Source organism: Psychrobium sp. 1_MG-2023 (genome assembly GCF_030689115.1).
Classification (GTDB): Bacteria; Pseudomonadota; Gammaproteobacteria; order Enterobacterales; family Psychrobiaceae; genus Psychrobium.
Window position 1 is genome coordinate 1 of the sequence record NZ_JAUYVJ010000001.1, and the last position, 115343, is coordinate 115343.

Consider the following 115343-nt stretch of genomic DNA (forward strand, 5'->3'; position numbering starts at 1 on the left):
TGAAACGATTTAGCGCCGATGGTAGTGTGGGGTTTCCCCATGTGAGAGTAGGACATTGCTAGACACCTATTTAGAGAAAGCCGCTGCAGAAATGTAGCGGCTTTTTTGTTTTCTGATGTTTAGTTATTTACGCGTGACGATAAGCCTACATCATTGTGTAGTGAAAAGATGTAGCTGATAGCCCCCGGATTAAGTTGTGGGGGCTTTTTACGTTCTGGGGCTGAAGGTACTGATGTCATGTATAAATAATTTTTTTAGTGTATTATGTATCGTTAATTTTCTGTTCTAATACAAAAGCTAAGGCTAGCTAGAAAGGGGTTGGCGAATGTTACGTTTTATATATCTTATTACTTTATTAGGTTTTTCCAGTATTTCTATTGCGAATGAAACCAAAGAGGTGAGTATTGCAGAAAAGATACAAGAGTTGAAACAGCGAGCTGCTAGCCTGCATAAAGATTTAGATCGACTAGAACGGGATCTTCTATTTCCCTCTGCAACGCAAGTTGCTGTATATGTAGCGTTAAACGAAAAAAAATCAGCGGTTATCGATACAATAGAGATCAGAATTAACGGTCAAAGTGTCAGTTCATTTGCATATAATGACAATCAAAAATCTGCTTTATTAAAAGGTGGCAAACAGCGTCTCTATAACGGAAATATTGCACAGGGTGAATTCCAAGTGTCTGCTAAGGTTGAGGGCACAACAAATAGCCATCAATATAGCCTAATGAAGGAAAAGCGCTTTTATAAGAGTAAAGAGGCATTATCTCTAGAAGTCAGCGTTGCTCTTTCTAGTACTAATCAACCTGTAATTACTTTAATTAAGTTATAAGTATGAAGTCTAAATTAACCATACTTTTTTATTTGAGCTTTATATTCTTTAGTTGCTTACCTATTAATGTAGCAGCTGAAAAGTCTTCTTCTGTTTCTGCGAATAACAAATACAGAGAAGTACTGTTTCATTATCATCAAAAAGATTATTTCAACGCTTTGGTAAAGCTAATGGAGCTTGGTGATGCAAATGTCTCTTCTTTATCCATACCACTCAATGTTATCAAAACAGATATAGCACTTAATTTAGAGTTGTATCAACAGGTACGACCAAACCCGTCACCAGCGCTGCTTGCTCAAGTGGGAAGTGGAACTCGATTAACTACTGCGAAGACCTTATTTTCTTTAGGTGACCTTACAGCAGCAAACGCTTACCTATCAAATGTGCCTTATAGAGAGTTAGAAGGTGAAGACTTACTTAAAATCTCCTTTTTACAAAAGTTGATCGCCGTTCAACAACAGCAAGAAGTATCACTATTTCTCAATGATAAAGTTCAACCCAGCTTAGCGCTAAAAAATGCTTATTTATCTCATAATATTTTACTTAACAAAATAAAAAGTGGAGCACTAGTTGAAGCGGATTTATTCGTCCACGACAGTTTTCAGAGTAACTCTGTTGAGTATACCTTGTTAAAAGATCGTAGCTATCTTGTGATGATGAGTGAATTTTTTAATCGAGGAAAATATCTACTAGTAGAGACTGCGTTTAACAAGATTAGTCATGATTCGCTTCTACGTGAAAAAGCATTACTTATATTAGGTCAATCATTAGTTAAGCGAGGTCTGTATAGACAAGCGATTAGTATCTTTGAAACTGTTATTGATAAGGCTAGCTCAAGTTCGCAAGTTGAGCTCGCGTTAATCAATAAAGCTTTTGCGCTACAAAAAAGTGCTAACTATAAAAGTGCCATAGATTTTTATGAATCGGCTCTGCGGCTTTTATCCTCTCAAGAGAAAGCTCTAGCCAGCTGGGACTATAATATTGAACAGGATCTTTTGTGTTTGAAGTCTGGCTGTGACAAGAATATTGAAGAGTTTTATATTGAATATTTTGCGAGTAATAGCCTTTTCAATGACCTTAAGTCTCGCGAAGATATCTTATTTCTTGATCGGTTAGTATCGCGTCAATTAATACAATTAGAGTCTATTCATCAGATACAAAGGCAAAAGCAGTCATATACTTTCAGTAAATTAAGTGATGAGTCCCTTACGGAATTTAACAATCAGATTAATGAACTGATTGTCGTACGCAATGAGTTTACGACGCTAATTGAGGACGCGCTTAATCGTCAATATGGATACTTTTTTCTGCCTCAAGTTTATTTAGAACATCAGGTGAAAATAAATCAAGCGTTTAAAGAAATGGTTCAGCTTAAGCGTGAAGGATTAAATATTACAGCATCAGAGAGCCGTCTTGATTTGATTCAACGGACAATTTGGTGGCTAAGCCAAGCTAATATTGAGCAACACGCGAATGAGGTACAACTTAAATTATCCCAATTAAACCAAGTTCTTGAACTGGTTGAATTAAGCCATAATCGTTTGCACTCACATTTGGACGATACTAAAAGAATAGATCAGGATCTTGTTAAGCTGACACAGTTTAAGGAAGGGTTAGATGCTCAGCAGCAGGGAACTTCAGAGTTACAGCAAATTCTGGAGGCAAAGATTAAGCGAAGCTTTGGCCTTGTAAAACAACGTCGACTTACCGAAATAAAGGCAAGAACTGTGTCGTCAAAGCTGGCTTGGGTAAAGCTACAAGATTTCGCCTATCAGCAGTCGGTATTAGTTGAGGAGAGTAAAAGCTACGATAAGGTTTTGTCAGAGGTAGCTCCGTCATTACAGGAACTGATAAATCATTATCAGCAGTTGTTACCATCCCTAGCTGATGGAGATGTAAAAGAGCTTGTGGAATATCGAACGTTAACGCTACTACTGACCAAAAATGAGCAAGAACAAGAAGTGGGTACAGCAATAAGAGCAGATAGTATGGGTTTTTATGATCAGTCAATCTCTGGGTTTAAATCGTTTTTGCAGCGTTATCCTCACAGTGAAAAAACAGAACACGCATTATATCAACTAGCCAGAGCTTATGAGTCACAAGGACAGGGTGAGGCTAGCTATCAAGTTATCGAGCAATTGCTACAGACGTACCCACAATCAGGCTACGCTCAAGAGTTGTTTTTTAGGGCGGGTGAATACTTGTTCGAAAATAATCAATTTGAGCAAGCAGCAACAGCATATCAGAATGTGGTAGCAATCAACGATGATGTAGTTTATTACCACACGTCGTTATACATGCTTGCTTGGTCTTATTTTAAATTAGAGAAGTTTGAATCATCGTTGCAAACCTTTTCGTTGTTATTGGATCAATTATTACCGCAAGAGCAGCAAGATATTGAATTAGCAGCCCTCCCGGTTTCAGTGAGGCAATTAGTTACTGACTCTTTTAGGGTTATGAGTCTTATTTTTTCTGAACAGTTTGGTCCGCGTAGTGTGACTAAACATTATCAGCAAGTTGGTAACCGTTATTATGAATACTTAAGTTATCAGAATTTAGCTAAAGCTTACCTAGACCACAAACGCTATTCTGATAGTGCTGCTAGTTATGGCCAATTCATTCGTTTATATCCAGAACACCATAATTCTCCAGATTATTTGATTGAGCAAATAAACATTTATCAGCAGGGTGGCTTTCAATCTTCCGTTAAGCAACAAAAGCAAGTGTTTATCAAGCTTTATGGTGGCAGAGGACCGTTCTGGTCGGTGTGGAGTAAAGAGCGTCAGGCCCTTTTCTCTGCTCAATTAAAGAGTTATTTACTTGATGTTGCCCAAAGTTATTATCGTGATGGGCAACGCGCAGATGAGCAAGGTAAACAACGTCCTTATGCTCAGGCTGCAAGCTTTTTTGAACAATATATCGAAACTTTTAATGATGTTGACGAAGTGGAGTTTTTGTATGCAGAAAGCTTATTCGCTAGTGGCCAATTTCAACAAGCAATTACTGCATATAACCAATACGCCTATCATGATAACCCTCTGGTTGTTCGTCAAAAAGTAAAGCAAGCTGATGCGGCTTATTCAGAATTGTTGGCTTACGATAAGCTCATTAAGCAGACGGCTATGGCTGACCCATCATCGCAGACAGATATAGAAATGGGCAAGCAACAACGTGAAAACTCAGCATTACGTTTTATTGAACTATTTCCACAAGATGAACGTGCTCCGGTGGTGTTAACACAAGTGATGCAACGTAACTTTAAACTTGCTCGTTACTTAAAGTCACTTGAATACGCACAGCAATTATTAGGTTGGCCACATCACACGAGTGAAAATCAACTTGAGCAAGCAAAGCTAATATTAGCCCATAGCCTGTATAACTTAGAACGCTACCAAGAAGCGGTTGTTGCCTATCAAGATATTTTACAGTTATTAAAACCAAGTGATCATCGATTATCGTTGATTAAAGAAAATTATGCTGCCAGTTTGTTCAATCAAGCAGAACAGTTAGCGAATAAACAAGAGCTTGCTGCGAGTGTCAATTTATTACGTACGATCGTCACTGAAGTGCCTGATACTAGTACTCGAAAGTTGGCGCAATATAATATGGCACAATACCTTTATAAACTGGGTGAGTTTACACAAGCAGGTAGTTATTTAGCAGATTTTAGAAAACGTTACGTTAATGACGTATTAACGCAAGGGATCACAGAACAGCTAGCAAGTATTTACGAGCAACAGCAGGATTGGGCGAATGCAGCCGCTGAGTACCTGACAATTACGAATCGTTTATCTGATAAAGAATTACAACGTAAGCCGCTGTTGTTGACTGCAACTTACTTTGAACGAGCCAATCATACCGCTCAAGCAATCACACTCTATAAGCGTTATGTTAATAATTACCCTCGACCATTCGATCGTGCGATTGAAACTGCTTATAAATTAAACTTGCTTTATAGAGACACCAAACAAGTAGCGAAAGCTCGCTTTTGGCAGAAGAAGTTAATGGCTTTACACGATAATGGTGGTGAATTCCAAACTCCGCGATCGACATATCTAGCGGCGGAAAGTTCTTTAGTATTTGCTAATCGTGCGCATAACCGCTTTAAACGACAAAAGTTAACTTTACCATTAAAGGCCAGTTTACGGGTTAAGCAACGGAGCTTAAAGGACACGATGGCGAGTTATCAAAAAACAGCATCTTATCAAGTTGCTGAGTTTACAACGCAAGCGACCCATCAAATGGCGCAGGTCTATCGACGCTTTGCTCAAGACTTAATGGATTCTCAGCGTCCAACAGGCTTGGATGAGTTAGCGCTGGAGCAGTATGAAATACTTTTGGAAGAGCAAGCATTTCCATTTGAAGATCAAGCGATTGCTGTTTTTGAAGGGAATACTCACTTAACGGCGCAAGGGCATTATGATGCATGGATTAAGCGTAGCTTTGCCGCATTAGCTGAGCTGATGCCTGGACGTTATAACAAAGAAGAAGCGTTAGCTGAGGACGATGATGCAATCTATTAAAAAATATACCTGTATTAGTTTAATTAGCTGCACTCTAATATTGTCGGGCTGTCAAACGGCTCCAGTCTTTGATGAGCAAACAAACAAAGTCAATGTCACTAAAGTTAAGCCTACACCTCCTGAAGAGGAGTTGATTGAGCCTGTTGTTGAAGAAAAGACGCTATCAAAAGCTCAGCATTTATTTGAGCAGCCTAATTTGTATTTAGTCAATAACCCCCCTGTGGCTGACGAGATCAAAGATCGTTTTGCTCAAGTTGTTACACTCATCAAACGTGATGAATTAACTCGGGCAAAGACAATCTTAGAAGAAATGACTTTGCAATCCCCAATGTTATCAGGACTCTGGTTAAAGTTAGGGGATATTGCGCGAATGAAGCGAGAGCAATCTTTAGCTCAACAACATTACTCGCGAGCGATTAGTTTAAACTCTAATAATTACTTTGCCCGTAACCGCTTAGCGGCTATTTATCGTCAGCAAGGTGAGTTTGAATTGTCGAAAGAGCAATATACAAAAGCATTAATGAGTTGGCCTGGCTTTGTTGAAGGTCATCGAAACTTAGGTATCTTACTGGACCTCTATTTAGGTCAAAAAGAGCAAGCGTTAGAGCATTATCAGATAGCTCAGGAGTTATTGACTTTAAATAATAAGAAAGTCGACCGAAAGCTCAAAGGCTGGATCAGAGACTTAACGCGGCAATTAGCAAAAACTGAGAAGGTAAAGTAAACAATGAGTTTAGTTGATCGAGCAAAGCCTGTAATGGCTCTATATTTGTTATTATCATTGACAGGTAATGTCGTTGCCGCAGAAAAGGTTAAGACACTAACCCCAGAAATCATCACGATCGAAACTACTATTGTAGGCTCGAAAGAGAAACCTAAGTTTTTAACCATTGTACCCTGGCGGGTACAAGATGATAGTCGGTTAGGGCTGGCTAAAAAGCAGTATCAAAGCAAAGAAAAATTTAATTCGATTGGGCCAGCAGAGCTTCAAAGGCAGCAAAGGCTCTATCAACAATTACAACGCAGTAAGTAACGCCATATGGCATTTTTTTCATATTTATTCTAGGTGAAAGGTAATGGATTTTTACACAACAGTTATTCGCTTTTTTCAAGATGGTGGTGCATTCATGCTGCCTATTTCTATCGTTTTAGCAATTGGGTTGGCTATTGCGATAGAAAGAATGTTGTTTTTAAGTAAGGCAAATAAAGCGAACAAGCAAGCATTACAGCATATTCAGCCGCTACTTAATCAAGAAAATTATAGCGAAATTGTTCAATATGCTAAAACAAATAAATCTGCAATAGCTAATTTAATTGCGGCTGGTCTTGAGCGCTTAGCAATCAGTAAACGCCGTGAAGATATCGAATACGCGATGGAAGAGAGCGTAGTTGAAGTAATGCCTAGGCTCGAAAAAAGAACTGCATATTTAGCGACATTAGCCAATATTGCAACGTTGCTCGGTTTGTTAGGAACCATTATTGGTCTAATTGCAGCCTTCTCTGCAGTGGCTAACGCGGATCCTTCAGAGAAAGCGTCGTTATTATCACAAAGTATCTCTGTCGCGATGAACACGACAGCATTTGGCTTGATTGCAGCTATACCACTGTTACTTTGTCATTCAGTTATTCAAACTAAAACTACGGAAGTTATCGATTCGATGGAAGCTGCTGGTGTGAAGTGTTTAAACCTTTTATCAGTAAGACATAGCATAGGTAATCAAGACAACAACTCGGACAGTTAATATGTTTAGAAAATCTAGCCGTAAGCGCGAAGAGCCTGAACTAGACATCACGTCATTTATGAGTCTAATGATTGTACTTGTCCCTGTTTTACTGATGATGATGGTCTTCTCTCATATCAGTATCCTAGAGCTAAAATTACCCAGTGGATCAGGTGGGGCATCAGAACAAACTGAGGAAGTTAAGCGTCTTGAACTGTTAGTTGAAGAGGATGCTTTGTCTTTGTTTTACCCTCAGGGCGTTTTATTAAAAACTTTGCCCAAAAAGCAAGGGCAGCATGACTATGCCACTTTAGTGCAGGCACTCAAAGAGGTTAAATTTCTTTTAAATGAAAAAGGCATTGAGAAGAAAGACATTAATCTTTTAATTGCTCCTGACATTAATTATCAGACGATTGTTTCAGTGATGGACTCGGTTCGTTCATATCAAGCCGTTGTGGCTGCTTCTGTTGTTGATGCTGAACTATTTCCTGATATTTCATTATCTGATGCGCCAGTATTTACGGAGGCTCAGTAATGAAGAAATCAGCACGAGCTATGCGTATTGAAAGGCACCATAAGAGAATGTCTAAAACCTCGAAGCTAAGTTTAGTATCATTAATGGATATCTTTACGATCTTAGTATTCTTTCTCATTGTGAATTCATCAACGGTGGAAGTGCTGCAAGCTGATAAGAGTATCAAGTTGCCGCAATCGGTGTCGAAAACATTAGCTGAGGATAACCTGCTGTTATTGATTAATGATCAGGAGTTAATCCTACAGGGTAAAAAAGTTGTTGATATCGAACAGGTGATTGCAGGTAATACTGCAACTATTGCCGAGCTAGCGTCAGAACTTGAATACCATAAACAGCGCCAACAGGGGCCTGACACTGAAGACGCTAGTATTACTATTATGGGTGATCAAGCGGTAGAGTATGCCATTTTGAAGAAGGTTCTTAAAACTTGCTCTGAAGCTGGCTTTGGTAATATCTCATTGGCGGTTGAAAAAACGGCTGCTAACAATGAGGGGGTGAATAATGCCAAAGCCAACCCATAATCGCTTGGCTGTAGGCTTCCATCTGAGCAACGAAGCTGAGCGCGAGAATGCTCAATTTCGTAAAATTACATGGTTCTTGTTATTAACGACGTTAGTATTTGCTGTTGTGGTGCAGCTGACAGCATTACCAGAAGTCACACGTGAAGAAAAAGCTAAGATACCTGCTCAGTTGACGAAGTTTATTGAACGAGTAAAACTTGAAGAGAAGCCTAAGCCAGAGCCAAAACCAGAGCCAGAAAAGGAAGAGGTTATCAAAGAAGATGAGCCTGAACCGACGGCAAAGCCACAAGATGTCGATCCTGTTAAGCTTGAGCAGGCGAGGGAGCAGGCTAAAAATAGTGGAATTCTAGCCATGGCTGATGAGCTAGCAGCCATGAGAGATGAAGTGGCACTCGTCTTGCCACAGGCTCAGTCGTTAACTACTGACGTTGCCGCGGCAGCGCCAGAAGAAGTTAAGAATGATGCTATATTTGAGGCTAAAACGGCAACATTAAACACAGAGCAGTTGGTGCAGTCCACAGCCGAGACTGTGGCTTTAGCACAGCGGGACCTGACAGTCATAGCCGGTAATACATCTGATGAAGTGGTCGTAGAACAAGCTGACTCGGATGTAGTATCAACGCTAACGTCTAAGCGAAAAACTGAAATTATTCGTCAGGTGTTAGATAAAAATAAAGGGGCATTTTATACGATTTATCGTCGAGCATTACGCCGTGACCCATCATTAGAAGGGAAGGTTACGATGCAAATTAGCGTTGCCGGCAACGGTCGTGTGTCAGCTTGTGAGATTGTTGAAAGTGAATTGGATAGTCCTGCGTTAGAGAAAAAACTCATCGCTCGAGTGAAGTTAATCAATTTCGGCTCAGAGCTTGGAACGCCAACGACATTAAACTATTCATTTAACTTCTTACCATTTTAGCTGCGCTATATGAGAGAAACGCCGCCATAAGTAATCATTTATGGCGGCGTTTTTATTTGTTTCAGCTCTATAACGAGTATGGGCTAGACGTGTTTAGCACTTGAGTCACGTATTAATAATTCAGGGACAAATAGTCCATTAACAGTCTGCTCTTTCTGTTTGCGGGTTGCGGCGATCAGCATTTTAGTTGCGTTTTGTGCAATTTGATCGTTGGGCTGGTTTGCCGTGGTTAATTTGGGCCAAGTTTGTCGCGAGAACGGACTATTTTCAAAGCCAACAATTGAGAGCTGCTGTGGAATATCAACATTCATGAGGCGCGAAGCAAATAGTGCACCAGCAGCGATTTCGTCATTACAAGAGAAAATAGCGGTTGGGCGATTTGGTAAGTTCAATAGATATTGAGCGCCTTGCACTCCTGATTCAAATGAATACTCGCCATCAACGATGTATTGAGGATCAAGGGGAATTTGATTAGCGGTTAATGCCGCTTTATAACCTTTTAAACGCTCAGAGGTAGATTTATGGCTTTTGCCACCGCTAATAAACGAGATATGTTTATGGCCAAGTTTAATTAAATGCTCCGTGATCTCGAAAGCTGCGGCGTAATCATCAACCATCACGCAGGGTGAGCGCTGATCTGGAATTTCATTACCAGAAAGAATACGAACAAACTTAATATCATGCTTGGTAAGCTCGTCGATAAACTCTGGCATTTCCGAGAAGGGAGGTGTTAAAACGACACCTGCAATTTGCGCGTGGCGAATCATTGTAGAAAGGTTCTCAACAATACCTTCAGCAAGCGAATCGCAAGGGTGGATAAGTAGATCATAACCTTGCTTACGGCACTCAGACAATATGCCCTGTTGCATATCAATTACATAGTATGCATTTGGATTATCATAGATGAAAGCGATGGTATATGACTTGGTTGCTGCAAGGTTACGCGCAGCTGAATTTGGTTGGTAATTCAACGCATTTACTGAGAGCATCACTTTATCACGCGTTGCCTGTCTTACCGATGGCTCGTTATTCATAACTCGAGAAACCGTTTTTATCGATACCCCAGCATGCTTGGCGACGTCGTTTATGTTACTTTTCATTAGCAAATAGAAACTCAGTAAAAAAAGGAATAAGATTAGCAGTTTTATGCGGCGCTGCAATATTTAATTGATACGCTGAAAACTTTAATCCAACTTACTTCAAATTGACAGCGTTGTCACCTATGCTATGGTATATTATCGCACCCATTGTGCATATAAACGCAATTTCGTTGACTTCGCAGTTACATGCTTTACTACGAGAAAAATAAATGAGTAATACTAGATACATCGCCCTTGATGCTTTCCGAGGGCTTACAATCGCTTTGATGATTTTGGTTAATACACCGGGCTCATGGTCCCATGTTTATGCGCCATTCTTACATGCTGATTGGCACGGAGCGACTCCAACAGACTTAATTTTCCCATTTTTCTTATTTATTATTGGCTCAGCACTTTATTTTGCGTTTAGTAAAACAAACTTCACTTATAGCCAAGATGCGGCCAAAAAGATTTTAAAGCGTACCGCAATTATTTTTGGTTTAGGCTTGGCGCTTAATGCTTATGGTCATACAGGACCGATTACAGAATTACGATTGATGGGGGTGTTGCAACGCTTAGGTATTGCCTATGGTATTGCCGCATTGATGGTTTTGACACTCAATAGCCGCCAGCTCATTATTGCTAGCGTTAGTATTTTATTGGGTTATTGGGGAATACTACACTTACCATCTGCAAGCGATGTTTACTCTTTAGAGGGTAACTTAATTCGCCAATTTGATATTGCTGTGATGGGTGCTAATCATTTATGGCAAGGAAAAGGCTTACCTTTTGACCCTGAAGGGCTCTTAAGTACAATTCCAGCGATTGTGAATGTATTAATTGGCTTTGAAGCCACTCGAGTATTGTCGAATACTCCGAATAAAATGTCTAGTATTAATAAGTTAGTATTAGGTGCTGTTGGCTTAATCTTAATCTCGTTGGCTTGGCATCAAGTCATGCCAATCAATAAGTCACTGTGGACGAGCTCTTATGTTCTTTTCTCTTCAGGTTGTGCCTTAATTGTCTTAGCTTTCTTTATTTGGTTAGTCGATATCAAACAGCAGCTTCGATTAGTTGACCCGTTATTGGTTTATGGTACAAACCCGATGTTTATTTACGTACTATCGTGGTTATGGGCAACCACTTATTTCTTGATTTTTATCAACCCAGAACTGACGCTTTATACCTATATGTTTGACTGCATCGCGTTAGTTATGCCTGAGAAATTAGCATCATTTACATTTGCGTTTGCGCATGTTGTGTTGTTCTGGCTAATCTCAAATATACTTTATAAACGTAATATTATTATTAAGGTGTAGTAAAACAATAATAAATCTTACTGTTTATCTGTATAGATAAGCTTACACATCGCTTGCTCTGTGGTTATTTGTCTCTGAATGATTACAGGGTGAGCAACAAAAATACCTCGTAACACTTTTTACCTTAAAATAACTTAATATTTTTGAACTTTTATTTTTTTACCCTCCGAGCAGTATTCTCCTTTATTTTTAGATGTTTAGTGCTGTGTTGTTCCCTAAGGCTGTTTTCGTAGTGTTTTTTAAATGTTTTGTAGATGTTAAATTTTGTTCGGTTGTTGAGCGTAATTTAGACTTTGGACTAGTAAAAATGAGCAATTGCGTGTAATGTTTACAGCGAGGTGACAACGCTGTCATTAAATCGATGGTGTTATCACGTAAGTGAAGAATTGATTTGCGTAGAGTTTGTTAGTTTGATCAAAGAACATGTCAACTTTTATCAACCATTTATGTAGTACAAACCCGCTTCAATCAATACAAAATAAAATAAACGTGTGAAAGGAAAGTCAATGTCGAGCACTAATTTCAAAAAACACTTAATTGCAAGTAGTGTTGCAGTTGTATTAAGTGGCGCAGCACTTCCAGTGCTTGCTGCTGAAAATACGACAGGTAAAGCTGCAGAGCAAGAAGTAGAAGTTATCCAAGTTAGCGGTATCCGTGGTAGTTTAAAAAGCAATATCAATGCAAAGAAATTTGCTGATGCAGCAGTTGATGTAATCAATGCTGAAGATATTGGTAAATTCCCAGATAAGAACGTTGCTGAATCTCTACAACGTATCCCAGGTATTACTGTACAACGCCAGTTTGGTGAAGGTGCCGGTGTTTCTATTCGTGGTGCAGGTGTTGATTTAACTCAAACTTCATTAAATGGTCAAAACGTAGCATCTACAGGTTGGTTCGTACTTGAGCCTGCTAAGCGTAGTTTTAACTACGAGCTATTACCTTCTGAAATCGTTGGTGGCTTAGAAGTTTACAAAACATCTCAAGCCGATATCCTTGAAGGTGGTGTTGGCGGTACTGTTATCGTTAACACTCGTAAGCCATTAGATCTTGATGCAAACACAGTTTATGGTTCTCTTGAAGCACAATACGCTGATGATTCTGGTGAAACAGATCCACAATTTTCAGGTATGTACAGCTGGAAGAATGACGCAGAAAACTTTGGTTTCTTAGTTTCTGGTGTTAGCCAAGAGCGTAACTTATTACGGCAAGGTTCAGAAGCTTGGTGGGCATGGGGCGCAGGTCCTGTTGCTTTCGAACAGCAACGTGAGCGTAGTGCTATTTCTGGTGTTTTCCAATACGCACCAACAGATAGCTTAAGCTTCACTTTAAACGCTATCGACATGAAAATGGCTGCTGATAACACCAACTACGCATTATGGTTAACTCGTGCTTCTGGTGAAAATGATCAATACATCGGTGCTGGCATTGGTGCTGACGATGTTGGCTCTCCGGTTTCTGGTCCAATTAACGTTGCATTCTGGCAAGCACGTCCACGTGAAGCGACGATGAATTCAGATGTACTAGACCTAACGACAACTTACGAAGGCGAGACGTTCAAACTTGAAGTTCAAGTTGGTAAGACTGAGTCAACTGGTGGTACTGATTTTGAAATGGTTGTCAATGATGGTACTGGAGGTACTGCGGTTCCTAATGGCCGTTACGACTTCTCAAACGGCACTAAAGAGTGGAACCTAAGTAACGCTGCTGTGGCAGGTTACCGCCCTGATACATTAGGTATGGGTACAGGTGAAGCATTTAACCGCACGCCAAAAACTGATGATGAAACATACGTTCAAGCGGATATCGAGTTCCAATTAGATCATGATTACATCACTAGCATTAAAACTGGTGTTCGTGCTTCTGACCATAATTCAACGAGCCGTCGCTTTGTGTATGAGCAAGCTGATGGTTTTAACCCAGTATTTAACACTGACACTCACGCAAACGGTACAGTAGATGTTGGTACAAACAACTACGAAATCTTAGCGTTAAACGTAGATGCAGTTAAAGCTTGGGCTAAAGATAGCATTGTTGGCGAAAACGAAGACTTAGGTTCTTACCGTGAGATCCAAGAAGATAACGTTGCTGCTTATGTGATGGCTTCTTATAGCGGTGAAAACTTCCGCGGTAACTTCGGTGTGCGTTATGTGCAAACTGATGCCGAGTCAGTTTTCTATCGTGACGGTGTGAAAGTTTCTGAAAAAGCTGATTACAGTGAGTTTTTACCAAGCTTTAACTTAGCGTATGACTTAGACGAAGATCTAATCTTGCGTGTAGCTGCTGCTCGTGTAATTGCGCGTCCACAGTACAATGATATGTATGTTAATCCAAGCCCAACAGGTACGAACGATGAACAGCCAGACAACCAAAACTGGATTGTTGGTAACATCGGATTAGAACCGTTCAGCGCTGATCAGTTTGACATTGGTTTAGAGTGGTACTTTAACGAAAGCTCATTACTTTCTGGTGCGGTATTCTTTAAGAAGGTATCAAACTTCGTAACTATCACGTCATATGATGCGCCTTCTTCGGACATTCCATTCCCTCTTCCAATTGAAGAAGAAAATGCAGCGGGTTGGACTGTATTTGAAAAGCATAACGGTAAAGATGCTGACGTTCGTGGTTTAGAGCTACAATATCAACAAGATTTTGATAATGGTTTTGGTGCGATTGTAAACTATACATTAACTGATACAAGTACTGACAGAGATACATTTGGTGATGGAAACCCATTCCTAAGTGATAGTTCTGAACATACTTATAATGTGTCTGGCTACTTTGAAAATGATACGTTCAGCACACGTTTATCATACAACTGGCGTAGTGAGTACATGTTACGTGAAGCTGGTTACGGTAACCGTATGCATGATGACTTTGGTTCTCTAGACTTAAGTGCGGTTTATCACTTAAACGAGAACGTAGACCTAAAAATTGACGCAGTTAACCTATTAGGTGAAGATGTAGTTCAAAAAGGTTACAACCAAAATCAAACAAACAACTCTAATGGCACAATGGGCTTCCCAGCATTTGAGTACACAATGGCTACACGTGTAAACGTAGGTGTGACTTTCCGCTTCTAAGCTGAAAATTAACCTAGTTATAAAAGGGGCCTAGGCCCCTTTTTTTATAGCCTCAAACTGGCTTTATATTAAAAATTTACAAAACACTAGAGTAAGGTTTATTACATGACTAGTTCTATCTCTCCACTTAATGCTCAGCTTCATAAGGAGCTTAAGATACAAGAAAAGCATCACTACCCGCACACGAAAGGGCAGCACATACTGCCTGTCTTAGTACATGAGTTCGCTGAAGCTAGTGCTGAAATGCCAGTAGTGTTCGTAAAGAACACAGAAACAGGTCAATTTCAACCAGTTGTTATTTTAGGTTTTCAATCTGGCGAAAATGTTTTTTGTAGTGATGAGCAGTGGCTTATTAATTACGTCCCAGCAATAGCGACCCATTATCCGTTCGCGCTTGTAGCTTCTGAGGATAACCCTCAGCAATTTCAGTTAGGTATTAAAGATGTTGAAGTATTAGCTAAAAATACCGAAGGGGAGCTGCTGTTTGATCAAAATGGCGCGGAAACAGCTTATTTGGAAAAACGTAAGAATACCTTAGGGCAGTACTATGAAAATAGCTTAATCACAGAAGGTTTCGTGAAGCTACTTGCGGATAAGGACTTGCTCGAAGAGCAAACGCTAAGTTTGACTTTAAAGGGCGACAAGATAGATATGAATGGAATCTATTTAGTTAACCAAGAAAAGTTACAGAGTTTGCCCGCAGAGGACTTCTTATTGCTGAGAAGTAAAAACTATTTATTACCAATTTACTCACATATCAATTCACTGCGCCAAATACAAAAATTGGTTGCGTTGAAGCAAAAATAGTATTTGATTGATCTTAGGCAGCGCTGTAGAAATGATTAGGTAACTCATGGCGGAAAATACGAATAGAACAATAAAGAAAGTGGTTATCGTCGGTGGTGGCACCGCAGGCTGGCTTGCGGCGAATCACTTAGGTAAGCAGTTAATTAACGAACACAGTGGTGTCGAAGTCTGTTTAATTGAATCTCCAAATATTCCAACTATTGGTGTCGGCGAAGGCACGGTGCCGCTGATGCGTCAAACGCTGCAAGAGCTTGGGATCAGTGAAACTGAGTTCATTCGAGAATGTGACGTTACCTTTAAGCAAGGGATTAAGTTTGTCGATTGGGTCGATAACCCAGTGGCAAACAAGCCAAGCTATTATCATCATGTTTTTGATTACCCAAACATTACTGAACTTGACTTAACACCTTATTGGCTGGATGGTTTAGCAGGTGATAAGAGTTATGCTGATGCACTCTCAATTCAAGGGGCTGTTTGTGATGCAGGGCTTGCGCCTAAATTAATTACTACACCTGAATATCAAGGGTTAACCGCTTATGCTTATCATCTTGATGCCGGAAAGTTTGCTGCTATCTTAACTAAAAATGCGACTAAAAAGCTTGGTGTTAAACATATCTTTGCTGATGTGCTTAAGGTGAATGTCGCAGAGTCGGGTGATATAACATCTGTGACGACAGATAGCGCGGGTGAGATAGCTGCAGATATTTTTGTTGATTGCACTGGCTTCAAAGCGTTGCTAATCGGTGAAGCGTTAGGTAGCAAGTTTATCTCGAAGCAAAACACCTTATTTGCTGATCATGCTTTGGCGATTCAAGTCCCTTATGATGAGCCAGCAGCGCCAATCCCTTCTTATACTATATCTACGGCGCAACAAGCTGGCTGGATCTGGGATATTGGATTAAATGAGCGTCGAGGTATTGGTCATGTGTATTCATCAGCACATACCAGTCATGAACAAGCAGAGCAAGATTTACGTCAATATATTGGTCCCGCAGCAGAAGGAATTGATGCTCGCCTTATTCCTATGAACATTGGCTATCGTGAACTCTTTTGGAAAAATAACTGTGTGGCAATTGGGTTGTCTCAGGGATTTGTAGAACCTCTTGAAGCAACAGGTTTATTGGTGTTTGATGCAACCTCAAAGATGTTAGCGACGCAATTTCCTGCCAAGCATGACGATATAGCGACAGTGGCAAAACAGTTTAATCGTAATGTTCAAGCGACTTGGGATAATGTTATTAGCTTTGTCAAAATGCATTACTGCTTATCTAAACGCGATGATAGTGCGTTTTGGCTTGATAATAGGGATAAAAATAGTATTCCTGATACGTTATTAGAACAACTAGAGCTGTGGCGTAATTACGTGCCGACGCAATACGATTTCTCAAATCGCTTTGATATATTTAATCGAGAAAACTTTCTTTATGTAATGTATGGCATGCATTACCCGACGCAAATAGACGCTATTAAATCTCGTTTTCAAGAGGATGAGGTCGCTAAGCAGCACTTTAAAATGATGGCCCAACGAACTCAGGGGGCATTAGCAAATTTGCCTTTACATCGCGAGCTGTTGCTTAAGATTGCTAGGTATGGTTTGCAAAAACGGTAATCATGTTATGAAAACCAAGCTTATTTTTAAGAAAAAGTAAATTATCCCTTGGTTTTTGTTGCATCAGCCCCATATCAATTTTAACAATTAATTAAAATAATATTTTATTTAGGAATAACTATGACTTCTCCAATTAAGCCGCTAAATGCCAACCATCATAGCGATATTAAAATTAAAAGCGGCCTGAATCTTGATTCTGTGAAAAGACAGCAAGTACTTCCGTTAATCGTGCATGAGTTTGCGAAAGCGGGTGCAGCGATGCCAATTATTTTTATTAAACCGTCTGAAAAGGCTGAGTACCAGCCAGCGGGCTTAATGGGATTAAAGCCAGATGAAAACTTATTTTATAAAGAAGGTAAGTGGGTTGGAGACTACATCCCAGCAGTGATTACACACGCACCTTTCGCTATGGTACCGACACCAGGCGAGGAGTCTCGTTTACAAATGTTAATTAACGAAGACAGCGAGCAATGTAGTAAAACGGAAGGTGAAGCTTTATTTGCTGACGGCAAAGAGACTGAGTATCTAGTAAAGCGCAAAGAAACACTGGGTAACTATTTCCACAGCATGCAACTAACTCGCGAGTTTAGTAAAGTGTTAGTTGAGCATGAACTATTGGTTGAGCAGTCATTGACGCTTGAAATCGCAGGTGAAAAAGTTCGTATTAATGGTTTATTCTTAATTGATGAAAAGAAATTAAATGAATTATCAGATGAGAAGCATCTAGAGTTACGTAAACGTGGCTTCTTAGCACCGATTTACGCTCATTTAGGTTCATTACATCAGGTAAATAAGCTAGCGCAATTACGTACAGCTTAATTTATTTACAAGATTAATTCTGAAAACATGGTCGCTTAAGGTGACCATTTTTTTTGCTTGTATTTTATTGGTTTAGGTCATTTAATATGGCATGGAATATTAAATGTGGGTAATTATTTAGTTTGACAGCGCTGTCAAAGCTGGTAATGTAGCTCAAATTTTTTGCTATTTTTTATATTGGGATTTGTGGGTACATTGATTCCGATAAAAGAATACATCTGAAAAGGTAAATAATAATGAAAAAAAGATTATCTACGGTAATGCTTAGCTTGGCGGTATTGTTGAGTGGTTGTGGTTCAGATAAAGAAACCACAGCACCGAAAAATGCTGTCGCTAAACAAGAAGCTGTCGCTACAGACCCTGTTGCTGGTTTTACTCAAGCTAGTTTTGACGCCATTGCTAACAGTTTAGACATTTCTTTTGAGCACCTGACTAATATTAAAGGTGATCACTGTGATGCGAAGAAAGCCGACGGTCACTGTTTTCAAGCCCGATTATCTTTTACTGCTGAACAAGCTATCAATGAAAAAAACCTTTCTATTTACTTTAGTCAAGTCTCTCCTATTCAAACTTTCACTAGTGAAGGCTTAACGGTAGAACACATCAATGGTGACTTACATCGCCTGACATTAACTGATGATAAAAGTACCTTTAAAGCTGGTGAAACGAAAACTATCGATTTTAATGCGATCTATTGGTCAGTTTCAGAACACGATGCAATTCCAAATTACATCTTGCAAAAAGAAGGTTTTGAGCCACGGATTATTGCGAGCACAAAGTCATTCATTGATAGTGAAACTGGCTTAGAATCATTGCCATTTGTGAAAAGCTACACCGACGTTGAAAATCAGTTCAAACGAACTCCTGATGACAAAACGCCTTGGGCGACTACTGCTGTGTTATTCGATAATAATGCTAAGTTAGGGACAAGTAATGTTGATGTTGATTTCTCAATCTTACCGACACCACAGAAAGTTTTAGTGCCTAAAGTAGCTAGCCGTTTAGATATTAGCAACGGCTTAGCTGTTGACTTTAATGGTTTAGATAAGTCATTACTAAATTCGGCGGTTGAACGTTTGGCTTCACTGGGAGTTCCTGCTGGTAAAAGCGGTGCTGCAGTTAGCTTGTCAGTTAATAAAAAACTAGCGGCTGAATCAGGTAGCTATAAATTAGTCATTAATAAAAGCGGCATCTCAATTGAAGGTAGCGACATTACTGGTGTCTATTACGGTTTACAATCGATTGCTGGCTTAGTGACTGTGGGTAAAAAGAGCCTGCCTCATGTCAGTATTTCTGATACACCGCACTATCAATTCCGTGGTATGCATGTTGATGTTGCGCGTAACTTCCTAGACAAAGCATTTATTCTTGAACTGCTAGATCAAATGGCAGCTTATAAGCTTAACAAGCTTCATTTACACCTTGCTGATGATGAAGGCTGGCGTTTACAGATTCCTTGGTTACCAGAATTAACCGATATCAGTAGTAAGCGTTGTTTAGACTTTTCTGAGCGTGAGTGTTTATTACCACAATTAGGTGCCGGTCTTGATAAAAATAGTAGTGTTAATGGCTTCTATTCAGTTGATGACTACCAAGAAATTTTACGTGCAGCAAGTGCACGTCATATTCAAGTGATTCCATCATTAGATATGCCGGGGCATTCTCGTTCATCGGTGAAGGCTATGGCAGCGCGTTATGAGCATTATAAAGCGCAAGGCGATATGGATAAGGCGACTCAATACCTATTACACGACATTGAAGATAAGACAGAATATTCATCTGTTCAGTTCTACAACGACAATACTTTAAATGTATGTATGGACTCCACTTATGCGTTTATCGATAAGGTAATGGATGAAGTGAAACGTATCCATGCAGAAGCGGGGCACCCACTAACGCGTTATCACATCGGCGCTGATGAAACTGCTGGTGCTTGGGTTGAGTCGCCACGTTGTAAAGAATTTTTAGCGAATAACAATGATGGCATTACTGAAGCGAAAGAACTAAGCGGCTACTTCATTGAGCGTGTTGCAAAACTACTTGAAGAGAAAGGGATCGAAACGGCTGGTTGGAGCGATGGTATGTTACATACTCGCTTTGAAAAAATGCCGAAGAAAGTTCAAGTGAACGCGTGGGATAACTTATTCTGGGGCGGTCATAAGAGTAATCACAAAATGATCAATCAAGACTGGGAAGTTGTTTTCTCATCACCAGAAGTATTGTACTTTGATTTCCCTTATGAAGCGGACCCTAAAGAACACGGTTATTACTGGGCAGGTCGTCACACAAATACACGTAAAATCTTTGAGTTGATGCCGGATAACTTACCGTTACATGCTGAAATTTGGTATGACCGCATGGAAACACCGTTCGAAGCAGTTGATGATGCTAAGACAGTTAAGTTACCAGGTAAATCAATGGCGGGTATTCAAGGTCAATTGTGGACTGAAACAACACGTAGTGTTGCAATGGCTCAATATAAGATTTATCCACGTCTTCTAGCTCTTGCTGAGCGTGCATGGCATAAACCAACTTGGGCGCCAGCGTACCGCACTGAGGGTGGCACTTATAACCGCACTTCAAATTACTTTGCAGCGGAAAAACGAGCTCAGCGTGATAATCAATGGCACCGTTTTGCTAAGTTAATTGCAGAAAAAGAAATGCCTAAGATGGACCTAGCCAATATCCCTTATCGTATACCTACGGTTGGCGCGAAAGTTATTGATGGTCAGCTTCATGCCAATGTACTTTTCCCTAGCCTAGCGATTGAATACCGTGTTGACGGTGGTCAGTGGAAAGCTTATCAAGGACCAACGGCCGTATCAGGTAAGATCGAAGTACGTGCATTATCAGCTAACGGTCAACGTAAGGGGCGACTGCTAGTCGTAAAGCAATAGCTAATTGCTTGATTAAGTAAAAATGAAAGTGCTTTAATAACAAACCTTTGGTTTGGTGTTAAAGCACTTTTTGTAAAATAAATGTAAAATAATTCAAAAACCAAATGACAACGCTGTCATTTTTGGTTAGGATTATTGATTAATAAATATTACTTATAAAAATATTCTTGGCTTAGATTTATATCGAGCATCTGGAGCAAGCAGTGGTCACAAATGTAATTAATGAGCAGTCACTATTTCTAGGTATTGATGGTGGTGGCAGTAAATGTAAAGCAACAATCATCGACGAAAACAACAATATTCTTGGAAGTGGAATAGCGGGTCCTGCAAATCCATTACATGGTTATGAACAAACAATTAATTCAATTGTTGAATCAGCCAAGCTTGCGTTAATCGATGCAGATTTAAGTATTGATTTAGTGAGTAGTTTAACCGCTGGTGTTGGCTTAGCAGGTGTTAATTTACCAAGCTTATTTGAAAAAATGCAGCAGTGGCAGCACCCGTTTAAGCAAATGTTTTTAACGACTGACCTGCGTATTGCATGTCTTGGTGCTCATAATGGCGAAGATGGTGCGATTATGATTACTGGTACAGGTTCTTGTGGTTATAGCTTTGTTAATGGTAAAGAAACATTTATCGGTGGTCATGGTTTCCCTCATGGCGATAAAGGAAGTGGTGCTTGGTTAGGTCTGCAGGCCGCTACAACCGTCTTACGCTCTCTAGACGGTTTAGAAAAAACAACGGCTATGAATACGATTTTGTTAGACAAGTTAAACTGTTCTAATGCTCTTGAAATCGTTGAGGCTATTGCTAAAAAACCTGCAAGCTATTTTGCTCAACTTGCTTGTGTCGCATTTCAAGCGGCAAATGAGCAAGATGAGTTAGCATTAGCTATCGTTAATGATGGTGCAAGTTATATCAGTAATATTGCTCGTAAACTCTGTTTGGAAGGACCGATTGAGTTATCACTTATCGGAGGTTTAACGCCAGTTCTAACACCTTACTTTGAGCCTGAAATTGCATCTCGATTATCTGCGCCAACTAATCCACCTGAAATTGGTGCAATTATTTTTGCTAAACAACAGCTCGCAAAACAAGCTTAAATTAAAGGTAAGGTAACAATAATGACACAGTTAACGATTAGTGCCGATAAGATTTTTGATGGTCAGCAATATCATGAACAGGCTCAGCTTAGTATTGATAATGGTGTTATTACCTCTATTACTGCCATCGATGGTAGTGCTAGTGAGCATATTTCTGGCTTAATTGCTCCTGGCTTTGTTGATCTGCAAGTTAACGGTGGTGGCGGTGCATTATTAAATACCCATGCGACCGTTGATGGGCTTAAGACGATGTTTCAAGCCCATCGTCAATTTGGTACCACAGCGATGTTACCAACGCTGATTACCGATACAGTTGAAGTGATGAGTGAAGCTGCTGATGCTATCAGTCAAGCGATTGCTCAAGGTGTTGATGGTATTATTGGCGTACACTTTGAAGGTCCGCATTTAAGTATCGCGAAGAAAGGGGCACACAGTGCTGAATTTATACGCGAAATTTCAGAGCCTGAATGGGCTGTCTTAGAACGTAAAGATTTAGGCCTGATTGCCGTTACTGTCGCCCCTGAAAATGTCTCTACTGATGATATTAAGCGAATGGTTGCTTTAGGTATTAAGGTGTTCTTAGGCCACTCTAATGCTGATTTTTCGACAGCTCAGGCTGCCGTCGATGCTGGTGCAACAGGTTTTACTCATTTGTTTAATGCTATGTCAGCATTTACTTCTCGCGAGCCGGGCATGGTTGGAGCTGCTTTATTAAATGATAGCGCTGTATGTGGATTAATAGTTGATGGTCACCATGTTGATTACACCAGCTGTAAGGTGGCATTAAAGGCGAAGCCGCAAGGTTCGTTAGTGTTGGTTACTGATGCTATGTCTGTAGTTGGTACCGATATTGAGCGCTTTGCTTTCTTTGACCGTGAGATTGTCCGCACTGGTGATAAATTAAATTCAACAACGGGTGAGCTAGCGGGTTCTGCGCTAGATATGGCATCTGCGGTTAGAAATACGCACCGTCATCTAGATGTATCACTTGCTGAATCACTGAATATGGCAAGTTTATACCCAGCGCAGTATTTATCTCTAGATAAATCGTTGGGGCGGTTGATTGTTGGCGCTCGTGCTGACTTCATTGCACTAAATGATAATGTTGAGGTAACCCGTACTTGGGTTGCTGGAAAAGAATAAGAAAAGCGGTCACTCTGTTGGAGGTTTTATGAATGTTGATTCAGATGTAAGTACTTCGAAGCAATCGAGTGTGATGCCGATGACTATCATTGGTATCTTGTTTTTTATCTTTGGTTTCGTGACGTGGTTAAATGGTTCACTGATCCCATTTTTAAAGATCATTTGTGAATTAAACGAATTCCAAGCGTTATTTGTTACTTTTGCGTTTTATATTGCGTATACGGTTATGGCATTACCCATGTCATCACTGTTAAATCGTACTGGTTATAAAAACGGTATGGCCATTGGTTTAGCCATCATGGTTGTTGGCTCTCTCGCATTCATCCCTGCGGCAAAAAGTGCCAATTACATGCTGTTTTTAATTGCATTATTTGTATTAGGAACCGGTTTAACTATTTTACAAACCGCGTCAAATCCTTACGTTGTTAAAATTGGTCCTGCGAAGAGTGCGGCGATGCGTATTTCGATCATGGGTCTAATCAACAAAGCTGCAGGTGTTGTGGTGCCGCTGGTATTTACTGCTCTGATTCTTGCTGATATGGGCAATGTTTCCGAACAATCAATTGCAGCATTAACCCCAGAAGATCGCGCAGCGACGATTAATGAGCTTTCAAACAAATTGGTATGGCCATATATATATATGGCGATTGCATTAACTGCATTGATCGGCCTAGTTAAGTTTTCTTCATTACCTGAATTGGACTTAGGGAGTGAAGAAACGGGTCATGATGAAAAATCTAGCATCATTCATTTTCCACAAGTGGTATTAGGTGCTATTGCGCTATTTGCTTATGTCGGTGTTGAAGTGATCGCTGGCGATACTATCGGTCTTTATGGTTCAGGTTTAGGCGTTGAAAACTTCGCGTCATTAACGTCATATACTATGGTATTTATGGTTATTGGTTACATTATTGGTGTTACTTGTATCCCTCGTTTTATTACTCAACAGCAAGCGCTCTTAGGCTCTGCAATCTCAGGTAGTTTGTGTATCTTAGGTGTCATTCTTGGCTCAACATCTGATACATCGATTGCTGATGTTTTATGGGGTTGGTCTGGTATTGCTGTCATTCCTAACTCTGTGACTTTTGTTGCTTTAATGGGATTAGCACATGCGCTTGTTTGGCCATCAATCTGGCCTCTCGCTTTAGATGGTTTAGGTAAGTTTACTTCGCAAGGCTCAGCACTATTAATTATGGGCATTTCTGGCGGGGCGATCCTACCATTAGTCTTTGGCAAGTTAGCTCATTATGGTGATACTCAAATCGCTTATTTAGTCGGGCTACCTTGTTATTTATTTATTCTCTTTTACGCAGTCAGAGGACACAAAATGCGTAAATGGTAACAGTTTACCTCAGCAGGTTTGCCCGGATGTCACTCCGGGCTTTTTTTTGTCAAAAAATTGTCGAGTAAAGGTTTTTTGACATTATTTAGTGTTACTTTCACTTAAAAAACAAAAAATTGAAATAAAGTCGAGTCATCGCTTGTATTATTTCTGTTCATATATTCTACTGTGTGCAGCATAAGTAATATTGTATTCAATATAAACGTAAACCACCGAATCAGCATGGAGTTGGCTCGTTAATATCAGAAGAATGGAATGGGATATCAATGAAAAAAAATAAAATTGTCAGAAGTTTTTTATCCGCAGGCATGATCTTGAACGCAGCGGTATTAGTGGGCTGTGGCGGCGGTGGGGGCGACACTCCAGCACCAGTAGCAGGAAACAAGAGTCCGACACTGAGTATCACTGGCGAGAATAGTATTCAAGAGCAACAGCAGTTAAGCCTAACTGCTGTTGCAGCTGACTCAGATGGCAGTGTTGCTAGTTATCAATGGGCTGTTAAATCTGGCTTACCATTGCAGTTAAGCGGTGCCAATTCTAGCAGCGTAAGCTTTACGGCTCCTGATGTTACTGAAGATACCATGACGGTATTAGCAGTCACAGTGACTGACAATGATGGCGCGACAACCACTAAAGAAATTCAGGTAACCATTAAACGTAAAATATCGAGTGTAACTATCACTGGTTTGGTGACTGACAATGTTATTGCCAATGCAACCCTTGAGATCACCATTGGTGATCAGACATTAACAGCACAAGCTAATGGTGAAGGCCGCTATACGGCTGTACTAAATGTTGATGATTCTTTGATTAATTCGTTGATCAATATTCGCGCCTTTGGTGATCCAACGATTAATCCAGGTGTTGAGTTCGCGTCTATCTTGCCACCTGTAACTACCTTAGAGGCTATTGCTGGTGACGATGGTATTGTCGATAGTGATGAAAACTTCCGAGTCAATATTACCAATGTGTCAACGGCTGAAGTGATTTTGATTGACCGTGCTAATGGTGGTGAGGAGATTACTACTGAAGAGCAGTTAAACACTTTGTTAGCTGACGTGGATTCTGCTGAGCAGCTTGAGCTCGCTGCGGTCATTAAGATCATTGTTGATAATGATGATTTTGACTTACCTGAAGGTGTCGATTCAACGTTTGACTTGATTACCGATGAACAAGCGACTGAAGATTATATCGAAGAAATTAACGAAACAGACCCTGACCTAATTACAGAAATCGAAACAGAGATTAGGGAAGATAAAACGCTTGTTACCGATACCGAAGGTTTTGCCGACGCGTTTGATGCAAGCGCGGTGTTTATTCTTGATGAAGCCAATTACAGTGATGATCAGCCGTATAGCTATCAAGAGATTGTCGTCGATGCGGCAACAAATACGACGTTATTTAAATTTTATGAGCATGATATCGCGACTAAAAGCTTTAAAGAAAAAGCCGTTGAGTCCAACGATTATTTACTCACGTCGGCTGGTTGGGTGCCTTATGCCGAAGATCACCAACTGACACAACGTAATGCCGATGGTTCGGTGATATTTGTTAATAGTCAAGGCCAAGAAACATTAGTGACAGGTGAGCTAATTGAAAGCGCTGGTAAGAATATTAGCCAATTACTACGTGAATATGGCGATGATGATTATTGGGATGATTCATGGGCTGATAATATTAACCAGCAAGTGGCTTTCACTGAGACTGCCAGCTTATTTAAAGTTAATTTCACGACATTAAAAGCAAGTTATAACTTATGGACAGATGGCTGTGATTTAACCGATACCAAGTGTGATAATTATACTTATCTAGAAAACCACACAACGAACCGTTTAACCTCGCTTGATCATTTATTTGTTAATAAACCGTGGAATGGTGTCGATCGCAATCAACTTAAATTAATCCATGTCGAAGGTGATTACCATTACAATAACAGCTTAAAAGCAGAGTTTATTGCGTCGAAAACAGACAGTGGTTTAGTTAATTTATATGTTGAGGCTGGTGGTAACCCTATCCGCTTACTAGCTATTTCTGGCTCTTGGACTCGTGAAGTTGTTCACGGTGAAGAGTTGATTCTATTGCATATTCCAGAAGAAGTATTAGATATTATTCACTTTGATATTGATGCGGATGATACACGCAGAATGTTTGCTTTAGTCAATGGAGCTGTGCGTAATGGTAGCTATGAAAGACCTGGTGATGTTGAGTCTGGCGATGATGTATGGATGAATCAACAAGCCTTTAATCAAGTGATAAGTCATTTTAGCTACCTAGACACAGATAGCGATGGCGAATATGACGTTACGGATAGCGATGATGACAATGACGGTTATAGCGATAGTGCTGACGCATTCCCACGTAATCAAGCTGAGTGGTTAGATACCGACGGCGATGGTGTTGGTAATAATGCTGATACTGATGATGATGGTGATGGCGTATTAGATAATGCTGATCTTGACCCTCTGGACTCTGAGGTGGGAGTGGCACAACCATTAACACAAGCAGAGTTGTTAGCAAGTGCTTATATCAACATCGATCATTTCTCTGTTATCGAGCCAAGTATTGGTTTAGGTTATCATAATGCAGGCGGCTTCTTATTAAATCCTGATGGTACCGCTGTGGTGCATAGCCCTTGGGAGCTTCAGGTCGATGTAAATTGGGCCTTAGCTGACGATGTGTTAACGCTGACCCCTATTGAAACTATCCCCAATGCAGCCTCTTATGATACCGAAAGATTACTTGAGTTAGGTGTTATCACACCACAACAAGCACAAGCATACGCTGAGAGTGGCTTATCTGAATATATTCAGGTAGAAGAGCAAACAATAACAACAACCTTAAATAAAATCGGTGATAACAAGTTTGTTGAAACCAAGCATAGAACGATTACATTTACTGATGTGGATCAAGCCTTAGTGTTATTTGGTAACAGCAGTGAAGTTACTCAAACTTTCACTGATATTACCACTGTTGACTATCAGCCGATTAATCAACTTAATGTCATTCCTTTTACTACTGAGCAAGTCCTTGGCCAATGGGTACTTCCCGAGCACATAACTGATTATCAAAGACTACTTGCTGATATCGTTAGCTTTACTGATGATGGCCTTGCCCAAAGTGAAGTCACAAAAGAAAAATTTAGCTGGACGATTGGCACTGAAGGCCAGTTGATATTGACGAGCTTAACAGCACAAGCGGCCGGCACTACTAAAATTATTAGCTACGTGCAAACAGCAGCACTTGATGGTGATCTTGATGGAGTTGAGTTATTAACTCACTTAACGACTGCTGAGAATACTATCATCGGTTATGGCGCTGCATTGAGAGTACAGCAAGATATTCCAGAGTTTGATGCTGAGGGAGAGTTTCTACTTAATCACTTCACGATAGCAAATTCTGATTATTATAATGAGCAAGGATTTATAAATTATGACGACCTATGGGGTTATGTGCTTCATAGTGATGGTTCGGCCAGTCGTGGTTCTGCCAATGAGTTTGATAGTGAAGAATATTCAACCGCTAGCTATATCCACTCATGGCAGTGGAGTGAAGCAAGTACTGGCCGTATTACAATCAATGTGAATCGTGCTCAGTTTGGTGACTCATACTCTAATTGTTTTACCGCCAATGATGATTGTAATCCTTTCCGTCGCCGATTCTGGCAGCCAGTTGCACAAATTGGTGAAGAAACATTTGTGCTTGAGTGGTCCGAACGAAATATTAATGCAGATATTTTCCCGAGCGGAGAGCCTGATTGGCAAATGTTTATACCTGCACGTCTAACCTCATATCAACCTTATGACATTCATTACGATGTTGATGGTGATGGCATTCCAAATAGTATCGATATCGATGATGATAATGATGGTATTAATGATGCTGATGATCTGTTCCCGAAAGATAATTACGAATGGGCAGATAACGATGGTGATGATATTGGTAACAACCAAGATCAAGATGATGATAACGATGGTGTGGTCGACTGGGAAGATGAGTATCCGTTTGATAGCAATGAATCTGTAGACACTGATTTAGACGGTCTAGGTAATAATGCTGACACTGATGATGATAATGATGGTGTACTTGACGGGGTAGACTTAGCGCCATTAGACAACGAAGTTGGCATTGCGCTTGGCTTCACAGTGGCGGACTTAGCGGATAAATATATCTCTATCTCAGGTGGTCACTTAGATGAACCTAAAGTCAATATGGCCTATATCTCAGGTAGCAGCTTCACTTTTGTGAATGATGGAAGCGGTTCTGAAGGAAATCGAAATGGTGCAAGTGACTTTGACTGGGCGTTAGAAAATAACGTGTTGGAAAAAACCTCGACAGCACCAGTTGAATCCATTAAATATCAAACCGTTTCACAACTGGTCGAGACTGGTTTAATTACACAGGACATGGCTAATAACTATATTAATATGTATGGTGATAAATGGATTGCTGTATCAGTGACTCGTCTATCGGAGCAATGGCAATTACTTGAAAATGGCACTGAGCAAGATAGCTTCTGGGTTGTCCCTACAGATACTTATCGCATTACTCACAATGGCGATCGTGAAGAGCTGACAGGTGATATGGATGCTCCTGCGATTACCGTTGAAGGGGATGGCTTTAGCAGAACGTTGAAGGATTCATCTCAGTTAGCTGTTTATGACTTTGAAGCGAGTGAGCTAACTGGCGAATGGGTTATGCCTGTTAACTATAACCCTGATGTCCCTGAGCTGTCAGCATCGACCGTGAGTTTTAATGGTGACGGAATTAGTGGGGTTAACTTAAGTAATAGCATGGCATTTAATTGGTCACTAGATGCTGGTGTATTAGTGATTGATTACACCGATTTAGGTGCGCAGCTGCGCGTAACGCGCTTTGAGAAGAATGTAGATAGTTCTGAGCTTTATGTTGAGGTTAAACAGGGTGAAAAAACCTTTAGTACCTACATGTTAGCTGTGCAGCGAGATGATTCAGCTAATGTTGCTAGTTTAAAAGGTAACTTCCTGTTAAGCGGTATCACACTCACTAATGAAAATGTATATGACGAGGATGGTACAATTATCCCAGATGAGTACTTTGGATTCCGCTTAGATACTGATACTCAAGCATCGCGAATACATAGTGCAAACCTTGATATTTTCGGTGAGCAGCAATGGGATCGCTGGGCTTGGCAGTCAACAGGCAATAGCCTAGTATTTACATCAATGCAATCTGACGATGGTGTCCAATATAGCGACTGCTTGCCTGAAATGGGCCAGTGTAACCCTTATCGTCGTCGTCATTGGGAATTGTTGAAGCAAGTCGATGGTCGTGTTTATGTACTTGAGTGGGAACAGGAGAATGGTAACTCGTGGGACTTCGGTTCAACGGACGAGAGCTGGTGGACGCGTATCGCACCACGAATCAATTTCTATCAGGTGCATGAGTTAGACACTGATGCTGATGGCATTGTCGATAGCGCCGATACTGACATTGATAATGATGGCGTGTTAAATAGTGAAGATGTTCAGCCGTTTGATACTCACGTTTCTAGCGATATGGACGGTGATGGTGTTGCTGACCATTTAGATCGTTTCCCTAGTGATGATACTGAGTGGTTTGATTCTGATAATGACGGTTTGGGAAATAACGCCGATTCAGATGATGATAACGATGGCATTGCCGACGACGTTGATAGTTCACCGTATCGCTGGAATGAATTAATGGTGAGTAATCTGACTTTTTCGGATGCTGCAGTTGAAAGCTGTGTTACTGCCGCACTCGGGGCATCAACGTCAGTTGCTAGCGTGACTTATCTAAACTGTCAGGGGGTGACTATTAATTCGCTATCTGATTTTGTTCAATTTCCGAATTTAGCGAACTTGGATTTATCGCATTCAGATGTGGCTGATTGGTCTGCCTTGGGCTCGCTGACCTCCCTTGAAGATCTTGATGTGACGGATACTAACTTGGCTGATGCTAGTCAAATAGGGCTATTGTCAGGATTAATAAAACTACAGGTCAGTCAAAATTCATCAATAACAGATTGGAGCTTTGTTAGTTCTCTTTCTTCACTTGAGCAGTTTGCTGCAGAGAATACAACGTTCAATGATTTATCATTGTTTTCTACGGTTTCATTAAGAAAACTTTATTTAAGTCAATACGATAGTCCTTCTAGGGTGACAATGTCTAACTGGTCGAAAATAAGTGACTTCGGTGAGTTAACGAGCTTAACCGTGGCTAATACTGATTTTAGTGATTTAAGTTTAATCACTTCGAGTGTGTTAAGTTATTTATTTGTTGATAAAACGACGATTACAGATTGGAGTCAGCTTGACTCATATACTAGCCTGTCTACCTTAGGATTAAGTGATACTAGTTTTACTGATTTAAGCATGCTTCCTACGCTAACGGCTTATGACTTTCTTGGTCTTAACGCAGTAACGGTGACCAACTGGAGCGAGCTAGGAAATATTGCTATGGCAGCTAATGCTACATTGATGTTATCAGGCAGTAATATCACAGAGTTAAGTACGCTATCTGGAGCTGGCTTTGTGAGCTTAAACAGCCTGTTTATTTCTAATACAGCGGTGACTGATATTGCGCCATTGATGGATTTAACTGAATTATTACAAGTCGAGTTGGTTGGGGTGTCATTAACTGATCCCACGCAAATCGACCAACTACGTGCAAATGGAGTTAATGTACTCGAGTAGTTATAAACTCTAACTAAGAACCCAAGTCATTTTGGCTTGGGTTTTTTTATGTCTTTAATAATAGATATTACACATAATTTGGTTGAAAAAAACAATTGAGCAATGCAACATAGACCTTGTTAAATCAATAAGCTAGGTGAGTTTTAGATGAGTGTCAGGGACCGTTCAATTTTATGGCAAGTGATTATTATGCTGGTTGGTCTGCTTTTTTCAGCTCTCGCAGGTTGGTTAATTTATCAAGCAGAAGAAAAAAATGTGTACAGTGCGTTAAAGATTGATACTGACCGCCGCGCAGCTTCATTTTCACGTGATTTGGTTGCCAATACTGAACCACTTTATGCCATAGCTACTTTATTTGAACGCGGTGAAGTGCCTTCAATAAAACGGTTTAATACTCAGGCGAAAAAAGCGATTTCCCGTCATCCTGATATTCAGGCTATCGAATGGATCCCAAAGGTTGAACGCTCAAAAAGAGAAATGTATGAACAGCAACATCGAACCGTCTTTCCTCGTTATAAATTTACCGAACATGATGTAAATAAGGGGATGGTTAGTGCTTCCGTTAGAGACGTTCATTTTCCTGTTTATTACGTTTATCCTTACCAAGGTAATCAACAAGCGTTAGGTTACGATCTTGCTTCTGATCCCACGCGGCTACAATCATTGCTAAGTTCTCAAGCGACAGGGGAAACAACAGCGTCTGCGAGTATTAACTTAGTGCAAGATCAGGGTCAACAAAAAGGCTTTCTGGTGCTTGTTCCTATCTATAATAATGAGCCAAATGAGTTGATAGATTACCAGTCTCAGCTATTAGGTTTTGTGTCGGGAGTTTACCGGGTTAGTGATATTTTTTATAACTCGGCGTTACAAGAAAATCCTTTAGGCATTGAGATGAAAGTATTTGATGATACTAATGCTAACTCAAAAGCTTCGCCTGCCACTTTGTTAGTGCACCATAAATCTCGTCTTGCTGAAAAGGTGAAGGGCGGAATGGCTTATCGTAAAGAGCTGCCAACGGTGTTTGGACGACAGTGGAGTATCACTTCATCACCAACGCAAAGTTATGTTCGAGAGCATCATACATTGTTGCCGTATGTTATTAGCAGTGTTGGTATACTGTTGACGCTATTTGTGACTCATTATGTAGGTGCTATTCACCGTAAATCTAAGATGATACAAAGACTGGTAGATGAGCGCACCAAAGAGCTGTCAATTGCCAATGAGAAGTTAGAACAAGTGTCACGCACCGACTCCCTGACTGAGTTAGCTAATCGCAGATATATGGATGCCTTTTTTGTTAAAGAGTGGTCACGTGCGGCGCGTCACCAAACGAACCTTTCAGTTATCATGCTCGATATTGATCATTTTAAAGCGTATAACGACTTTTATGGTCACCAGGCTGGAGATGAGTGTTTGAAAGTTGTTGCTCAGGCACTTGCTGGGATTGTAGGACGCCCAGGAGACTTGGTTGCGCGTTACGGTGGAGAAGAATTTTCTATTATTGTTGCTCAAACAGAAAATGTAGAGCGTATTGCTGAGAATGCTAGACTCGCTGTTGAACGATTAAAGTTACCTCATCTAGCGTCTTCAACTGGAGAGTTTATTTCGATCAGTGTTGGGGTCTGTTCGGTGATACCATCAAGTCATTTTGTGCCTAATTTACTTATCAAGGCGGCAGATGATGCCTTATATCAAGCAAAAGAGAAGGGGCGAAATAGGGTTGAGTTCGGATCGCTTGAATTCACTGAGCTTTAGGTTTTATTTGCTCGCTAAAGTTTACCGTTTCCCTTATTAAAGCGACGAGCTTACGTACACAGATCATTCGAGAGTAGTTTGGCCTGACGACTAAAGATATCCCTCGGGTTGGTTGTGGATTCTCGAATGCAAGATAGTTAATATTTTCGTTGGTAAGTCCTGATTGAGTAGCGAGTGCTGGCAACAATGTGATCCCCAAGCCACAGGCAACCATGTGACGTAAGGTTTCTAAGCTGGTGGCTTGAAAGCTATTATCTTCTTGCGCTCCTGCTGCAAAGCAATAACCCATTGCTTGATCTTTTAAGCAGTGGCCATCTTCTAGAGTCAGGATATTTTGTTGGTGTAAATCGCTCAGGAGTAGGTTTTTTTTATCACTTAGAGGATGCTCTTTAGGGCAAGCTAGCATTAAAGGTTCATCAAATAAGTGGTAAGCGTCAAACTTTTCCATTTCGGGTAAATAAGGCAAGATTAAAGCGTCTAATTTGCCTTGATTGAGTTGTTCAAGTAAAACCTTCGTTTGCTTTTCATGCAAATAAAATTTGATATTAGGTAGTGATTGGCTAAGCAGCGGCATAATCTTGGGTAATAAATACGGCGCTAATGTCGGAATTAGCCCTAAATGTAAATCACCAGCGAAGGGGTCGAGTAATGCTTTTGCTGAGGCTTCAAAATGTTGTGCAGCTTGAAGCACTTGACGAGCTTCTTTGACCAATGTTTCACCCGCAGGAGTGAGCATCACATTGCCCCGATGACGCTCAACTAACTGTAAGCCGAGTTGGTCCTCTAGCTTCATGAGTTGGCCACTTAGGGTCGGTTGACTCACAAAGCACGCTTGAGCGGCTTGACCAAAGTGTTTGTGTTGCTCAATGGCGTCAAGATATTCAAGATCTCGTAATTTAATCATCGGGAGTTACCTTACGTAATAAATTTAGCCTAATGCTAACCAGCAGCCGATCAAGACCATTAGACTGCCAGAGATACGATTAACTAATTGGATACAGCCATTTTTACTTAACACTTTTTTTAACGTTAAGCCGCCTGTGGCATATAGCATCATACAGCTAAATTCCATAAATAGAATAACCATAATTAAGACGCTTAATTGAGGAGCTAATGCTAAGTCTGGATTAATAAAAGGAGGCAACAACGACATCATAAATGCCCAACCTTTGGGATTTGCTACTGCCGTAAAATAACCTTGGCCAAATAAGGTCCAGTTTGACGCCTGTGCTTTAACATCAGTTTCAGACTCTGGCTGTAAAGATAGTTTGCCTTTACTTAGACACATTTGGACGCCAATATAAATGAGGTAGGCGCCGCCCAGCCATTTAAATATACTAAATACAGCGGGGTAATTTAGCATCATGGCTGCAACACCTAATACGGCAGCAATAGCGACTGTAGCCACACCCAAGAGCTCCCCATACATCATATATAAAGTGCGTCTAATTCCAATGCTCATACCAAGACTCATCGCTAGTGTCATGCACATGCCGGGAGTAATCGAGATGAAAAAGCTAGTCGGAATAAAAATTAAAATAAGTGATAATTCAAGCATTTGATTGATATATCTAGAGTGCGGACGGCCTATTTTATCTGGATTTTATTAATACTTCACATACTTTGTAACATAGCTATGCTTTGCCTTTGAAGTAAATAAGTTACACTGTGTTTAGTTCAGCCTGTGAGTGAAATGAGGAGTCAATATGCCGTTACCGTTAATACTATTGGGGACTGCTCTAAGTTCGGTTGCACTCTATAGTGAGCAAAAAAGCCACTTACGTAAGCAAGATCGTCAACGTTTCAGACCGAACAATCATGATATGGGCCGTGAACCTTCAGAGTTATTGCCTAGTAAGCACTTAGTTAGGGTTATGCCGGGGAGTGTTGTTTGTTGTGAAGTGTATCAAGCCTTCCAGCATACTGGTATTGTCGTTGATGACGATACTATTATTGAATTACATGGCAGTGGCTTGATACGAGCGGTATCTTTTAAACGATTTTTACATGGACGTAGTGGTAAGAATATTTTTATTGCTTGCGATCGTAGGGCGCAACCAATTGTGGTTAATCAGGCTATTGGGGCTGCTGTGAATGATATTTTCACTTTCCACCGTTATGATTTATTCACCGCAAATTGCTATCGTCATACATGGCGTTGGTTAACTGGATTGGACCGTGAAATAAGTTCGTTTGAGCAATTTAATCGGTTGTTGAGTGCTCAAGCCAAACAACCGATCTATTGGGATAGAGCACACTTACCTAGCCGCTTAAATCACCTCTAACAAAAAGCTGGAATTCCTGTGATTGCACGGCCTAAAATTAAGGCGTGCACATCATGCGTACCTTCATAGGTATTGACCGCTTCTAGATTCATCACGTGACGAATAACTCCAAACTCATCGCTAATACCGTTGCCGCCATGCATGTCTCTTGCAATACGGGCGATATCTAAAGCCTTGCCACAGTTATTACGTTTTAATAATGAAATAAGCTCAACAGGGCATTGATGTGTATCCATGAGTCGGCCCATTTGCAAGCAACTTTGCAAACCTAAGCTTATTTCAGTTTGCATATCGGCTAATTTCTTTTGCACGAGCTGGTTGGCTGCAAGGGGACGGTTGAACTGTTGACGATCGAGGGTGTAGCTTCTTGCTGCATTAAAGCAATATTCTGCTGCGCCTAAACTTCCCCAAGCAATACCGTAGCGAGCTTTGTTAAGGCAACCAAAAGGACCTTTCAAGCCAGTGATCTCAGGAAAAATATTTTCCTCAGGGACAAACACATTCTCCATCACAATCTCACCGGTGATTGATGCCCGTAATGAAAACTTGCCTTCGATCTTTGGTGTAGATAGCCCATGCATCCCTTTTTCTAGAATAAACCCACGTATCACGTTATCGAGCTTCGCCCATACGACAAATACATCAGCGATAGGGGAGTTAGTGATCCACATCTTCGTGCCATTTAAGCAATAACCGCCATCGACTTTGGTTGCTTTACTGAGCATAGAGGCTGGATCACTGCCTGAGTTTGGCTCGGTTAAACCAAAGCAACCCACCCACTCGCCAGTGGCCAGTTTTGGTAAGAATTTACACCGTTGTTGTTCTGTACCATAAGTGTAAATAGGGTACATGACTAAGGAAGATTGCACACTCATTGCACTGCGGTAGCCACTATCAACCCGTTCTACTTCACGAGCGATTAAACCATAACTCACATAATTAGCAGCACTGCCCCCGTAGGCCTCGGGTAATGTGGAGCCCAATAAGCCTAGCTCGCCGAGTTCAAACATGATATCTCGGTCAAAGGACTCTTGCCTATTAGCTAATAGCACTCGGGGTTGTAATTTGTCTTGGCAATAGTTATGGGCGGCATCACGGATCATTCGCTCTTCTTCGCTTAATTGTAAGGTGAGTTGCAGTGGATCTTGCCAGTTAAATTGCGGCGTGTTGTGCATAAAGGCTCCATGTAATCGGCGGCGGGATTATAGAAGCTATATTATGCTGAAGTTTACGCCAAACCAATTATTCTATATCAACAAAATACAATTGCGCTGTTAACTAAAGCTGCCACTAATCGTTTGAGGTGTTTCACTGTCGTGCAGTAACTTAACGCCATGAATTAAGCGCGACAATTCTGGGCGGCATAATTCATTATTGGTTATGTCCATAATGACAATTTGCCCTTTCTCGTTTAGGACAAATAATGCTGGTTCTGCAAACGGGTGATTGGTTTCTGAAAAATCACTAGGGACTGAAATAAATAATCCCAACTCGTGCATTTGTTGTAAAGAAAGGCCGTAGGCCAACGGGTAGGACACATGCAGTTGCTGCAAATGAGATTGTAGCTGGGGAGCATCATCGGCTGATGCTGCCACTATACTAATGCCACTTTCTGCGAGTGTTAGTTTGGCATCTTCTAAAGAGTTCAAAAATTGTGTACAGCTTTCGCTGTGCCCTCCTCGGTATATAGCGATTAGTTGCCATGTGGCATCATGGTACGGTCGACTAATTTCAATTTCAACGCCGCTGATGGTGGGTAATGAGATTCGAGGGAACTGTTCTCCTGCACCTAGTTTGTTGCTACTCATGAGATTGCTCAAGCTCCTTTTTTATTCTCATTGTTTATTATAGGCAGGAGTTGGAAATTGCGCTGAGAAAAATAACAGCAAAGCCCTATGGCACTGACTTAATGAGGATTAAACCTTGAGAGAAGTATCCATTTAGAAGATTTCATCAGCTTGGCGATCAAAAGGTTCAATTAATATTACGCTATTATTTTGCGTGATTCGATTAAACTGAGGTAGGTTAAAACTAATCGCAAGTTTCTCTTGCGTGATATTTTGTTGCTCTTTGGTAAATGTGTAGAAACGATATATTTCTCGAATTAATTGTTCTTCAGTTTGTTGGTCTTGCCAGTAACTAGAAAGGTGATTGTGCTCATCTAAGATATACACTTGAATCCCGGCTGTTTGCTGTTCTAAAAAGAACTGAACATAGCCGATACTGCCGTGTTCATAAATAATTCTCGTCAGTTTGTTCGTTGTTTGATGTTGGTGGGGCAGTTGGGTTAACGGTGCTTTGCTTAGTTGTTGGTATAGCTCGACTGCACTACTAATTGTTTTGAACTCTACTTTATCTTGTTGAAAAAAAAGACCGTAAAGCTTTCCAGCAACAACTAATGACTTGACTTGAATACCTTGTTTACTCGATTTTTTGTTAATCGCAATGCACTCTTTGAGTAAAAAGAGTACATGGTCTTTTAATAACACATCATGCTGTGCTGAAAGGCTATGAACACTAAAATCCGGTGTCGGGTCTGCGGGTCTAATTAAGCTAATTAAATGGCACAGCATCTTTAATATCGCCAGATCACCGTTAAAAGAGATGGCATGATGCTCATTCCATGAGTTGCGATAAACTAAATCAATACTAGAAACTAGACTGTGTTTTTTGCTTCCAATAGAAAAAATATTACTGATGAGCCAGTCCATGATTTGTGATTGGCCGTGAAAAGACGTTGTGTTATCGCGGCACATATTCACTAATAGTATGACTTTTTCGACTCGACTTGCTTGGGACAGCGCGCTTTTCGTTGCTTGACTTTTCACTGCAAACTCATCGCTTAGAATGTGAATTGCCTGATTCACTTTATGGCTTTCCTGAGCAATATCGATAGGGAGCTTTATTTGAGTTTTACTTGATACAATCTGATTAACGGCGGCCCAAGCGAGTAATTTAATGATCTTCTTGTCTTCGTGAATAATAGTATTCTTGCCATAAACCGGAGCTTGGTTTAACAATAGCCATTGCCGCTGTTGTTGTTTGTCTAAACCTCTTCTAAAAAATAGCTCATTGGTGCTTGTTCGAGCTTTGTGTTGCTGTGGTAGACGACTGATTTTTGTCGCTGACTCTTGGTAAGCAGAATATAGCTTACGGCTAAGTACTGTTAACTCTTGGGGGTAAAGTGCCTCATCAACATGATGGGTTTGCGCCATCTTTTTCATGAATTGATAGCTTTTTAATAATGCAGATACTAATGCTTGATGGTGGTGTTGAACATCGACGGGACTCCATCGTTCACAACGATCTAAGTGGCATATCTTTTTGTGGGTAAACCCCCATTGTTCAGTGAGTCCGGCTAAGATCTTCTGTTGATAATCGTAGTCATCAGCATTATTAATATAACTCAGCCCAGGGGCACACTTTAAATAAAAGCACTCCCGGGCTAACTCTAACCGCTCAAAGTCTTGCTGCTCTATTAAATATTTACTGACCCGTTGCAGTAATAATAAATAATGATCGGTGAATTTCCCCTTTTTAAGCTGTTGCTGAGCCTGTTGGCTTAATAGGGTTGTTTCTGGAAAATCATTAAAATACGACTCTAACAGAATGGCCTTGAGTAATGACTTTTCAGGTGAGTCAATGCCTTTATAAAGCTGCCACATCATTGCCCCAAAATACTCCTGGGCAGGAATGGGTTGTGGCTGACCAAAGTCTAGGTAATCAGTGGCTTGCTGTTGCTCCTTTGTATGCCAAGCAATAGGTTTTCCTGCCAGTGCTATCGCTGAACGATAAAACTCATCGAGTAACAACCAATGTTGCGCACTGCCACTTGACTCCTTGTCGAAACTTGACTTAATCTCTTGTTTAAACTGGTTGGTTGTTACAATAAATAAATGTAACTCAACACCTAATTGTTCGGCCCATTGTTCGATTAAATAGCACTTAGCTGCTATTTTCCTATTAATCTCTTCATTATTGTTGTCATTGATACATAGCCATACATCCCAATCTGAGTTGCAGCTTTGGCCGATGCTACCAAGGCTCCCTATCGTGTAAAGCCCATCAATTAACGGCTCGGCTTTGACTGAGTGGTATTGAAAATTAAAAAAGCTTTGAGCGAGTTGCTGGGCTTTTATGCTCGGTGTGTAATGAGATATTTGACATAAGGGTATGTCTGGATCGTAACTAGGCAAACAGGGATCGTTGCAATGGATTAACAGAGGGAGTAATTCACCCAATTGCTTATTTTGCGATGTTAGTTTATCTAACATTAAGCCGATATGGCGAGAGCGATCTATTGGTGTATCAAGGATACTACTATGTTGCGCTAGCTCTGTATGGTTCACCATGGCTACCTTAACTCGAAAGGGTACGCCCTATTTTAGCGAATAGTCTCTTTGTTTTACCACTGTTTTTTAGCTTCACTCATCACAGGCGTTCGCGCTGTTGTTATTTCGATAACGCTGTTATCTAACCGAAGCGAGTTTATTCTTTAGCCCATTGAGTGGGTAGCCTTTCTGATATGCCTTTTGGGCGGCTTTTTCTGCAGCGTTGTATTCACCAAGTTCAAAAAGTAATAAACCATAATTGTAATTTAATTCAGCGGCGGTAGGCGTTATTTTGAGTGCCCTTTGGTACACTTTTTTTGCTTCATTGAGGCGCTTTGTCGCTTGTAGGTGCATACCAAATAGCATGTATGAAACCGCATCTTTGGGCTGGAAGTATAATGCGCGTTTGAAATAGCAATCGGCATTATAAAACCCTTTTAAAAGCCCCCTTTGTTCATATTGTGAGACAGCATATAAGGCTTGATGATAGTTAGGAATGGCTCGTAAGGTGTAATCTAAATCACTGGAATGTCGTTTGCCTTGTAGCCGCCTGACGTTATCATTGAAGTGGTATTTTAGCACGACACCAAGCTTACTTCGATGCTGTGGATTAGTTGAATCAAAAGGGCCATAAGCATTGCTAAGCGGCTGCCCTTGCTTGATCCCACAGTGTTGATTATCCCTAATTGACTGGCCTTGACTAAAGAGAGGGAGAGCAATTAATGCCATTCCTAGCAAGTATTTAGCGCGATGAGATTTTTTCAAAACTTTATCCATATTTTTGAACTATTCTTAAACTCAGTATAGACATAATTATAAAAAAGATGTTGAACCTAACTAAGAATTGATTGAGGGGACGTGAACACTCATGGAGGATAAATCCGTTTTGTATGTGGCTTTTCATTACCCGCCGATTTTAGGCAGTAGTGGTATGTTAAGAAGCTTAGTGTTTACTCGTTATTTGGCACATCAAGGTTGGGATGTAAGGGTATTAAGTGTCTCGTTAACGGCCTATGAAAAATGGTCGCAGCAGCAAAAAGACCTTGTCCCGAGCCAAGTAAAAGTCATACGCAGCTTTGCTAGAGATGCTGCCAAGAGTTTTAGCTTTCGAGGGAAGTATCTTTCTTGGCTGGCGTTGCCCGACAACTGGCAAAGCTGGATCATTGGCGGTGTCGTATCAGGTCTTAGAGAAATTCGTCGTCATAAGCCTAAAGTCATTGTCTCTACTTATCCAATAGCAACAGCTCATATCATCGCTTATATCCTCCATCGCCTTACAAATGTACCTTGGGTCATTGATTTGCGTGACCCAATGGCACAAGTTGACTATCCAACCAACCCAATCAAAAAAAGAATCTTTCAGTGGATTGAGAGAGTGGCTGTTAAGCATGGTAGGTGCTTAGTGGTGACTACGGAAGGAACACGAAAGCTTTATCAGGCACGATTTCCTCAATGTGATGATGATTTTTTTAAAGTGATTAGTAACGGCTACGATGAGGAAATATTCAGGTCATTGGCTGTGCCCCCAGTGAAAATCAGCAATGGGGGAAATGATGACGCAGCAGATCCGGAACAGCCAATAACGTTGCTACATAGCGGTGTTATCTACCCAAGTGAGCGGGACCCGACGCATTTGTTTCAAGCAATAGCGACCTTAAAGAAACAGCAAAAAATTGATGCCAGTGAGTTGAGGATTAAGCTGCGTGCCGCAGGTCACTGTGCAGAGTTTAAACCGCTTATTAAGCAACTTGATATCGAAGATATTATAACGTTTTCCCCTATTGTTCCCTACAAAGAGGCGCTGGAAGAAATGTTTAGCGTCGATGGTTTATTAGTGCTTCAAGCCGCAAATTGTAATTATCAGATACCCGCTAAAGTGTATGAATACCTGAAAGTTCAAAAGCCCATTTTAGGGCTAATGCCTCAAGAAGGCGATACTGGACAATTACTTAAAGGGCAAAACTACCCCCGCGTTATCCCCCTTGATGACACCGAGCTGATCGCACAAGGGTTGATGGCATTTATAAACGATATTAAGACGCAAAACTTCAATATTCCTGCTGCACCTGCACAGCTGTCACGACAATATCAAGCGGCCAAATTTTGTGAGCTGTTAAAAGAAATAACGTAATTAATATGTTTATGGCAAGGTTGAGTTAGATGAATAAACCAATGATAAAAGGAAGCTAATATGCCTTCATCACTACAAAAGATTTCTGAATGTGACCTGATGTTTGCTTGGCAGCGGGATGTCTGCATTAAGTCTGACGAGGTGATTTCTCAGGCAGAAAGCTCGCAATATCAAGTGATTGTCTGGGGTAACGTCCGACCATATGGAGAAGAGCAATTGGCTAGCAATAAAGGGCGAGGAGCGGTTTGTTTACTTAATGCGCTTAAGCGCTATGGTCAGGGCTTTTACTCTCGTATTTCAGGCTTCTTTGCAGCGGTGATATATAACAAGGTTAGTCATAATATCGAGTTAATTACCGATCACGTTGGTTCGATGCCTTTATTTTATCACTTAACTGAGCATGAGCTTACCATTAGTAATAGTTTGAACGTGATGAATACTAGTGAACTGTCGCTTAACCCTCAAGCAATTTTTAATTATTGTTACTATCACTGTATTGCTGCGCCCACGACTATATATCAAGGGGTTTTTAAGCTCGAAGCGGGGCAGATGATCCGGATTGAAACGAATAATAAATTGACTTCAAAAGTGCTATATCAACCGCGCTATCAATATAGTGAAGAAGGAGATGAAGCATTATTTACGACATGTCGCTCGCTTGTTTCTCAGGCTGTAAAACAGCAGCTTAGTCCACAATGTGGTGCTTTTTTAAGTGGTGGGCTGGATAGCTCAACTGTTGCAGGCATGCTAAAGCAGGTCCAGGGCACGGCCAAAACATTCTCGATAGGCTTCGAGCAGAAAGAATATGATGAAAGTGCTTATGCGCAATTGACCGCGGATCATTTTTCAACGCAACACCATCGCTTAGTGTTACAACCTCAGGCGCTAATTGACAACTTTAAAGCGATTGCTAGTTATTTTGATCAACCCTTTGGTAATTCATCAGCGATGGCTGCATATAGCTGTGCTACATTTGCAAAGTCACATGGAGTAACACATTTACTTGCTGGTGATGGTGGTGATGAAATATTTGCTGGCAATGAACGTTATGCTCAGCAGCGCATCTTTGAGCATTTTCATCAGATCCCAAACATTGCTCAGCTTATACTGACAACGGCTTTTAGGCCTAAGGTACTGACGAACATACCGGGGCTTAAAAAAGTGGCTAGCTACTTAAAGCAAGCCAATGTTCCTTTGCCTGATCGTCTAGACAATTATAACTTTATGAATCAATTTCCACTGCAGGAAATGTTCACACCACAATTTTTAGCACAAGTGGATATCGCTGAGCCTCAAAAGCAAAGACAAGCTCGCTATAACCAAGCGAAAACTCAAAGCACTCTAGAGAAAATGTTGTTTTTAGACTGGCAACACACTTTGGCCGACAATGACTTGGTGAAGGTCAGTAAGATGTGCCAAAAGGCTGGTATTGAAGTGAGCTACCCTTTGTTAGAAAAGGAGCTGGTGGACTTTAGCTGTTGTATATCACCAGGTAAAAAGTTAGCGGGTAATCAGTTAAGAGATTTTTATAAGCGAGCATTTCGGGGGTTTTTATCCAATGAAACTCTGGAAAAAGAGAAACATGGTTTTGGCTTGCCTTTTGGGGTTTGGATGAAAGAAAGTAAGCCGTTGATGAAAATGGCAGAAGATGCTTTATGCCAATTAAATAAACGCAATATTTTTCAAGCACACTTTTTAAAGCAAGCATTAGGCAAGCATCAACAAGAACATACGAGTTATTATGGCGAATTGATTTGGATTTTAGTGATTCTAGAGTTATGGCTAGAGAGTAGGGGTTTATAAGGTGGGAGGATTACATCGATTATTTCAAGGTGTCGGTTCACTGTTTTCAAGTAATAGATTAAGCATCTTAATTTATCATCAAGTGTTAGAGCGTGAGGATCCATTTCGCTCAGATCTTCCGACAGCATTTCTGTTTAAGCAACAAATGGCATTGATAAAACAATACTTTACTCCGCTGGGGTTGGATGAAGCACTTGAATTATTGGCGAAAAAAAAGCTGCCAGCCAATAGCATTGTTGTAACGTTTGACGATGGCTATGTAAATAATCTCCAAATTGCAGCGCCGATTTTAAAGTCGCTAAACATACCTGCTACCGTTTTTGTCGCCACGGCATTTACTGACGGCGAGAATATGTGGAATGATAATATTATTGACCTTATCGCATTTGATGGCATTTGTGAGTTTGATTTTTCGTCAATTGGGTTAGGGGTTCACCAGGTCTCAAATCAACAACAGCGTTTATCGTTAATTAATAGCACCTTAGAAGCTCTCAAATATGTGCCTTATCAAGAACGCGCTAGTCGAGTTAAAGAAATAATGATGGCACATCAATTTGAAAACGCGTCATCGAAAATGATGAACTGGGCGCAGCTTGAGCAGCTAAACGAATATGGCGTCTCGATAGGGGCCCATACTGATGAGCATCCAATCTTAGCGGTATTAGAGTCAGAACAGCAGCAACAACAAATAGAGCGCAATATTGAGAAGTTGTCACAGTTGCCATATGTAAGATCCCCATTGCTTTTTGCTTACCCAAATGGTCGATTCGGTGAAGATTATAATGACCAGACGATGAGTCTATTATCTAAACTGGCCATTCCTTTCGCTGTTACGACTCATGCGGGGGTGTCTTCGCCGACGACAGACCCGCTACAATTACCACGATATACGCCGTGGCATAAATCATTATGGAAATTTCACATGCAATTACTACTAAATACATTTAATGTTCACCGCTAATTTTTTCACAAGGCTTAGCATTATCGGTTGAGTTGTTTTAAAATCGAGACCAATCAAAGGACTCGAACATATGAATAACAGGTATTTATTTTGCAATTAAAAATAAAGATTGAAGTGAACCCTACTCAAGAGCTGTTACGTTCTGATGTGAAACCGCCCTTTGACGTCATTAAAATTACTAAATTTGTTATTACCGTTCTTTTGATTATTATCACCATCGGCTATGTGTGCTATCGAGCGCTGATAACACCTGCTGCTCAACCAAAAATTGTTAATCAAGTTATGGCCGATGTATTAGAACCATCACAACCTATTGCTGAAAAAATTGAGCCTGAGATATCTCCTAGTGATAAGGCTATTGAGAAAGCTCCACCGCAAACCCTTGAGGGTAAAGTGTTGGAAGCGCAGGCTCCTGATAGGCTGATTAAAGCGGGTCAACCCGAAGAGCGTTTTTTGACCACACCCCATGAAAGCCCAAAAGCTGCATCATTGTCCACGCAAAGCTTAGCTACCAATGTGGTTAAGCAAGTTAAAGCTGTGGCTTTGTCAAACCATGCCGATAGAAGTTCTCAGCAAAATTCTCATATTGTCCGAGCGCAATTAACATCTGCTATTGTTGCACGAGAGCCGCTTGATAAGTTAAATAGTGCTATTTCTTTAGCTACAACTAATCAGGTTTATTTGTTTAGCGAAGTGAAGTTGCTTAATGGGCAGGATATATTTCACCGTTGGAGCTTGGAAGGTGAGGTTCTCGCTAATGTTAGGTTAAGCATTGATGGGGATAATTGGCGAACCTACTCAAGTAAGGCGTTTACCGATGACATGGTTGGCGCTTGGAAAGTCGAAGTAGTGAACCAGCAAAACGAAGTAATTCACTCAGTTAACTTTGATATCGCTCATTAGTTTATTTATTTTTATCTATCATTGCTAAGACAATGGGCAGTGATAATGTTAGTATTTGTAGTTATAAACCTTAAACGTCTTGGAAAATCTATGTCTGTTGAAATTGTGCGTATTGCCACAAGAAAAAGCCCATTAGCCCTATGGCAAGCTGAGTTTGTAAAAGCTGAATTAGAGCGTTTTCATCCGTCACTTAAAGTCGAACTTGTTACTATGGTAACTAAAGGCGATAAAATTTTGGATACGCCATTAGCAAAGGTCGGTGGTAAAGGCTTATTCGTTAAAGAGCTTGAAACAGCTATGTTAGAAGGTCGAGCTGATATTGCGGTACATTCGATGAAAGATGTGCCTGTTGATTTTCCTAAAGGCTTAGGGTTACATGTTATTTGTGAACGTGAAGATCCGCGTGATGCGTTTGTTTCAAACACATACCAATCAATTGAGCACTTACCACAAGGTGCTGTTGTCGGTACTTCAAGTTTACGTCGCCAATGTCAGCTACGTGCCTCTCGTCCTGATTTAGTCGTTCGTGATTTACGCGGTAATGTTGGTACTCGTTTAGGTAAACTTGATAACGGTGAGTATGATGCGATTATCCTTGCTGCTGCCGGGTTAATTCGTTTAGAGCTCGAACAACGCATCGCCTCTTTTATTGAACCAGAAGAGTCGTTACCTGCTGTTGGTCAAGGCGCTGTAGGTATCGAGTGTCGCGACGATGATGAAAGAGTTAAAGAGTTATTAGCTCCATTAGAACACAAAGAAACTCGAACTCGTGTGTTAGCAGAAAGAGCATTAAATAAACGCTTAGAGGGCGGCTGCCAGGTACCTATTGGTAGCTATTGTGTCCTTAATGGTGATGAGTTTTGGCTAAGAGCTCTTGTTGGTAGCCCTGATGGTAGCGTAATGTTACGTGAAGAAGCTAAAGGTCCCGTTGCCGATGCAGAGCAAACGGCAATTGATTTAGCTGACCGTTTACTTGAGCGTGGTGGGCGAGAAATTTTACAAAAAGTATATGCCCAAGAGTAATTTAAATTCTTTTGTCGGGAGCGTGCTTTTAACTCGCCCTCGAGGAAAAAATGAACCATTAGCTGAACTACTCTTAGCGAATGGGGTAGAATCGCATTGTTACCCATTAATAGAAATAGAGTTCCTGGCTACGCCAGAGCTGACCTCGTTAATCGGTGAGCTAACAGCAGATGATATTATTATCGCCATTAGTATGAATGCGGTTAACTCAGCAGCGAAGCAACTCAAGGCTTGCGGTCAACGTTGGCCACAACGGCCAACGTTTTTTGCAGTTGGCCAGGCAACGAGCCAAGCGTTTGCTGAGCAAGGGGTTGCTGCGGTGGTACCACAAGACCCCCGCACAGAAGGTTTGTTAGCTCTGCCACAACTACAAAGGCTTGATGGTAAGCGTGTTATTATCTTGCGTGGACTAGGCGGTAGAGAAACACTTGCTGAGCAGCTCAGATTACGCGGTGCTAGTGTTGATTATTGCCAACTATATCGACGAGTCAACATTGTTAGCGATAGTGCACTATTAATCGCTCAATGGCGGGACAAAAACGTTACAACTATAGTCGTAACTAGTGCAGAAATTCTACAAAACCTATTACATTTAGTGAATAATAGCCATAAATCATGGTTAGTTGAGTTAACTATTATTGTGCCAAGCCCTCGTGTAGCCAAGGTTGCTTTAGCACACGGATTGTCGAGAATCGTTATTGCCTCTGGTGCAAATGATCAAGCGATTTTAAGCAAATTATTGAAATTACAGAGCTCTCCCAATGAAAAAAAATAGAAACGCAAATCAGAAAAAATCTGGAAAAAATACCGCACAACAGGCGGAAGAACTGAAGGTTGTAGAAGATAACCTTGAACAGGGCAACGATAGTCTTGCACAGAACAGCGACGGTGTTGAGCTGGATACTGTCAACACAAAACAAGCTGAAGAAAAATCAGTGCCAGTGGATGAAAGTGCTCAACAAACAGATGGCGACGCTGAGCCACAGCCAAAAACTATCAATGAAGATGAAGTTTCTGTAAGTGAAGAACAACCAAAAATTGAGAAGAGTAGTGTTAGCGAACAGACTACCCCTGTTGATGTTAAAGCAAAGCCAGTTGAACCTGTTGTGGCAATGAGTGCAAACATTCCAACAGAACAAGAACTCGATAAAAAGTATAAAAATAAAGTTAGCAAGTTAGCTGTCTTTGCTATTTTCTTGATCTTATTACTTGCTGGTGGCGGTGGTTATGGCGGTTATTGGCTCTACAATGAGCTAGGTGATGACAAAGCTGCTATTAATGAGTTGAAACAATCTCAAGAAGATGAGTTTAGTAGCATGCAGCGCCAAACACAGCAAAAACTTCAAGCGCAACAGCAGTCAATTGCACAAGCGAATGCACAATTAAGCAAAGAAATTGAACAGCAGCAAGATGTTACTCAAATACTTCAGGATAAAGTCTTAGAGTTATCTGGTCGCCGCCCAAATGATTGGTTATTAGCTGAAGCCAATTATTTAGTTCGTCTAGCAGGACGTAAACTATGGCAAGAAAAAGATCAAAATACGGCCAGTGAGCTGTTAGCAACCGCTGATTTACGTATTGCGGAAATGAATGATCCATCATTGATTCATATTCGAAAGGCGTTAGCTAACGATATTGCATCGCTACAAGCGCTACCTAGCGACCAAACGGAAACATATGCATTAAAAATTGATGGCTTAATTAGTCAGGTCGATAACTTAAAACTAAATATGATTAAACTTGCTGACGCAGTAGAAGAGGGTGACTCTAAAGAGTTATCAAACTCCGCTGATGATTGGAAAGATAACTTAGAGAAAACATGGCAATCATTTAGTGAAGGCTTTATCACTGTTCGCCGTCGTACGGGTGGTGTTGAACCTTTATTATCGCCAAAGCAACAATGGTATTTAGAAGAGAATTTAAAGAGTAAATTAATCCAAGCCCAATTAGCTATTTATCGTCATCAACAAGATGCATTTGAACATGCAATTGAGTTGTCAACACGTTGGACTATGCAGTTCTTTGATCGCCAAGATAGCACCACTGAATTTATGTTGAGTGAGTTGGAAAAGCTGCATAAAGTATCAGTCAATATCAGCTACCCGCAACGATTAAAAAGCAGCACATTAATTACGGATGAGCTAATTACTCGTAATATTGGCCGTACTCGTACAGTGGAGCCTTAATCATGGTTAGATTATTAATTTTAGCGCTGATTATTTTTGCTGGCCTGTTTGTCGGCCCATTATTGATGGACCAAAAAGGTTATGTGCTTATTGCTGTCAATGATTGGACGATCGAGAGTAGTGTCGTTGTTATGGTGATGCTGATTCTGGTGTTTTATGCACTGTTACAGTTTGCGGAATGGGCTTTGGTAAATACATTAACGCTATGGGGGCGAACGCGCCATTGGTTTGGTTGGCGTCGTCACCGGATTGCCAGAGAGAAAACGTTTACCAGTGTGTTAGAACTTGCCAGTGGTCAGTATCTTGCTGCAGAAAAGAATAGTACTCGCCATGTTCGTTTCAGCGAGCAGCCTTTGCTTAACTATTTAACAGCGGCGAAAGCTGCGCAGCAGCTTGGAAAGCTTGAACAACGCGATCAATACTTGGCAGCAGCTGCTGACATCGACAGTGAAAATTTAGCATTAAATACAACTAGGTTACAGTTACAAATTGAGGAAGGTGGTTTCGACGCCGCTTATGACTGGTTACAAGATCAGCCGTCTCAAGTTCTCCAACAGCCTGAAATTATGCGTTTATCGTACAAGGTCTATGAACATTGTGAGAAATGGAATACCTTACTTGCAATGCTAGATAAGCTTAAAAAACTTCAGGTGATTGAAGCGGAAGTTGTAGAACAGCTACGTATAAAGTGCTACCAAGGTTTGTTAAAGCAAGCGTCGCAGCAGGGCTTAGAGGCTTTACAAGCCAGCTTTAAATCCGTACCGCGTAAATTAAGAAATGAGCAAGCCGTATTTGGTCGTTATGCTTTATTGATGGTTGATTTAGGTGATTACGAAAGTGTTGAAAAAGACTTATTTAAACGTTTAACTCAAGATACTTCAGAAGACTTGCTAAACGTTATCAATGCTGTTGATGGCGACCATGTTGAAGCGTGTAAAGACAAGTTGTTGAAATTAGCTCAACGTGAAAATAAAGATGCATTACTTGCAACTGCTACTGGTCAATTAATGGTAAAAGCTAAAGATTGGGAGCAAGCAGTATACTGGCTTGAGCATGCGGTTAAATTAACGCCGAGTGCAACCTTGTATAACCAATTAGCGGCTGCACAGCTTGAGTTAGGTAAAGAAACAGATGCTCTTGCTAGCTTTAAAGAAGCTGCATTTTTATATTAAGGAATGAATGATTTTAAATAGGGATCGAGATGTCAATTGACGATACTGTTGTTTTCGATGACTCAGTCGCAACATTAAAGAAAACTATACCATTGATGATGAAATATAATGTGCCGGTTATTCCGGTAAATTATGCGTTATGGTATACCTATGCGTCGAATCAGATCCCTAATTTAAATAAAGAACTTGATAGTGCTATTCAATTATACAAGACTTGTCCGTCTTACCGAGCTGAGCAGCTTTATAATAAGCATGTTAAAGGTGATCAGTCTTTAGAGTTACAAAAATCCATTGAGTCTATGGTTTCGACATTGAGTCATTATGTGTCAGCTCAACGCGAAGGTGCTAAAGAGTTTCAAGATGAAATGGATAAGTGCCATGATGACTTGACTGGTGTCGTTGCTAATAAACATGACTTTGAGCAAGTTGACCATTTTGTTGATGACTTGGTATCCAAGTCATTAGCCATGAAAGATAAGGCTAAGCATTACTCCAATTCTTTAGACTCAGCACAAGAAGAGATTCGAGTATTGAAGGCGAAATTAGCTAGCAGTCAGCAAGAGGCTTTATATGATGCGCTAACTGGCTTGTTAAATCGTCGGTCATTTGAGCAAGAGGTCGAAGCTTTACTGGCGATTCCAAATACTACGATGTGTTTAGTGATGGCAGATATTGATCACTTTAAACGATTTAATGACTTGCACGGCCATTTATTGGGAGACAAAGTGCTCAAAGTAGTCGGTAAAAAGTTAACCCATAATGGTGATAATGGAGCGATGGCTTTTCGATTTGGTGGAGAAGAGTTTGCCATTCTATTGCCCGGTGTCACACTAGCTCAAGCATATGACTATGCCGAAAAGATTCGTCATTCAATCGAAAAACTCGTGATCAAAACTAAGAAAACAGGTGAGTTGATTAGCTCTATCACCTGTTCGTTTGGCGTTGCAGAGTTTTCTGCTACTAGTGATATAAATGGCTTGATTGCATTAGCCGATGAACGTTTGTACAAGGCTAAAAAGCAGGGACGAAACCGGACTGTTAAAGCATGACATAATCCCTGAGTTAAGGAACTCTTACAAGTTGGTAGAAACGTCTTGTCATTAATATTGCTGACAAAGTAAGTCCTGTGATAATAGCTAACCAATATCCTCTCACACCCATACCAAAGTGTTCTGCGAAGATATAACCGACTGGAAACCCGATCACCCAGTAAGCGACAGTGCAGATCAGCATCGGAACTTTAGTATCCTTCATACCTCGTAGCGCTCCACTTGCATTTACTTGAATACCATCCGATAGTTGAAAAATTGCCGCAAGTATTAATAGCTGGACTGCCACTGTAATAACTTGAGTATCAGCAGTAAATATTTGCGCTAATTGTTGGTTAAACAAGACCATGGCTATGGCTGTTACACAGGAAATAATAACGCCAAAACCAATGCCCATATATCCGGTGTCTCTTGCTTGTATACGATCCTTTTTGCCGATGTGGTAACCAACGCGGGCAGTTACAGCAACAGATAACCCGAGAGAAATGGTATATGCCATTGAGGATATATTTAGCGCAATTTGATGACCAGCGATCTCTGGCACTGAATAGCGACCTATCATTAAACCCACAGCACCAAATAGAGCTACCTCCATGCCTAGCCCGATTCCCATCGGCAAGCCAATTTTAAAGACTTCGCTATAGGTTTTTAGCTTTGGCTTTATCCAGTGGGTAAATAAATGATAGCCATGGTAACGTTTAGCCAAAGCAGTGTAAGAGATTAGAGATAATGCCATTACACACCATACAACCACCGTTGCCCAGCCAACACCAACTGCTCCCATAGGTGCTAAGCCCCAGCCACCGTTGATAAACCAATAATTGCACACGACATTAAATGGTATGGCTGCAATTGAGCAATACATGATTGCTTTTGTGGCAAACATCCCTTCATTACAGAAACGCAGGGCAAAAAAACAATAGAGAGGGATCAATCCCCAGGCCAATGCTTCGAGATAGCCGCTGGTTAATGGAATTATTTTCTCTGTTATCCCAATTTGCCAAAGTAACGGCTCAAGCGATGTTAATAGTAGCGAGCTAGGAAGAGCCAGAAGCACAGCTAGTACAATGCCGCTCTGAAATGCTTGGCGCACACCTTTTTTATTTTCTTCACCATTAAATTGAGCGGTGATAGGGCTTAACGCTAAGAATATCCCAATAATGAAAACAATGATTGGATTAAAAATACTGACCCCAATAGCAATGGCTGCTAACGCATCTGCGCTATAGCGTCCTGCCATGATAGTATCTATGACACCCAGCGACATTTGTGCCACTTGAGCCAAAATAGCAGGAACGGCCAGTTTTAATAATGTCTTTGCTTCAATACGGTGTTTGGCTGTATTGATCTTGTTAATAATCTGTTTCACTAATTCTCTTACTTTGGTTAAAGGCAATATAAAAAATGTTGGGTATGAGATAAACTGCGCAGAGTTGTTCTGTTTTTTGGCTTTATATTTTAGGAAGCATTATGTCGCATAAGACTTCACCTGTCATTGTTTCATCATCACATTTGGTATCTTCGTCTTGCCCACAACTTAGTGAATTTGAGTATGGATTGACAATGATGAATAATGCATTTTTACGTTGGATGCAGCATTGTAGCCAAGCTGCTGGGGTTACTGAGTTAAGCTCGCTTGATATTCAGGTCGTTCACAATGTAGCTCACCGAGATCGTGCTAAAAAGCTCGCTGATATTTGCTTTTCATTAAACCTAGAAGATAGCCATAACGTTGCGTACTCGTTGAGAAAATTAGTCAAGTTAGCGATGATAACGTCAACTAAAAAAGGCAAGGAGACCTTTTATAAACCATCAGAGCAGGGTTGGCAGTTTTGTGAGCGTTATAAAGCGGTTCGGGAGCAGTGTTTGATTGACTCACTTAAAGATTTAAATCTGACGGAACAACAGTTAAGTGAAATGGCTAGTGCATTAAGAGTCCTTTCCGGTTTTTATGATCAATCTTCTCGAAGTGCTGCATCGTTGTAATACCAATACCGTTATTTAAGTGACCCCTTTGGTATCGCGAATAAGCGATAACGTGAATAAACGAATTAGAGTGCAGGTGCTACGTTCCAAACAGAACCTAAGTAATAACATCGATGCCGGGAAGGTATTTATTGGCGTATGTAGTTATTCTAGATAATAAGTAACGAAGCTATCATTTTAGCCCGATAAAGATGTACACGTTATTTATGAAGTTAATATAAGTTTAATACTTTGGTTTTTTGTGAACTTTTTAACTGAATTGTGTTCTTACTATTCCACTAAGGTTGAATTCATAGGGATAAGATGAAAGTTTTTGCAAAACAATCAATCAGACAAATTGTTAAACATATCAAGATATTCTTCCAAGGAACGATAGAGATCGATTCGCTTGGACGTTTCAAATTTTCACAAGGGCAGCTGTGTTTACCACAAAACGCAACCCGAACGCAGAGCTCTTTTGTTCAACAGGTGAACTCATCTATTAAGTCTAAACGGCCTGTTGCCCAGTGGGATTAGCTTGATACTAGTTACACAGTAATCGAACTTTAGGCTTTACTAAATCGTCGCAAAGCTTAGTGAAATGCACCACTTAACTTACTAAGATTAACATGCTGCGCTAATTGATTTTGACTATGACAATTCAATTGGCGTTGTGTTTGTTGCTGATTGATATTAAAAACGAACGCTAAGGCGCTAGTTCGTTTTGCAGCAAGCTGCAGACGTTTTAAGTCCCTAGCATTAACTGAGTCTGGCCAAGCAATAACTGCGCTGCTAGTTCCTGACATCAATGCTTGCTCCATTGCCCATAAAGTATCAACCTGATCTTTTGGGTGAACTAATAAAATCTTATCACTTGCGATTTGGTATTGCTCGCTTAATGCTTTGAGTTGTTGTTTCGGTGCACCAATCAATACAATCCAGCGACGCTGTTCGCTGAGCTTTTTAAGGGTTGGCCCAAGAATCTCTAACTGCTGGTCATCATTAGATTGACTAACGATCTCGTTAATCGTTTGTGATTGCCAACCACCCTGATTTAGCAAGTTATCTAAATGGTTAAAACCTGAACTGATTGCAAAGTTGTTCTCAGTTGTTTGTTGGTTTAAATATAATGATTTCATTGCCAAGCTCCATTTCTTATCACGCCAACTGCCAAACCTTCAATTTCTAATGATTGATATTCCAAATCGACGACGATGGTTGAAAACTCTGGGTTTTCAGGGTGTAGTAAAACTTTATTATCCTGTCGTTCAAAACGTTTAACCGTTACATCGTCTTCTACACGTGCGACCACAACTTGACCTTCGTTAACCGAGGTTGTTTTGTGTACGGCTAGCAAATCGCCATCAATAATCCCAATATCTCTCATGCTCATACCGTTAACACGTAGCAGATAATCTGCTTGTGGATGAAACATACTAGGGTCGACTTTGTAATGTGCTTCAACGTGCTCTTGAGCTAGAATCGGTTCTCCAGCAGCCACTTGGCCTATCAATGGTAAGCCTTGCTCTTCACTGTCATTGGCAGCTTCGGGAGGTAAACGAATGCCGCGTGATGTGCCAGGGATGATTTCAATAGCGCCTTTTTTGGCTAAGGCCTTAAGGTGTTCCTCAGCAGCATTTGCTGATTTAAACCCAAGCTTTTTAGCAATCTCAGCTCGTGTTGGCGGCATGCCTGTAATGGCTATATTGTCTTTGATAAGCTGTAAGATTTCAGCCTGACGGTTAGTTAACTTTTTCATATACTTGCCTTAGCACCAAATTAGAATAAATGAACTGGGTTTTCATACAGTATAGCTGTCAGTATATACAGTAAAAATTACTGTGCAAGTATTAATCAAAAAAACTTTACTTTAATAATTAAATTACGCCACGGTGTTCTAATCTTTAATAGATTGCTCTTATCGAGTATTAGTTAAAATGAACTTGCCACAAATAATAACTGGTAATACCTTTGGGCTTAGTATGAAATTTGATATATTACGCGTGTTTTCTGTTTAGTTATTGGTAAAAGTGTGTATGACAAACTCTCTATCACGTTGGGTGAATATTTTACGTTGGCCAGTTCGCTTCTTAGTTCGTAGCAAGCTCGTACCGAAAGATCCCTGCGCCGAGCTTAATATTGATCGTCACAAGCCCATTGTCTATGTGCTTAAAACGGAGTCATTAACAGACTTGGTGGCATTAGAGAGAATTTGTAAGTCATTAAAGCTACCTTTACCTACTCAGCCACTACAACTTGGTGAACGAAAGATCCCTCGTTATTTTTGTGTGCAGGGTCGGGTGCCTGTTTTTGGCAAAAATAATGATGCCAATAAATTTATTAATCGCTTTAGTGAACTGATAAATTTCCTACGTCAACCAGAACAGCAAGATGTTCAGATTGTACCTGTAGCCTTGTTTTGGGGGCGTAAGCCAGGGCGGGAAGACGATACTGTCAAAGCTGCCGTGATTGCTGATGAACAAGCTTCTTGGCTCAGAAAGATAATGATGGTGTTGTTTCTTGGCCGAGACAACTTTGTTCGCTTTAGTCAACCAATCTCGATGGTCGAGTTAATTGCTTCTCGTAGTAGTGATGAGCGTATTGCTCACAAGCTATCACGTCTTGCACGTTTTCATTTTCACCGGCAGGCCCAAACAATGCTAGGGCCAAAGCTGCTATATAGAAACTCACTTGATCAACGTTTGATGAAGTCGCCAGCGTTACAAGTTGCGATGCAAGAATATGCGCAGCAAAAAAATCTATCAGATGATCAAGTTAAAGCAGAAGTGTCTAAATTAGTTGACGAAATAGCCGCTAACTACTCTGAGCGCTTGCTTCGTATTGGCGATCGTGTTCTGACTTGGTTGTGGAATAAGCTCTATAAAGGCATCAATATCAGTAATGCGGAGCGTGTTCGTCAACTCGCTCAAGACGGAGAAGAAATAATCTTTGTGCCTTGTCATCGTAGTCACATGGATTACCTATTGCTAAGTTATGTTATTTACCGACAGGGTATGGTGCCACCACACATTGCTGCGGGAATTAATTTAAGCTTCTGGCCTGCGGGACCAATCTTCCGCCGCGGCGGTGCTTTTTTTATGCGTCGAACGTTTAAAGGCAATAAATTATACGCTGCAGTGTTTAGGGAGTACTTGCACCAACTTTTTAATAATGGCTATTCGGTAAAGTATTTCACTGAAGGGGGTCGCTCTCGTACAGGTCGTTTACTGTCTCCTAAGACAGGCATGATTGCGATGACGGTACAAGGTGCATTGCGCGGCATCGAACGCCCAATTACTTTGGTACCCGTTTATTTAGGTTATGACCATGTCATGGAAGTGGGTACTTACCATAGTGAATTGAAAGGAAAGTCGAAAGAGAAAGAGTCAGTGGGGCAAGTGGTAAAAACATTGCGTAAACTGAAAAACTTCGGCCGTGGTTATGTGAATTTTGGTCAGCCTATTTCGCTCAATAAACACCTCGATAATGAAGTACCTCAATGGCATGAGTCTATTAATCCAATGGAGCAACAAAAGCCGTCATGGTTAACTCCAACGGTTAATAGTCTGGCTAATAAAGTGATGGTTAATATCAATAATGCTGCGGCAGTTACGGCTATTACTCTCTCGGCTCTAGTGGTATTAGGTGTTGAACGTCGTGTTATTGCTAAGTCGACATTAGAAGCCCAGCTAGACCTTTACCTCAAACTTTTACGTCAAGCGCGTTACTCTGCTGACATTACTATTCCTGAGTTAAGTGGTAAAGAGCTACTGGCTCATGCGATAGAGTTAAAGAAGTTTACCGTCAGTGAGGATGATTTAGGGCAAGTGATTAGCCTTGATATTTCTAGTGCAGTGACCATGACTTATTATCGTAATAATATCTTGCACCTGTTTGCATTGCCGTCATTAATCGCGGCCTCGTTTGTTTATCACGGGGTTAAAACAAGAGAGCAACTTGATAATGTGATTGAGCAATTATATCCATTATTGAAGAATGAATTATTTATCGGTCTTTCTCAGCAAGAATTAGCGACTTATGTTGATGATATCTTACTATCATTAACGGCATTAGAATTGATCAGCGATAGTGATGGGCAATACACCATTATGACAGCTCATAAGCCGCAATTAATGATCCTTGCTCAACATATACAAGAAACATTAGAACGTTATGCGATTGTATTGAAAATTATGCAGAAGAAGCCTCATATTGAGCGTAGTGCTCTGAATAATGACAGTCACGCCTTAGCGAAACGTTTATCGAATATTCATGGTATAAACGCCCCTGAGTTCTTTGATAAGCAGGTGCTTTCAAGTTTCATTTCGGAATTAAAGGAGCAAGGCTATATTGACCATGATGATAGCCACTTACCGAAAGTGGACCAGTTGGTGGAAACAGTTAGTGGGTTATTATTACCAAATGTATTGGCAACAATTAAAGTGAGCCTGAATTAACCGAGTTAATACGGCTTACTTAACACCTTGACGTGGAGGATGCCGTACTATTCTTACTACTATTTATTATGCCAATAATAAATAGTGAGCAATGATACCGATAAATAAAACAGTGCCAATCCGATTGTTTTGAATGAAAGCTTGAAAGCATTTATCGCGCTCACGTGTTTTAGCTTGTTGGTATTGATGAATGAATAAACCAATACAAAGTGTCATAGCGAGATAAAACGGCCAGGTTAATGCCGCTAAACTCGCTACTTTCAACAGGCAAAGTACCGTAATTAACTGCAATAAAGCAATCGCCACTAAATCGTAACGGCCAAATAGTATGGCCGTTGATTTAACACCAATCTTAATGTCATCTTCACGGTCAACCATTGCGTAATAGGTATCATAAGCCACAGTCCATGCTAAATTAGCGGCAAATAACCACCAACAAATTGTTGGGAGGTCGTTACTTTGGGCAGCAAAAGCCATCGGAATAGACCAGCCAAATGCGGCCCCTAATACTACTTGTGGTAAGTGAGTGTAGCGTTTCATAAACGGATATGTCGCCGCCAACGCAACGGCAACGAATGATAGGCCGATGGTTAATGAGTTCATGGTTAATACTAACAAGAAGGCGATGGTAAGTAATATGAAAAATAGTTGCAGCGCTTGCTTACTTGTAACAACTCCTGTGGCCAAAGGGCGCTGAGATGTGCGCTCGACATGACCATCAACTTTACGATCGGCATAATCATTAATCACGCAACCTGCTGAACGCATTAAGAAGACGCCTAAGGTAAATACAATTAAAACGGGCCAATCAGGCATACCATCAGCGGCTAACCAGAGGGCCCAATACGTCGGCCATAATAATAGCAGTGTGCCTATCGGTTTCTCTATCCGCATTAATTGACTAAAACCATTGAGCTCTGATTGAGTAAACATAATCGACCTTATTTATATGCTGTCGCGGCAGGTAAAAAATACTCTGCAACCATTAACGGGTGAGTCGCGAGTTTAAAGATTGAGCGCCTTGCCCACAACCGTTTTTGGGTTGGTTGCCCTAGTTGCTGGCTTAATGTGTGTAATGCTGAGTCAGGGTTAAAATAGGTGGCTTCAATATCACTGCGCGTCATTTCGGGTGATTGGAATAGCACTGCGCCTAATGATGTGGCACCTAATTTTGCAAGTTGATGGTCAGCGTAAGCTAACGTTTCTTCAGGAATTAATGTTCTAGCATACACTTGAGGAACACCGTCACATATTAAAATAACTTCACGGCTATGCATGTTAGTATCAGTAGCAAAAAATGATTGTTCGTGCGGGGCTAGTTTGGCGATTCCTTCTCGCAAGACTTGTACCTGAAATCGCGTTGTATCTTCGCTTAATCTTGCGGTTAACGAAGACTTATCGAATAGCCATTCATGTAATTTCGGGTTTAAATGAGCTGTTTGCGCCATTGAGGCGGTATACCATGTGTTATTACACCCACTAGGAAAAGGGAGAGTGAGAGACGATGAGTTGATCACGGGGCTAATAGTTTTCACGAGCTTAACAGTTGAAAAAATGACGAACTATTATGCTTGAGCAGCGTCTAAAAATCATGTCATTTCAGGGAAATAATTGCTAAAAACCTCAGTTCGATTTAACATTAAGCAAACTTTTACTAAAGAAATTAAGTGTAATTGCTGTTTGGAGAGTAATTAATATGCGTAAGCTGACCAACATGCTGGTGCTCATCATGCTATTAGGTTGTGGTTTGAGTAGCAGTTTTCATGCACAGGCTGAAGATGGTGCACCAAAAGATTATGCGTATTTTGGCTTTGAGCCAGACATAATAACTAACTACATTAGCAAACAAAGCAAGAAGATTGGCTATGTACGTATTACCATGGAGATTATGGTGGCGAGCCCTGATCATATTGCGATCATTGAGCATCACGCTCCGTTGCTTAGAGCGGCGGTTGTTGAAGTCTTAGGTGAGCAAGATGAGCTAAAAGTTAAATCTCCAACGGGTAAATCAGAGATTCGAGAACTTTGTTTTGAAACGATTAACCGTTTACTCAAAGAAGAGACAGGGCAAGAGCTAGCGGTAAGCCTGCTATTTACTAAGTATATTTATCATTAGACTATTCAATGGTTTCGCTGTTTATCGCGATCAAACCACGCTTGGATACAGCCAATGAGTAATCCGCCTAAGTGAGCCCCATTAGCTACAGGCACTGAAAAGGCATCCACAAGCCCCAGCACTAGCCATAACAACATGAAAACTATATAAGCAGGGGGTAAGCTAAGCCCTGCTTTAGGGTTGAGTCGAGCTGACCACCAGAAATAACCCACCAAAGCATAAACCACCCCAGATAAACCACCAAATGCTGGTCCAGTCAGATAATACTGAAAGATATTGGGTAAGCTACTTGCTAAGATAAACAATAAAAGTAATTTTCTTGCCGAAAGTTGTTGTTCAATCTTTCCCCCTAAATACCACCACCACAATAAATTAAACACAATATGCATAATGGAGAAGTGCAATAACGCAGGGGTGAACAAACGCCATATTTGTCCCATCCTTTCAAGCTCGAAGTGAGGGAAAAAGCTCAGTCCCTCATAGAGTGTCGGTATACCAAGCATAAATGTGAGATATACAAATACACAAATAACGAAAACCGATAAAGTGACAGGTCCGGTATGGCTAATAAAATCAACTAGCAGCGATAGGTTTGCATTTTTGTGGTCCACATCAATTTGTGGGTTAGCATTGTGCCAAGAAGCCGCGAGGTACTTTGGGTCATTTGGGTTTGTTATGAACTGTTTAAACTCTATCTCAGCGACTTGTTGTTTTGAGCTGGTATCAACCCAGATTGATACGGTATCTGGTTCTTGCTGAAGGGTACAGTAGATATCCAGTCCCATCATATAGTCGATATATGCTTGTGCCATACGTGCATTATCTAGATTACCCACAAAAAACATAAGTGACCCCTTAGTTTTCGTACCAACTACCATCGGCATTACGGTTTATCCATGGCTGAGAAAACCAATAATATCCGGATTGGGTTCTACTCTGTGCTGTACAGTTATAACGCGAGCGTCCTGCGGGCAAATCCGTCTCAGAAGTAATGGTGAACGTATTCTCATTTATCCATTGTGGCGCAACAGCACCACCTAAAATATAGCAGTTTAATGTGGGTTTATATAAATCCTTTGTTTTTACAGTGACGGTCAATTGCGGTCGTTTGGCTAGCTCGCTATCACTGTGCTGATCTAACTGTGGGTTGGCGTTGACTAACTTGGTAACGGGCATTGCTAGGGACTTTAATTTAACTTTCAATGTTTTTAGGTTGGCATAGCGCCCTGAAGCGGGAAAGCGGGGTAAAGCACTAAAATCTGAGGTTGCAGCGAGTGCCCCTGAGTGCTGTCCGATACCAACGAAGCCCATTGAAGTAATCAATTGTTGTAGTTCACTGTTATATTCACCATAAGGGTAAGCTAAGTACTTAAAGTTATGACCCGTATGTTTAATGATTTCAGCTTCAGCCGATTCGATATCTTGTTTAATTCTAGCTTGCCATTGTTCAACAGTTTCATCAGTTAATTGCCGATTAAGGTGTAAATGCTCCCAGCTGTGGTTGGCTATTTCAACACCTGAATCGGTCATGGCCTTTAATTGTGCCCATGTCAGCATATTAAGATGATTAGCAGAGATCTCTTTTGGTGCGACAAAAACGGTGTAAGGAAATTGAAGTTGCTTTAAAATGGGGTCCGCATTGATTAGCACATTGGCGTAGCCATCATCAAAGGTGATAGCAACGGTTTTTTCAGCCAGCTTTTTACCGCTTCTTAAGTCATTAATAATCTTTGATAGGGGCAAAACCTTAAAGTTATTTTCTTTAAGGTAATCCATGTGTTGTTGAAACTGTTGTACGGTTAAACTGGTGGATTCTGGCGTGGTATCGCTGACATGGTGATATTGTAAAACCACGGCTGCATGAGTACTCATCGCGAATAAGCCAATAATAAAAGCTAAGCTTTTTAACCACATAAAATAACCTCGAAGGAAAATAAGTCCGTGAGCATTGTCACCTCCATTGCCAACCAACGCAAGTTATTGCTGTTGGCACTGCCAATGATTTTATCAAACATCACTACGCCTTTACTAGGCTTGGTTGATACTGCGGTGATTGGCCACTTAGAGCATGCCTATTACTTAGGGGGTATTGCCCTAGGGAGCATGATTATTAGCATTACCTTTTGGCTCGCTGGCTTTTTACGCATGACTACCACAGGAGTATTGGCTCAAGCCTTTGCCAATGACGATAGTAGCAATGAATTAGCGTGGCGCTTATTTTTCCATTCAATTTTTATTGCGATGGCTTTAGCTTTATCACTGCTTATTTTACAGCAACCATTGATTGAAGGTGCTTTGTGGTTAGCAGGTGCTAGCTCACAGGTTAGTCACTATGCCGGGGTCTATTTTGATATTCGAATATATTCAGCGCCAGCGGCATTAATTAATATGGTGCTACTCGGCTTTTTTGTTGCTCGCCAACAGGTACGCTGGGTGGTTTATCAGTTATTTACCATTAACGTTATCAACATTGCTTTGGACCTTTTCTTTGTTGTTGGCTTAGAGTGGGGGGTTGCTGGGGCTGCACTAGCGTCGGTGATTGCTGACTATTGTGGTTTGGTATTGTTGTGCTGGATTATTTCACCGACTATTAAGCAGCTCGCTTGGCGTCGTTTGGTACAAGTTCAGCCCGCATTGATTAAACGCTTAGTTGGACTTAATCGTGATATTTTTATTCGATCGCTAGCGTTGCAACTGTGCTTAGCTGCGGTGACAGTGACAGGGGCGAAACTTGGCGATGTTACCATTGCCGCGAATGCGATTTTACTTAATATGTTTATGTTTGCTTCCTATGGTTTAGATGGTTTTGCCTATGCCGCAGAGTCATTAGTTGGGGAAGCTAAAGGCAAAAAAGATAGTCAGCGCTTACAACAAGTCGTATTCTCTTGTGCGGTGTTCTGTGGTGCAATCGGTGGCTGTTTTGCATTAGGCTTATGGCTTTGGGGAGAGTTATGGATTAATTTCATGACGACAATTGAACCAGTGCAACAGGCAACATTACAGTATCTGCCGTGGATGATCGCTATCTGTGCCATTGCGTGGCTATCGTTTTTAATGGATGGTGTATTTATTGGTTTAACCAATGGCAAAGCGATGCGAAATACCATGATCATTGCCGCGGCAGTCTTCTTTGTTGTGCTCTTTTTGAGTCAAAGCGTGTCTCCAAGTTTAAATAACCACGGTTTGTGGCTAGCATTTTTTTGTTTCATGTTAACGCGAGGTGTGAGCTTAAGTTGGTGTTATCGTGAAATCAATCACTAAGGTGTTGTTTTTTTGTTTCTTTTCTATAGGCTTTACCTTGTCAAGATTGACATGGACTTTATAAGGATATTTTTGTAATGACTATTACACTGGTAACATTTTTTCTTCTGTACATCATTTATAGTGTTAAAGATGCTGACTTTATTGCTCGTGAGTTCCAATCTTGGCTGGCGTTGTTGAAGCATTGCTTTAGGGAGTCTGCGCTTTTACTTGGAGGAGCAACAGCAGTGGGCCTATGTGATTTATTGATCACTGCAGAAGATGACCTCATATTCTATGCGCTATTTGGCGCTGCGATGGCTGCCGTTTATAGCATGTCTCTGATTGCAAAATTTAGCCTGCAACGATACCAACTACAAACGCAATAACCCTTTTCTAAATCGGTCAAAGTACGCAAAGTGCGACATAGTGTCGCACTTCCTTGTTTTCGCTTTATTTTAGCCCTTTACGCCCTACACTATCCTTAAGTTATTTTTTATATTTATCTAATAGGGATACCCCATGAAGTTAACTCCGCTCTCTTTAGCTGTTGCTGTTTCCTGTTCTGTTTCTTCTTTCTTAGTTAACTCTACTGCACTTGCTGAACAACGCTCGGTTGATACGCAAGATTCGATGAAAAATATTGAAGTGATCACTGTTACGGCGCCAAAATTATCACAAACTGGCAACGCTTTAGCGGAGGGTAATTTGGTTCAGCCTGATGTGGCAGATTGGCTTAAAACAGTGCCCGGCGCCAATATTAATAAGAATGGCCCTGTCACTGGGATTGCACAATATCGCGGCCTGTTTGGCGATCGCGTTGCCAAACGTATTGGTGGCCATCAAATCGTTGGTGCTGGCCCTAATGCGATGGATGCACCACTGACTTATATTAATCCGATGATGATTGAGTCTGTGTCGGTTTATCGAGGCATAGCCCCTGTGAGCAGTGGTATTGATAGTTTAGGGGGGGCTGTTGAAGTGAAACTAAAGCGCGCTCATGTGACTAATGATTTTGATTTGTCCGGTGACTTTGCGACCAGCTTTAATAGCAACAATGATGGCTCAACGTTAGCGGCGAGTGTCAACGTAAGCGATAATAATATTGGGTTAATGGCCTATATTAGTGAGCAACAAGGTGATAACTACCAAGATGGCGATGATCTAACGATAAAATCTAGTGACTATGATAAACGTCAGAACGGCATTGATTTACGTACTGAACAAGGTGATGTGGTACTTGGCGCAACTTGGCATCAAACTAAAACCTTAAATTCAGGGACTGTAGCTTTGCCAATGGATATCGATTATATCGATTCTGATCGCTTCAATCACGATGGTGAGTGGCAAGGACAAGAGTGGTTAGTTAAATGGCAACTGGGTTATCAAGATGCAACTCACGGCATGGATAATTTTAGCCAGCGCACCAACATGATGTCTGCAATGCATCGTTACAACACTGCTGAAGCGACAACCTCGAATTATAAAGTCGAGTTATCAAATCAAGCATGGTTATTTGGTATTGAGGGGTTTTCTGCCGAACATGATTCGGTAATTACTAACCCAAATAATGCGATGTTTAAAGTGGTTAACTTTAATCAGGTTGAAAATCAGCGCCATTCGTTATTTGCACAGTGGTCTCCAGTGGTTGGTAAGAACAGTTATCGTGTAGGCTTACGTGTTAAGCAAAACTATGCTGATGCCGCAGAGGTCATGAGCTCGATGGCGATGATGAACCCGAATGTTAAAGCACTGCAAGATGAGTTTAATGCTAACGATCGCTCGGTTGATGACACGACCTTTGATGTGGTGTTAACGAATCAATATCAATACTCAACAGACATGACATTAAGCTATGGCGTTGCAGTTAAGCAACGTGCAGCGAGCTATCAAGAACGTTATTTGTGGCTACCCATGCAAGCAACAGGTGGTTTAGCTGACGGCAAAACTTATGTTGGTAATATTAGCCTAGCGCCAGAAACGGCTTATCAAGTCAATTTAGGCTTAAGTTTTAATAATGATACATTTAGAATTGCGCCGCAGTTCTTCTATCATCGTATTGATGATTATATTCAAGGTTCAGCATCATCGGATATGCGTGTAAAAATGATTGCGGGCATGATGGCTGGCGACATGAGTCCGCTACAGTTCGATAATATTGATGCGCGTTTATACGGGGCTGACATCAACTGGGCTTATCAATTAACCTCTGCTATTGAACTGTCGGGTGTTGCTAGTTATGTTCGCGGCACACGAGAAGACATTAATGATAACCTTTATCGTATTACACCATTAAATGCACGGGTTAACCTTGCTTATCAAGCCGACAATTGGCAAACAAACTTAGCGTTGCATGCTTATCATAAGCAAGATAAAGTGTCTGCGATAAACCAAGAAACCGTGAGCAAAGGCTATGCGGTTGTTGATTGGCAACTCGATTATTACGTCAGTTCAGGGTTAGTAGTGCGTGGAGGGGTCAGTAACTTACTCGATAAGCAATACAATGCTCACCTAGCTGGGGTAAACCGTGCTAACGGTAATGAGTTAGCCGTTGGGGAGCGTATCACCGCGATGGGGCGTAATGCATACATTGCGCTAGATTATCAATTTTAAACGCTTAATTTAAGAAAGCGAAGAAGAGAAAAATACTTTTCTTCGCTTTTGAAAAACTAAATAATAATACTCTATTTCAAGTAAGGCAGCGCATCACCGTGCATACGCTCAATCTTCATGCCTTGTGCTAAGAATGCATCACGAATCACTCCAACCATTTCAAAGCGACCAGCGGCGTAAACTTCATAACCACTTAAGTCGGCATAATCTGCTAATACAGCTTGGTGAACTTGACCAGTTACACCTAACCATTCGCTGTTTGGGTTTTCAACGACAGGAATGAATTGGATATTTGGCTGAGCTTCTGCTAGCTTTTCCATTTCTTCCAGTAAGTAGATGTGCTCTGCGTCCTTACAGCCCCAATACACACTGATCTCTCGCATATCCTGCGTTGCGACTAGTTCACGAACAATTGAACGAACGTAGCTAAAGCCGGTACCGCCAGCGACAAGTACCACTGGTAACTCGTTATCATGGCTTAACTGTGCTTCACCGTGCGGTGCTAAAATAGTGATTTCGCCATCTTGTTTCATACGTTCAATCACTTGCATTGGGTAGCTATGCACTTCTGATGCGCCAATGTGTAGCTCAATTAACTCGCCGTCACTCGGTGCGCTAGCAATTGAGAATGGGCGTTTGTCATCTTCAGACATTTTAACCATTAAGTATTGGCCGGCAGCGAATGAGAAGCTTTGCTCTGGACGCAATACCACGTGATAAACTGAGTCATTGAACGCTTCAAGCGTTTCAACACTACATCTGATTTCTGACATTAAATTACCTTAAAATATAAACGATTATGCTTAAATATAGCGTAATAACGCTGGATTGAGTACTAGCCTAATGGCGAGCAATACATTGATTTTACCACCACCTTTAGTATTTGTAAGGTGGTGGTTGATTTTTAGTGAGAATAATTAACATCTAAAGGATGTCTAACTCATCCCAAATATCATCGATACGATCTTTTACTGACTGCTCCATGACGATTGGCTCCCCCCACTCGCGGTCTGTTTCACCAGGCCATTTGTTGGTAGCATCCATCCCCATCTTTGATCCTAAACCTGCCACTGGCGAAGCAAAGTCGAGGTAGTCGATAGGAGTGTGTTCAATCATGGTGGTGTCTCGCGCCGGGTCCATACGTGTCGTAATGGCCCAAATAACATCATCCCAACTGCGGGCATTGATGTCATCGTCACAAACAATTACGAATTTAGTGTACATAAACTGACGTAAGAACGACCATACTCCCATCATCACGCGTTTAGCATGGCCAGGGTATTGTTTTTTAATTGTCACCACTGCCATACGATATGAACAACCTTCGGGTGGCAGGTAAAAGTCGACAATTTCTGGGAATTGTTTCTTGAGAATAGGCACGAAAACTTCATTAAGTGCTACCCCTAAAATCGCTGGCTCATCTGGTGGGCGGCCAGTGTAGGTGCTGTGATAAATTGGCTTTTTCCGGTGAGTAATATGGGTGACGGTAAATACCGGAAACTCTTCGACTTCATTGTAATAGCCTGTGTGATCCCCATATGGCCCCTCTGGTGCCATTTCTCCTGGCTCTAAATAGCCTTCTAGGACGTACTCGGCAGAAGCGGGCACTTCAAGATCATTACTTAAACATTTAACCACCTCAGTACGGCTGCCGCGCAGTAATCCAGCGAAAGCATATTCAGATAACGTATCTGGTACGGGAGTTACAGCGCCGATAATCGTTGCAGGATCAGCCCCTAAAGCAACCGATACTGGGTAACGTTCGCCCGGGTTCGTTTGTTGAAATTCTTGATAGTCTAGCGCTCCGCCGCGATGTGATAACCAGCGCATGATCAGTTTATTTTTAGCAAGCAATTGCTGACGATAGATGCCTAAATTCTGACGTTCTTTATGCGGGCCACGTGTAATGGTTAACCCCCAAGTCACCAACGGCGCGGCATCGCCTGGCCAGCAATGCTGAATTGGTAGCTTGGTTAAGTCGACATCCTCACCAGTGTGGACAATTGCTTGACAGGGGGCGCTACGTAAGCGTTTATTTGGCATGTTAAGCACTTGCTTATACATTGGTAGCTTATCCCACGCATCTTTGATACCGCGGGGTGGTTCAGGCTCTTTTAGTTTAGCCATCAACTCACCAACATCACGCAATGCATCGGTGCTGGTTTGCCCCATTGCCAGTGCAACACGCTCCGTCGTACCAAATAGGTTAGCTAATACCGGTACATCATAACCTTTAGGATTTTCAAACAGTAGAGCAGGGCCTTTGGCGCGTAGGGTGCGATCACCAATTTCAGTCATTTCTAAATAGGGATCGATTTCTTGTTTAATACGTTTGAGTTGACCGAGTTGTTCAAGTTGGTCAATAAAATCACGAAGATCTTTATATTTCATAGTTCATGGCTTGCCAGCAATAATTTGACATTATTGTAGCAAACCCTGATCCGTGAATGAAATTTAGTTTTATGAGTACTTTTTTTGCTAAAACGCTTGCTCTACCATTGTTTTGAATTGTTCTGGTCCTTGAAAGCCAACGACACGTAAATGTTTTTGCTCCACACCTTGCGGATTATAAAACATGATCGTTGGTAACCCTAATACACCGAGCTTTTCTTGTAGCTCAATATCGAGCTCATCATTGGCTGTTACGTCACTTTGAATTAGTACCATTTGCTCTAATAATGGTTTCACTAATGGGTCTGAAAAAGTTTTATGTTCAAAGTCTTTACATGCAATACACCAGTCAGCAAAGAAATCGAGCATGACTGGCTTATTTTGCTGTTTTGCTTTGGCTAACTCTTGGTTTAATTGTGCTATTCCTTTGACTTGAATAAATTCAACGTTTTCTTGTTGCTGCTGTGTCACCGCGACATCGTCAAACAACCAAGGTTTAATTAATGTGACTGTGCCTGCGATAAGAAGTACCGAACATAGAGTATGGCGAATACTATGAGCTATGTTTAACGCCGTTGATTTATTGTGGTGCAATAGATAGCTCGCTACGCCTATAGCTAATAATGACCAACCACTCATGACCCAGATTGGGTCAAGGAACCGCTCCAGCAAGACGATGACCACAGAAAGGAGCATAAAGCCAAATAGCCCTTTAATGACATCCATCCATGCGCCTGCTTTTGGTAATAATTTACCCCCTGAACTTCCCATTAATAGTAATGGAATGCCCATACCGAGTGACAAGATATACAGGGTTAAGAAGCCTAATACTAAATCGCCAGTTTGTGCGACATATATCAGCGCACCAGATAAAGGGGCTGTAGTACAAGGCGAGGCAACTAATCCAGAGATCATTCCCATCATAAACACACTCGGGTAGCGTCCACCTTGTTGTTTATTGGAGAGGCTATTAAGTCGCTCTTGCCATGCGCTTGGTAATTGCAAATTAAACAAACCAAACATCGATAAAGCAAGGATAGTGAATAATATGGCGAGGGCACTCAATAAAATAGGGTGCTGAAAAGCAGCTTGAAACTGTAGCCCTAAAGATGCGACCACCAAACCTAATGCAGAATAGGTCAATGCCATACCTTGAACATAGGTAAATGATAGTGCGAAGGCTTGGCGTGTTGATAACTTATTGCCTGCACCAACGATGATACCCGATAAAATAGGGTACATAGGAAAGACACATGGGGTAAAGGCTAAACCGATGCCTAAACCAAAGAAGATCACTAAGGTCCATAGTAATGAGTCCGAGCTCAGTAGGCCTGCTAAATAATCCTGTTCCGGTACTTGGGCTGCGGGTGGTAGATCTTGAACGGTATTAGTGGTCACAAAACGCGGGTCAAAATAGAGTGTCTTGGTACTAGGTGGATAGCACAAACCCGCATCAGCACAGCCTTGATAAGCTAAGGTAATTTGATGTTCTTGACTACTGGGTGTCGGAATAAATGAAAATACAGCTTCTTGATAATAAACTTCTTGCTGACCGAAATACTCATCATAGTGATCAGAGCCTTTAGGTAGCGTTATCTCAGTGATGGTGGCCGTATCACTGGTGAATTTAAACTTTTCCTTATAGAGATAATAACCATCTGCAATTTGCCATCGGACAATAATTTTATTATTGGCTTGGTCGAAGTTTAGTTGAAAAGCTTGCTCTTCCGGCAAAAATTTTGGCTGCTGTGAAAATAGATCGGTAAGGGCATTAGCTTGAGTCGGCGCGACAAAAAATAGGCTCAATACAGAGAGCAAAAGGCTGGTAATTATGTGCTTCATGATGATTTTATATTTTCTCTTATCCAATCAAGATATGCTTGATTGCCGTTAATAATAGGTAAGGCAATAATTTCGGCAACATCATAAGGATGTAGTTCGATAATTTTTTGCTCTAGTGCTAGGAACAGAGATTGATGCGTTTTTATTTGCAATTGAAATTCAATGTCCTGTTCTATTTTTCCTTGCCAGTAATAAACTGACTTCATTTCCCCAAGAATGTTAACACAAGCCGCCAATTTTAGTTCAACTACCTGTTGTGCAATTAATTGCGCTGTTTTTTCGTTGGGACAGTTACATTTCACCAGAATATAGCCAGTCATTACGACCTCCAAAGACATTTAATGTTACAAATAAAATTCGTCAATTATGTCTCACCGCAATTGAATCTGCGAACTTTATCCCCATATTTATAGCTACCATTTGATTTCTATTAAATCACAGGATTTAATAGTGATTGAAGATAACATCTTAACGTTGAGGTTCTTGTGCTATTTGCTTTATTTTTAATTTTTGTCATTGTACCTATAATTGAAATTTCGATTTTAATTCAAGTGGGTGAACAACTGGGTGTAATGACCACCATTGCATTGGTTATCTTAACGGCGGCAGTGGGTGCCTCCTTAGTGCGTAGCCAGGGTTTGCAAACATTAATGTCAGCGCAGCAGAAAATTCAACAGGGCCAACAGCCCGGCCAAGAAGTCATCGAAGGGGTGATGCTGGCTATAGCTGGTGTCCTTCTTGTCACGCCAGGTTTTGTAACCGACATTTTTGGTCTATTAGTATTAACGCCTGTGACGCGTAAATTATTTGCCAATTACTTATTGTCAAAAATGATAGTTAAAGGCATGTCTGGTGGTGGCTTCCATGGACAGTCACCATTTCAAGGTGGTTTCGGACACCCACCACAACAAGATGGTGATATTATTGACGGAGAGTACTCTAATAAAGACCACGAGCACCATCTTGGAAACTCAGACCGTCAAGAATCAAAAGATGATGAGCAATCGACAAAGCACTAAAAACATCTATATTCTTGTTATCTAATGTAAAACCCTTTAAGGCTTGTTATTTATTAACAGGCCTTTTTTGTCTTTATTATACTAAATCAATAGATTGAATTTTGGGCAAACTTTGTTAGATTAGTAAGATAATCTTATCGCTTTATCCCAGGAACAAGGACGCTCTGTGAATATTTTAAAGGGGATGCTTAAAGTCAGGTGGACCATTAGGTTTACTGTCTTAACCGTATTTGTTTTTGCTAATTTATTAATCGCAGCCGTCGCTATAGGCTTGCAATATCATTTTAGCAAAAGTATGGCGACAGAAACCTCGCTAAATTACTTCAATAAAACGGCTAACCAAACGCGCGACTACATCGAGCATAACGAATCTCGCGCGATTGAATCGGTTAACTCTTTAGCTAATTACCCGTACTTGTTACAAGAGCAGTGGGTTGGAGAAACAACACCGCACCTATTTGCTCAAACAATGCAAAGTAACCCTGCGTTTTATGCTGCATATATTGCGTTTGAAAATGGCAATTTTTATGAGCTGATTAATCTTAATTCTAGTTTGGCGGTTAGAACGGGCTTAAACGCTAGCCCGAAAGATCGCTGGGTAACAATTACAGTATTAGGGCAAGGGGAAGAACGAAAGCGGACATTCACCTACCTAGATCAAGACTTTAATGTTCGAGTAGCTAAAGCTGAAGGGAGTGAATACGATCCAACAACACGACCATGGTTCATAGAAGCGAAGCCTACTAGGGTGCATAAAACAGCCCCTTATCTATTCCAACATTTGCAAGCGCCAGGACAGACGTATTCTAGAGTGCTTCCTAATTCATCAGCCGTTATTGCGGTGGATATCGCATTATCATCATTATCAACTTATCTCCAGCAACAGCAAGTGTCGGCTGATGAAGAAATTTATCTTTATCAAGAAACTGGCGAAGTAATTGCGTCCAATTTGGTGGACTCATTTGAACAGTCAATGTTGCAGGTGCCGCGCTTAGCGTTAACCCCAAAACAACAAGCTTTTATTGATAAAAAGCAGCTGTTTAAAGTTTCAAATTCTCAAGATTGGTCACCGATAGATTTTGCTATTTCAGGGAAACCTCAAGGCTATGCCGTAGACTTGATGTCGATTGTCTCTGCGAGTACGGGATTAAGATTTGAGTATACAAATGGTTATGAATGGTCTGAATTAGTAACCATGTTTGAACGCGATGATCTGGATATTCTACAAGGGGTCTTTCTCAATAAAGAAAATCAAAGATTAGGTCAGTTATCGTCCTCATTTTTAAACTTACCTTTGTCGGTTATTACGTTGAAGGGGGCTGAGAATATTGGCCGTATTGAGCAACTTAAAGGCAAAACTTTGGCGATAGCTAAAGGGTGGTCGTTATCAGCATTAATTAAAGAGCATTACCCTGACATTAATATTGTTGAAGTCGCACAACTTAAAGATGTTTTTGACGTAGTTCGAAACGGAAAAGCTTATGCGGGTATTGATAGTCAGCTTATTTTACAGCAAACCGGCAAGCAATTTTTTATCGATGATGTGCAATATCATAGCCGTTTAACGCTGCAACCGATGAATTTTTCTAACACATTACATTTTTTAGTAAATGAGAAACACCCGGAGTTACTGGAGTTAATTAATCTTGCTTTAGCTAATGTAAAGCCTGGACTGCTTACCCAGTTAGATGAGAAGTGGCAAATTAATCAATCACAACAAACGACGAAAAAAAACTATTCCAGTATGGTTCCTTATCAGTCATTAATTTCATTATCGGCACAGCCTGAGCTTCACGACCAGCTCAATAGAATGACAATTAATGATCGAGAATACTTCGTTTATACCCAATCGCTACTTGGGCATAATGAACATAAAGATATGTTTGCTGCTATGGTTCCCGTTGAAAGTGTGTTGGGTGAGAGCTTAAAAGAAATTCAATTATCGATTTTGTTTACAGGGTTGTGCTTGTTGCTGATGTTACCATTTTCATGGCTATTTTCTTCGCCTATTGTGAACCCTATACGTCGCTTAGCGAAACAAAATAAGTTGATTAACCAGCGTGAATTCGATCAGGTTTATCATCAACCAACAAGGATTTGTGAAATAGAGGAACTCTCTTTATCAATGATTGAGATGTCCAACTCAATTCAAGCTCATGAACGCTCGCAGCAAGAGCTTATGGACGCTTTCATTAAAATTATTGGCCAGGCTATTGATGATAAGTCACGTTATACAGGCGGTCATTGTTCGCGTATCCCTAATTTAGCCATCGAGTTAGCGCAGGCGGCCTCTAAAGATTCTCAAGGCGTGTTTAAAGATTTTTCGTTTAAAGATGATATGGAGATTCGTGAGTTTACCATTGCAGCATGGCTGCATGATTGTGGCAAAATCACCACCCCTGAACATATTGTTGATAAAGGGACTAAGTTAGAGGTGATCTATAATCGTATCCATGAGGTCAGAATGCGTTTTGAAGTACTCTGGCGCGATGCGGAGATTGAATACTTAAAGCAGATTCGCATTGCACCTCAGCTGGAAATGTCATTACTTGATCAGTTACAACGTACGCGTGAACGTTTACGCGATGATTTTTCTTTTATCGCTCAAGCTAATGTCGGTGGTGAATTTATGTCGCAAACAGACATTGCTCGTTTGCATAGCTTTAGTGAGATTACATGGCAACGCAATTTTGACGATAGCTTAGGATTATCACCTGTTGAAGAAGCCCGCCTATCAAGCAAAACAGTTTCATTACCTGTGACAGAGTCTTTATTGATGGATAAGCCTGACCATATTGTAAGTAGAACCGAGCCAATGGTATTTCCAGAACAATTCGAAATCAAAATGGATGTGCCAGAGCATTTAAGTAATCAAGGTGAGTTACATAATTTGACGATTACTCGAGGCACCTTAACGGCTGAAGATCGCTTTAAAATTAATGAGCATATTATAAGTACGATCAAAATGCTTGAGGCACTGCCATTACCTCCTGAGTTATCAAGAGTACCGCGTTACGCATCAACTCATCATGAAACATTAAAAGGAACAGGTTACCCAAGAAGGCTGAGTGCTGAAGACCTTTCTGTTCCAGAACGTGTTTTGGCTGTATGTGATATTTTTGAAGCATTAACAGCAGCAGATCGGCCATACAAGAAAGCGAAACCTATTAGTGTAGCTATTGATATTTTGCATAAGATGGCTCTTGATGAGCATATTGATATTGATGTATTCGAATTACTTTTAACGAGTGGTATTTATCTTGAGTATGCTAATGAGTATCTACCACCAAGTCAGATTGATGCGTTAGACATCAATCAATACTTACGTTCACCGGCTGAAAAAGGTCAGCCAGAACAAGCAATAGCTATGGCCTGAGTGTCGTAATAATAATTTTTATTACTCTACTTATATTTATGCCCTCGCAGTTAATAGATTGTGTTGGAGGGGGAATAATGCCCGTATTGTTAATACTGATTGCGTACGCAACAGCGGGGTGTATACAATCAACCCGAGGGACTCTAGTTCAGGTGTGCGATAGCGCATGCAAGTGTGATTGTTCTAAGCAGAATACAATCAAAGCGCATTAACTGTTAATGCGCTTTTCCTTCACTTACTTTAAGCGCTAATATATAACACGCGCCGCCAATTAGGATGTTAGCTATCGCAATCGCCGCGAATATGCCTGTCGCGCCGAGTAATATATTGCCCAGCCATGCCATTGGCAGCATAATCAAAAATAATCTTGCCATATTAACCAGTAAAGAACTGCCCGGGCGGTTAAACGCATTGAGGCTGTTGGCCACTAAAATCACCACGCCAAGGGCGCCATAGGCGACAGGGACTAGCCATAAAAATATCACGAGATATTCAATCACACTTTCATCATCACTAAATAACCCGGCAATAGGGTAAGCGAAAACAGCAATAAGCAGATAAAAACCTAGTTGGCACAGCAAAGAAAAATGAGCACTGCCAATTAAGGCTTGTTTAGCGCGCGTGACTTGACCTGCTCCTAAATTTTGCGCGATAAATGGGGTTAGTGATGATGAAAGGGCGAGTATTGCAATGAGCATTAGTGACTCAATGCGCATACCCACACCATAGGCCGCGACCGCCGCTGTATCGTAATTGGCTATCATGGTCATTAAAATTGCATTGGCCAGCGGGTTGATCATTTGTGAGAGTGCCGCAGGTCTGCCAATCTTTAATACTTTGCGCCACACTGTAACAGCTTGCTGCCAATTTAAACTAACCCAGGCAATTAGCTTACTCCGTTTTAATAAAATGAGGGCTCCGACCATCGATAAAGCCCATGAAAATAATGTCGCAACGGCTGCGCCTTGGATCCCCATCGCGGGTATTGGCCCTAAGCCAAAAATGAAAATAGGATCAAGAATGACATTAATCAGTCCGGCAACCGCCATCAAGATGCTGGGAAATTTAGTGTTTCCTGTCGCTCGCAACGCATTGTTGCCAATCATCGGAATGACTAAAAACAAGATCGCGATATACCACACTTGCAGATAATCACTGATATAGGGCAGTAAACTTGGTTTTGCGCCCATCGCTGTAAACAATGGAGTAATGGAAAAGTAACCTAAGGTCGATAGTGAAATGGCCGTTATTAACCCTAGCAATAGTGCGTTGACGACAAAATCTGCGACATTGTGCTGCTCGCCTTGACCAATAATCCGTGCGAGTGACGCTGATAGACCGACTCCTAGACCAATTAAAATACTGGTAATAATAAACGTAATAGGAAAAGTGAAACTTAACGCCGCTAATGGTTCGGTGCCGAGCAAACTGACAAAATAGGTATCGGCGAGATTAAACACTAATAAGCTAAGGATCCCTAAACCTGAGGGAATGCTCATTTTGGTTAATACATCACGAGTAGGGGAGTTGAGTAAGTCGTGTTTCAAAAGCTGCCGAGTCGAAAATTATAAAGGGCTAATTGTATCGTGAATTGATATCACAGGGTGCATTTTTATACTTTTTTCTGTTAAAAGTAGCCTTAAGTCTTGGATCTAATTTTTTTGCCCCCATAGATGATGTTAAGTAGAGAGGTAGAGAATGATCTTTACCCAAGCAGAAAAAACAATTAAGGAGTCAGCAATGAGCATTCGTCCATTACATGATCGCGTAATTATTAAACGTATTGAAGTAGAATCTAAGTCATCGGGCGGTATCGTTCTGATGGGGAGCGCGGCAGAAAAATCAACGCGTGGCGAAGTGATTGCAACTGGCAACGGCCGTTTGTTAGACAACGGTGAAGTGCGTCCATTAGACGTAAAAGTTGGCGACACAGTAATCTTTAAAGATGGTTACGGCGTAGATAAAGAAAAAATTGACGGCGAAGAAGTGCTAATTCTGTCTGAATCAGACATCTTAGCAATCGTTGAAGCTTAATAACCCCACGAAACATAATTTTAGGAACATATCATGGCAGCTAAAGAAGTAAAATTTGCAACAGACGCTCGTGTAAAAATGCTAGCGGGTGTTAACGTATTAGCCGATGCAGTAAAAGTAACTTTAGGCCCTAAAGGTCGTAACGTCATTATCGATAAGAGCTTTGGCGCTCCTACTATCACTAAAGATGGTGTATCTGTAGCGAAAGAAATCGAATTAGAAGACAAATTTGAAAACATGGGCGCACAGTTAGTGAAGGAAGTTGCTTCACAAGCAAACGATGCTGCCGGTGACGGAACAACAACCGCGACAGTATTAGCACAAGCGATTATCAGTGAAGGCATGAAATCTGTGGCTGCGGGTATGAATCCAATGGATTTAAAACGTGGCATCGACAAAGCAACCGTTGCTGCTGTTGCCGCACTAAAAGATTTATCACAAGAATGTACTGATAACAAAGCGATTGAGCAAGTAGGTACAATCTCTGCAAACTCTGATAACAGTGTTGGCGAAATCATTGCTACAGCAATGGCTAAAGTAGGCACTTCTGGCGTTATCACGGTTGAAGAAGGTCAATCACTTGAAGACGAGCTTGATGTAGTTGAAGGCATGCAGTTTGACCGTGGTTACCTATCACCATATTTCATCAACAACCAAGAACATGCTAGCGTTGAACTAGAAACGCCGTTTATCTTATTAGTTGATAAGAAAGTATCAAACATTCGTGAGTTAGTGCCAGTTTTAGAAGGGCTAGCAAAAACGGGTAAGCCATTATTAATTGTTGCAGAAGACGTTGAAGGCGAAGCATTAGCGACTCTGGTTGTAAACAACATGCGTGGTATCGTAAAAGTTGCAGCAGTTAAAGCACCTGGATTTGGTGACCGTCGTAAAGCGATGTTACAAGATTTAGCTATCTTAACTGGTGGTACCGTGATTTCTGAAGAAATCGGTATGGAGCTAGAGAAAGCGACATTAGAAGATTTAGGTAGTGCGAAGCGCGTTATCATCACTAAAGATAACACGACTGTGATTGACGGTGTGGGTGATGAAGCGGCCATTAACGCACGTGTTAGCCAAATCAAAGCACAAGCAGCAGAATCAACGTCAGACTACGACAAAGAAAAACTACAAGAACGCATGGCTAAATTAGCTGGCGGTGTTGCAGTAATCAAAGTTGGCGCAGCAACGGAAGTTGCAATGAAAGAGAAGAAAGATCGTGTTGATGATGCACTTCACGCAACGCGCGCAGCCGTTGAAGAAGGTGTTGTAGCTGGTGGTGGTGTTGCTTTAGTACGCGCAGCCTCTGCAATCAAAGATCTTAAAGGCGACAACGAAGAGCAAAACCACGGTATTGCCTTACTACTTCGCGCAATGGAAGCACCATTACGCCAAATCGCTTACAACTCAGGCGACGAGTCATCAGTTGTTTGTAACGAAGTGAAAAACGGTTCAGGCAGCTACGGCTATAACGCAGCAAACAGCGTTTACGGTGATATGCTAGAAATGGGTATCTTAGACCCAACGAAAGTAACACGTAGCGCACTTCAGTTCGCAGCCTCTGTTGCTGGTCTAATGATCACAACTGAAGCGATGATCACTGACGCACCTGTTGATGCAGCTGCTGCTCCAGCAATGCCTGACATGGGCGGCATGGGTGGTATGGGCGGAATGGGCGGCATGATGTAATAGATTTTAGCCTAAATCGCTTATCTAAAAAGCCATAACATGTTGATGTTATGGCTTTTTTGTTTCTGTTATTTAATAAATCTTTATTATTTTAGGGGGATAAAGTGGGGTATCAATAATCCTCCCATTTAGTTACAGCTTTAAAAACATAGCGATAAGTCATAAATGGGATGCATAGTATGAATTTTTATTGGTTTCATTCCTCAGTAAAATGAAGATCTAATACCAACATTTTCTTTTTTATCTTGGTGCTCAAATTTTTCAAACTTGAATTACGTGCACATTATGCGCATAATATGATTATTAAATGTTTGGAGTGCTAGTTATGAATATTACTTTAGGTAAAGAGTTTGAAAGAAGGATCACAGAGAAAGTATCTGATGGTTTATATACTTCAGCTAGTGAAGTGATCCGTGATGGTTTGAGACTATTGTTTGAGAAAGACGTTGCTAAAAACCAGCAACTTGAAATATTACGAGAAGAAGTCGCTAAAGGATTCGAACAGCTAGCTGCTGGCGAATCGTCAAAGCACAGTGTAATGGAAATATTTGAACAAGCTTCTCTATCAGTCGCTAGCAAGTCAGCGAGCGATAATACCAATGCCTAGCTATAGGTTATCCCCTTTAGCTGAAGCCGATTTATTCAAAATAATTTCATCAACTATTGAATCTTGGGGAAGTACACAGGCAAAGGTGTATGCTCAAACTATCGATGCAGCCTTATTGAAGTTAGCCCAATACCCTGACTTTGGTAGAGAAAGAAGTGATATTTATGACGGTGCTAAAAGTTTTCCAGTAGAGAAGCATATTGTCTTTTATCAAATTAGTGAAAGTGGTATTGATGTTGCCCGTATTCTTCATCAGCGTATGGACCCATCAAAACACTTCTAATCTTACTTTGGTAAAATTTTTAATTTAAATTCAACAGGTTAAGTCTATCAGTAAATAAACAAGGATGTAAAGTGGGGGGGCGATACATTGTCCCATGTAACAATTTTAGTTAAAACAATTAGATAGGCTTTGAATGGGCGGCATGATGTAATTTGTGCTGGTCTAAACTGTTAATTACTGCGTTGCTTGGTTACTCGCTTAAGAAACACTAAACTTCGTAACCAAGCGTCTTGTACTAAACAGTTTATCCTGCGCATAAACATTGAGTTGCTATCGCACTTATCTAATAAAAACCTGCTTCGGCAGGTTTTTTGCGTTTTATGGGAAGTATGAAGTGAGGTTGGCAAGATATGATATAGCCATCCTCTTCAGTCTTACGTCCTTCGCAAGCGTCATCGGCAGTCTTTTAGCCAGAATCTCACCTTTGGAAGCAAAGCGAGGTCCTCAATAGCACACTTTCATGACGACGAGAGGTGGTTAACTTCAATACTGTCTCGTAGGTTATTTCTTAATAAAAGCTCATCGTTAGCCTTCACTTCATTAACTTAATATCTACTCATTCATTTTTTGTGACAAACGTCCTATTGATTTATAAAAATACAGTTTGCCATCCCTGATGTTATAACATAACATACCGCGCTAATTACACTTTGTTACGTTATAACGTAATTACATCGTGCTATAGCAATTAACTATTAAGAGGCATCATGAGAAAATTATCGCCGATTATGAGTGCACTTCTTGCCATTTCTGCAAGTGGTCACTTATACGCAGAACAAGTTCAAGGTACTGTTACTAATACCCAAGGTGCAGCAGTTGTTGGTGCGACCGTGAAGGTCGTAGGGACAAATAACGTTGTAAAAACAAACGAAAATGGTGTTTTTAATTTAGACGTTAAACCAGGAAGTTATGAACTGCATGTCGTTGCGGATCGTTTTGTTCATGAAAATGTCGATGTTAATGTGATAGAGAATCAGACCGCTCAGGTCAGTGTATCGCTAGATAAGTCTGCCATTGAAATTATTGATGTTAGTGCAACACCTTTCCATAGTTCTAATATTGAATCAGCTTTACCTATTACGGTGTTGCAAGGCGAAAGTCTGCGAATGCGTCAAGAAAACACCCTAGGGGATACATTAAGCAAAGAGATTGGTGTCCACAGTAACTTCCATGGCAGTGTGGCAAGTACGCCGATTATTCGCGGCCTTGATGGCCCGCGTGTCTTGATTACACAAAATGGCTTAGATGCAGGTGATGCATCACGTGTAGGCCCTGACCATGCGGTATCGACTGAAGCATCGACTACTGAACGTATTGAAGTACTTCGCGGCCCAGCAACACTGTTCTATGGGAGTGGTGCAATTGGTGGGGTAGTTAACTTAGTTGATGAAAGAATTCCTCGCGATAGAGACACGAAAGGTGAATGGCTGGCCGAGCATAATAGTAATAATGATCAAAAGCTGTTCTCAGGTTCTTTTAACACTAGTGTTGGTGATGTTGCACTGCATGCCGATGGCTTTTATCGCGACAATGAAAATTATCATGCGCCTAAAAAAGATGGTAAAGATGAAATCGCTAACTCAGCATCAGAGTCAACAGGTTTTACTTTAGGTTCAAGTTATTTATTAGATAACGGGTTTGTTGGTGTTTCATATCAAGCACTTGATCAAGAATATGGCATTCCGGGTCATAGTCACGGAGATGAAGAAATTGCTGTTTTGGCTGACATGGAGCAAAAGCGTTGGCAATTACTCAGTGAGCTTGATTTTGAAAATTCGGTCATTAAAACACTGAATACTAAGGTTGCTTATACAGATTATCGTCACAGCGAATTAGAAGTAGGGGTTGTCGGTACTACTTTTGATAATGAAAGCCTAGAAGCACGTGTTGAGCTTTTACACCAAGATTATGCAGGCTGGCGTGGTGGTGTAAGTCTTCATTATAAAGAAAGTGATTTTATTGCTGTCGGTGCTGAGGCTTTTACCCCACCGTCTGAAACAAGTTCTATTGCGTTAGCTTGGATTGAAGAGCGCCACTTTGATGATGTTCTACTGCAACTTGGTGCACGTGTTGAGCGTACGAAAATTACGGCTGCTAAAGTTCGTTTACCGGAGATTGAGTTATTTGAAGATCATGACGAACATGATCACGACGAGCATGCAGATGAAGCGCATGGCCATCACGAGCATGGTCACGATGAACACGATCACGACGAACATGCACATCATGATCAAGAAGGTATGACGCGTAACTTCGCAGTTGAACATGAGTTTACTCCAGTGAGCTTCTCGGCGGGTTTAGTGTGGGATTTCGCAGATGGCTACAACTTAGGTTTGTCACTATCACACTCTGAACGTGCTCCTTCAGCTGCTGAACTTTTATCTTTTGGCCCTCATATTGGTACAGGCTCTTATGAAGTGGGTGGACTTTTCTCATTACATAACGATCACGGTGAAGCGGCCCACTTTGGTTTAACCGATCACGAAATTGTAATGGAAACAGCTAATAACATCGATTTGAGCTTACGTAAGTTCAAAGGTGATTTTGGTTTTATTTTAAATGCGTTCTATAACCAAATTGATGATTATTATTACGAACAAGCGACAGGTCTGTCAGCGGGAGATGGACATGATCATAGCGCTCATGGACATGATGATCATGGTGAGGAAGCGCACACTTTACCGTTGTATTTATTCACTTCACAAGATGTCACTTTACATGGCTTTGAAGCCCAAGCTGTATGGCAAGTTACTGATGAATTTTCATGGAAAGTACAAGGCGATATCATTCGCGCTCGTCTAGATAATGGCGGTGAGTTACCTCGTACTCCTCCTGCACGAATTACGACTGAATTGAGCTATGAAGGTGAGAAAATTTCAGCTGACCTATTTGTCGGGCAGCATTTTGAACAAACGCATATCGCGGCACTAGAAACATCAACAGATAGTTACACCATGGTTGATGCCAATGTGAATTATCACTTTACCTTAGGTCAACATGACTTAGCCGTTTACCTTAAAGGTAAAAATTTAACGGATGAATATGCGCAAGTTCATACTTCATTCTTAAAAGATTTAACGCCACTCGCAGGCCGCTCTATTGCTGTCGGTATTAGAGGTTCATTTTAATTTCACCCTATAGCTTGGGTAAGTATTAACGTAACAAAGGAAAATCATGAAAAATTTTAGTTTAAAAACATTGGTCATCGCATGTGCTGCGACAGCGCTAATTGGTTGTGGTGACAGCGAAACTAATATTACTGAAATTACGCCAACGCCTGCACCTGCAGCTGGCCACGATCATGACCACGATCATGGCCAAGAGTTAGGTAAAGGGCGTTTAGCTATAGCTGATGCTGATCAGGCTGTTGTACACTTTTTTGATTTGGAAGATAACAGTTTAGTCGATTCATTAAGCATTACTAATCCAGCAGAATACTTGTACGCGAGCCCAGAAGGTCGTTATGCCGTTGCTGTACAGCGTTCATTTGATACTGTTGAATTTATTGATGGTGGTGTCTGGCAAGAGCTTCATGGTGATCATTATGATCAACACAATGATGAGCCTGAACTGACTAGCTTCACTCTAAATGACACTAAACCAACGCATTATGTACCACGTGGTGATAAAGCTGCGGTATTTTTTGATGGTGATAAAGAGTCGGGTGTCAATGCTGGTTTAGGTCTATTAAGTGATGAAAGTATTGCTGAAGAAAAAATGATTGCAGAGCATCATTTTGATACCTACATGCATGGTACTGCTGAAATTCGTGGTGAGTTTGTGTTAACAACACTACGTGACAGTGAATCGGAAAGTAGCCTACCTGAGCAAGTGGCTTTACTTGAAGTACACGGTGATCACTTCCATCAAGAGCAAGTATTTGAAACAACGTGTCCGGCATTACATGGCAGCTTCCAAACTGAAACGCATATCGCGTTTGCTTGTGGAGATGGCGTATTATCAATTGAGCAGCAAGGTGACTTATTTACAGCATCTAAGATTGCAAACCCAACGGATATGCCAGAAGGTGTTCGCATTGGTTCATTAAAAGGTAGTGCAGAAAGTGATGTGATGTTTGGTGCTTCACGTGCGGGGTTCTTTTTAGTAGACCTAGCACAGCAGAATATTACTCCCTTTGATTGGAAGCAAGAAGAGACTTTAACGTCAGTTACTTATGGTTTTGATGGCCATAATGAACACCTGTTAATTTTGGATAATGAAGGTCACTTAAACCTTTATTCTGCAGAAGAGAATTGGCAGTTTGATAGCCGTATCGAAGTTTTCGAAACATTAGCTGAAGACGCAAAACCTGTCATTGTTGCATCAAAAGCGCACGAGTTGGTTTACATTATCAATGGTCAAGAAGTAACGACAATTGATTTGCATGATGGTGAAGTAAAAGGCCACTTTGACCTAGACTTTACACCAGGTAAAGCGGCTTGGTTAGGTGTGGCTGCTGAAGAAGAGCACGAACACTAAACCTAAACAGAGTATCAGCGTAAGGGTGTGTCAAAGGGCTTAATTAAGCGAGTTTTGTGTCGCCTTTACGCTTTGCGTTACTTTTGATTGTGGCTCGTTGCAGTATGCTATTTGAAGTGAAGGTCAGTCAGTAGTTAGACTTATCTTGCTTAATATGCTGCTTGGTGCGATAGCCAGCTATCGCTAAACTTGACCACACTGTCACGGTTCTTCCTTCGGCTGTACCCTTACCACTAATTGCATCAATCATTTGCGGCAAAATAGCTAACGCGATCTAATAACGGTCATCACGTTATTAAGAGAGTGAACGAAAAGAGATACTGCTGAGTATCTCTTTTTTCGCGATAAACAGTGAACAATTCCCCTTGTTATACAACTTAAACCAATTCCATTATTAGCTTGGTCACTTTGCACGGACTAAGTAAATGACAGTGGTGTTAGTTACGACTAAGTAGCAAACTGTATATGTAATTAATTGCTTTTCGTCATTAAGGTCACTACTTAGCGCCTATTTGGAACATAGAATCAATGCACTAATCGGTTTATTCACGTTACAGAGTCGGTTACTTAGTGGAATAGATATTAGTTTTAAGTACAAAAAAAACCACACGATAATGAGGTGTGGCTTTTTATGTCTTTTAAACGTTTACTAATTAAGAATTACACTAAACTTTAAACTCTGTAGCTGACGCTTGTAGTTCATCAGCTAATCTAGCAACCTCAGAGCTCGCCTGTGCTGTTTCTGATGCTCCTTGTGATGTTTGCTGAGCAATCTCAACAATATTCTCTAAAAGCTGTGAAATCTCGTGTGAGACAACATTTTGTTCTTGGGCTGCGAGAGAAATTTGATTACTTTTTTCATGTACTCGCTCTAATGAACTGTTCATTACCGACAACGCTTCGACACTTTTCTCTGTATCAGCGACACAAGCCTCTGCACGTTGTTGGCTCACTTCCATTACTTTTACTGCTTCTTGGGCTCCGGATTGAATTAGCTCGATCATGTTGTGAATTTCTTGAGTCGACTCTTGCGTACGGTTAGCAAGGTTTCGAACTTCATCAGCCACCACTGCGAAACCGCGTCCTTGTTCACCTGCACGGGCAGCTTCAATGGCCGCATTGAGCGCTAGTAAGTTTGTTTGTTCTGCAATGCCTCTGATAACATCAATGATTGAACCGATATTGGTGCTATCGTCATGCAATTTATTGATCACTTCTGCCGCAGAGCTGATTTCACCTGACAGTGAGCTGATTGTGTCTTTATTCTGTTCTGAGATATTGGCAATATCTGAGGCTTGAGAGTTTGTTTGTTGAACTTCTTCAAGGGTTGCTGACGCATGTTCAGAGACTTGTTCTGCACTTGAGCTCAGTTCATTGGTAGCGGCCGCAGCTTGGTCAACTTGTAATTGTTGCTCACCAATCGCTTGTGTTGTTTGGCTAGTGATACAAGAGGTTTCTTCAGATGCTGTTGCTAGTTGGTTGGAGCCTTGGGTTATATCGGCAATCAAGCTTCTAAGGCTCGCTGCAAGGTTATTAATATTGGTTGCTAGAGTCCCAAATTCATCTTTTGAGTCTTGTTCAACCGTTTGAGTGAGATCGCCAGAGGCAAGCACCGTTAATAGTTTATTAATCTTATTAAGTGGCTGAGTGATTTTTTTAACCGTGTAGTAAGACACGATTGATGAAAGCAGAATGGCAATAATGATGGAGATGGTAATTTGCGTCTCACTGCTTTTTACACTGTCTAACACTGTTTGCTGCGACTTAGTTGCGCTAGCGCTTGCTTGATCGAGTAAGCTAGCGACATGTTGATAACTAACGTTAACAAGCTCCGTTGTTTGGCTGTGTAGTTTATTTGTTGTTTGGATTTGTGTTAATAGCGAGATTTTAGCTGCGTGGATAGACTGTTCGCCAGTAATGTAATCGATAATCTGGTTATGGCTGTTATTTAAATCTTGTAATAATTCGTCTTCTACGACGCCTTGGGCACGCTCTAACATGAAGTTGAGCTTAGTCTTGATATCCTCGTGTAAAAAAGTCAGTTCTTTTGCAACAGCATCTGACTTTAAAATATTAGGCTGCTTACTGACGTCTTCAGCAGTTTTAATGAGGGTTAATACTAAGTTATCTAAGTCATTAGCCATCGCAATAATGTTATCAAGTGTGGCTTGTTCTGAGTCGACTTCAATATCAGAAATATCGAGTAGTAAGCTACTAAAGTCATCTGCTGAATCGGTTAAAATTGCTAAGCTAGAATTTAGTGCTAGTGCTTTGTTTAAGCTTGATTCCTTACTACTATATAAGCGGTCGGTAATCTCTGCGGTTTCTTTGAGTGAAGTGCTTAACGCATCGGTTTTATCACTTAGACTGGTGTCTCGCCCACTAATCGCTCTAAATTGCTCAAGAAGTGAAGTTAATAATTGTTTTGACTCGGTAATCTTTTGTTGATGTTGGTTTAATTGTTCAAGGTCTTGGCTATAGTACTCAAGTAAGGTGAAGCGCTTAAGTTCCATTAATTGGACTTGTATTTTATTGCTGACTTGGAAGGCTGGTAAAGATATCTCTTTTGCGGTTAACGTCTCTTTTTCAACTTTTACGAAGTTTAAAAAGGAGTTAGCACCGACAAAAAACAAGACGATAAGGATGATACCAAAGCCACCGACAATCCGATTTGCTACCGTTAAATTCATGAAATTACTCCATCGCTCGCACAGAATGAATCGATGCTACTGCTAATTATAAACTCTCGATATATAGACAAAGGGAACAGCCTGATATCGTCACTATACTAAAGTATGGCCTTAGCTTAACAACAATCATACTTAATGTTAATAAACTATCGGCACAAATGTTAATTACTGTAACGATTTTTGTTGGAAAAATTTATTTTCTTCGAGCGACCATGCCGTTAAGTGGTTTCCCCATAAACAGCCTGTATCGAGTGCAATATGTTGAGTACTTGCTGTTTCCCCTAAAAGGGCGGCCCAATGACCGAAGATTAGTTTAGATGAATGCGAGGGGGCATTGACATTAAACCACGGAACTAAGCTGTGATCAGTGAGCTTATTCGGTGAGCACTTCTCAGTGAAGTTAAGCTGACCATCATGGTGACAATATCGCATTCTAGTTAAAGCGCTAATGGAAAAAATGGCTTGTTGTTGTTCGGTGAGGTCTTGGTTCCAGCTGTTGAGCTGATTATTGTACATCGCTTTTAGTAAATCGAGCCATTGTGTTGATTGAAGTTGTTGACTGACTTTTTTAGCCATCGCTTTGGCAATCGGTAAGGTCCACTGCGGTGTGATACCTGCGTGACTCAGTATTAAATTGTCATTATCCAAACTGATCAATAAAGGTTGGCAGCGTAAAAAGTCAATATACTGAGCTCTATTGGGTGAGTTTAATAAAGGAGAAAAATTATCGTTAGCGTTTAACGGCTTGATTCCTTGACTGACAGCTAAAAAGTGTAAATCATGATTACCCAGAACGGTATGAACCGAGTCTCGATGTAACAAAACAAAGTCTAACACCTCACAAGGTTGCGGTCCTCGCCCAACTAGGTCTCCAGCAAGATAAAGTTTATCTCGCTGAGGGTTAAAAGCGATCTTCTTTAGCAGCAGCTCAAGCTCGCTATAGCAGGCTTGGATATCGCCAATAAAGTAAGTGGCCATAACTTAGTGAATCATGGTGCTATCTGCGAGTAGGAATGGTTCAATAGCAACGTCAAAGGGCTGTCCAGTGGCATCAACCATCATAAACTTCCCTTGCATTGTGCCTACCTGCGTTTTGAAGGTTGAGCCACTGCTGTATTGAAATTCACCGTTAGCTTCGATGGTGGGTTGCAGTCCAACAACACCTTCACCTTCTACTTCGCTTTGGTTACCGTCGCTATCGGTAATTAACCAGTGGCGGCGTAATAGCTGCACTGGTTCATTTGAATTGTTGACTATAGTAATATGATAACCAAACACATAAAGCGTTTGATTATCTGCTTCACGTTGCTCGATAAAATTGCTATTGACTTGGACACTAATTAAATTTGAAAGCTGCATGTTGAAAAACCTATGACTCTGGCGTCGTCGCTTTATCTGTGATGAAATTAGCAATATCAACGAACTGTTTTAACGATACTTGTTCTGCACGCATCGTGATATCAACACCTAAGGCTTCAACCTCTTCGACTGTTGCAATACCTTTGAGGCTATTTCGAATCGTCTTGCGACGTTGACTAAACGCTTGTGTAACGACTTTTTGCAGTTGATTAATATCTTTTGCTGGATAAGGTACTTCGCGGTACGGCTCTAAGCGAATAACTGCTGAATCAACCTTCGGAGGAGGCACAAAACATTGCGGGCCCACTTCAAGTACAGGGATCATTTTACAGTAGTATTGCGCCATCACACTTAAACGACCATAAGCTTTAGTGTTGGGGCTGGCACATAAACGTAACACCACTTCTTTTTGCAGCATGAAATGCATATTTTCAACAATGTCTGCTTGTTCAAACAAATGAAACATTAATGGCGTAGAAATGTTATACGGTAAGTTTCCAAAAACTTTCAACCGTTGACCCGGTTTAGCAAGTTTCGAGAAATCAAACTGTAACGCATCACCTTGGTGAATGGTTAACTTTTTACCCAGTGTTGGGTGTGCTTGTAATCGTTCGGCTAAGTCGCGGTCTAGCTCTACCACGGACATTGAATCAATCTTTTCAGCAACGGGCTCTGTCAATGCCCCTAAACCGGGACCAATCTCTACTAAATGGTCTTCTGGCTTTGGATCGATCGCAGCCACGATATTATCGATGACGCTTTGATCATTTAGAAAGTTTTGACCAAAACGTTTTCTAGCCGTATGGCCTAAATGTACTTTGTTATTCATGTTATCTCTTAGCTGCGAGTTGTATCGCTTCGTTGATGGCGACGATCATGCTACCTGTATCTGCATTACCGCTTCCGGCTAATTCCAGTGCCGTTCCATGGTCAACGGATGTTCTAATAAATGGTAGGCCCAGCGTAATGTTAACTGAGTTACCAAAGCCTTTATGTTTCAAGACAGGTAAGCCCTGATCGTGATACATCGCTAATACAGCGTCGGCATTATCTAAATACTTATCTTGAAATAAGGTATCAGCGGCTAACGGCCCGACAATATCCATACCTTCTTCACGTAATTGTTCTATGGCGGGGATGATAATGTCTATTTCTTCTCGTCCAAGGTGTCCGCCTTCACCGGCATGTGGGTTGAGGCCACACATATAAATACGAGGGTTTTCGATCCCGTATTTATTCACTAAATCTTGGTGTAGGATTCGAGAGATATTAATAATACGATCGTATGTAATCGCTTTCGCAACATATGCTAAAGGAATATGCGTTGTAACTAGAGCAACGCGAAGTCCAGTCGTAGCAAGTAGCATCACTACATCCGCAGTGTTTGACTGCTGAGCAAAGAACTCGGTATGGCCACTAAAAGCTATACCAGATTTATTAATGATACCTTTATGAACAGGCCCTGTAACAATTGCTGCAAACTCGCTATCAATATTGTGATCACAGGCAAATTGCAATGTCTCTAGAACATAGGGGCCGTTCTTTTCATTAAGCTCGTTACAAACGGCTGGCTCGGCCAATGGAATATGCTTAACGGTTAAGGTGCCAGCACGCTGTGGCTGAGCGGCCACTGAAGGATCATAATCAATCAACTCTAAAGGGAGCTTTAATTGTGCAGCACGCTCTAACAGTAGAGACTTGTCGGCAATAGCGATTATTTCAACAGGCCAATCTTGTTGTGCTATTGATACGGCTAAGTCAGGGCCAATGCCTGCTGGCTCCCCGGGTGTTAGAGCGATACGTTGTGTCACAAGGAATTCCTTAATCTAGAATGTCGATATAAGCTTTGCTACGTAGCTCTTTAGCCCACGCGCTGCTCTCTTCGGTAAACTTTCTATTAAACATTAATTGATAAGCTCGGTTTTTCATGAATTCATCCGTAGCATCAACTTTGCGTTTACCCAGTAATTGTACGATATGCCAGCCGTGAGAAGATTTGAATGGCTGACTTAATTCATTGGTTTCTAAGCGTGCAAGGGTGTCTTTAAATGAAGGGACATAAATACTAGGATCATTCCAGCCTAGTTCACCGCCTTTAATTGCAGAACCTGCATCATCTGAGTGTTTTTTAGCTAACTCATCGATTGTTGCTTTACCCGATTCAATATCTTTAATAAAACCATCAAGCATCGACTTTGCACGTTCGTCACTTAAGATAATCGAGGTTTTAATTAAAATATGTTTAGCGTTTACTTCATTAACGTCAACTTGTTGCTGGCCTTTAATGTCGAAGATTTTAATAATATGGTAGCCATTGCCACTTTTAAACGGACCAATAACGTCGCCTTTTGAAGTGCCTGCTACTGCATCTGTAAATAATGTCGGCATTTCATTAATATTCATATAACCCCAATCACCACCTTCAAGGGCCTTTGGACCCGATGACGAAGTAATTGCCACGCGTTTGAAGTCGCTTCCCTCATTTAATAATGATAAAACTCTATCTGCTCGTTCACGAGTCGCTTTTTGACCGTCAGTAGACATATCATCACTGTTGGCAATTAAAATGTGGCCTACTTGATATTGTACATTGCTTTGACCGTGTTCTTTCATCAAATCAACTAAGTTGTCGACTTCTTGGTCTGAAATATTAATACGGCGGCGAATAGCTATACGCTCAACTTGACCTAATAAAATGTCATCGCGGATGGTTTCACGGTAAGTCGCGAAGTTAACTCCGTCACTTTCGATTGCAGATTTTAGCTGAGTTACCGTCATTTTTTGCTCGGCTGCTATATTTGCAATTGTTTGGTCTAACTGAGTATCGCCAATACGCATACTCATGCGCTCGGCCATTTGTTTTTTCAAAATGTTATCGATTAAACGCTCAGTCGCTTGAGTTTTTAAAACGCGATCCGCTGGCAGTGCTTGCTTTTCTCTTACAGAGCGTTGTTTAACTTGTTGTATTAGCGCTTCAATCTCACTCTTTAAAATCACACCGTCGTTGACCACAATTGCAACGCGATCGAGTGGGGTAACCTCAGCTTGCGCAAAGTAGGAGGTACACAAAAGAGACACTGTTAGTATTGTTTTTATTAACTTCATTTTCTATCCGTAACGGCTCGTTTTCGCAATCGGCCAGTAATTTAGCACAATTTTGCCTAAGTTAGGTGAAATAATTAGCGACACTGCTGAAGAGCAGGCATTAATTAATTTTTTAAATAGTAAGGTTGCCTGTAGCTAAAGAGCCCATCACTAAGCATGCTTGCTGCATTCTGCTTACTGGTGGAGCCCAACCCTCTAATTTGGAAATTAAAAGATATGCCGCTATCAAACTCTTCTTGCCCCGATAGGGTGAAGTTACTACTTTGATCATATTGTGCCTGCAGCTGACGATACGCTTGAAAGCGGATGGCCCAACAGCAAGACTCATATTGAAGACCGACAAAACTTTCAATAGTTCGATGTAAGTTAATATCTCGGTAAAGATTGCCCACAAACGTCCATTCTTCATTGACTGGCCAAACTGCCTTTAAACCGAGTTGGTTGATCTTACTATTACTAATTTCTTTAACGTAACGGTGGCTTAGTTGTACTAGTTTGTTTTCACTAAGGCGGTAATCAATACTTAATTTACTTTGGTTTATTTCACTTTGATTTTTATTGAGTTGAATTGCTTGGCTGAAATACCACTTATCATCCGCTTTAAAATCTATTTCACCAGCCAACGCAGATCGATCAGAAATATCTTCGTCATTATTATTTTCTTGTTGAGCCATTTCGCTGGTCGACAGATAAAATGTCTGGCCGATGCTCATGCTTAATGACTCTTTATTATCTCGGTCTTTAAAACGCGTAGTGACACCTAAAGTGACTTGGTCTGTATCAACAATACGATCTAGCCCACTAAAACGATGAGAACGGAATAAACCATGAAAGTCATCGCGCAATAATGCAGTATCGTAAAGACTGATATCCGATTGGTCTTGATAAGGTACCCGAAGGTATTGAATTTGAGGCTCTAGACTCTGTGTCGTACCACGCCCAAAAAAGCTTGCTTCACGCTCAAGGTTCAGCATGCCGTGTAACCGAAACTGCGGAAGTGTACGTGAGATAGACTGCTCTTGATGGACGTCAGATTGTTGATACCAAGTCTGCATTAACTTTAACTCACTGGTTAAGCTAAATGCTGAGTAATTGAGTGGTAACCTTAATGTCGGCTCGACATGTAATCGGGCTGCATTATCTTGTTGATTGTCACTTCTTTCAAAGTAACTGAACTCTGAAAACATATCATATTCAAATAGACTACCCATTGGATTCTGGTAACTATGGAAGGCTAGTTGCGGCAATAGTTGATAAGGACTTTGATTAACCCCAAGCACCTGAATATCTTGTACCTTGAAGTTCACCCACCAATCAGGTTGAAAATAGCTTAATTCAATATTTTTAATTAATTGACTATCTGTTTTGTTCGCATACTCAGAGCCGATATCATTAAAGTAGTTATCATCACTGACATGAGTAAAGTCACTAGAAATGCGCCAGTTCTCATTTATTTCACCAGCGTGTTGCCAGTATACAAGGTAGCGTTTCTCGTCATCTAATGAGCTGTCTTGGGGTAAATACTCGAGATTAAATAAACCTTGCTGTTCATCTACAAGGTAACGAAACTCTGTGTTTAATTGTACTCCTCGCTCTGTTAGGACACGTGGAGTAATCGTCATATCAAACTCAGGAGCGATATTCCAATAAAATGGAACACCTACTTCGGCACCGTTATTTTTACTACTGCCAATGGTTGGATAGAGGAAGCCACTACTGCGTTTATCAGAAATAGGTAACGTTAAATAGGGGAAATAAAAAACAGGGACATCAAAAACCTCTAATGTCGCGCGGGATACTTCGGCCCATGCATTCGTGCTGTCAATTTTAATTTCTTTAGCATGTAATGCCCAGTCAGGTTGCTCATCAGGGCAAGTGGTGAATTGTGCATTAGAGAGAATTAAATAACGTCCTTGATCAACTTTAAAACTATCGGATTGGCCGTGCACCATCATTCCGTTTAACCAGTACTTAGTATCAAGTAATTCAGTATGCTTACCATCTAGTGAAGTGGTTAATGAATTTGACGTTAGAGTAATTGTTTCATCTTGATAATGTAAGTTACCAGTAGCACTAAACAAATTATCTGTTTCACTATATTCTGCATTGTCTGCTTGAATAAAGGTATCGCCTGAGTAAAAGTGCACGTTACCCATATAGCGAGCTCGATCGGGGTAATTTATCTCCGCTTGGTCCGCGCTAACTAATATTTGTTGCTGATTACTTAAGTTAACTTTCTTTAGGCTTTGGCCTGGAATATACGGTGTTGAGATCTGACATTGTGCTGTCGGAAACGTAGATTGCGCAAGAGCATTTTGGCTCAATAAAACAACGGAAAGTAAGGTTAATATGCGCATGAGTATAGCGATGTTCTCAATATAAATAAATAATATGGCATTTCAATTTTATGCCAGTGGGAAACAATAATAACAAGGATTTATTAGCTATTATTCCCGATAATAAATTTTAATGGGTATAATAGCTTAAATTGTTGACTAGGGCTATTAATCCTATAGTCGCTGACAAAAAGGAGTAACAATTATCGACATTCGTTGCCAAGCACTAAGCCAATGGTTTAGCCAGTGTATAGGGGTACCTAATCCTAAGCTTTCAGTGGTCAGTGCTGATGCTAGCTTCAGACGTTATTTCCGGTATCAATATGGTGACACCAGTTATGTCTTAGTCGATGCACCTCCAGCGACCGAAAAAAATATAGAATTCATTCACTTTTCGAAAGCCTATGCCAATAATGGTCTCGATGTTCCTCGGGTACTGTTTAGCGAGCTTGAACAAGGGTTCTTGTGCCTGACCGACTTAGGGGACCAGACGTTACTTCCTTTGTTACACACATCATCAATAGATGACATGATGCGTTGGTATCAACGCTCACTAAATCAGTTACCATTAATTGCGACCATTAATCCCCAATTAAGTTCACAGCATTATGATAAGGCTTTTTTTGAACTTGAACTGGGCATATTTGATGAATGGTTTTGTCACAATTTAATCGGTATTGCTGTTGACCCTGCCTTTAACAAAACGTTAGTGCAATGCTTTGATGAAATCATTGCTAGCGCATTAGAGCAACCGATAGTGACAGTACATCGTGACTTTCATGCACGTAATATTATGGTCAGGGATCTGACATCGTTAGCTGTAATCGATTTTCAAGATACGGTACTTGGTCCACTGACCTATGATGCTGTGTCGCTATTAAAAGATTGTTACTTTGAATTAACGGATGTACAGCGAACACAATTACTTGAACAGACTTACCACCTATTTATTGAACGAGGGTTAATTAATTCGTCAAGCTGCGAGTTTGTACAGTTCAAGCAATGGTTTGACTGGATGGGACTTCAGCGACATCTCAAGGTGTGTGGTATCTTTGCACGTTTATATTTAAGAGATAATAAAGCAGATTACTTAAAAGACTTACCACTGGTAGTTGATTACATTATGGATACTGCTAAACAGTACCCACAACTTTCACCCATTGTGACATTATTTGATGAGCACATTATCCCTGTGTTACCAAGGAAACTAACTGAATGTATGCAATGATTTTAGCCGCGGGTCGTGGTGAGCGAATGAGGCCCCTTACTGATACGTTACCTAAGCCCCTATTAACAGTGTTAGGAAAGCCTTTGATCGTTTACCACTTAGAAAAACTTCAAGGTTTAGGTGTGACAAACGTAGTGATTAATCAAGCTTGGTTAGGTGAAAAGCTGCAACAAACATTGGGTGACGGTGAACAATGGGGGCTTACAATTCATTACTCTAATGAAAGTGACCAAGCACTAGAAACCGCTGGTGGCATCAATAAGGCACTGCCTTTGTTAGGTGCGGGTTGTTTTATTGTTGTAAATGGTGACGTTTGGACTGATTATGACTTTTTGACTTTACCTAAAGCCTTATCAAAAGGGCAATTAGCTCACTTGGTGTTAGTTGAAAACCCTGAACATAACCTTTCTGGGGACTTTGCCATCGCCAACGGTCTACTTGCTCAGCGTGGTAACGAAAAATATACTTTCTCGGGGATTGGCCTTTATCATCGAGATTTGTTTGAAGGGTTAGCATCGGGACCATTGCCTTTAGCGCCACTATTGAGAGCTGCAATGGATGATAACCAGATTGCAGGGGAAGTTTACCGTGGCCGTTGGACTGATGTTGGTACGCCACAACGTTTAGCACAGCTAGAACAAGAATTAAGCGCGTAGTAAGGCGAGAGGAGAGAGTAGTGAGAATTTGGGGTAAGGTATTTGGATTTTTGTTTGGCTTTATGTTTGGCAAAATTATTGGTGCGCTGATTGGTCTGTATTTAGGTCATCGCTTCGACCGCAGTTTAGGTCAAGATTTCTCAAAGCAGGGTGGCTTTTCAAAGTTTTTTGTCAATAAAGACTCTTTTGCAAATCAAGCCGTATTCTTTCACGCCGTTTTTTCTGTTTACGGTCATATTGCCAAAGCAAGTGGGCAAGTCACCCCGCAAGAGATACAAGCAGCCTCGATGTTGATGGATAAGATGGGACTACACGATGAGATGCGTAAAGAAGCACAACATGCGTTTAATCTCGGTAAAGCTAATGATTTCCCTTTAGAGCAAACCTTAAAAGAGTTTAAGCGTAGCTCATTTGGCCAACGTGATATTTTACAGCTGTTTTTAGAGGTGCAATTGCAAGCGGCATTTGCCGATGGTGAGTTACATCCAAAAGAGCGAGATATTCTTTATACCGTGGCGCGGATTCTTGGCTTTTCTGTGGCAGACATTAAGCGCTTGCTACAACAACTTGAAGCTCAAATGCACTATCACCGTCAACAAGGTGGTGGGCAGCAACAAAACAACGGACCAAGTTTGGACGATGCCTATTCAATTCTAGGTGTCTCAGAAGATGCTGATGATAAAACCGTGAAAAAAGCATGGCGTAAGCAGATGTCGCAGCATCACCCTGACAAATTAGCCGCAAAAGGCTTACCACAGGAAATGCTAGAGATCGCAAACCAAAAAGCACAAGACATCCAAGCGGCATACGAACAAATCAAGCGACACCGCAATTTATAAAGGTTTCCCTGTGCATCGTCATAACAGCGCACCAAATATCGTTATACCAGCAGGCCTCAACATCGTCATACCGGCAAGCTTTTAGCCGGTATCTCTACTTGGTATATTGTCTTAAGGGTAAAGCGAGGTCCTGAATAAAAGCGCTTCAGGACGACAATTAAAGATCTGCGTCTAGATGTTTAGACGTCTAATTTGACAAGCGCAACCAGTTTGGGTATTTTTCACCTACTATATTCAGACTGGCCTGTGCTATGACTCCAAAACCTTCCCCTAATACTGCAAACGGTATTGCTTTATTACCTTTATTGCTGTTTTTAACCTTGTTCTTAGGCACAGGGACGTACTTAACGATGCAAGGTGTTGAATACGCCTTTTATCAACTGCCAGCGCCAATCGCTGTACTGCCTGCGCTTTTCCTTGCATTAGTGTTGAGTAAAGATTCTATCAACAACACCATAGAGCAATTCATTGCAGGCATTGGTAACAGCAATGTCATTGCGATGTGTTTGATCTATTTGCTTGCGGGAGGCTTTGCTGCTGTCGCGAGTGCCACTGGTGGTGTTGATGCGACTGTTAATTTAGGTTTGAGCTTGATCCCTTCATGGTTCTTATTGCCGGGCTTTTTCTTAATTAGTGCATTCATTGCTACGGCAATGGGGACATCAATGGGTACATTAGGAGCGGTTGCTCCGATTGCGTTAGGCGTGGCTGAAACTGCGCATATTGATTTAGCTATCATGGCTGGTGCGGTCATTAGTGGTGCGATGTTTGGTGATAATTTATCAATTATCTCTGATACCACCATTGCCGCAACGCGCTCACAAGGCTGTGACATGCGCGATAAGTTTAAAGAAAACTTACGTATTGCGGTGCCAGCTGCGCTAGTGGTGATGGTGTTACTTTATTTTTTAGGCGGTGATGCAAAACTACCGCCTGTTGGTGACATTGAATGGCTTAAGGTGCTGCCGTATTTAGCAATATTAGGCTTGGCGGTTTCTGGTGTGAATGTGTTTGTGGTACTGGCTTCAGGGATTATGCTAGCGGGTGGTGTAGGCTTATTACAAACGCCCGATTACAGCCTAATGAGCTTTAGTAAAGATATCTACAAAGGCTTTAGTAACATGCAAGAAATCTTTATTTTATCGATGTTTATTGGCGGTTTAGGTGCGGTGATGAGCCATCAAGGTGGCTTAGCATTTATTGTTAACTTTATTGATAAGCTGCTCGCGCGCTTTAGCGGCAAAGGCGATAAAGTCTCAGCCCCTGCGGCCGAACTTGGTATTGCAGGAGTCGTTGGTTTAACCAATCTGGCTACCGCTAATAATACAGTCTCGATCATTGTCGCTAGTGGAGTGGCTAAAGATTTAGCGCAAACGCATCAGGTTGAGCCAAAGCGCAGCGCGAGCCTACTGGATATTTTCGCTTGTTGTGTTCAAGGTCTATTACCTTACGGCGCACAAGCATTGATGTTAGGGGCAATGTTTAAATTATCACCACTTGAAGTGTCCATGCATGTATTCTACCCAATGCTGCTAGCGGTTTCGGCAATCCTTACAATTACCTTGCGCCGCCGTAACGCATAGCTTCTTTTCTTGACTAGCCTGAGCATAACTTTCGTGTCATTGCTCAGGCTTTTATCGTTATCTTCTTTGACAATAGCGTCTTAAATACGCTACTTTGATTAGCATTCCCTACATTATTACTGCTTTTTTATTGTAGACATCCATCGAAATTATTTTGGACTTTGCTATTTATGTTTTTTCATGCGGCTAGACAGCCAATTTTAGATTTAGATCTTAACTTATGGGGCTATGAGCTCTTATTTCGTGATGGGTTAACCAATGCCTTTCCTGACATTGATGGCAGTGAAGCAACTTCTCGGCTGATTGCTGGTAGTCAGTTTGATTTTTCCTTGAGTGACTTTATTGGTGATAAACCTGCTTTTATCAACTTCACCTTAGAGACTTTAGTTAATAAATACCCAAGTTTAGTGCCTAAAGAGCAACTTGTGGTAGAAGTATTGGAAACAGAGCGACCTGGTAAGCGATTATTAGCAGAGGTTAAAGAGCTCCATGAACAGGGCTATACGGTTGTGTTAGATGATTACACTCACCAACCTGTGTGGCGTCACTTCTTTCCTTATATTTCTATGCTTAAGATCGATGTACTTGAGTCTGATCCGGAAGATATTCAGCAAGCTATTGATGCAATAAAAGATTTTCCTCATATCAAATTGTTAGCTGAAAAGGTCGAAACACAAGCACAGTTTGAATCAGCTAAATCATTAGGCTTTAGCTATTTTCAGGGATATTTCTTCGCTCACCCTGAGGTGGTGCAGGCCAAAGCATTATCACCTGCTCAGTTTAGTTTGGCTGAGCTACTTTATGAGACGAGTAAGGCAGAACTCGATTTGCCTAAAATCATTAAAGTATTCGAGCTAGATGTTAACTTAGCTTATAAATTATTACGCTATAGTAATTCGGCGATTTTTAGACGCCGAGCAGAAATATCGAGCATTAAGCAAGCACTCATCACATTAGGTAAGTCAGAGTTACAAAAGTTTATTTCAGTCTTATTTTCAGCACAGGTTGGTTCAGACAAACCACCAGAATTAATGGCGATGTCACTCACGCGCGCTAAATTTGCTGAAGGATTAGCACTAAAAAGCAGCAAAGTTGACGACTCTAGTGTGGCATTCTTAACCGGGATGCTGTCTCTGATTGACGCAATCCTTGGTGAAACGATGGAATCAGCGATGGAGAAGTTGCCGTTAGCACAAGAAATCAAAGATGCGCTAGTGCAACAAGAGGGGCCGTTAGCACGCCTAGTTGAAATCGCACGTAGCTACGAAACCTCTAATTGGGAGGCCTCGGCGTTACAATTAGAAAGTTTAGGTATTGAAGAAGCAGCGGTACCAGAGATTTATCAAAGCTCGTTGCAATGGTCAAATGCGCAAATGGAGTACGTACTGTCAAACGAAGTGGTCAAGTAAAACTGGCCACCTTGTTAGAGGTTTCTAAGTATTCGGTCTCTGCTAATAATGGCGAAAGCCCGTCGTTAAGCTGGTGCGGCCGATATCGATTGCAATAACCATTGATATAGTCACTAATCGATAACTTCGCTGCTTTCATATCTAAATAACCTAGCTTGGGCATCCATTCTGTTTTAAAGCTTCTAAAAAAGGGCTCTATCGGGGGCATTGACGCTCCTATGTCAATAGTCAACTTAGTTTCGACATATCGGACACGATGATGGGAAATAACTCCCTAGCGAACCATCGCTTCATTTCGCTAATTAAACGTATTCGTTCAGGGGTTATTTTCGTCGGGTTAGCTAATCAATAACGATAACTGCTACGGTTGACATCCAGCACTCGGCAAAGCTTTATAACATCATTGCTCTCTTGAAGTTCGTGTATTAACGAAAACCTTTGAGTGAGTCCTGCATCAAGAGAGCTGAAGCCTTTTTTAGTATTGAATTATCAGACTCTAACTCTTTAATTTTACGCTCTAGTTCGCGTATTTTTAGCTGGTCAGGCGTCAACGGTGTTGCTGATGACAGTTGTCCATTACGCTCATCTCGCAGTTGTCTTGCCCATTTATCAACGGTCGATTTACCTAAATCTAGACTCTGTGCAACATCTCTTACCGAGCGCCCCATATCTACAACTTGTTGTGCTACTTCTAACTTAAACTCCGGTGAGTAAGTTGCTCTTGTTCGTTTTGTCATATTCATACCTGATTAGTTAAAGTGAGTGTATCACCTCTAACCAGATGGCCAAATTCATTGTGCCACTTCAAAGTAAACTTACCGGGGGGTTGTCCTCTTAGCATTTTCTGCGATGTCTTAAGCCATCTAAAAATATAATATTCAGGTTTAACAGCTACTCTTAGTAACGGCACAATTTATTCTGGAATAGTTACTTGCTGATTTTTCCAAATTTCTACGTGCTTACTAAGGCCAAACTCAACAGAGTCACCTTCTTTTATGACAAGAGTATCAGTCACTTGAACTGGTAATTCAACATACTTTTTCCGTCTATTTGCTTTACTTTTGAAGGTAATGGGTTCTGCATAACGATAGCTATTTAAGGGCTTTAAGTAAGCATAGGTAAAGATTAACATGCTGTAAATGTTATCTTACCTACATTAAAAGCTAATCAATGTTTGCATTAAAAGCTAATTATGAATTACACTAAAAGCTAATTAGTAAATTCATTAAAAGCTAACGGTGTTAATATGAATCAAGTATCAGAAAAGCTTGCACACTCGCTAGAGCAATTAAAGCTATTACAAGATAGCGGGATTATTGCTGTGCAATCGAAAATGCTTGAACGCACCGATAGAGAGCGCTTGACTAAGCATGGCTTTATTAAAGAAGTAATGCGAGGTTGGTATATCCCTTCAAGCCCCGATGAACAACAAGGTGATAGCACTGCCTGGTATACGTCCTTTTGGGATTTTTGTGGTGCGTATCTTGATGAGCGCCTTGAGCAAAACTGGTGTTTATCACCAGAGCAATCAATCCAGATTCATATTGGTGATAAAACGGTTCCTTCTCAGTTATTAGTACGCTCACCTAAAGGTAGAAATAAACCAACGACTTTGCTTCACAATACTTCTGTATTCGATATCCGCTCTGCAATGCCAGAGCAAGCGCAGTTAACCATAGTCGATGGTTTGAGAGTATATAGTTTGGCCGCAAGTTTAGTGCATTGTGCTAAAGCTATCTTTGCCCAAAAGTCCATTCAAATGAGAACACTACTTTCAATGGTGACAGATGCCTCAGAGGTGTTAAGTGTATTACTTGATGGTGGCCATGTGGCCAGTGCAGGCCGTTTAGCTGGGGCATTTCGTAACATTGGTAGAGGCTTAATTGCGGATAACATTATCAAAGGTATGGATGCAGCTGACTTGAAAGTAAAAGAAGTTGATCCATTTGAAGATGAAACTCAGATAACTTTTGGTCGCCGTGAGGTTTCACCCTACGTAAATCGATTACGTTTACTTTGGCATAGTATGCGAACAGATGTGATTACTCATTTTCCTGATGTACCTAACGCTAAAATAAATGTTCAAGGTTACTTAGCTGAAGTAGAAGACAAGTTTGTGACCGATGCTTATCACTCGTTATCAATTGAAGGCTATAGAGTAACGCATGAGTTAATTGAACATGTACGTTCAGGCAACTGGAATCCAGAACAATCTAATGATAGTAGAAAGCACTTAGATGCAATGGCTGCGAAAGGTTATTGGGATGCCTTTCAACAAGTAAAGCTAGCTGTTGAACAAGTCTTAGAAGATGCAAATCCAGGTGAAGTATTTGAAGCAACTCATGCAGATTGGTATCTGGCATTATTCGGCCCGAGTGTTGCCGCTGGTATTATAAAGCAATCTGATTTAGCCGGTTATCGCACAGGATCGGTATATATTAGAAAATCAAAACATACCCCGCCAACAAAATCAGCTGTTAGGGAGTTAATGCCCGCACTTTTCGATTTATTAATGGAAGAAGAGCATCCAGCAGTGAGAGTAGTTTTAGGACATTTTATTTTTGTTTATATTCACCCTTATTTTGATGGTAATGGCCGAATGGGACGATTCATTATGAACCTGATGATGGCCGCAGGTGGTTACTCGTGGACTGTTGTACCAGTTGAACGAAGAAGTGAGTACATGGAAGCATTAGAAGCGGCAAGTGTAGAACAAAATATTACCCCTTTTACAAAGTTTTTAGCTTCGTTGTTATAGCTATAGCTCTTTGAAAAAAGTAACTTTTGTAAGAGTTTAGTGGTGCAGTGAATTTGGTCAATTAAATAGAGGTGTTACCATACACCCCATCAACTTTAGGTGAATTAAATAAAGGACACCCACAAATCAGAACGGTTGATATTCCTAAAGGAAGTACTCGTTTTTGCACCACTTCAAGAATAGAAACAGAGCTGAATAAACAATGATCTAGGTTTCACTCTTTAGAGCAGAAAAATCAAAAACTGACATTTTTCCTGAAATTACAGGTATATTTTGTGAGCTTAACGTTATTCACCCGTTTAGAAAGTGAAATGGTAGAACCTAACGTTTTTTCTTTGAAGAGTTATACTTCTGTCTGGGGAAGTCTGTTAATTGGCCTAATATATCAAAAGATGAGTGTGTTGCGGCTAATGTAAACGGCTTCCTTGGTGATCATAATCTACTGCATAAAATACTAAATAGGGCTATTTAGTCAATTAAACTAGCCACCTTGTCAGTAATTTAAACCTTCTCACCACCCAACATTAAAAAAGCCGTATCACTTCTCTTATTAATAAGGTAAGTGATACGGCTTGTTCGTCTTTGCTTTCTTAAGCGCTAGCGCCTGATTATTTCGCGGTTAGTTGCGCAAAACAACGATCAGCTGCTGCAAGTGTATCCGCAATGTCTTGTTCGCTATGGGCTGTTGATAAGAAGCCTGCTTCATAAGCCGATGGTGCTAGGTAAACACCTTGCTCTAACATCAGGTGGAAGAAGGTGTTAAAGCGCTCGATATCACACTTTGTTACGTCCTCGAAGCCACTGATGTTGGTTTGTTCGGTGAAGAAAATACCAAACATTGCGCCAACGTAGTTAATCGCCAACGGAATACCGTGCTTGTCAGCAGCGGCTTTAAAACCTTGTGCGAGTTGCTCTGTTTTCTTAGCTAGCTCATCGTGTAAACCTGGAACTGATAACAACTCTAATGATTTTAAACCTGCAGCCATCGCGATCGGGTTACCCGATAACGTACCGGCTTGATACACTGGGCCTGTTGGTGCGATATATTGCATCACTTCTTTTTTGCCACCAAAAGCACCCACTGGCATACCGCCACCGAGTACTTTACCTAGTGTGGTTAGATCAGGAACAACATCGTAGTAGGCTTGTGCGCCGCCTAGTGCAACACGAAAACCCGTCATTACTTCGTCGATAATCAGTAACGCACCAGACTCGTCACACACCTGACGCAGTTTTTGTAAGAAGTTATCTTGTGGCGGAATACAGTTCATGTTACCAGCCACTGGCTCAACGATAATACAAGCAATGTCATCGCCGTATTGAGCAAATAACTGCTTAACTGAGTCGATATCGTTAAAGTTTGCGGTGAGTGTGTGCTGAGCAAAATCAGCAGGAATGCCCGGTGAACTTGGCTGCCCCAAAGTTAATGCGCCAGAACCAGCTTTGACTAACAATGAGTCAGCATGACCGTGGTAACACCCTTCAAACTTCAAGATTTTATCGCGGTTGGTGAAACCACGCGCCAGACGAATCGCACTCATAGTCGCTTCAGTACCAGAGCTTACCATACGCACTTGTTCCATTGACGGCACAAGTTGGCGTACTTTTTCAGCCATTTTAACTTCAAGCTCAGTGGGTGCGCCAAAGCTTAGGCCAAAGGCTGCTTGGTCGATCACTGCTTGACGAATTTCTGGATGGTTATGACCTAAGATCATTGGTCCCCATGAACCAACATAATCGATATAGTTTTTACCATCGACATCAGTCACTAATGCACCGTCAGCTTTTTCAATAAATAGTGGGCTGCCACCGACACCTTTAAAAGCGCGCACTGGTGAGTTTACGCCACCAGGAATAGTGTCTTGGGCTTGTTCAAATAATTGTTGTGAACGCGTCATGAGAGTTCCTTTGTTTTATAGCTAAGGCTCTGCGATGCATTGAGCCTTAGTGAAATCGTTATTTGGTATTATTTCTGGGTGAACCAGTTTACATCACATTCGTGTTGCTGAACTTGATCTGCAACGCCTAATGTTAGTGCAAACAGTGCCATACGAATGATTACACCGTTTTCTACTTGGCGGAAAATCGCTAAGTTCGGGTTAAGGTTTAAATCCGTATCTAGTTCATTAGCGTCACTGCGAGAGTCACGTGGTAACGGATGCATGATAACGGTGTTCGATTTACAGTGCTTAGTGTAGATCTGTTGGTTTAGTCTAAATTGACCACGGTATTTATTCGCTTCATCTGGGCTTGGGAAGCGTTCTTCTTGAATGCGTGTTAAATAAAGAATATCGGCATCAAGGTTACCTTCAATTTCATCACTGATAATGACTTTATGGCCAGCATCTTCAATAATTGAGACGATGCTATCAGGCATCGCTAACTCTTTTGGTGAAATCAGGCTAAAGGTAATATTTTTATATTGCGCTAATAGCTTAGATAAAGAGTGAACCGTACGGCCAAACTTTAAGTCACCAACCATGGCAATGTGCATGTTGTCGATGGTTTGTAGTTTACTGTTGAGCTCTTTCTCGATGGTGTAAAGATCGAGTAGCGCTTGAGTTGGGTGTTCGTTGGGGCCGTCACCGCCGTTGATCACTGGTACCATAGAACCTTGGGCGAACTCACTAACTGACCCTGATTCTGGGTGACGCATTGCAATCACGTCAGCGTAACTGCTTAATACGCGGGCCGTGTCATAAAGCGATTCGCCTTTAGCTAAGGCTGAAGAGCTCATCCCTGTTGTTTCACGAACAAAACCACCAAGTAGGTTAAATGCACTACCAAAACTGACACGAGTACGTGTACTGGCTTCAAAGAACATGTTACCTAAGATAGCGCCATCTAAAACGCGAGTACGCTTTTTACGCTGGGCATAAGGCTGCATGGTATTGGCAGTTTCAAAAATTTTAGCAATCGCGTCGCGGTCTAGTTGATTGACGGACAAGATGTGGCTACCGGTGAAGTTAATCATTCAACGATCCTTAATGGCAAAGAGAGGTGTTTATCGCGGCAAAATATACCAGAAAACGTGCAAGCGCTAAAGCACTGTTAGCGCTTTTGTTAAACAATATCGCTTTAAGCGCCTTGCTTACGATGCAAGTGTTTTCTTAATGTGCGCCAGCTAATGATGCCGACAGGTTCTTTATCGCTGTGGCTTAGAATAAGCACGTGGCCAAAACGTTGCGGGCTCAACAGGCGATAGACTTCTGCTAAGGTTGCTGTTTCGATTAATGTTGGCAAGAGATGTGGTGTCACTTCATGGGAGTTTGAGGATTTTTCCGCTAAATAATAACGACACTTTTCTTGATGATATTGGCGCATGACCAAAGGAATTGACGTGGTTTGTTTTAAGGTATCAATGCCGTGATGTACCACATCAAACTTACGCCGCATTAGTGCTGTGACTCCTGTATCTTGTAGGCTGTATATGACCGGAGAAACTTTATAACCGAGCTTTTGTTGGTCGAGCTGTTGATAAAACAGAGACTTTAAGCGAAACACTTGTTGCGATAGTATGATTGCTGGCACCATCACCAATAGGCTGGGAAATATAATAGTCGCGTTTTCAGAAAATTCTAATACCGCAACGACTGAGGCTAGTGGGGCGTTTAAGCTGGTTCCCATCATTGCTACCATACAAATTAATACAGCCATTGGAATATAAGGTGTTAACTGAGGAAATAGCGGAATAAACAACCACACAATGACACTACCCAGTAATGCTCCTATGGCATATAACACACCTATGACACCACCGGGAATGCCTAAGCCTAATGAGCATACGGTCGCAATAAATTTGCCTATCAGAACCATAATAAGAAATGTGATTTCAGGACTATCACTCAGGGCAATTGTTAAAGCGCCCAGATCAGAGCCCATAGTTTGAGGAATAAACCAACCAATAGTGCCTGCAATGAGTGCTGCAAGGGGCAAACGGACATTGATACTTAATACACTCGAGTGCTTAGCAATACCTAGCAAAGAGCGGTTAAATGCAACGGCTGCTAGACCAATTAAGATCCCTAAACCTAAAAAAGGAATAACGGATAAAGTGCTTATATCAGGGATTGATAGGTTGGAGTATTGATGCACATTACCAAATACCATACGAGTCATTGCTGTACCGATGAGCGCTGCAACCATTATTGGTAAAAATAAATGTATACGATATCGTTGCACCACAACCTCAAGTACGAATACTACGGCGGCGAGCGGTGAATTAAATGACGCTGAAATACCCGCAGCAATCCCACAAGAGGTTAAGATTCGCCCAGTATTTTTGGGTAAGTATAGCTTTTGCGCGAGATAACTAGCGCTACCTGCCCCGACATGCACCGCTGGGCCTTCTCGGCCGACAGAAAAACCACTCGCAATGGCGGTGATGGCACTAAAAAACTGGTTTATTGTATTTCCAATCGGAATAAAACCATAATGCTTACGCTGTCGGTGGAGTACAAAGGGTATCCCCATGCGAAAGTGTCGATGGCCTGATAGGTAACCGATTAGTAAAATGAGTAAAACACCACAAAATGGCGCGATAAAACGCGTGAGGGTGCTTTGTTCTTCAAAAGCATCGGCAGAGCCCATGTAAAATGTTTGTGCAGCTTCAATGCCAAGGCGTAATGCAATAATAGCCAACGAGGCGAGTAACCCAACTATTGCCCCGAGTAATACGAGCTGCCATGATGTTTTTGCTTGAGCTAAAGGGTATTTAAAGCGGTGAATCATATTCATTAAATAACTTAAGCTCTTGGGTTGATGATGATATTTGTTCGAATGTTCAGAGTACTATAGAATGCATGTTATATCATAGCTGTATAGCAATTCACCACTCAAATAGTCTAAGGTTCCCATGTCTACGTTACAAAAGGTTATTCATTTTCGTTTTGGCTATCTCAGCGCCGCGGTGATCGCCTTGACAGGCTTTATTTTAGGAAACTATTGGTTCAAAACTAATTATGTCCAGCATCAGGGGGCTAGCTTAGCAGAGCTTCGCATCGCTAATGAAAAGTTATCAAGTGAAATGGCTCAAGCGAAAATTGACCTGCAAATTGAGAAAAAAACAGTCGAAGAAATGAACAACTCGACGCTATTACTGCAATCTGAGTTAATAGAGCAACAATTAGCATTGCGTTTTTATCAAAAAGTAATGGCTCCAGAATATACTGCCAATGGAGTACAAATTGAAAAAGTGATTATTGAGCCAGGAGTTAGCCTAGGCCACTATCGCTTTGAGGTATTACTTGCTCAGTTAGAAAAACGCAAACGTTATATTAAAGGCACTTTAAGCTTGGAATTAATCGGTAGCATTGATGGTAAGCCGATGGTGATAGACCTAAAAGAGTTAGTGGAAGATAAAAAAGCGCTCACGCTGAGCTTTCGCTTTTTCCAGCATGTAAAAAGTGAATTTATATTAGTGAAAGGCTTCACTCCGGAAAAGCTTAAGGTCACGATTAAGATGCCTAAAAGGAGAGGGCAGAAGTCTGCAAATGTCAGCCAAGAGCTTCATTGGAACGAATTATTAAAAGTGCCGTTACCACCCATCTTATTACAAGATAATCAGCGCTAATTTCTTAATTAGTTCAAAAAATTGCCTTGTTTCTCGCAATTGTACTAATAAATGATTGCACCAAGCGTGGTGCTATACGATAATTGACCAAATTAGTCAGGTATCAAGTTTTTAGAGGTTATTATGTCTGTTGAAGTTGTGGAAGCTGGAATTCCATTAGAGTTTACCGAAGCTGCGGCCAAGCGCGTTAATTTCTTGCTCGATGATGAAGAAAACCCAGCATTAAAACTGCGAGTTTATATTACGGGTGGCGGTTGTTCAGGTTTCCAATATGGCTTCACTTTTGACGATAAAGTTAATGAAGGCGATATGACATTGGAAAAAGACGGAGCAACCATGATTGTCGACCCAATGAGTTTACAATACCTAGTTGGTGGTCGCGTTGATTTTTCTGAAGGGTTAGAAGGTTCCCGCTTTTTAGTTGATAACCCAAATGCAACAGCGACTTGTGGTTGTGGTTCAAGCTTTAATATTTAAGCGTTAAGTTATTTTATAAAAGCCCTTACTTTGCATAAAGTAAGGGCTTTTTTGTGTCTTAATATCGTTCTAGTGTAAGGTCAGCACAACGTAGGATGATGAGCAACTATTGAGGCGCTCCAAAGTCATCACACCTAATTTGTGTCTCCAAAATGCCTTTAGCACGTAACAAACGAGTAATATCTCGCATCATCGCTGGTGGGCCACATAAGAAGAAATCGCATAAATGTAAGCGAGGGTGTTGATTGAGGTAATCGTTGAATAAATGAGTTTGAATATGGCCCTGTTTCCCTGCCCAATCATTACCTTGCGGTTGTGATAAACTGACATGCCAAGCAAAGTTACGATGCTTTCGTGCTAGTTGTTCAAAATGGTCTTGATAAAAAATGTCGTCCTGATGACGCGCCCCAAACCATAATGACACCTGACGTAACGGGTGTTGAGCTAACGCTGTATCAATGTGGGAACGCAAGGGAGCCATTCCAGAGCCACCGCCAATTAACACCATTTCACGCAAATTATGCTGACGCTCAACAAAGTCACCTAACGGGCCACTTAAAGTTAATGGTGAACCCGCGGCTAAACCAAATAAGTAAGATGATGCTAAACCTAGCCCATAACCTGCCTGCGGTAGCGCAAGTTTGACAATAAAAGTTAGGCGCTGAATATGCCCTTGGTTATGTGCCGACGTTGCGATGGAGTAGCTACGCATTAAAGGTTGTTCAGCACTGACCCTTGCTGAGAGCAGTCGCTGTTGTTGCCAATAGCCGCGATACTGAGCAGGAATGGATAACTGCGAAAATGATTGCTGATAAGCAGGCACCTGAATATTAACAAACTGACCCGCGTCAAAGCTAAATGAACTATTTGCAGGCAGTTCTATGACCAACTCTTTAATAAAAGGCGTGAGAAATGCATTACTGATCACCCGCGCCGTTATCTGCTGCTGCGTTAGACTCGATTGAGGTAGTTCGATATTAAGGTTTTCACAAGCTTGAATTTGACAGGCGAGGCGATACCCTTGGTTCATTTCACTTACACTTAAACTACTCTGTTCTTGTGTATTTAGTGGAGTGATTAGATTAGAGGTTTTAATCATGCATTGACAGCAGGTGCCTCCACCGCCACAGCCTGAGGGGAGTTGGACATCTTGTTCGGCAAGTGCGGCCAACAACGGTTTATCACTTTGCACGGTAATGGTTTCGATTAATTGAGTTGCACTATAAATACCGATTTGGTGTGACTTAGGTTGGCGCTTAAAGCGAAAATCTTTGGTGCTAAAGACATAAAAGAGCATCAAAAATCCACTTAATGCTGAGAAGCTGGCAATCGAGGCGATAGTGATTAATAGTGGGTTATTAAAATCACTGCGTGTTTGGTAGTCCATAATATGCAGCATCCAAAACCAGTCTTTCAACCGCCAGTCATCGTTTTTTAACGTGAGCGCTTGGCCTGTATATGCGTCTAAATACAGACTATGTTGTGCGACATCAGCATAGTTGATTTGCCACACTGCACGTTTGAATTTACGTGTCTCAGTGAGAGCGTGGCTTTCTCTAATGAGCTGAGTACTGGTGATGTCATGTAAACTAAAATAAACCCTGTCAGCGACGTTAATCGCTTGCGCCTGTGAGAGAGGTGTTAAGGCTTGGGTGTCTACTGATAAAGGCTGTTGATATTGTTGATTGATAATAACCTGTGATGCATTGGGTGTTGCAGTAATGGCAATATGATAAATAGCGCTTTGAGTTGAAAGCAGTTGCGTTATATCAATGTCACGGGCTTTAAAAGGCTGAGTCACTTGTGGCAAGAGTTGATGGCGCGGATTGATTTGTTCGCTAGTAAACCAGTTAAATACCAACCCACTGACCACCCAAAGAATCAGTTGGATGCCGATGAGCCCTGCCACCCATTTATGAGCAGTGCGTAACCACATCAGGCTACCTGCTTGTGGTTTTGGTACTGACGAAAAGCTATAAAACAGCAGCCAGATGCCACTACATAAGGCTAGAAAGGCCAGTGAAGAAGCTAGGGTTAATAGTTTGTTGTTAACATCAGATCGCTCCTGATAGTCCATGATATGGAGCATCCACATTATGTCAAACCAGCGCCAAAGGTCGCTACGAGCCTTGATAAACTGCCCGGTAGTTGCTGAAAAGTACAGGCTAGGGTTAAAGCTATCATTAAAGTTCACTTGCCAAATCGGCTGTTTTCGTCCACCGAGTTCAGCGGGGTACTGTGCTAGTTTTTCTATTGACTCAATAGCGCCAGTGCCAGTGTATAAATCGCTTGCTTGTGCTTGGATATATGCTTGGTCAATGACGAGGGGTGACAGAGTCGTCGCATTTACCACAATTTGTTGGCTCGATTGTTCAATAATATAAATAGCTTGCCCGAGTGCTTGCGTAAGGGTTAGCTGAGAAATGTCATCATATGTGTCGGGGAGTGGCGATACAGTTGCCGGGGCGATGATATTCGTTGATGTTCGGTATAAGTGCTTGCCGTGAATTTTATCTAGGTCAATAAAACTCATATACAGGCCGCTAATGACCCACAGGCACAACTGCAGTCCGATGATTAGACCAAGCCATTTATGAGTTTGACGAATACGTGTCGACCAAGATGAATGATTACTCAATTGTTAAACCAACAGAAACTAAATATATGAGTAAGATAAGCGATGAAGTCGGTTGTTGCAATGCGCTATTATTGCAAGGAATAATAGCGCAGTAGAAAAGTGGTATTAGCCTAGGTCACTTAACACGCCAGGGAGCATCATGTGCCCCATTTTTTCTGCTTTGGTATTTAAATAGCCGTCATTATGTTCATTTCGACCTACTTGAATCGCCACTTGCTCGACGACATCAATGCCAACATCTTTTAGCGCTTGTACTTTCTTCGGGTTGTTGGTCATTAATTTAACTTGGCTGACTCCAAAATGCTCAAGCATCGGTTTACACATGTTAAATTGGCGCAAGTCAGCCGCAAAGCCTAATTGTTCATTCGCTTCAACCGTGTCTGCACCGTCATCTTGTAAATGGTAGGCTCGAATTTTATTAATTAAGCCAATCCCACGACCTTCTTGACGTAGGTATAACAGAGCACCTTGGCCTGCCTCAACGATATTCGCCATGGCCGTTTCTAATTGGTAACCACAATCACAGCGCATACTAAACAGTGAATCACCAGTTAAGCACTCTGAATGTAAGCGAATTAATAGAGGTTGGTCTGGAGTTATGTCACCATAAGTTAGGATGATATGCTCTTGATCACTTTCAATTTCAGTAAACCCGTGCATAGCAAATTCGCCCAACCGGGTCGGCAGGCGGCATGAGTCAACATAACGTACAGACATAATTAAACCTTAAAATCGTTAATAGCCCTTAAACGGTTTATGGATACGAGCTATCGTTTAAACTAATCGTTAATAACAAAGGTATGGGCAAAATCTAAAAAACCAAGTGTTTTAGTGGGTTTTTATCGGTCAACCACCGTATTGTTCTTCGATTATACCAATTCTATTAATAATGTGACCAATTTTGTAATGAGGTTAAACGGATTAGGGCACAGGTTCTACGTTCCAAAAAGAACCTAAGTACCGACATCCATGTCGGCAAGGCATTTATTGGCATATGTAGTTACTCTACATAGACAATAAATAACGCCGCTATCATTTGTTTAGACCATGAATAATGATCAGCTTATTGATGGAGTTGGTATTATACCTATTCTTGGCCAAAATAACTTAGCTTAGGGGAATAAACTTGATTGCTTTACAATATTAGTAAGCTAAATTAGCTATTAATCGCGTTACTTGATATCTTGCGCGATAGCGTTAGTCAATCATCTATGGAGCCTTGGGCGTGGACGTCAATCTTATTTCAATTGCCGGTTTTGTTTGGTTTATCTTCTGTTGGTTTGGCTATACCACCTTTGCTCGTAAACAAGCTAAAAAGCGTCGTTGTATTGCATCTGTGTTACATCGCTACCGTATCGCTTGGATGCGCAGATTGTTATTTAGAGAGCAGTTGATTGCTGATACGGCATTATTAGCAAGCCTTGAGCGACAGGTCACTTTCTTTGCTTCGACGACTATTCTAATATTAGCAGCGCTGTTGACACTGTTAAGTACCTCTGAGCGTTTATTTGAGTTGATCAGTGATATTCCTGGTGTTTATCAAGCGAGTATCTTTGATATTCAGGTTCACTTAATTGTGATGATCGCAATATTCATTTATGCATTCTTTACGTTCACTTGGTCAATGCGCCAGTACGGCTTTTGTTCTGTACTAATGGGGGCATTTCCTCGTGCTAATAGTGAGGATGACATTAGCGCTGAGCATGAGAATTATATTCGTCATGTGGCTAAGATTATCGACCATGCGGGGCATAGCTATAACTATGGCTTACGATCATATTATTTTGCGATGTCGACATTGGCTTGGTTTATCCATCCGATAGCATTTATATTCGCCACTACTATGGTAGTTATGGTACTTTACCAGCGTGAATTTCACTCGCAAACCTTGCGAGTTATGGATCAAATTGACAGTTGATAACGGCGTTATAACCCCTGAATTATTATTTTTTAAGGCACCTATCTCATGAAATTTTTAAAACGAGTAACCACAAGCGTAATGGCGATTTCTTTATGTGGTTTAACTTCAATGGCACAAGCTGAACAACAACCTTTTGAGCAATGGCTTGAAGAGTTACGTGTTGAAGCAAGGGAAAAGGGCATTGATGAAACGGTTATCAGTACCGCATTAACGGGCATTACGCCTTACCCTAAGGCGATTAAAAATGATCGTGCTCAGCCGGAGTTTAAACGTACTTTTGTCAATTATAGTAAAAAGCGTTTATCAGACTGGCGTGTCAATACGGGATTAAAAATGCAGAAGCAGCACGCCGAATTATTGGAAAAGGTCGGTAAAGCTTACGGTGTTCAGCCACGTTTTATTTTGTCGTTTTGGGGGCTAGAAACCAACTACGGTAATTACATGGGAAAAAATGATGTAATTCGTTCATTAGCCACCTTAGCTTATGATAAACGCCGTGCCAGTTACTTCCGTAAAGAGCTATTTAATGCTTTACGAATTTTAGAACAGGGACACATTAAATTAGAAGACATGAAGGGCTCATGGAGTGGTGCGATGGGGCAGGGGCAGTTCATGCCGTCTAGCTTTTTACGCTTTGCTCAAGACTTCGACGGCGATGGTAAAAAAGATATTTGGAACAACCACGCCGATGTTTTCGCCTCAATCGCATTCTATTTAAAACACTTTGGCTGGAGCGATCAGCAAACTTGGGGTCGTCAAGTTACCTTACCTGACAATGCGTCAAGCTGGTTAGCACAAGTGAAAGCAGATAAGCCTGAAAAGGGTTGCCGTGCGCTACGTAGCCATACAGCGAAACTGCCGTTAAGTAAGTGGAATGAGTTAGGGATTCGTCGTCTTAATACGCAAGAATTGCCTCAAGTTAATATGACTGCAACACTAATTACGCCAGATGGTGTTAATGGCCCCGCCTTCTTAACCTATAATAATTACCGCACTATTTTACGCTATAACTGTGCCAACAGTTATGCGATAACAATTGGCTTGCTAGCGGATAAATTTAAGTCTTAATCTTATGTTGTTAAATGGGCTTTTGCAGTGCCCATTTAATCCCTTTGCATGACATTACATGGAAGTAGCGAATCACTATGTGGATATATTTTACCTTGCTCGCTGCTTCAATGCAGTCTTGGCGGAATGCTTTTCAAAGTAAACTGAGTCAGGAAGTTAATGTCACTGGCGTGACGTTGGCACGCTTCATTTGGGCGGGGCCGATTGCCGCACTTTATTTATTAGGGCTTTATCAGTGGCAAGATGCCTCATGGCCTCAAATATCACCTGCGCTGATATTCTTTATTGTTGGTGCATCATTAATGCAAATCATTGCTACGGCATTAATGGTTAAACTATTCCAACTTAATAATTTTGCTGTTGGCGCAGGGCTAGCCAAAAGTGAAGCACTAGTTGCGGCGATACTCGGTACGATATTTTTTGGCACTAGCCTGACTTGGTTTGGTTGGGGCGGTGTCATGGTCGGTGCCGTTGCTATCTTTATTATGAGTACCACGCAAGGGCTTAAAGGTTTATCGCTAAAGACCATGTCTATAGGGTTGGCGAGTGGTACTTGTTTTGCCTTAACCTCATTGTGGGTGCGTGAAGCAAGCCTGACACTTGATTTACCAGTACTGCATCGCGCAGGTTGGGTGCTGCTATCGGTGATTAGTCTACAAACTATATTGATGGTGAGTTATCTATTGTTAAAAGATCGCTTAACATTATCGGCGTTATGGCAGCGTCCTCGATTAACATTATTAACCAGTGCTACCAGTTGCTTTGGCTCAATTGGCTGGTTTAGTGCCATGGCATTACAAGCGGTTCCGTATGTGAAAACACTCGGGCAGGTTGAAGTGTTCTTTACTATGCTTATTGCTGTATTTTGGCTTAAACAGTCGGTGAAAATTAAAGATGGCCTTGGCCTCATTCTGATTGCCATAGCGGCGGTCATGGTGATGTGGGTGTAATGAATGCCTTTTATTCCACAAAATTAACAACAAAAAGGGTTAAAGATGAGTAAAGTCGCAGTAATTACCGGTGCCAATAGAGGTATTGGCTTGGCAATGACCAATCAATTAATAAATCGTGGTTATTATGTGTATGCCGTATGTCGTCAGTCTAGCGCAGCTCTTGAAGCATTAGATGTTGAGGTGGTTTCTGGTGTAGATGTAACCAATACCCATGCGCTGGAAGACTTGGCTAAGCGTTTGGTTGGACGTGATATTAATTTGTTGATTAACAATGCGGGAATTTTGCATCATGAAGATCTTAATGACCTCAACCAAGCGACGATTGAACAACAATTTCTAGTGAATGCGATGGCACCCGTTGCAGTAACCGTCGCGTTACAGGGGTTATTTAAGGCTGGCAGTAAAGTTGCTATGATCACCTCACGCATGGGCTCTATCGCCGATAATGGTTCGGGTGGTTATTATGGTTACCGTATGTCTAAGGCTGCGTTAAATGCGGCGAGTGTGTCATTAGCCAATGATCTTCGTGATAGAGAGGTTAGCGTCGGAATTTACCACCCCGGATTCGTACAAACCGATATGGTAGGTCATCAGGGAGATATCAGTGCTGAGGTTGCTGCCGAGCGTTTAATTAATTTAATGGAAGCCCAAGATATGTCACAATCGGGCGTATTTAAACATTCAAATGGGCAAAATCTACCTTGGTAGTTGATATTGCCGTAGTGATAATAAAATAAAGAAGTAGTATGGAATTTAGATTTAAAACAGATTTTCTTAGCAATTCTTACCGTGTCGATTTTTCGATGGGGCATGAAGCCTTTGGTCATTGGCTACTCAATGAGCTAGGTAATGACCAAGCGGCAATTGAGCAACTGTTAGTGAAAATTGAGCTGATAAAGACTGAACGTGATGTGGAAGAGCTGATTGAGGGACGAGATTTCTCACTGACCTTAACCGAAGAGGATGCCATCGTTATGGCTAATAGTTTACACCTTGAAGGTGAGCTACCTCAGGGAGAGGATATGTCTCATTATGATGCAGAAAGTTTTAGTCAGTGTGGTATCGAAGATTTTGAGTCGATGATTCAAAGTTGGCAGGAGTTTATTTAATCCCTCCATTTTGTCTTGCTAAAGCATAGGTTAAAGGTCGCTGCAGGGACGTAGTGATTTTCAACAAACCCCCCATTCTTCAACTATAATTAGTGTCATATCTTATACCCCATATCTGTTAGGAATAATGCCTTGTTCTGATAATAGGCTGTTTGAAAACACACGAAGAGAAGTTGAATTATGGATAAGAAGTTTTCTGAGCTAGAACAGTCCATTTATCGCCTGTTTGAGATCACTCCAATCCCCATTGTTTTATCCTACCCTGACGGCAGGCTAGAATATGTTAATCCAGCCTTAAAAGCGATGCTGGGGTATGATGAAGAGTTTATTTTTTCAGATCAGGTGATAATCACCCACCCTGATGATATTGAACTTAATAAAGCGATACGGGTTCTACTTCAGCAAGATCCATTCACCCCTATACAGCGAGAAAAACGCTATCTCCATGCCGATGGTCATACTGTTTATGCGCAGTTAAATATAGTGGCACAACCTAACGATGCAGGAGTGATTAAGCGCTATATCTCACAACTCATCGATCTGACTGCGATAAAAAAAGCAGAGTCTTCAGAAATTTTACTCAACCATCTTGTTAAGCAGTCTAACGATGCGATTTATGTCGTATCCCCGAGTTATGGAGAGATCCTCAATTGTAATCACTTAGCCTATAAACGCTTGGGTTATAGTAAAGATGAGTTATTACGAATGACGGTATCAGATATTCATTTATCTTTTCGTGAGCCCGAACTGTGGCAACAACATGTGGAAAAAATAAAGAAAAGACAGAGCCTCGTTATTGAGTCGACCCATACTCGAAGTGATGGTACGTCTTTTCCGGTTGAAGCAAATATTAGCTATATTTTATATAACGATACAGGGTATTTGTTAGCGATTGTCCGAGATATATCGCGCCGTAAGCAAAAAGAGCGCGAAGCTTTAGAACTCGCTAATCTTGATCCGTTAACCCGTTTACCAAATCGCAATATTTTAAAGA

93 protein-coding genes (1 of these 93 running past the window's edge) are annotated in these 115343 nt (G+C 41.1%); 58 read left to right on the forward strand and 35 right to left on the reverse strand.

The window, feature by feature from the left end; genetic code table 11:
- Window positions 1–325: 325 nt before the first annotated feature.
- From Q8W26_RS00005 to Q8W26_RS00040, 8 genes are read left to right on the forward strand one after another with little or no spacing between them, the layout of a single operon-like run.
- Window positions 326–832 (forward strand): hypothetical protein, encoded by a 507-nt coding sequence (locus tag Q8W26_RS00005; RefSeq protein ID WP_101212566.1) that lies wholly within the window; start codon window positions 326–328, stop codon window positions 830–832.
- Window positions 833–834: 2 nt separating this feature from the next.
- Window positions 835–5355: a tetratricopeptide repeat protein gene (locus tag Q8W26_RS00010; protein ID WP_101212568.1), complete on the forward strand. Its 4521-nt coding sequence runs from the start codon at window positions 835–837 to the stop codon at window positions 5353–5355.
- Window positions 5339–6079: a M48 family metallopeptidase gene (locus Q8W26_RS00015; protein ID WP_153071453.1), complete on the forward strand. Its 741-nt coding sequence runs from the start codon at window positions 5339–5341 to the stop codon at window positions 6077–6079. The genes Q8W26_RS00010 and Q8W26_RS00015 overlap by 17 nt, the downstream gene beginning before the upstream one ends.
- Window positions 6080–6082: 3 nt before the next feature.
- The gene (locus tag Q8W26_RS00020; RefSeq protein WP_101212572.1) at window positions 6083–6388 is read left to right on the forward strand and encodes a hypothetical protein; all 306 of its coding nucleotides are present in this window, start codon (window positions 6083–6085) and stop codon (window positions 6386–6388) included.
- 43 nt (window positions 6389–6431) lie between these two features.
- Window positions 6432–7097: a MotA/TolQ/ExbB proton channel family protein gene (locus Q8W26_RS00025; RefSeq protein ID WP_101212574.1), complete on the forward strand. Its 666-nt coding sequence runs from the start codon at window positions 6432–6434 to the stop codon at window positions 7095–7097.
- A 1-nt stretch (window position 7098) separates the two neighbouring features.
- Window positions 7099–7611 (forward strand): biopolymer transporter ExbD, encoded by a 513-nt coding sequence (locus Q8W26_RS00030; protein WP_101212576.1) that lies wholly within the window; start codon window positions 7099–7101, stop codon window positions 7609–7611.
- Window positions 7611–8132 carry a biopolymer transporter ExbD gene (locus Q8W26_RS00035; protein ID WP_101212578.1) on the forward strand — a complete coding sequence of 174 codons (522 nt, stop codon included), beginning with the start codon at window positions 7611–7613 and terminating at the stop codon, window positions 8130–8132. The genes Q8W26_RS00030 and Q8W26_RS00035 overlap by 1 nt, the downstream gene beginning before the upstream one ends.
- Window positions 8113–9051 carry an AgmX/PglI C-terminal domain-containing protein gene (locus tag Q8W26_RS00040; protein ID WP_101212580.1) on the forward strand — a complete coding sequence of 313 codons (939 nt, stop codon included), beginning with the start codon at window positions 8113–8115 and terminating at the stop codon, window positions 9049–9051. Before Q8W26_RS00035 ends, Q8W26_RS00040 begins: the two co-directional genes overlap by 20 nt.
- A gap of 83 nt (window positions 9052–9134) precedes the next feature.
- Here Q8W26_RS00040 and Q8W26_RS00045 read toward each other — a convergent pair whose 3' ends face one another.
- Window positions 9135–10151 carry a LacI family DNA-binding transcriptional regulator gene (locus Q8W26_RS00045; RefSeq protein ID WP_101212582.1) on the reverse strand — a complete coding sequence of 339 codons (1017 nt, stop codon included), beginning with the start codon at window positions 10149–10151 and terminating at the stop codon, window positions 9135–9137.
- Between the two features lie 209 nt (window positions 10152–10360).
- Here Q8W26_RS00045 and Q8W26_RS00050 point away from each other — a divergent pair, with 209 nt between their 5' ends.
- From Q8W26_RS00050 to Q8W26_RS00100, 11 genes are all read left to right on the forward strand, one after another.
- Entirely contained in the window at window positions 10361–11449 is a 1089-nt protein-coding gene (locus tag Q8W26_RS00050) for an acyltransferase family protein (protein ID WP_101212584.1), read from the forward strand.
- A gap of 506 nt (window positions 11450–11955) precedes the next feature.
- Window positions 11956–14529 carry a TonB-dependent receptor gene (locus tag Q8W26_RS00055; RefSeq protein ID WP_101212585.1) on the forward strand — a complete coding sequence of 858 codons (2574 nt, stop codon included), beginning with the start codon at window positions 11956–11958 and terminating at the stop codon, window positions 14527–14529.
- Window positions 14530–14634: 105 nt separating this feature from the next.
- Window positions 14635–15336 carry a SapC family protein gene (locus Q8W26_RS00060; protein ID WP_101212586.1) on the forward strand — a complete coding sequence of 234 codons (702 nt, stop codon included), beginning with the start codon at window positions 14635–14637 and terminating at the stop codon, window positions 15334–15336.
- A gap of 46 nt (window positions 15337–15382) precedes the next feature.
- A complete protein-coding gene (locus tag Q8W26_RS00065) occupies window positions 15383–16945 on the forward strand; it encodes a tryptophan halogenase family protein (protein ID WP_101212588.1) in 1563 nt (520 codons plus the stop codon).
- Window positions 16946–17065: 120 nt separating this feature from the next.
- Window positions 17066–17764, forward strand: coding sequence for a SapC family protein (locus Q8W26_RS00070; RefSeq protein WP_101212591.1), 699 nt, complete (start codon window positions 17066–17068; stop codon window positions 17762–17764).
- 236 nt (window positions 17765–18000) lie between these two features.
- A complete protein-coding gene (locus Q8W26_RS00075) occupies window positions 18001–20661 on the forward strand; it encodes a family 20 glycosylhydrolase (protein ID WP_101212597.1) in 2661 nt (886 codons plus the stop codon).
- A 203-nt stretch (window positions 20662–20864) separates the two neighbouring features.
- On the forward strand, window positions 20865–21764 hold the full coding sequence (nagK, locus tag Q8W26_RS00080; RefSeq protein WP_101212604.1) for an N-acetylglucosamine kinase: 900 nt from the start codon (window positions 20865–20867) through the stop codon (window positions 21762–21764).
- Between the two features lie 21 nt (window positions 21765–21785).
- The gene (gene nagA / locus Q8W26_RS00085) at window positions 21786–22907 is read left to right on the forward strand and encodes an N-acetylglucosamine-6-phosphate deacetylase (RefSeq protein ID WP_101212610.1); all 1122 of its coding nucleotides are present in this window, start codon (window positions 21786–21788) and stop codon (window positions 22905–22907) included.
- 28 nt (window positions 22908–22935) lie between these two features.
- The gene (locus Q8W26_RS00090) at window positions 22936–24249 is read left to right on the forward strand and encodes a sugar MFS transporter (RefSeq protein ID WP_305471798.1); all 1314 of its coding nucleotides are present in this window, start codon (window positions 22936–22938) and stop codon (window positions 24247–24249) included.
- 266 nt (window positions 24250–24515) lie between these two features.
- Window positions 24516–30941, forward strand: coding sequence for a hypothetical protein (locus Q8W26_RS00095; protein ID WP_101212617.1), 6426 nt, complete (start codon window positions 24516–24518; stop codon window positions 30939–30941).
- A 147-nt stretch (window positions 30942–31088) separates the two neighbouring features.
- Complete coding sequence (locus tag Q8W26_RS00100; protein ID WP_101212623.1) at window positions 31089–32696, forward strand: diguanylate cyclase domain-containing protein; 1608 nt, start codon at window positions 31089–31091, stop codon at window positions 32694–32696.
- Here Q8W26_RS00100 and oxyR read toward each other — a convergent pair.
- Window positions 32683–33600, reverse strand: a complete 918-nt coding sequence (gene oxyR, locus Q8W26_RS00105) for a DNA-binding transcriptional regulator OxyR (protein WP_101212629.1) — start codon at window positions 33598–33600, stop codon at window positions 32683–32685. The genes Q8W26_RS00100 and oxyR overlap by 14 nt on opposite strands.
- Before the next feature lie 24 nt (window positions 33601–33624).
- Window positions 33625–34254, reverse strand: coding sequence for a LysE family translocator (locus Q8W26_RS00110; RefSeq protein ID WP_101212636.1), 630 nt, complete (start codon window positions 34252–34254; stop codon window positions 33625–33627).
- 148 nt (window positions 34255–34402) lie between these two features.
- Here Q8W26_RS00110 and Q8W26_RS00115 point away from each other — a divergent pair, with 148 nt between their 5' ends.
- The gene (locus Q8W26_RS00115) at window positions 34403–34981 is read left to right on the forward strand and encodes a hypothetical protein (protein ID WP_101212643.1); all 579 of its coding nucleotides are present in this window, start codon (window positions 34403–34405) and stop codon (window positions 34979–34981) included.
- Here the strand turns inward: Q8W26_RS00115 and Q8W26_RS00120 are convergent.
- From Q8W26_RS00120 to Q8W26_RS00135, 4 genes are all read right to left on the reverse strand, one after another.
- Window positions 34978–36156, reverse strand: a complete 1179-nt coding sequence (locus tag Q8W26_RS00120) for an acyl-CoA dehydrogenase (protein ID WP_101212649.1) — start codon at window positions 36154–36156, stop codon at window positions 34978–34980. The genes Q8W26_RS00115 and Q8W26_RS00120 overlap by 4 nt on opposite strands.
- Before the next feature lie 99 nt (window positions 36157–36255).
- Window positions 36256–36789, reverse strand: a complete 534-nt coding sequence (locus Q8W26_RS00125; protein ID WP_101212656.1) for a redoxin domain-containing protein — start codon at window positions 36787–36789, stop codon at window positions 36256–36258.
- Window positions 36790–36921: 132 nt separating this feature from the next.
- Complete coding sequence (locus tag Q8W26_RS00130) at window positions 36922–39333, reverse strand: class I adenylate cyclase (protein WP_101212662.1); 2412 nt, start codon at window positions 39331–39333, stop codon at window positions 36922–36924.
- A 117-nt stretch (window positions 39334–39450) separates the two neighbouring features.
- Window positions 39451–40077, reverse strand: a complete 627-nt coding sequence (locus Q8W26_RS00135) for a tetratricopeptide repeat protein (protein ID WP_305471807.1) — start codon at window positions 40075–40077, stop codon at window positions 39451–39453.
- A gap of 103 nt (window positions 40078–40180) precedes the next feature.
- Between Q8W26_RS00135 and Q8W26_RS00140 the strand changes: the two genes are divergently transcribed.
- The 9 genes from Q8W26_RS00140 to Q8W26_RS00180 all read left to right on the forward strand — a co-directional run bounded on the left by Q8W26_RS00140 (window position 40181) and on the right by Q8W26_RS00180 (window position 50540).
- On the forward strand, window positions 40181–41443 hold the full coding sequence (locus Q8W26_RS00140; protein WP_101212666.1) for a glycosyltransferase: 1263 nt from the start codon (window positions 40181–40183) through the stop codon (window positions 41441–41443).
- A 60-nt stretch (window positions 41444–41503) separates the two neighbouring features.
- Window positions 41504–43246: an asparagine synthetase B gene (locus Q8W26_RS00145; protein ID WP_305471810.1), complete on the forward strand. Its 1743-nt coding sequence runs from the start codon at window positions 41504–41506 to the stop codon at window positions 43244–43246.
- Between the two features lies 1 nt (window position 43247).
- Window positions 43248–44207 carry a polysaccharide deacetylase family protein gene (locus tag Q8W26_RS00150; RefSeq protein ID WP_101212668.1) on the forward strand — a complete coding sequence of 320 codons (960 nt, stop codon included), beginning with the start codon at window positions 43248–43250 and terminating at the stop codon, window positions 44205–44207.
- Between the two features lie 90 nt (window positions 44208–44297).
- Window positions 44298–45110, forward strand: a complete 813-nt coding sequence (locus tag Q8W26_RS00155; RefSeq protein WP_101212670.1) for a DUF2914 domain-containing protein — start codon at window positions 44298–44300, stop codon at window positions 45108–45110.
- Between the two features lie 90 nt (window positions 45111–45200).
- Window positions 45201–46133 carry a hydroxymethylbilane synthase gene (gene hemC / locus Q8W26_RS00160; protein ID WP_101212671.1) on the forward strand — a complete coding sequence of 311 codons (933 nt, stop codon included), beginning with the start codon at window positions 45201–45203 and terminating at the stop codon, window positions 46131–46133.
- A 22-nt stretch (window positions 46134–46155) separates the two neighbouring features.
- The gene (locus tag Q8W26_RS00165; protein WP_305471815.1) at window positions 46156–46908 is read left to right on the forward strand and encodes a uroporphyrinogen-III synthase; all 753 of its coding nucleotides are present in this window, start codon (window positions 46156–46158) and stop codon (window positions 46906–46908) included.
- Window positions 46895–48319: a uroporphyrinogen-III C-methyltransferase gene (locus Q8W26_RS00170; RefSeq protein ID WP_101212675.1), complete on the forward strand. Its 1425-nt coding sequence runs from the start codon at window positions 46895–46897 to the stop codon at window positions 48317–48319. The genes Q8W26_RS00165 and Q8W26_RS00170 overlap by 14 nt, the downstream gene beginning before the upstream one ends.
- Window positions 48320–48321: 2 nt before the next feature.
- A complete protein-coding gene (locus tag Q8W26_RS00175) occupies window positions 48322–49491 on the forward strand; it encodes a heme biosynthesis HemY N-terminal domain-containing protein (protein WP_101212677.1) in 1170 nt (389 codons plus the stop codon).
- Between the two features lie 29 nt (window positions 49492–49520).
- Complete coding sequence (locus tag Q8W26_RS00180; RefSeq protein WP_101212679.1) at window positions 49521–50540, forward strand: GGDEF domain-containing protein; 1020 nt, start codon at window positions 49521–49523, stop codon at window positions 50538–50540.
- A 13-nt stretch (window positions 50541–50553) separates the two neighbouring features.
- Here Q8W26_RS00180 and Q8W26_RS00185 read toward each other — a convergent pair whose 3' ends face one another.
- On the reverse strand, window positions 50554–51909 hold the full coding sequence (locus tag Q8W26_RS00185; protein WP_101212681.1) for an MATE family efflux transporter: 1356 nt from the start codon (window positions 51907–51909) through the stop codon (window positions 50554–50556).
- A gap of 101 nt (window positions 51910–52010) precedes the next feature.
- On the opposite strand from Q8W26_RS00185, the gene Q8W26_RS00190 reads away from it, so the two are divergent.
- Window positions 52011–52526: a winged helix DNA-binding protein gene (locus tag Q8W26_RS00190; protein ID WP_101212683.1), complete on the forward strand. Its 516-nt coding sequence runs from the start codon at window positions 52011–52013 to the stop codon at window positions 52524–52526.
- A 303-nt stretch (window positions 52527–52829) separates the two neighbouring features.
- Window positions 52830–53042 carry a DUF1107 family protein gene (locus tag Q8W26_RS17860; RefSeq protein ID WP_101212685.1) on the forward strand — a complete coding sequence of 71 codons (213 nt, stop codon included), beginning with the start codon at window positions 52830–52832 and terminating at the stop codon, window positions 53040–53042.
- A gap of 56 nt (window positions 53043–53098) precedes the next feature.
- Here the strand turns inward: Q8W26_RS17860 and Q8W26_RS00195 are convergent, their stop codons facing one another.
- Together Q8W26_RS00195 and lexA are read right to left on the reverse strand one after the other, a co-directional pair.
- The gene (locus Q8W26_RS00195; protein ID WP_101212687.1) at window positions 53099–53644 is read right to left on the reverse strand and encodes a SulA-like leucine-rich domain-containing protein; all 546 of its coding nucleotides are present in this window, start codon (window positions 53642–53644) and stop codon (window positions 53099–53101) included.
- Window positions 53641–54264 carry a transcriptional repressor LexA gene (lexA, locus tag Q8W26_RS00200; RefSeq protein WP_101212689.1) on the reverse strand — a complete coding sequence of 208 codons (624 nt, stop codon included), beginning with the start codon at window positions 54262–54264 and terminating at the stop codon, window positions 53641–53643. The genes Q8W26_RS00195 and lexA overlap by 4 nt, the downstream gene beginning before the upstream one ends.
- 277 nt (window positions 54265–54541) lie before the next feature.
- On the opposite strand from lexA, the gene plsB reads away from it, so the two are divergent.
- Window positions 54542–56962 (forward strand): glycerol-3-phosphate 1-O-acyltransferase PlsB, encoded by a 2421-nt coding sequence (plsB, locus tag Q8W26_RS00205; RefSeq protein WP_101212691.1) that lies wholly within the window; start codon window positions 54542–54544, stop codon window positions 56960–56962.
- A gap of 66 nt (window positions 56963–57028) precedes the next feature.
- On the opposite strand, the gene ubiA is transcribed toward plsB, so the two are convergent.
- Window positions 57029–57895 (reverse strand): 4-hydroxybenzoate octaprenyltransferase, encoded by an 867-nt coding sequence (gene ubiA / locus Q8W26_RS00210; RefSeq protein WP_101212693.1) that lies wholly within the window; start codon window positions 57893–57895, stop codon window positions 57029–57031.
- Between the two features lie 8 nt (window positions 57896–57903).
- A complete protein-coding gene (locus Q8W26_RS00215; RefSeq protein ID WP_370694245.1) occupies window positions 57904–58497 on the reverse strand; it encodes a chorismate lyase in 594 nt (197 codons plus the stop codon).
- A 161-nt stretch (window positions 58498–58658) separates the two neighbouring features.
- On the opposite strand from Q8W26_RS00215, the gene Q8W26_RS00220 reads away from it, so the two are divergent.
- The gene (locus tag Q8W26_RS00220; RefSeq protein ID WP_101212697.1) at window positions 58659–59078 is read left to right on the forward strand and encodes a flagellar basal body-associated protein FliL; all 420 of its coding nucleotides are present in this window, start codon (window positions 58659–58661) and stop codon (window positions 59076–59078) included.
- A gap of 5 nt (window positions 59079–59083) precedes the next feature.
- Here Q8W26_RS00220 and glpG read toward each other — a convergent pair whose 3' ends face one another.
- Both glpG and Q8W26_RS00230 read right to left on the reverse strand, forming a co-directional pair.
- Window positions 59084–59923, reverse strand: coding sequence for a rhomboid family intramembrane serine protease GlpG (gene glpG, locus Q8W26_RS00225; protein WP_101212951.1), 840 nt, complete (start codon window positions 59921–59923; stop codon window positions 59084–59086).
- Between the two features lie 10 nt (window positions 59924–59933).
- Entirely contained in the window at window positions 59934–60992 is a 1059-nt protein-coding gene (locus Q8W26_RS00230) for a polysaccharide deacetylase family protein (RefSeq protein ID WP_101212699.1), read from the reverse strand.
- A 27-nt stretch (window positions 60993–61019) separates the two neighbouring features.
- Here Q8W26_RS00230 and Q8W26_RS00235 point away from each other — a divergent pair, with 27 nt between their 5' ends.
- The 3 genes from Q8W26_RS00235 (at window position 61020) to Q8W26_RS00245 (ending at window position 64931) form a co-directional block, all read left to right on the forward strand.
- The gene (locus Q8W26_RS00235; protein WP_305471826.1) at window positions 61020–62339 is read left to right on the forward strand and encodes an MATE family efflux transporter; all 1320 of its coding nucleotides are present in this window, start codon (window positions 61020–61022) and stop codon (window positions 62337–62339) included.
- Window positions 62340–62416: 77 nt separating this feature from the next.
- Window positions 62417–62707 (forward strand): hypothetical protein, encoded by a 291-nt coding sequence (locus tag Q8W26_RS00240; protein ID WP_101212704.1) that lies wholly within the window; start codon window positions 62417–62419, stop codon window positions 62705–62707.
- Window positions 62708–62840: 133 nt separating this feature from the next.
- Entirely contained in the window at window positions 62841–64931 is a 2091-nt protein-coding gene (locus tag Q8W26_RS00245) for a TonB-dependent siderophore receptor (RefSeq protein ID WP_101212706.1), read from the forward strand.
- Window positions 64932–65002: 71 nt separating this feature from the next.
- On the opposite strand, the gene fre is transcribed toward Q8W26_RS00245, so the two are convergent.
- The 4 genes from fre to cutA all read right to left on the reverse strand — a co-directional run bounded on the left by fre (window position 65003) and on the right by cutA (window position 69484).
- Window positions 65003–65704 carry an NAD(P)H-flavin reductase gene (fre, locus tag Q8W26_RS00250; protein WP_101212708.1) on the reverse strand — a complete coding sequence of 234 codons (702 nt, stop codon included), beginning with the start codon at window positions 65702–65704 and terminating at the stop codon, window positions 65003–65005.
- Between the two features lie 151 nt (window positions 65705–65855).
- Window positions 65856–67322, reverse strand: coding sequence for a 4-hydroxy-3-polyprenylbenzoate decarboxylase (gene ubiD, locus Q8W26_RS00255; RefSeq protein WP_101212710.1), 1467 nt, complete (start codon window positions 67320–67322; stop codon window positions 65856–65858).
- Window positions 67323–67409: 87 nt separating this feature from the next.
- A complete protein-coding gene (locus Q8W26_RS00260) occupies window positions 67410–69164 on the reverse strand; it encodes a protein-disulfide reductase DsbD (protein ID WP_101212712.1) in 1755 nt (584 codons plus the stop codon).
- Entirely contained in the window at window positions 69161–69484 is a 324-nt protein-coding gene (cutA, locus tag Q8W26_RS00265) for a divalent-cation tolerance protein CutA (RefSeq protein ID WP_101212715.1), read from the reverse strand. The genes Q8W26_RS00260 and cutA overlap by 4 nt, the downstream gene beginning before the upstream one ends.
- Window positions 69485–69649: 165 nt before the next feature.
- Here cutA and Q8W26_RS00270 point away from each other — a divergent pair, with 165 nt between their 5' ends.
- Both Q8W26_RS00270 and Q8W26_RS00275 read left to right on the forward strand, forming a co-directional pair.
- On the forward strand, window positions 69650–70183 hold the full coding sequence (locus Q8W26_RS00270) for an FxsA family protein (protein ID WP_101212717.1): 534 nt from the start codon (window positions 69650–69652) through the stop codon (window positions 70181–70183).
- Between the two features lie 166 nt (window positions 70184–70349).
- Window positions 70350–73559 (forward strand): HD domain-containing phosphohydrolase, encoded by a 3210-nt coding sequence (locus Q8W26_RS00275; protein WP_370694246.1) that lies wholly within the window; start codon window positions 70350–70352, stop codon window positions 73557–73559.
- 215 nt (window positions 73560–73774) lie between these two features.
- Here the strand turns inward: Q8W26_RS00275 and Q8W26_RS00280 are convergent, their stop codons facing one another.
- Window positions 73775–75058: an MATE family efflux transporter gene (locus Q8W26_RS00280; protein WP_101212953.1), complete on the reverse strand. Its 1284-nt coding sequence runs from the start codon at window positions 75056–75058 to the stop codon at window positions 73775–73777.
- Window positions 75059–75299: 241 nt separating this feature from the next.
- On the opposite strand from Q8W26_RS00280, the gene Q8W26_RS00285 reads away from it, so the two are divergent.
- The 6 genes from Q8W26_RS00285 to Q8W26_RS00310 all read left to right on the forward strand — a co-directional run bounded on the left by Q8W26_RS00285 (window position 75300) and on the right by Q8W26_RS00310 (window position 82648).
- Complete coding sequence (locus tag Q8W26_RS00285) at window positions 75300–75593, forward strand: co-chaperone GroES (RefSeq protein WP_101212954.1); 294 nt, start codon at window positions 75300–75302, stop codon at window positions 75591–75593.
- 33 nt (window positions 75594–75626) lie between these two features.
- The gene (gene groL / locus Q8W26_RS00290) at window positions 75627–77279 is read left to right on the forward strand and encodes a chaperonin GroEL (RefSeq protein WP_101212719.1); all 1653 of its coding nucleotides are present in this window, start codon (window positions 75627–75629) and stop codon (window positions 77277–77279) included.
- Between the two features lie 325 nt (window positions 77280–77604).
- A complete protein-coding gene (locus Q8W26_RS00295; RefSeq protein WP_101212721.1) occupies window positions 77605–77886 on the forward strand; it encodes a type II toxin-antitoxin system ParD family antitoxin in 282 nt (93 codons plus the stop codon).
- Complete coding sequence (locus tag Q8W26_RS00300) at window positions 77879–78169, forward strand: type II toxin-antitoxin system RelE/ParE family toxin (protein ID WP_305471828.1); 291 nt, start codon at window positions 77879–77881, stop codon at window positions 78167–78169. Before Q8W26_RS00295 ends, Q8W26_RS00300 begins: the two co-directional genes overlap by 8 nt.
- Before the next feature lie 707 nt (window positions 78170–78876).
- The gene (locus Q8W26_RS00305; RefSeq protein WP_101212723.1) at window positions 78877–81297 is read left to right on the forward strand and encodes a TonB-dependent receptor; all 2421 of its coding nucleotides are present in this window, start codon (window positions 78877–78879) and stop codon (window positions 81295–81297) included.
- 46 nt (window positions 81298–81343) lie between these two features.
- Window positions 81344–82648, forward strand: coding sequence for a hypothetical protein (locus Q8W26_RS00310; protein WP_101212725.1), 1305 nt, complete (start codon window positions 81344–81346; stop codon window positions 82646–82648).
- Between the two features lie 127 nt (window positions 82649–82775).
- Here the strand turns inward: Q8W26_RS00310 and Q8W26_RS00315 are convergent, their stop codons facing one another.
- The 8 genes from Q8W26_RS00315 to lptD all read right to left on the reverse strand — a co-directional run bounded on the left by Q8W26_RS00315 (window position 82776) and on the right by lptD (window position 92159).
- Window positions 82776–82898 (reverse strand): hypothetical protein, encoded by a 123-nt coding sequence (locus tag Q8W26_RS00315; RefSeq protein ID WP_305471829.1) that lies wholly within the window; start codon window positions 82896–82898, stop codon window positions 82776–82778.
- 415 nt (window positions 82899–83313) lie between these two features.
- Window positions 83314–85338, reverse strand: coding sequence for a methyl-accepting chemotaxis protein (locus Q8W26_RS00320; RefSeq protein WP_101212727.1), 2025 nt, complete (start codon window positions 85336–85338; stop codon window positions 83314–83316).
- Window positions 85339–85503: 165 nt separating this feature from the next.
- The gene (locus Q8W26_RS00325; protein WP_101212729.1) at window positions 85504–86316 is read right to left on the reverse strand and encodes a symmetrical bis(5'-nucleosyl)-tetraphosphatase; all 813 of its coding nucleotides are present in this window, start codon (window positions 86314–86316) and stop codon (window positions 85504–85506) included.
- A gap of 3 nt (window positions 86317–86319) precedes the next feature.
- Window positions 86320–86697 (reverse strand): Co2+/Mg2+ efflux protein ApaG, encoded by a 378-nt coding sequence (gene apaG, locus Q8W26_RS00330; protein ID WP_101212732.1) that lies wholly within the window; start codon window positions 86695–86697, stop codon window positions 86320–86322.
- Between the two features lie 10 nt (window positions 86698–86707).
- On the reverse strand, window positions 86708–87526 hold the full coding sequence (gene rsmA, locus Q8W26_RS00335) for a 16S rRNA (adenine(1518)-N(6)/adenine(1519)-N(6))-dimethyltransferase RsmA (protein WP_101212734.1): 819 nt from the start codon (window positions 87524–87526) through the stop codon (window positions 86708–86710).
- A gap of 1 nt (window position 87527) precedes the next feature.
- Window positions 87528–88508, reverse strand: a complete 981-nt coding sequence (pdxA, locus tag Q8W26_RS00340; protein ID WP_101212736.1) for a 4-hydroxythreonine-4-phosphate dehydrogenase PdxA — start codon at window positions 88506–88508, stop codon at window positions 87528–87530.
- A gap of 10 nt (window positions 88509–88518) precedes the next feature.
- On the reverse strand, window positions 88519–89802 hold the full coding sequence (gene surA / locus Q8W26_RS00345; protein ID WP_101212738.1) for a peptidylprolyl isomerase SurA: 1284 nt from the start codon (window positions 89800–89802) through the stop codon (window positions 88519–88521).
- 104 nt (window positions 89803–89906) lie between these two features.
- On the reverse strand, window positions 89907–92159 hold the full coding sequence (lptD, locus tag Q8W26_RS00350) for an LPS assembly protein LptD (protein WP_101212740.1): 2253 nt from the start codon (window positions 92157–92159) through the stop codon (window positions 89907–89909).
- A 256-nt stretch (window positions 92160–92415) separates the two neighbouring features.
- On the opposite strand from lptD, the gene Q8W26_RS00355 reads away from it, so the two are divergent.
- From Q8W26_RS00355 to Q8W26_RS00375, 5 genes are all read left to right on the forward strand, one after another.
- Complete coding sequence (locus Q8W26_RS00355) at window positions 92416–93366, forward strand: aminoglycoside phosphotransferase family protein (protein WP_305471835.1); 951 nt, start codon at window positions 92416–92418, stop codon at window positions 93364–93366.
- Window positions 93354–94022 (forward strand): N-acetylmuramate alpha-1-phosphate uridylyltransferase MurU, encoded by a 669-nt coding sequence (murU, locus tag Q8W26_RS00360; protein ID WP_101212744.1) that lies wholly within the window; start codon window positions 93354–93356, stop codon window positions 94020–94022. The genes Q8W26_RS00355 and murU overlap by 13 nt, the downstream gene beginning before the upstream one ends.
- 20 nt (window positions 94023–94042) lie before the next feature.
- Complete coding sequence (gene djlA, locus Q8W26_RS00365) at window positions 94043–94861, forward strand: co-chaperone DjlA (protein ID WP_101212745.1); 819 nt, start codon at window positions 94043–94045, stop codon at window positions 94859–94861.
- Window positions 94862–95112: 251 nt separating this feature from the next.
- Window positions 95113–96444: a Na+/H+ antiporter NhaC family protein gene (locus Q8W26_RS00370; RefSeq protein WP_101212747.1), complete on the forward strand. Its 1332-nt coding sequence runs from the start codon at window positions 95113–95115 to the stop codon at window positions 96442–96444.
- A 170-nt stretch (window positions 96445–96614) separates the two neighbouring features.
- A complete protein-coding gene (locus tag Q8W26_RS00375) occupies window positions 96615–97853 on the forward strand; it encodes an EAL and HDOD domain-containing protein (protein WP_101212749.1) in 1239 nt (412 codons plus the stop codon).
- Here the strand turns inward: Q8W26_RS00375 and Q8W26_RS17865 are convergent.
- The 3 genes from Q8W26_RS17865 to Q8W26_RS00385 form a co-directional block, all read right to left on the reverse strand.
- Window positions 97846–98061 carry an IS3 family transposase gene (locus Q8W26_RS17865; RefSeq protein ID WP_370694247.1) on the reverse strand — a complete coding sequence of 72 codons (216 nt, stop codon included), beginning with the start codon at window positions 98059–98061 and terminating at the stop codon, window positions 97846–97848. The genes Q8W26_RS00375 and Q8W26_RS17865 overlap by 8 nt on opposite strands.
- Window positions 98062–98278: 217 nt before the next feature.
- Window positions 98279–98590, reverse strand: coding sequence for a transposase (locus Q8W26_RS17870; protein WP_370694248.1), 312 nt, complete (start codon window positions 98588–98590; stop codon window positions 98279–98281).
- Window positions 98591–98766: 176 nt separating this feature from the next.
- Window positions 98767–98985 carry a hypothetical protein gene (locus Q8W26_RS00385; RefSeq protein ID WP_101212751.1) on the reverse strand — a complete coding sequence of 73 codons (219 nt, stop codon included), beginning with the start codon at window positions 98983–98985 and terminating at the stop codon, window positions 98767–98769.
- Between the two features lie 114 nt (window positions 98986–99099).
- Here Q8W26_RS00385 and Q8W26_RS00390 point away from each other — a divergent pair, with 114 nt between their 5' ends.
- Window positions 99100–100611 (forward strand): Fic family protein, encoded by a 1512-nt coding sequence (locus Q8W26_RS00390; RefSeq protein ID WP_101212753.1) that lies wholly within the window; start codon window positions 99100–99102, stop codon window positions 100609–100611.
- Between the two features lie 608 nt (window positions 100612–101219).
- Here the strand turns inward: Q8W26_RS00390 and hemL are convergent.
- The 3 genes from hemL to Q8W26_RS00405 all read right to left on the reverse strand — a co-directional run bounded on the left by hemL (window position 101220) and on the right by Q8W26_RS00405 (window position 105348).
- On the reverse strand, window positions 101220–102509 hold the full coding sequence (gene hemL, locus Q8W26_RS00395) for a glutamate-1-semialdehyde 2,1-aminomutase (RefSeq protein ID WP_101212755.1): 1290 nt from the start codon (window positions 102507–102509) through the stop codon (window positions 101220–101222).
- 68 nt (window positions 102510–102577) lie between these two features.
- Complete coding sequence (locus Q8W26_RS00400; RefSeq protein ID WP_101212757.1) at window positions 102578–103585, reverse strand: aspartate carbamoyltransferase; 1008 nt, start codon at window positions 103583–103585, stop codon at window positions 102578–102580.
- 104 nt (window positions 103586–103689) lie between these two features.
- The gene (locus Q8W26_RS00405; RefSeq protein WP_101212759.1) at window positions 103690–105348 is read right to left on the reverse strand and encodes a chloride channel protein; all 1659 of its coding nucleotides are present in this window, start codon (window positions 105346–105348) and stop codon (window positions 103690–103692) included.
- Window positions 105349–105466: 118 nt separating this feature from the next.
- On the opposite strand from Q8W26_RS00405, the gene Q8W26_RS00410 reads away from it, so the two are divergent.
- Window positions 105467–106183: a DUF6776 family protein gene (locus Q8W26_RS00410; RefSeq protein WP_101212761.1), complete on the forward strand. Its 717-nt coding sequence runs from the start codon at window positions 105467–105469 to the stop codon at window positions 106181–106183.
- Between the two features lie 123 nt (window positions 106184–106306).
- The gene (erpA, locus tag Q8W26_RS00415; protein WP_101212763.1) at window positions 106307–106660 is read left to right on the forward strand and encodes an iron-sulfur cluster insertion protein ErpA; all 354 of its coding nucleotides are present in this window, start codon (window positions 106307–106309) and stop codon (window positions 106658–106660) included.
- A gap of 106 nt (window positions 106661–106766) precedes the next feature.
- Here the strand turns inward: erpA and nqrF are convergent, their stop codons facing one another.
- Window positions 106767–109298: an NADH:ubiquinone reductase (Na(+)-transporting) subunit F gene (gene nqrF, locus Q8W26_RS00420; protein WP_101212765.1), complete on the reverse strand. Its 2532-nt coding sequence runs from the start codon at window positions 109296–109298 to the stop codon at window positions 106767–106769.
- A gap of 105 nt (window positions 109299–109403) precedes the next feature.
- Complete coding sequence (ribA, locus tag Q8W26_RS00425) at window positions 109404–110015, reverse strand: GTP cyclohydrolase II (RefSeq protein WP_101212767.1); 612 nt, start codon at window positions 110013–110015, stop codon at window positions 109404–109406.
- Between the two features lie 508 nt (window positions 110016–110523).
- Here ribA and Q8W26_RS00430 point away from each other — a divergent pair.
- From Q8W26_RS00430 to Q8W26_RS00455, 6 genes are all read left to right on the forward strand, one after another.
- Entirely contained in the window at window positions 110524–111216 is a 693-nt protein-coding gene (locus Q8W26_RS00430; RefSeq protein ID WP_305471843.1) for a DUF599 domain-containing protein, read from the forward strand.
- A 48-nt stretch (window positions 111217–111264) separates the two neighbouring features.
- Window positions 111265–112287 carry a lytic transglycosylase domain-containing protein gene (locus Q8W26_RS00435; protein WP_101212771.1) on the forward strand — a complete coding sequence of 341 codons (1023 nt, stop codon included), beginning with the start codon at window positions 111265–111267 and terminating at the stop codon, window positions 112285–112287.
- A gap of 77 nt (window positions 112288–112364) precedes the next feature.
- Window positions 112365–113237 (forward strand): DMT family transporter, encoded by an 873-nt coding sequence (locus Q8W26_RS00440; protein WP_101212773.1) that lies wholly within the window; start codon window positions 112365–112367, stop codon window positions 113235–113237.
- A 45-nt stretch (window positions 113238–113282) separates the two neighbouring features.
- Window positions 113283–113948, forward strand: coding sequence for an SDR family oxidoreductase (locus Q8W26_RS00445; protein ID WP_101212775.1), 666 nt, complete (start codon window positions 113283–113285; stop codon window positions 113946–113948).
- A 38-nt stretch (window positions 113949–113986) separates the two neighbouring features.
- On the forward strand, window positions 113987–114349 hold the full coding sequence (locus Q8W26_RS00450) for a YacL family protein (protein WP_101212777.1): 363 nt from the start codon (window positions 113987–113989) through the stop codon (window positions 114347–114349).
- Between the two features lie 180 nt (window positions 114350–114529).
- A protein-coding gene (locus Q8W26_RS00455; RefSeq protein WP_101212778.1) for a sensor domain-containing diguanylate cyclase crosses the window boundary here: on the forward strand, window positions 114530–115343 show its 5' portion. The gene runs 440 nt beyond the window's last position; the window shows 814 of its 1254 coding nt (coding positions 1–814); its start codon is at window positions 114530–114532; its stop codon lies off the right edge, out of view.

Bases quoted from the DNA above. Each gene is read 5' to 3' on its own strand.
- Q8W26_RS00060 (WP_101212586.1), top strand. From the start codon at position 14,635: ATGACTAGTTCTATCTCTCCACTTAATGCTCAGCTTCATAAGGAGCTT.
- Q8W26_RS00030 (WP_101212576.1), top strand. From the start codon at position 7,099: ATGTTTAGAAAATCTAGCCGTAAGCGCGAAGAGCCTGAACTAGACATC.
- Q8W26_RS00190 (WP_101212683.1), top strand. From the start codon at position 52,011: ATGTCGCATAAGACTTCACCTGTCATTGTTTCATCATCACATTTGGTA.
- Q8W26_RS00040 (WP_101212580.1), top strand. From the start codon at position 8,113: ATGCCAAAGCCAACCCATAATCGCTTGGCTGTAGGCTTCCATCTGAGC.
- lexA (WP_101212689.1), bottom strand. From the start codon at position 54,264: ATGAAAAAGTTAACTAACCGTCAGGCTGAAATCTTACAGCTTATCAAA.
- plsB (WP_101212691.1), top strand. From the start codon at position 54,542: ATGACAAACTCTCTATCACGTTGGGTGAATATTTTACGTTGGCCAGTT.
- Q8W26_RS00435 (WP_101212771.1), top strand. From the start codon at position 111,265: ATGAAATTTTTAAAACGAGTAACCACAAGCGTAATGGCGATTTCTTTA.
- Q8W26_RS00445 (WP_101212775.1), top strand. From the start codon at position 113,283: ATGAGTAAAGTCGCAGTAATTACCGGTGCCAATAGAGGTATTGGCTTG.
- Q8W26_RS00055 (WP_101212585.1), top strand. From the start codon at position 11,956: ATGTCGAGCACTAATTTCAAAAAACACTTAATTGCAAGTAGTGTTGCA.
- Q8W26_RS00070 (WP_101212591.1), top strand. From the start codon at position 17,066: ATGACTTCTCCAATTAAGCCGCTAAATGCCAACCATCATAGCGATATT.
- Q8W26_RS00050 (WP_101212584.1), top strand. From the start codon at position 10,361: ATGAGTAATACTAGATACATCGCCCTTGATGCTTTCCGAGGGCTTACA.
- Q8W26_RS00450 (WP_101212777.1), top strand. From the start codon at position 113,987: ATGGAATTTAGATTTAAAACAGATTTTCTTAGCAATTCTTACCGTGTC.
- Q8W26_RS00115 (WP_101212643.1), top strand. From the start codon at position 34,403: ATGCCGTTACCGTTAATACTATTGGGGACTGCTCTAAGTTCGGTTGCA.
- apaG (WP_101212732.1), bottom strand. From the start codon at position 86,697: ATGCAGCTTTCAAATTTAATTAGTGTCCAAGTCAATAGCAATTTTATC.
- Q8W26_RS00285 (WP_101212954.1), top strand. From the start codon at position 75,300: ATGAGCATTCGTCCATTACATGATCGCGTAATTATTAAACGTATTGAA.
- Q8W26_RS00175 (WP_101212677.1), top strand. From the start codon at position 48,322: ATGGTTAGATTATTAATTTTAGCGCTGATTATTTTTGCTGGCCTGTTT.
- Q8W26_RS00025 (WP_101212574.1), top strand. From the start codon at position 6,432: ATGGATTTTTACACAACAGTTATTCGCTTTTTTCAAGATGGTGGTGCA.
- Q8W26_RS00110 (WP_101212636.1), bottom strand. From the start codon at position 34,254: ATGCTTGAATTATCACTTATTTTAATTTTTATTCCGACTAGCTTTTTC.
- Q8W26_RS00140 (WP_101212666.1), top strand. From the start codon at position 40,181: ATGGAGGATAAATCCGTTTTGTATGTGGCTTTTCATTACCCGCCGATT.
- Q8W26_RS00240 (WP_101212704.1), top strand. From the start codon at position 62,417: ATGACTATTACACTGGTAACATTTTTTCTTCTGTACATCATTTATAGT.
- Q8W26_RS00020 (WP_101212572.1), top strand. From the start codon at position 6,083: ATGAGTTTAGTTGATCGAGCAAAGCCTGTAATGGCTCTATATTTGTTA.
- murU (WP_101212744.1), top strand. From the start codon at position 93,354: ATGTATGCAATGATTTTAGCCGCGGGTCGTGGTGAGCGAATGAGGCCC.
- hemC (WP_101212671.1), top strand. From the start codon at position 45,201: ATGTCTGTTGAAATTGTGCGTATTGCCACAAGAAAAAGCCCATTAGCC.
- Q8W26_RS00010 (WP_101212568.1), top strand. From the start codon at position 835: ATGAAGTCTAAATTAACCATACTTTTTTATTTGAGCTTTATATTCTTT.
- Q8W26_RS00015 (WP_153071453.1), top strand. From the start codon at position 5,339: ATGATGCAATCTATTAAAAAATATACCTGTATTAGTTTAATTAGCTGC.
- Q8W26_RS00385 (WP_101212751.1), bottom strand. From the start codon at position 98,985: ATGTTAATCTTTACCTATGCTTACTTAAAGCCCTTAAATAGCTATCGT.
- Q8W26_RS00320 (WP_101212727.1), bottom strand. From the start codon at position 85,338: ATGAATTTAACGGTAGCAAATCGGATTGTCGGTGGCTTTGGTATCATC.
- Q8W26_RS00310 (WP_101212725.1), top strand. From the start codon at position 81,344: ATGAAAAATTTTAGTTTAAAAACATTGGTCATCGCATGTGCTGCGACA.
- Q8W26_RS17860 (WP_101212685.1), top strand. From the start codon at position 52,830: ATGAAAGTTTTTGCAAAACAATCAATCAGACAAATTGTTAAACATATC.
- Q8W26_RS00375 (WP_101212749.1), top strand. From the start codon at position 96,615: ATGTTTTTTCATGCGGCTAGACAGCCAATTTTAGATTTAGATCTTAAC.
- Q8W26_RS00145 (WP_305471810.1), top strand. From the start codon at position 41,504: ATGCCTTCATCACTACAAAAGATTTCTGAATGTGACCTGATGTTTGCT.
- Q8W26_RS00300 (WP_305471828.1), top strand. From the start codon at position 77,879: ATGCCTAGCTATAGGTTATCCCCTTTAGCTGAAGCCGATTTATTCAAA.
- Q8W26_RS00095 (WP_101212617.1), top strand. From the start codon at position 24,516: ATGAAAAAAAATAAAATTGTCAGAAGTTTTTTATCCGCAGGCATGATC.
- Q8W26_RS17865 (WP_370694247.1), bottom strand. From the start codon at position 98,061: ATGCCCCCGATAGAGCCCTTTTTTAGAAGCTTTAAAACAGAATGGATG.
- oxyR (WP_101212629.1), bottom strand. From the start codon at position 33,600: ATGATTAAATTACGAGATCTTGAATATCTTGACGCCATTGAGCAACAC.
- Q8W26_RS00180 (WP_101212679.1), top strand. From the start codon at position 49,521: ATGTCAATTGACGATACTGTTGTTTTCGATGACTCAGTCGCAACATTA.
- Q8W26_RS00405 (WP_101212759.1), bottom strand. From the start codon at position 105,348: ATGAATATGATTCACCGCTTTAAATACCCTTTAGCTCAAGCAAAAACA.
- fre (WP_101212708.1), bottom strand. From the start codon at position 65,704: ATGTCAGAAATCAGATGTAGTGTTGAAACGCTTGAAGCGTTCAATGAC.
- surA (WP_101212738.1), bottom strand. From the start codon at position 89,802: ATGAAGTTAATAAAAACAATACTAACAGTGTCTCTTTTGTGTACCTCC.
- cutA (WP_101212715.1), bottom strand. From the start codon at position 69,484: ATGACTGGCTATATTCTGGTGAAATGTAACTGTCCCAACGAAAAAACA.
- Q8W26_RS00065 (WP_101212588.1), top strand. From the start codon at position 15,383: ATGGCGGAAAATACGAATAGAACAATAAAGAAAGTGGTTATCGTCGGT.
- Q8W26_RS00305 (WP_101212723.1), top strand. From the start codon at position 78,877: ATGAGAAAATTATCGCCGATTATGAGTGCACTTCTTGCCATTTCTGCA.
- hemL (WP_101212755.1), bottom strand. From the start codon at position 102,509: ATGACGCGTTCACAACAATTATTTGAACAAGCCCAAGACACTATTCCT.
- Q8W26_RS00295 (WP_101212721.1), top strand. From the start codon at position 77,605: ATGAATATTACTTTAGGTAAAGAGTTTGAAAGAAGGATCACAGAGAAA.
- Q8W26_RS00195 (WP_101212687.1), bottom strand. From the start codon at position 53,644: ATGAAATCATTATATTTAAACCAACAAACAACTGAGAACAACTTTGCA.
- Q8W26_RS00245 (WP_101212706.1), top strand. From the start codon at position 62,841: ATGAAGTTAACTCCGCTCTCTTTAGCTGTTGCTGTTTCCTGTTCTGTT.
- Q8W26_RS17870 (WP_370694248.1), bottom strand. From the start codon at position 98,590: ATGACAAAACGAACAAGAGCAACTTACTCACCGGAGTTTAAGTTAGAA.
- Q8W26_RS00100 (WP_101212623.1), top strand. From the start codon at position 31,089: ATGAGTGTCAGGGACCGTTCAATTTTATGGCAAGTGATTATTATGCTG.
- ubiD (WP_101212710.1), bottom strand. From the start codon at position 67,322: ATGAAATATAAAGATCTTCGTGATTTTATTGACCAACTTGAACAACTC.
- Q8W26_RS00400 (WP_101212757.1), bottom strand. From the start codon at position 103,585: ATGATTAACTTCACCGGTAGCCACATCTTGTCCGTCAATCAACTAGAC.
- Q8W26_RS00410 (WP_101212761.1), top strand. From the start codon at position 105,467: ATGTCTACGTTACAAAAGGTTATTCATTTTCGTTTTGGCTATCTCAGC.
- lptD (WP_101212740.1), bottom strand. From the start codon at position 92,159: ATGCGCATATTAACCTTACTTTCCGTTGTTTTATTGAGCCAAAATGCT.
- glpG (WP_101212951.1), bottom strand. From the start codon at position 59,923: ATGTTTTTTGTGGGTAATCTAGATAATGCACGTATGGCACAAGCATAT.
- Q8W26_RS00170 (WP_101212675.1), top strand. From the start codon at position 46,895: ATGAAAAAAAATAGAAACGCAAATCAGAAAAAATCTGGAAAAAATACC.
- Q8W26_RS00230 (WP_101212699.1), bottom strand. From the start codon at position 60,992: ATGTGGTTAAAAAGCTTAGCTTTTATTATTGGCTTATTCGCGATGAGT.
- Q8W26_RS00440 (WP_101212773.1), top strand. From the start codon at position 112,365: ATGTGGATATATTTTACCTTGCTCGCTGCTTCAATGCAGTCTTGGCGG.
- Q8W26_RS00325 (WP_101212729.1), bottom strand. From the start codon at position 86,316: ATGGCCACTTACTTTATTGGCGATATCCAAGCCTGCTATAGCGAGCTT.
- rsmA (WP_101212734.1), bottom strand. From the start codon at position 87,526: ATGAATAACAAAGTACATTTAGGCCATACGGCTAGAAAACGTTTTGGT.
- Q8W26_RS00220 (WP_101212697.1), top strand. From the start codon at position 58,659: ATGCGTAAGCTGACCAACATGCTGGTGCTCATCATGCTATTAGGTTGT.
- Q8W26_RS00075 (WP_101212597.1), top strand. From the start codon at position 18,001: ATGAAAAAAAGATTATCTACGGTAATGCTTAGCTTGGCGGTATTGTTG.
- Q8W26_RS00125 (WP_101212656.1), bottom strand. From the start codon at position 36,789: ATGAGTAGCAACAAACTAGGTGCAGGAGAACAGTTCCCTCGAATCTCA.
- Q8W26_RS00035 (WP_101212578.1), top strand. From the start codon at position 7,611: ATGAAGAAATCAGCACGAGCTATGCGTATTGAAAGGCACCATAAGAGA.
- nagA (WP_101212610.1), top strand. From the start codon at position 21,786: ATGACACAGTTAACGATTAGTGCCGATAAGATTTTTGATGGTCAGCAA.
- Q8W26_RS00045 (WP_101212582.1), bottom strand. From the start codon at position 10,151: ATGAAAAGTAACATAAACGACGTCGCCAAGCATGCTGGGGTATCGATA.
- Q8W26_RS00370 (WP_101212747.1), top strand. From the start codon at position 95,113: ATGACTCCAAAACCTTCCCCTAATACTGCAAACGGTATTGCTTTATTA.
- Q8W26_RS00315 (WP_305471829.1), bottom strand. From the start codon at position 82,898: ATGATTGATGCAATTAGTGGTAAGGGTACAGCCGAAGGAAGAACCGTG.
- erpA (WP_101212763.1), top strand. From the start codon at position 106,307: ATGTCTGTTGAAGTTGTGGAAGCTGGAATTCCATTAGAGTTTACCGAA.
- Q8W26_RS00390 (WP_101212753.1), top strand. From the start codon at position 99,100: ATGAATCAAGTATCAGAAAAGCTTGCACACTCGCTAGAGCAATTAAAG.
- Q8W26_RS00005 (WP_101212566.1), top strand. From the start codon at position 326: ATGTTACGTTTTATATATCTTATTACTTTATTAGGTTTTTCCAGTATT.
- ribA (WP_101212767.1), bottom strand. From the start codon at position 110,015: ATGTCTGTACGTTATGTTGACTCATGCCGCCTGCCGACCCGGTTGGGC.
- Q8W26_RS00120 (WP_101212649.1), bottom strand. From the start codon at position 36,156: ATGCACAACACGCCGCAATTTAACTGGCAAGATCCACTGCAACTCACC.
- Q8W26_RS00130 (WP_101212662.1), bottom strand. From the start codon at position 39,333: ATGGTGAACCATACAGAGCTAGCGCAACATAGTAGTATCCTTGATACA.
- groL (WP_101212719.1), top strand. From the start codon at position 75,627: ATGGCAGCTAAAGAAGTAAAATTTGCAACAGACGCTCGTGTAAAAATG.
- ubiA (WP_101212693.1), bottom strand. From the start codon at position 57,895: ATGTTTACTCAATCAGAGCTCAATGGTTTTAGTCAATTAATGCGGATA.
- Q8W26_RS00280 (WP_101212953.1), bottom strand. From the start codon at position 75,058: ATGAGCATTCCCTCAGGTTTAGGGATCCTTAGCTTATTAGTGTTTAAT.
- Q8W26_RS00260 (WP_101212712.1), bottom strand. From the start codon at position 69,164: ATGAAGCACATAATTACCAGCCTTTTGCTCTCTGTATTGAGCCTATTT.
- Q8W26_RS00090 (WP_305471798.1), top strand. From the start codon at position 22,936: ATGAATGTTGATTCAGATGTAAGTACTTCGAAGCAATCGAGTGTGATG.